The following is a 115,343-nucleotide window of genomic DNA, read 5'->3' as shown; positions in this document are numbered from 1 at the left end:
GCCTTTCGAAATCAAGGAACGCTTATTTTTGAGGATGTTACCCAAAGCTGGGGGCTCCAGAGAGAGGCGGTTTCAGGGGCGGCAGCTTATGTTGATTTAGATAATGATGGAGCTCTTGACTTGGTGGTGAATAATATCAACGAACCCCCGTTTATTTATAAAAACAGGGTGCGGTCGAATGAAAGCAGCAATTATCTAAAAGTACAGCTTCAGGGTTCAGAGGGAAATCCGTTTGGCATTGGAGCAAAGGTTGCCGTCACCCTCGATGACAGCACAGCACTTTTCCAAGAGGCTTTTCAGAGCCGGGGCTTCCAGACGTCGGTGGAGCCGCTGCTTCATTTTGGATTAGGTAGCCACCAACAAGTAAGTATAGAAGTTGTTTGGCCCGATCAGACCACACAGAAGATAACGGACGTTAAAGCAAACCAAAGGATATCAATACGAAAACAGGATGCCCAAAAAATAGGGCAACAGCAGGTCGATGAAAATAACTCAAAAGCATTTGCCTTGCTAAGGAATGATGTGGTGGGGTTAACCAGAAATCATCAGGGGAGCTTTTTTAGAGATAAAGTGATGACGCCGTTGTTGCCACATACATTGGATAACTTGGGTCCTGCTTTGGTGAGGGGAGATGTCAACAAGGATGGCCTTTTGGATCTGTTTGTAGGCGGGGGACAGGAGCAAGCCGCGGCCATTTATCTACAGAAAGCAGATGGTACCTTTGCAAGGGCGGAGGTGCCAGTTTTTGAATCACATAAACAATTTGATGATGTATCCGCCCTGTTCTTTGATGCTAACGGAGATGAAAATCCCGATCTGTATGTGGTAAGCGGGGGAAACTTTGATTTGACGAATGGACCGTTATACCAGGATCGGTTGTACCTGAATGACGGGTTTGGAAACTTCGCCTATAGCAAAGAGGCGCTGCCTTCCATGTCCACCAGCGGCAGTACCGTTGCTGCTACGGACATTGATGGCGATGGCGATACCGATCTTTTTATCGGTGGCCGGGTGCTTACCGGAAGATATCCTATGGCACCCCGAAGCTACCTGTTGCGAAATGATGGAGGCCAATTTCGGGATGTTACCAAGAATGCCGCTCCCGATTTAGTGAATCCGGGAATGGTTACTGATGCGATTTGGGCTGATATCAACCAGGATAGCCAGTCAGAACTAATCGTTGCGGGCGAATGGATGCCGGTTCGTATTTTTGAGCAAGAAGCAGATGGTACTTTTGCTGAGGTTACCGATGACTGGCAGATGAGCAAAACGTCAGGTTGGTGGAATGCACTTGAGGTTGCGGATCTCAACGGTGATGGTTACCCCGATCTCATTGCCGGCAACCGGGGGTTGAATACTTCATTACAACCAACGACTGATGCTTCGGTTACCATTTACGCAGCTGATTTCGATGGCAATGGTTCGGTAGATCCAATTATTACCAACCGGGAAGGGAAGGAAGAGTATCCGGTAGTGTCAAGAGATCTTCTATTGCGACAACTTCCTGGTTTCAAAGAAAAGTTTTCGACCTATGCTTCGTATGCGGAAACGACTATCGACGACCTGTTATCCGACAAACAGCAGCAAAATGCTGTACAGTTGGAGGTAGATACCTTTGCTTCAACGGTATTTTGGAACAATGGCGATGGAACATTTAATGCGATGCCTTTGCCAGCTGAGGCGCAAGCAGCACCCATTTATGATTTGGTAGTAGCTGATTTTTATGAAGATGGCTGGCCTGATATTATAGGTGTTGGCAATAACTATGGAACAAGGCCAGAAACCGGTCCTATAGCCGGGCAGGGAATTCTTCTAAAAGGAACGGATGATCGTAAGTTTAAACCTTTAAATCCAGCAGAAAGTGGGTTTTGGGCCGCTGGCGATATCAGGAAGATTGAACTTGTTGCCACCCAAATGGGACCGCTTGTTATCCTTGGGCGGTATGACGACGCGCCAACTATATTTGGGTATATTAAGCCCACTAATTAGAATCCCCTGTAGATCAATTGGCAAACTTAAACTCATAAAAAGGTTGCCAGCGGGTATAGTCATGTTTCAGCAGATAAATGCTGTTGACTTCAAAAGAATAGTCAAAGGGGCGATTATTGAACTCTTGCCATGACCTCTCGAAGTTAGCGGGTGTCAAGTCGCGGTAGGCTACCGTCATGTGGGGCGTCAGGCTGTTGGGGCGGACGGTCTTACTGCTAAAACCCATCTCATTGAGCAGGTATTCGCTGAGTTTACCATGCAGCGTTTGCATTGGTGACGGATCCTTAACATCAATAAAGATTACATCATCCCGGAAGTGGTTGAAACCGGATAGGTGCAGGGTGAAGGAGGACTGGTCATTAGCAAAAAAGATGAGCTGGGGCACGATGACCTCCTCTACTTTCTCCGGAACTTTGAAAGGAGCGATGAGCGTAAAGTGGGGAGGCTTGTTATAAGCCTCCTTGCTGTCATATTTATTTACAAACTCCTTTTTAACCTCCTGAACTTGGTTTGCAATCTTGTCAGGCGGCAGAATTGCTATAAAATACAGTCCTTGTTTGGGCATGGGCTCTAAAAAGTTATTTCCTCACATAAATACCGGTTGAATAATTATTATAAGAATCTGGTTGTGTCCTTATAAATAGGATCAATCCTCCTGTTCTCCTTCTCCAAGGAGGAACTCCTTGTTGAAAATAAGTGGTACGTATAGCATGCTAACTGAAAACCTATTAAATCCCTCTTGGAGAAGAGGGATTTAGGGAAATTGATTCCCTTTGAAGGGAGATTATGTGCCTTTTAGCTGGTAAACACATTATTGACTCATTTTTTCAGCAGACTGCAACGCTCGGTATACGTTGATCAATCCATCCGAAGCTGAGAGCTCTGGAAACAGTATCTGTTTTGCCTGGTCAGGATTTCCTGAGGTTGGAAGGTCCACCATTTGGTTAGAATATTTGACCGTGCTATCTATAATGATCTGGCGTACCTGCTGTGGCGTAAGTTTTGGATAATACGTCATAATTAGAGCAGCTACCCCTGCTACCACCGGAGAAGCCATGCTGGTGCCGTCTTGTCGTTTATATTTATCATCCGGCATGGTTGAATAGATGGCTACACCCGGAGCAAAAATGTCAACAGTTTGGTTGCCATAATTACTAAAGTTGGCAATAAACTCTTCATTGGGCTTCCAGGAGGTTGCTCCCACGGAAAGCCAGAGTTCGGCTGAAGAGTCGGAACTAAATTGGTCCGTCGGATAGCTGGGAATAGAATCCGTATTGGAGGCTTCGTTGCCGGCACCATGCACCATCAGTACGCCGTGGTCATCGGCATACTTAATGGCTTCGTTTACAATATCCTGGTGTGGAGAATATCCTTTGCCAAAACTCATATTGATGATATTAGCCCCGTTATCCACGGCATAGCGTATGGCATTAGCCACGTCTTTATCACGTTCATCTCCATTCGGAACGGCGCGGATAGCCATAATTCGGGTATTGGTAGAAACCCCATCCATGCCAATACCATTATTGCGTTCCGCCGCAATGATTCCGGCTACGTGGGTGCCATGACTGGCGTCGGGACCCGCCACATCATTATTGCCGTAATACCGTTCCGTTTTATCTTCATAGTTATCACCAACAATATGCCGGGGATTAAAATCAGGGTTGTAACCGTATTTGGCAAATTCGTAAATCTGCTTTTTCTGGTCGGCAATAAGCGTAGAATCGATATCATTTTCCATGACATAACTCATGACATTCTGGGCAAAAGCCAGCTGCCTGTTCGTCGGCTGAAGGCTCTGTACCTGATCGTGAGTATAGGTCGTATCCCCAAAATGTTGTTGGAGTACTTGTTGAGCCTCGTTCATACTCTGCTCAAGCGACTGGATGTTGGAATATTGGCTAACCAGCTTTTCGATTTCTTCAGTATAATCCGATTTAATTTCCTGGTAGTATGCGTATTCTTCAGCTTCAGATCCCGAAATCTGTGTAGTATCAACATTACCGAACTTAGCACTGAGTTCTCTGTAAATACGTGTCAGTTCAAAGGTATCATCATCTACGCTTTTGCCATCCGGTCCACCAATGAAATTCCAACCGTGGAGATCATCCGTATATCCGTTTTGGTCATCATCTTTATTGTTGTCCGGCACTTCATCTTCATTGACCCACATGACTTCTTTCAAGTCTTCGTGATCCGAATCAACGCCGCCATCAATAACGGCTACGATGATCTCTTTTTGAGGTGATTTATCCTTGAGAAGGTTGGCATAGGCCCGCTGGCTGCTGATGCCACGGAACTGGGTCTGCTGTTCATCCAGATGGTGCCAAGCCTGAGGGGGCTTCTGGAGTGCGTTAAAGTCGACAGAATCAACGGGCTGATCTGGGGTAGGAGTGGGCTGCTGGGCCACTTGTTGGGAGGTTGAACAACCGTAAAAAATCGCAATGGATAAACAAAAACAGAGAATGGGGACTTTCATAGACGTAAGTTTACAACTAAAAATTATTGGTCACTGTTTACAGAGGCAGAAAAGCGATCGGATGCTTGTTGGTAAGCCTCCTGGATGCTTGCTGAAATGGTTTGGTCCAGCCACTGTCCGGACGGTGATTGCATAAATGAGAGGTACTCATTTAGGGTTTTGTTATCAATATTGTAGAAGGTAATCAGCAAGTCATTCAGGGTCTGTTCCGAAGCCTGTGACTGCATTTGAGCGCGAAAATTGCTGGTGATAGCATCCAGTTGAGCTTCAGAAAAGGTGCGCTGCTGGCTTTCCTTCATCAGTGCAGTAAGCAGGGGACGTAAAATAATGATCGAGGACTCAATGGATTCTGAGGCTAAGGAAGTGGTATCAACCAACGTTTGAATCAGAGAGGTGCGACCAGCTGATGGCGGGTCCTTTTCCAGCTCATATTTTGTGACGATCCGTTTTCGTTTACCCTGTAAAGTATAAAACTCTTGTTGGGCCTGCGTAACACTCTGGAAGGCCTGGGTTCCCAACTGCTGGGAAACGGCATCCACAAATTCTCCGATTAATTTCTTCTGCAGGGCCGTTTTAAAATCATCCACCAGCAGATTTGTTTTATAGGCTTCAGAAAAATGGGTTAAGATTTCTTCGTTTTTTTCTGGAGACAGGTTCAGTGGATTTTGTTCGAACTGGAGATATAGATCCTGGGGAGCCTCTTGTATTTTATCTGCTATGGCAAATTTTGTGGTGATAGTATCAGTCAGTGCTTGCGTGTTTTCGGTCGGGCTTTGTGCTTGTCCTACAAGGGGGATACAGAAAAGTAACAGGGCAATTGAGCTACAGACAGAACGGAATGGCAGATTCATTAAACAAGTTTTTAATTTTTAAATAATAAGCTAAACTACTAATTTTTTCTGCTCTAAAAAATAGGGAGGATGACAAACTGATTGATGAACGCTGGTAAGAATTTATTATTCTATGATGCAACCAGTTAAACCTGCGCTTCATATCTTTCAAAAGATTCTAACTAAGTACTGGATTCTTAATCTTCTATCCTTAAATTAAACATATGTTTAGGGATTATATCTATACCATCATAATATGTTGGATGCTTATCATTTTACCGTGGAACAGCTATGGACAGTTGGCCCCATCCACCGACAGCCTGGAAGCCCTCCTTTTAAATGCCAGTGGTCAGCATCGTGTGGAAGTATTACTCGATCTTAGCAGCCAGCTCCGACGCTCAAATATTGATTCTGCCTTAGTTTATGCCCGAGAAGCCCTTGGGGATGCCAATCAAATAGCAGATGAATATCTGATAGCAGAAAGTCACCGTAATCTCGGCTGGTTATTAACCAGTCACAATTACCCGCAGGCATTAAAGAATTTATTACAGGCCAAAAGAATGTTTGAACAAGTGGGGGACCTACAAAAAGAAGCACAGACGTTGGTTGATCTTGGATATTTATACCGATCGCAAAGCAATTATAATAAGTCACTCGAATACTATTTCAGTGCGTTGAACCTGCAAGAGCAACTCGATGACAAACAACGTATCGCCTCTATCCTTAATTGGATCGGCATCACCAATCAGCATATGAAGCAGCCTGAAGAGAGCATCAGGTTTTATGAACGGGCGTTGAAGATCAGCGAGCAGTTAAATGATGCAAGCGATATGGCCGAGTATGCTACCAATTTAGGTAATGCCTATGCTTCCACCGGGAAAACAGAACAGGCTATGGAGGTCTTTGAAAAAGCTTTAGACGCTTCTGAACAGTTGCCGGGGGCTCATGCCAAAGCAACGATCCTGATGAATATAAGTTCTGTATATAATGATAAGCAGTCGTATCGGCAAGCGATTGAGATTAACAACCAAGCGTTAACGCTTGCACGAGAGATGTCTGATAAGATGCTGGAAGCGTTGGCCCTTGAAAATATGGCTTCTGTTTATCGAAGCCAGGGAGCCCTTCCCAAAGCCAACGATCATTTATTACAAACACTGCCACTTCTGAACGATATAGGGTGGCAGCAAACATTGATTGGTATCCGAAATCAGCTTGCACACAATTACTTTGATTTAGGGGAATTCAACCGAGCTATACGTTACGCTACAGAGGCTTTAGAGGTAGCTCAGAAATCAACGATGTATGAGGAGGCTCTGGAATCGTTACAGCTTTTGAGCGATGCCTATGGAAGAGCTGATGAATATGAGAAGGCAATATCGGCCCAGAGAAAAATAATAGCTTTAAAGGATAGCCTTTATAGTCGGGAAAAGTCTCGGCAGATAGCCCAGATGCAGGCGCGTTACGAGACCGAACAAAAAGAGCAGGAAATAGCATTGTTGCAGGAAAAACAGGAAAGAGCTCAATTAATACGCAATGCCTTTATTGCCGGCCTTCTTTTAATTGCGATTATAGCCCTGTTGGTTTATAACCGTCAGCGCTTGAAGATCAAAAAGAACAAGACCGAACTGGAAAATACCCGTCTTAAGGAACAGCAACTTAAACGGGATTTAGCATTTAAGAATAAGCAGTTAACTACGCATTCACTCCACTTGGTACAGAAAAATGAGGCCATGAAAGAATTGAAGGAGCATATTTGTGAAATAAATCAACAGGGAGATGGGAGGAATACCCAGGATTTGCAGTCACTCACAAATCTGGTGGACTACAGCTTTAACCTGGACAAGGACTGGGAAGAATTTCGGCTCTATTTTGAGGAGGTGCATACCGGGTTCTTTGCTACACTTAAAGAACAATATCCAGATTTGACCTCTAAGGAACTTCGCCTTTCTGCGCTTGTTAAATTGAATCTTACTACTAAGGAAATTGCAACCCTTTTGGGAATAACGCCTAATAGTGTAAAAACAGCACGCTATCGGTTGCGTAAGAAGCTGGGTATGGAAACGGAAGAAAACCTCACCGACTTTATGATGAGTGTGGAGAAAGAAGTTTCCAATATCGAATAAAGAAGAATCAGCTCTAAATTCGATATTTTTTCTGCGATACCTTATTTCAGCTCCACGCACGGTATTTTCCTCTTTTACCACCTTGCTTACCTCTTGTTTACGTGTTCAACCCCCATTGTGCACTCATTGTTGACCCCCTGATATTTGTCCCTTCTGAAGGTCTGTGGTAGATTTTGAAAGAATTCAAGAGTTATTTCTTGCAGTATCAATACTATTCACCAAAAGATTAATGAAAATAGGGATTAATCACTATGAGGTATAGAAAAATTTCCTTCAGACAATTTGGAAACGCATTGAGCATAGTTGCTTTGGCATGTTTAATACTAATAGGATGTGATAATAGTACAAGTACCGAAGAGCCGGATCCACAAATTACGGATGCACTCATATTGCTGGAGGGATCCGATGATGAGGCTACGATAGAAGCAGGAGAGACGGTAAAGTTTACGGGATACGCGCTGACAGAATCTGGAGACCAAATTCCGCTTAATGACCTCAGCGATGATTGGAGTTGGGAGTGGGAATCAACGAATTCTGATGTGTTTACCGTGGATGCCGAAGGGAATGGCACCGGCGAAGCGGAGGGCGACGCCTTTTGTGTGATTAGCCTATTTAGATTAGAGGAGGGGACCGACAATGCAGTATTTAAACAGGGTGACGTATCAGAAATGGCAAATACAAGTCCCAGGCTTCCTGAGATAAATAGGATATTTGTAGGCCGTGATTCACTATTGGTAGGGATTAGACTAAATTGATAAAAACCATAATAAAATAAATAGACAAAGAGATGAAAACAGTAAAAACAGCATTAATGAATGGGGAGAAACAAGTACTTGATGGAGAAGAGTTCGAGACCTTTAAAAATCAAATTAGAGGGAAAGTTGTAACATCGCAGGATGAGAATTATAACGAAGCACGAACAATCTATAACGGGATGATCGATAAGCAGCCCGCCCTTATTGTTTATTGCAGCAATGTGGCGGATGTGATTACCTGCGTGGATTTTGCACGCGAACATAATTTAATGACAGCTATTCGCGGCGGCGGCCATAACGGTCCTGGTTTAGCGTTAGCCAATGACGGTTTGGTGATTGATCTCTCGGAAATGAATGGTATCCGTGTAAACACAGAGGAGCAAACCGTTCGGGCAGAAGCAGGCTGCACCTGGGGCGATGTGGATCATGCCACCAACCAATTTGGAATGGCAACCGTCAGCGGCATCATTTCAACCACGGGTATCGCTGGCTTAACGCTGGGCGGCGGACATGGTTATCTCACAAGAAAATATGGCCTAACCGTAGATAATCTCATTGAAGCCGACGTCGTCTTGGCCGACGGAAGCTTTGTTACAGCTAATGAAGAACATCACTCTGATTTGTTCTGGGCGCTGCGTGGCGGCGGCGGCAATTTTGGAGTGGTCACTTCCTTTAAATATAAGCTGCATCCTGTCAATAATGTCGTTGCCGGACCGATGTTCTGGCCCATCGATCAGACTGAAAAGATGATGCGCTGGTATAGGGATTGGCTGCCGGAGTTGCCCAAAGACGTATATGCTTTTTTCTTAACGGCTGAAGTACCCGGAGATCCCTTTCCACCTGAAATTCATGGACGTAAAGTATGTGGGTTGATGTGGTGTTTTACTTCATCCGAAGAAGATGCCAAGCCCTATCTTGAAACTGCCAGAAATATTGAAAAACCATTATTCGAGCATATTGGTGCCATGCCCTATCCAGCACTACAATCCATGTTTGACGGACTCTACCCACCCGGACTGCAGTGGTACTGGAAGGGGGATTTTGTTCGTGAACTCACCGACGAAGCGATCAGTGAGCACCTCAGGTTTGCCGAAGTACCGACCTCGCATTCCACCATGCACCTGTATCCAATCAATGGAGCGGTGCATGAGACAGCGACTGACGAAACCGCCTGGAGTTATCGCGATGCAAACTGGTCAATGGTTATTGCAGGGGTAACGGATGACCCTGCTGATAATGAAAAAATTACCGATTGGTCCCGAGACTACTGGGAGGCTATTCATCCACATAGCGCAGGCGCGGCCTACATCAATTTTATGATGGAGGAGGGTGAGGATCGCATTCATGCAACCTATGGTGATAACTATGAACGGTTACAGAAAATAAAATCCGAATATGATCCGGATAACCTATTCCGGGTAAATCAGAATATTAAGCCAAACAACTAAAAGCGAAGCTCTGAGGGAGTTGTACTCCCGGAGGATAGCTCCGGAGTCCAACTCCGTCGCAGCCATGATAATTAATAATTTTAAGTGCAGATCAAGCAGAGAAATATACACTTAACTCAAGACATAAAAACATTATGATATCTATTAAACTTCAATTGATACGCATAACAGGAGCTATAATTATTCTTTTTTTCGTTTGCTCGGTTACTACCGCTCAAGGCCAAAACAGTATGGCAGAGCAAAAAGCAATGGTCTGGAGTATGGATGACGAAGCACTGGAATGGGGGGCTTGTCCTGCATTTATGCCTGAAAGTTGTCGTATTGCTGTGCTACAGGGCAATCCTAAACAACCCAATACGGACATATTTTTTAAGATGAAGGGTAATACAACCGTAGCTCGCCACTGGCATCATTCCCCCGAGCGTATGGTGTTAGTATCAGGAGAAATGCAGGTGAAATATGACGGGCAAGATTCAGAAGTGATCAAAACCGGTAACTATGCTTACGGACCTGCTGAGCGTCCGCATGAAGCTTCCTGTCTGTCAGATGAACCCTGTATTCTTTTCATCGCATTCGAAGACCCTATTGATGCTATGCCTGTATCAGAGGCCGGTAAATAAAAATGAAATAACCCCGAAACCGTATTGAGTTCTAAGCAGTCTGATAATTTTAAAACTATGATAAATCAATAAAATGCTAACATGACTGATCTAAGCACACAACAGATGGAGAGCACCGCTTCTTGGTATCAGAAGTTGCTTGTTCCGGCGCTATTTGAACCGTGGACAAGCCTTGTTCTTCATGAAGTTCAGTTAAATGCCACCGATCGTTTGTTAGATGTAGCCTGTGGAACCGGCGTTTTGGCGAGGGCTGCGGCCAATAAACTGAGTACTGAAGGACAGGTTGCTGGTCTGGATATAAATCTCGGTATGTTGAGGGTAGCAGAGAGCCTGAGTCCAAATATAGAATGGCATAAGGGTATTGCTGAAGATCTTCCCTGGCAGGACCACACTTTTGATGCCGTGGTTTGCCAGTTTGGCCTGATGTTTTTTGAAAACCGAGAACAAGCACTGAAAGAGATGTATCGGGTATTAAAACCGGGAGGGCCGCTGGTTGTTACCGCTTTTGATTCCCTTGATCATATCAGCGGCTATGAGAGAATCATTAAAGTGTATGCCAAAGTTGCGGGAGAGGCAATAGCAAAAGCACTTCAATTTCCTTTCTCTTTTGGTGATGTGGAAGAACTGGAAGCACTGTGTGCAGCCTGTGGAATTACATCATCTGGAATTATAACCCATGAGGCAGAGGCACGGTTTCCGGATCTCATAACGATGGTTCTTGCCGATGTAAAGGGATGGTTCCCACTGGCAGGTATTACGCTGGAGCAAAAGAAGATCAATCAAATAGTTAGCCAGTCAGAAATGGAACTGAAGGATTTTATAGCACCTGATGGATCGGTGAAATTTACAGTGTCAGCTCATTTTATTGCAGCATTAAAAAACTAAGCGAACATATTATGGCAGATCCACAAACTATAAAAGAAGCTTTTGAACGCAATAGAAAGGCCATTGAATTGCGTCCATCGGTAGGTCAAAGTACGGCATTAACCAAAGTACGGGTTCGTGATGGCACGACCTGTGAAATCGAGAGTGGGTCAAAAACCCTGGTCTGTGATGTTGGAAAGATCGAAGGTGGTAATGATGCCGGCCCGGGGCCGGGAATTTTCGAACGATCTGCACTGGGTAGCTGCCTGGCGATTGGTTATGCACAACAAGCCGCAGTGATGGAAGTTCCCATCGATAATATTGAAGTACAGGTGGAATCGGAGTTCGATGCCCGGGGGCAGTTTGGTCTTTCTGACGATCCGCCCGGATTTAAAGCCTTGCGGTACCGAGTGATGATAGAAAGTTCAGCTCCGGAAGAAACCGTTCGGGAGCTGATCAACAAGGCAGATGCCCGCAGCCCGGTACTGGATGATTTTAGACGACCGATTCCGGTTGAACGGAAAGTAGAAATTACATCAACAAGAGTTAAAACATCATGAAACGGAATAATAAACAGTCATCTGAGTCTACGCCCGAAGCCAAACCTGATCCTGAATTCATCGCTCAACAATTACGCCGGCCGTCGGGAGGGTTTGCATCGGAAGTTGGAAAAAAGATGAACCAGGTTAATGAGCCACTGTACGACCTGACGCTCGAAGTTATGCAGCCAGAAGATAACTAAGATATACTACGGCTGATAATATGGAAGACAGCTTCTGTAATATTACCCTGAATCTGATCGAAAGGAGGTACGATGGATAATTCGACTCAAATACTCATCATAGGAGGTATGCTTATTCTAACCTACGGCTTTTTACTTGGAATCCCGATAGCCTCAGCACGGGAGAAAGCCTCAAGAGCACCGCGGTATCTGATGGCTGCACACCTTGCAGCACTCATTCAAGGTGGCATGCTTTTGGCTTTAACAATTGCATTTGACTTTTCAACGCTTGTTCCATGGCTCGAGACGGTTATCGCCTCACTTTTTGTCGGTGGCGTGATCTTATTTGATCTTGGACTCATACTTAACTGGCTTCAAAGTGTAGATGATGCCTTCGGAGAAAGGTCACTTGGATACAAAGTTTCGTCGGCCGGAACCCCGCTTGTCCTTATCAGTGCAGGGATCCTCGTTTATGGTGTATTTTCAGCACTTTAAGATTATAAAACCATGAGAACCACTAATTATACAGTCAAAATTAAACATTATTAATTGTTATGAAGCCTGATCTTCAACGACGTATACAGCGCTATGGATGGGATCGAGCTGCCCCTCATTATGAGACCGGCTGGCAAGATCAACTGTGGCCGGCCCAGGAAAGCCTCTTGGCGGAAGCCGATCCACAGCCAGGAGAAAGTGTGTTGGATATCTCCTGCGGTACAGGTTTGGTAACGATTCCGTTGGCAGAGATTGTTCATCCGGGCGGTTCGGTTACCGGTATCGATCTTTCGGAAGGCATGATCGAAAAGGCACGATCAAGAGCAGAGTATAAAGGTATTGGAAATGTCCATTTTAAGCATATGGATGCTGAAATGCTTGAGCAAGCCGATAACTCATTCGATGTCGTTATCTGTTCACTGGGACTGATGTATTATCCCAATCCAGAAAAGGCGTTGAGTGAGATGTTCAGAGTGCTAAAGCCGGGTGGACGTGCAGCGGCGCTGGTGTGGGGAGCGCGCAAGGAATGCGGATGGGCTGAAATATTTCCCATTACCGATCAGCGCGTGGAGTCTGAGGTTTGCCCACTGTTCTTTCAGTTAGGAACTGGAGAGGTGCTGCACCAAAGCTTTGAAAAAGTAGGTTTTAAGCATATTGAAGATCATCGTTTTTCATACAAGTTACACTTCCGGGATGACAAGCAAGCCTGTACGGCTGCCTTTTTGGGTGGAGCCGTGGCCCTGGCTTATCAAAAATTTGATGAGCAAACGAAAGAGGAGGTTTGCCAGGAGTATTTGGATTCGATTACTCAGTACCGAAATGGGCAGAGCTATGATATCCCAGGAGAGTTTGTCATCACAAAAGGATTTAAGCAAGAGGAGTAGTTACCGCAAACCATTTTGGCATGGATTGGTTTTAAAATACCCAGATTTGTGGGAGGCTGCTCCGGTGAGTCACAAAAAGTATTTTCACTAAAACACGAACCAAAAATAGAATGACTGATAATCACAATTCATCAAAAAGAGGAAAACGTTATGAAAAAGTTAAAACAATATATATCAACTGAGGCGAGTACTTACTCAAATTCTTATGTTTCGGCTATTCCATTGTTTATTAGTGTACTTATGTTCCTTAGCGCAAGTTTACTCATCTTCCCAGAGGATAGTGATGCACAAACCACACCCCTAAAGGTATTTGTTAATGCTGATGGAGATACGGTATTTGTGCTCAACGAGGGTGGAGGGCTCAATGCAGGGAAGTTAGGGAACCTGGATGGTCAAGGAGCTACTTCTGTGGCATTGGGTGCTTTCCCAACAGCTACCGGAGAAAATGCAGTTGCAATTGGGGTCGTCTCTCAAGCTATCGGCCAGAATGCTGTGGCACTGGGTGCAGCAAAAGCACAGGGTGATCTGTCAGCAGCTTTAGGTTCAGGACCGGAAGCCTTGGGTGAAGGATCCATAGCACTGGGAAGACGTACTGATGCCATTGGGAAATATGCTACCTCGATGGGCTTTGAAACGAGAGCCGTGGGTGAAATTGCGACCGCGATGGGAGATAGATCCACGGCTGGAGGTGACCATTCCATTGCCTCCGGTCTTCGGGCATCAGCCATTGGACCTGAGGCGGTGTCATTAGGACACATTACTACGGCCAAAGGTGGCCAGTCTGTGGCGATGGGCTTCAAAACAGAAGCAACCGGAATACGTTCGGTCGCTTTGGGTGGACATACTCATGCAACTGCAGATTATTCAATTGCTACAGGTCGTATGGCAGAGGCGACTGCTCCCGAAGCGATATCGATGGGGCATCTTACAAAGGCAAATGGAGGACAATCGGTAGCCATGGGCTTTAAAACGACGGCTACAGGTACTCGTTCAGTAGCGCTGGGTGATCATACGACGGCCGCTACTAAGCATTCACTTTCAATAGGAACATTCAACCAAGCTAACACATCTGCAGATAACACCTTGTTTGTAGCCGGTAATGGGTCTGGGGGTCCCGATGCACTTGTATTGGACTATAGTGGGGATATGACTATTGCTGGATCGGTTACAGAAAATTCAGACCGACGTTTAAAGAGTAATATTAAGCCGCTGGAAGCCAATGTCCTTGAGAAGTTAGAGCATATTAATCCGGTGCGTTATCGCTTTAAAGATAGGTTAAACCATTCCGAAGATGTTCAAATAGGACTCTTGGCACAGGAGGTACAAGAGCAGTTTCCAGAACTGGTCAATAGGGGCGAAGGGGACTATCTAGGTATATCTTATACTAAATTTACGGCTGTGTTGCTTAAAGGTTTGCAAGAGCAGCAAACTAAAATTGAGAATTTCCAAACAAAGTTAGCACATGTTAATCAGCTCAAAACACGAATTGCAAAGTTGGAAAAAAGAAATCAGCAGCAGCAATGGTTGGCTAATAAATCATCCATATCTGCATCAGGAATACTGGTGTTGCTTCTTCTAGTCGGTGGGATGGTAATGTTGACCCGTTTATTTAAGGAAGTAAACAACTACTGAAATAGATATATGGATAATGTCCCGATTACTCTTGAATGAGTAGTCGGGATTTTCAACTAGTTGAAACCTCAGATCGGTTAGGTGGGAAAAACTACGGTTTTTCTTCAAACAGTAATTTTAGATAGTTATGATAGTGAGCAAGTTGTTGGGCAATAATTTTGTTTTCGTTCAGGGACTGAGACAACACAAAAGAACCTTCAAATATCACCATCAGCATGTCTGCAAGGCTCTCAAGGTCTACGTCGTTGTGGTGAGAATAGCGCTTTTCAATTGTTTTTAGTTTCTCAAGAACTCTGGTGCGCCACAACAGCATGGATTCTCGAATGATATCTAAAATGTTATCATCAAAAAGCTCCGATTGTTGAAGGTATGAGGCAAAGAGACAGCCCGGGAATGGTTCCTCCAATGATTCTATTTCTTGCTCAAAAAGTTTGACGAAAATAAGCAGTTGCTGCAAAGGATCATCACTGAGACCTTCCGCCTTAACAAGCGTTTGTTCGAGGTGCTGGGTATCTTTATCGGCATACCGCTGTACCAGCTGTCGTCCGAGTTCGGCCTTACTGGAGAAGTGATGGAAAAAGGCCCCTTTACTGACATCTGCCTGCTCGATGACAGCATTCACGGTTGTTCCGCCAAACCCTCTGTCGAGAATGGTCGACTCAGCAGCATTCATGATTTTAGTACGCGTACTTTCCGGATCTCTGTTCATAACGACTAACTATAACATACTAATTGGTTTGTATAAATGGGGCCTTTTAAGATAGTGAACACTGGCAATTAAGCAAAATGAGTATAGGGACTTATTAGAGAGTTTATTTGAATTTTTCTTGACAAGGAAACAAGAATTCTATAACATACCGACTGGTTGGTTTGTAAATAGAAAATAACAAATAGGGAATAATACTATGTGTAATACAGCAATCACGATGCCTCAAACGGCAAGTACAGAAACGGGATTTGATGAATGGTTTGTAACTGCAATCAATGGCGGTGCTTTGATGCTGATGGTTTCAATTGGTCATCGCACGGGTTTATTTGATACTATGTCTGAGATGAGTTGGACCAACAGCAAGGAACTGGCAGAGAAAGCAGGACTAAATGAGCGGTACGTGCGCGAGTGGCTGGGAGCCATGGCTACCGGTGGCGTTGTGGAAGTGGATGAATCCGATTGCTACCGTCTACCTGAAGAGTATGGCCAATTTCTTACACGAGATACAGAGCTTGACAATCTGGCTGTCATAGCCCAATACATCGCAGTACTCGGGAGTGTGGAAGATGATATCGTTGAATGTTTTTATAAAGGTGGAGGTGTACCGTACGAGAAATATGATCGTTTCCACGAAGTAATGGCCGAAGACAGCGGGATGACCGTTTTGGATGCGCTTGAAGATCATATCCTTCCCTTGGTTCCCGGGCTTACCGAAAAGCTTCAAAATGGAATATCCGTTCTTGATGTGGGATGCGGCCGAGGACGAGCAATGCTGAAGATGGCCGGGCTGTTCCCAAAGAGTACATTCAAAGGTTTGGATTTGTCGGAAGAGGCTATTGGTTGGGCTAAGAGTAAGGCTCGGGAAAAAGGTCTGGAAAATGTGGAGTTCGAGATTTGTGACGCCAGTGATTTTGATCAAACGGCGGAGCCCAATAAGTATGATTTCGTGACCACTTTCGATGCCATTCACGATCAGGCCAACCCCTTGGCGGTACTAAGAGGAATCAATCGAACCCTGAAGCCGGGCGGCACCTACCTGATGCAGGATATCCATTCTACCGGGCATGTGCATAAAAATATGAACCATCCGCTTGGCCCCGCACTTTACACGGTCTCCTGCATGCACTGTATGTCGGTATCACTGGCCCAGGGAGGGGATGGACTCGGTGCAATGTGGGGCAGAGAAAAGGCGCAAGAATTATTGCAGAAGGCAGGCTTCGAGGATATCCAAATTTACCAGCTCGAGCACGATATCCAGAATGATTACTACGTCATGAAAAAGTAAACAATTCCTAACCAAAATGATTACCGTATAAAGAGGATATCAAGCAATAATTCTGTAATTTGCAAGCGATACATCCCGTAATTCTTCATTTATGAAGGTCCGGGATAGCAAGAAAAGAGATGATAGTCAGTAGGGATTACAGGGCAAAATAGTTCTTAACTATGCATGAATAAAAAATAGAAAAGGGAATGATGAAACATTTAAACACAAAAGCTTATAAATGGGGTAGCTGTCTGCTAAAGACCATAACGACATTCATATTGGCAGGATTATTGACTGCCTGTACGAGTCCAAAGGAGGAGGATTCTCATCTTTTTGAAGGACAGTTGGCTCCATTGCTGGAAGGCATGGGAAATCATCATTTTGAGATTTCTACGGATGATACTCTGGCTCAGGATTTTTTCAACCAGGGCATCATGCTTTCTTACGGATTCAATCATGACGAGGCGAACCGTACCTTCCATCAGGTAGCTGAGCTTGACCCAAAAACCCCGATGGCATGGTGGGGCGTAGCACTGGTGTTGGGACCGAACATTAATTCAGTTATGGTCGAGGATCATATCCCATTGGCCTGGGAAGCTTTACAAAAAGCCCAACAGCTGAAATCCAACGGAACGGCCAAAGAACAAGATTACATTGAGGCTTTGTCGCACCGGTATCTGCAAGAACCGCCCGAAGATCGCAGCCCGCTTGATTCGGCTTATGCTGAGGCCATGGGCAAGCTGGCCGAAAAATATCCCAAGGATTTGGATGCCCAAACGCTGTATGCCGAGGCGATGATGGACCTGCATCCTTGGAATTATTGGAAAAAGAATGGGAATCCGCAACCCTGGACGCCTAAAATATTGCGCACCTTGGAGTCGGTGCTTGAACAAGATCCTGATCATGCAGGTGCTAACCATCTCTATATTCATGCAGTAGAGGCCGAGCAGCCGAGTAAAGCGTTGCCAAGTGCCAACCGGCTTCGAAAGCTGGTGCCCGGCGCGGGGCATTTGGTCCACATGCCGTCTCATATCTTTATTCGTACCGGGGATTACCACGAAGGAACACTGGCCAACGAAAGAGCGGTGGAAGCAGACAATGAATACGTGACGCAATGCCGTCAGCAGGGGATCTACCCGCTGGCCTACGTGCCTCACAACTATCATTTTTTATGGGCTACCGCTACGATGGAAGGACGCGGGGAGCGGAGCATACAGGCGGCGAAGAGTACCTCAGATCTGGTGGACACAGAAATGATGCGTGAGCCTGGCCTGGGTACCTTGCAGCACTACTGGGTTATACCCTTATATGATCATGTGCGATTTGCCCGCTGGGATGCTATCATGAACTATGAAGAACCGGCCAAGGATTTGATATATCCGCGTGGGGTATGGCATTATGCCCGAGGGATGGCACAGGTAGGCAAAGGGAACCTTGAAGAAGCGAATGCGGAGTTGGAGAAATTGAAAACAATCGCCGCTGACGATACCCTCCAAGAGGTTACAATTTGGGATATCAACACTACGAAGGAGCTTATGCAAATTGCCAGTCGGGTGTTGGAGGGAGAGATTATGGCCCAAGAGGGTCGTTTTGAGAGGGCTGTTACCATATTAAGGGAAGCGGTTGAGATTGAAGGAGAGTTAAGTTATAACGAGCCCCCTGACTGGTTTTTCCCAGTCCGCCATAATTTGGGTTCAATACTGTTAAAGGCCGACAGTCCTTCCGAAGCGGAGCTGGTCTACCGGGAAGACCTGGCTAAATTTCCGGATAACGGCTGGTCGTTATATGGACTTTGGAAAAGTCTGGACGCCCAAAATAAAACCGAAGAAGCGGCAAAGATAAGACAAAAATTTGAGGAAGCCTGGAAATATGCAGATGTGGAACTTAATGATTCCCGGATGATGTAGATACAACACCTTAGACTTATAAAGTTTTTTAAAACTTGGCACGTCTTTTTTATACTATAATTCATGGAACAATACAGCAAGACATACGAAGTGCGCTGGTCCGATATGGACCCTAACCGGCACCTGCGGCATTCGGTGTATCTGGATTATGCCGCTCAGACTCGGGTGGCGTTATTCAGTGATTATGGCTTGCCGATAGATGAGATTGCCAAAATCGGTTTGGGCCCGATCCTGTTCAGAGAAGAGATCAAATACCTTCGGGAGGTTAATGCAATGGAGAAGGTCAAAATTTTTTGTGAATTGCGCTGGATGTACGAAAACGGATCGCGCTGGAGTTTTTTCCACCGTATGACTAAAAATGGTGATACGCCGGTCGCTGAGCTAACGGTGGACGGCGCTTGGCTCGATCTGGAGAGGCGTAAACTGGGCACAGTATCCAATAAAATGTTGGAGATCATGAAACAATATCCCCGTACCAAAGATTTTGAGTGGAAAGCTCAGAATTCTGAAAGTAATCCATAGAGGATTCTCTAAAGCCATCACATCCCCGACAGTGGTCGGGGCAGGCTTTGTTCATTCCGAAACCCGACGGCAGGCAGGAGAGGCTTTGTGTCAGGATTTCATATCCTGTTTTGGGCATTTAAACCAAGATCCTGAACTAGATTCAGGATGACAGCCAAGTTTGGCAAAGTTCTCCCATATTTCTTTCCAAATTGGACATAGATAGAAGCATTCTATAACTTGGAATGTCCACCAATTTTACAGGGAGGAATATGGAACAGGATATCCGTTTTTGTACAACCTCTGATGGGGTAAAGCTGGCTTATGCTACCTCGGGAAACGGCCCCCCATTGGTACGCGTGGCTAACTGGCTGACGCATCTGGATTTGGACTGGCAGGGCCCCATTTGGTCGCACTGGTTCCGGGAATTTTCCAGAGATCACACGCTTATCCGTTTTGATCTTCGTGGATCCGGCCTGTCGGATCGCTCAGTAGAGGAACAATCGCTCGAAGTTTGGCGCCAGGATCTGGAAACTATTATTGAAGATATTGATATTGATCGCTTTCCTTTACTGGGATTTTGCCAGGGAGGGGCTATAGCTCTTACTTATACAGTCTGCCATCCTGATAAAGTCAGTCACTTAATTCTATTTGACAGTTATAGTCAGGGAAATCTTGTAAATAGAAATTCTTTGCGAAAAAAGTTAGAGACCAAAGCATTGACAAAAATGATTGAGGTAGGATGGGGGCGAGGTGACACGGCAATATTTCGCCGGGTTTTTGCAGACCTGCTCATGCCTGATGCATCTGAGAAGGAACGCCATTGGTTGGCTGAACTTCAACGTAAAACTACCTCTCCGGCAATGGCCGCTTGCCTCTGGGAAGAATTTCACCGGATCGACGTTGAACAGTTGGCTAAGGAGGTAGAGGTACCTACGCTTATCTTCCATGTTACAGGCGATAAGGTTGTGCCGTTTGAATCAGGCCGAAGATTGGCTTCATTGATTCCTGATGCTCGATTTGTTCCCCTGGAAAGTGAAAATCATATTCTGCTGGAAGATGATCCGGCCTGGGATCGGTTCTTGGCTGAAGTGCGGAGCTTTATCGGCTCAGGTGGAGAGGAAGCAGAAGCGGAGGATGCACAGGAAATTTTCCCTGAACTGACACCCAGGGAATGCGAAGTGCTTGATTTGATTGCCAAGGGACTCAAAAATGAGGAAATTGCCGATCAGCTGTACATCAGTCCTAAGACCGTGCGTAACCATAACACCCGAATCTTTGACAAACTACAGGTCGATTCACGTGCCAAAGCCATTGTGCTGGCCCGGGAGGCGGGCGTGGGCAAAGAATAATAATTATAACTATTTATGGAACAGAACATTCGTTTTTGTACAGCTTCTGATGGCATAGGTATAGCTTATGCTACTTCCGGAGAAGGGCCTCCGCTGGTTAAAGCGGCCAACTACCTGACCCACCTTGAACATGATGGCAGAAGTCCCGTTTGGAAACACTGGCTAAAAGAATTTTCCAGGGATCATACCTTTGTTCGATACGATGCCCGGGGCAGCGGTTTATCAGACAGGGATGTCCATCATTATTCAATTGATGCCTGGGTTCATGATCTTGAGGCCGTGGTTGATGCCTTGAATATTGATAAATTTCCGCTCTTGGGGATCTCTCAAGGGGCCGCAGTTTCTATAGCATATGCCGCCAAGCACCCTGAAAAGGTTAGTCATCTCATTCTTTACGGGGGATACGCCCGTGGCAGGTTCAACCGGGGACTATCGCCGGAGCAGAAAATGGAGGCAGAAACGCTCATCAATGTCATACGCACGGGATGGGGACAGGAAAATCCTGCTTTCAGGCAGCTATTTACCACTCTTCTTATACCGGGGGGTACCAAAGAACAAAAGGACTGGCTGAACGAATTAGCCCGCATTTCTGCTTCGCCTGAAAGTGCGGCAACGATGGAGCGAGCCTTTTACCACATCGATGTTTCGGATTTGGCAAAAGATATTTCAATTCCGACCCTTATTCTGCATGCGAAGCAGGATGCAGGTATTCCATTTGAAGAAAGTCGTATTTTAGCAACGTTGATTCCCGAAGCCCGCCTGATTACCCTGGGCAGCAAGAATCATATTCTGCTTGAGAAAGAACCAGCCTGGGAACGGTTTTTGACAGAAGTGCGCAGTTTTATCGGATCCACAAATGAGCAGCCGGAAAGGAGGAGGCCAAGAGAGATCTTCCCGGAGTTAACACCCCGCGAGCGAGAAGTGCTCAATCTGATCGCCAAGGGGTTCAAAAATGATGAAATAGCTGATCAGCTTTTCATCAGCCCAAAGACGGTACGAAACCACAACACCCGAATATTCAGCAAGCTGCAGGTGAATTCACGTGCCAAAGCTATCGTGCTGGCCCGGGAGGCCGGAGTTGGTATAGAACCATGAATTTAAGTGGTTGTTAAAGGCGGAAGAATAATCCGAATCCGGCCATCAGTCGTTTATACGTAACCTCATTTTTTATGGTCCGACTGCTTCCTTCTTCTCTCTCAAATTGCGAATGGTCAGTGCTGTATCCTATACTCAGGTACCAGCCGGGACCATTTTTAGGGCTGAATTGTACACCCAAACCCGGATTCAGCATCCATCCACCACGGTGGCTGTCAGTTCGTGTATCGGTATCGGTGAGCACACTGATCGTATAGCCTGTATCCAGAAATACAAAAGGAGCAAGATCATTTTGCAGAAGTTTATACCTCAGGTCTATGAAGATTGGGATCAGGCTCAACGGATCATCATAGTAGGTGAAGCCTGTGCCCAATCCAGCGGAAAGTTGCGGGCTAAACTGATAGTTGTTTGTCACTTTGAGTCGCTCTGAAACGGTATCATCATCTGGCAGAATATCAAGACCGATATTAAGTTTGTACTTGGATTGTGCGTTTGAGGAGATACTGATAACAGCAAAAATCAGGCAGAGGAATAATATTTGTGATAAAAAATTACGATCCATAATAGTTTGGGAAATCAGAATTCAGGAGCCAACATTCAGAAGAAAATTGCAAAATTCTGAATGCTGACCACCGTATCCTGTATTCATTACTCTTTAACCACGGGAATAGTACTTAACAGTTCCAGATTATTGATGTCGCTGTAATCATATTGCACAATACCGTCCTTGCCGGTAACCATCAGTACATGGTCAAAAGGGATGACATCCATAGCTTTAATATCAGAAATATGGCGAATCTGTTTGATATTAGCAGGATCGGTAGCATCTAAAATACGCAGCCCTTTATCTCCTTCGCCTACAAAAAGATCACCATTGTCTATCCCCAGTCCGTGCGGATTCAGCATTTGATAAGTGTTCACTTTTTGGGGACTGACCAAATCTTGAATGTCGATCACCTCCAGTCGATTGACACCCTGTGGACAACGTTCACTGTTGCGAAGAGTGACATAGGCAAAATCTCCCTCTGCAACAACCGGATCGCAGGCGGTAAAATGTGGAAATATAGAAAGCTGTTCCGGAAAACCGGGACTCGATATGTCGTAGATATACATGGCGCTTGCAGAGCCGATAAAAAGATTCTGTTCATACGGAAAGATGGTTTCGATCGACCATCCGATATCATTTTTGCTGACTTTAGTGGGATCGGAAGAGCTTATATCGAAAGCGAAGAGGCTTTGGTCATCAACAGCATAGAGGTAATCTCCGGTGATGGCGAATCGGGCCATAGAGCCTCCGATACCACCCGAAGATGGTGATCCGGCTTCACTAAGAGCTCCGGTCTGGCTGTCAAAGAAAATACCTCGGTGCCCATTATAGCAATCGCCTTGGCAGGTTTCTTCTACTTCTACTTTTTTCCAGTCCACAACAATGCCTTTCTCGGGGTCGGCGGGCTGGTAGGGATAGCCCGGATGCTTGCTGGCCGAAAATTCAAATACTCCTTCTTTACGTACTATTAGTTCGGCATTTTGCATATCCGATATATCGAACACTACGAGATCGCTGTGGGAATCGGCATATAGTCGATCTCCCTTTACCGCTATATCTTTGTTAGCGGGGATGTTGACAAAGCCGATTTTTGACGGAGAAGAGGGGTCCCGGTTGTCGATAATATGTACGCCTTTGTTTATCTCATTGACGAAAAGATAGCCATTGTATAGATAAATTTTGCCCGGTTTTTCCAATTGACGAGGTTCCTCCAGCTGAACGGCATTTTGGAACTCCTGTTCGGTCATATATACCGGTTCATATTCGGTTCGGGTTACCGTTTGAATACGCTGATCTTCGCAAGCTGAGAAGAATAGCGGAATGAATAGTAATAACCCGATGAGCCCGTGAAGGTATCCCTTGTGTCCTGTTATCCCTTTCATAACATAAGATGGTTTTAGGTTGGAGGAGATGTTATTTCATCATCCTTTTAAAGCTAATTTAAAAGTGTTGCTACTTATGATACACCTGCGGAAGTGGGTATAACTACTCAAAAGTTCGGAGGATCAAATTTTGCAGGTGGAGAATGACAGTTGGGCCAGAACTATGGATAGGGACAAGAGTCCTACAAAAGGTTACTTATGTAGCCAAATTAAAAATAAATTTGAGACCTGCGCCTCATGACAAGATCTCCTTGTTTCGCTATTGTTCTACATGAAAGACAGGGATTACTGGCAATCGGTAGTCGAATAAATTTAGAACTAAAAGAGGAGATAAAATGGGTAGAATATTAGCATTTATCTATGGAGTTGTAAGCTATGGAATGTTTTTAGGAGCTTTTGGCTATGCCATTGCCTTTGTAGGTGATTTTTGGGTTCCCAAAACCATTAATTCAGGAGAGCCGGGGGCCTTTCTACCAGCGTTGCTCATCAATGCGGGGCTGCTAAGCCTGTTTGCTGTTCAACACAGCGGGATGGCGCGGCCGGGCTTCAAAAAATGGTGGACGAAGATCGTTCCCGAGCCGATTGAGCGAAGCACCTATGTACTGTTGGCAAGCGGGGTGCTTTTCTTGCTGTATTGGCAATGGCAGCCCCTCCCGGCACCAATATGGAGCGTAGAAAACGAGATTGGTCGGTGGATACTTTGGGGATTGTTTGGTCTTGGCTGGGGCCTGGTGGTCTATACTACTTTTTTGATCAGTCATGCCCATCTTTTCGGATTGACCCAGGTCCGCGATTTCATGAAAGATCGCGATCTATGGGAGCCAAAATTCCAGACACCGAATCTGTACAGCCATATGCGTCACCCCATGATGCTGGGCTTCTTTTTTGCCTTTTGGGCCATTCCTGAGATGACAGTAGGCCACTTGGTATTCTCCATAGCTACCACTGGTTACATCCTTGTTGCTCTGCAGTTAGAAGAGCGAGATCTAATTCAGGCGTTTGGTGATAGATACCGAAAATACCGCAAGGAGGTACCGATGTTTATTCCTCGAGCCGGACAGAAGTCCACTGTTGATAGCAAAGAGCAAAACACTGAACTCCTTTCTCAACCTTTTGACGAATGAATAAAATAAATCCCAACCTACAGCTAAAAAACACCAAACATTCATCAAATCTAACCTTTCAAAGCAATAGTACCATGAAACGACGAACACAGCATTCAGAAATAAGATCCTTTTTTGATCGATATCACCACTATATCCTAACGGGCATGTGCCTGCTGTTTATAGCGATATCCATGATCATCACAGGTTGTGATGTAACTGGTAGCGATAGTAAGAATGAAGAACAAAAAAGGGTAGAAGTTATCCAGCCTACCACCGATTATTCAGGATTAAATGCTATCAATAATAACGACGCCAATGATTCTTTTGCCTCCATGGGTAAGGCGGAAAAGCACAGAGGTCTGGCGAAGATCCGGCGGGCGACGGCCAGGTATCATGATGTAGATACAGCCATTGAGGATGGATTTGAACAGATTCTACCCTGTACGGAGAATCCCGAAGGATCAGGAGCGATTGGGGTAGTGTACGTAAATTTTGATCGTCTCGATCTGACCATCGACCTCAGGAAACCGGAGGTACTCTTCTATGAACCACAGCCAAACGGTGGTCTTCAATTAGTTGGTGGAGAGCCGGTAGTTCCAATCGATCAGTGGGATGAGGGCAATGATAATCCACCGTCGCTTTTTGGCCGGGAATTTCACAGAAATGAAGATCATGGACTCTATGGTCTTCATATGTGGATTTGGAAAGATAATCCGGAAGGTATGTTTTCATTCTGGCATCCCAATGTATCGTGTAAACATGCTCAGTAAGTGAGTATGTGTTCATACGCCATGAGCAGAAAAAGAGAACATAGTCCGGCAGCGTTCCATTTGGGGCCAAACCCTGAACGCCGCTGTAATGCTGCCAGGTTTATTAAATGACAACAGAATAACACAATTACTTATCCCCCTTACCATAATTCCAAAAGAGGAAGAACCAATGAAACAGAATATAAATAAAGCTCTCCATGCAGCTATAGACGGGCCGGAAATTCAGCGATTGAAGGTTTATGGCCATCACTGGAATGTTAAGCCGGCCAATATATTGCGTAGAGAGGGATCTAAAGTTACCATCGAGGGACAGATTGATCATAGTGTACTTGTAATGAATGACGACCACCTGTTCTATAAGTTTGTCTTTGAAAACGGCGAACTTAAGAAAAGAGAAATTAATATCGAAGCAGGAGGTTGGAGTCAGATCGCGGAATTTATTACTGATTCGATCGAAGTTTTGGGGTTCCCCGTTCCGCCTGATAAAATTGAAGAAATAGGGGACAAGCTTGACACAATGCAAAATGGTGAATGGAAAGTTGATATACAAAGGCTGGCCCTTCGCATTGCCCTTGCAGCTTATAAGCGGATGCACGGCATCACGGCCTATACAAAATCTAACTTTAAGGGAACCTCGCAAACCTTTACGCCGGGCGTCTATGAAGCCGATGATTTCTGGACGGTTGGCAACGACCGGATTACCTCCATTAAAGTACCACCCCGGATGAAAGTCCTTGTCTGCAGGCACCGCCCGGGTGAGGGTAAACCTGAAGAGTGCAAAGTATATACAAAAGATACAAATAGACTTGACCGAGAGGTGATGGGCGTCTCGTATCTGAGTGTTGAAGACCGGGATAACCCCAGCCGAGCACTCGTTATTGACGGCACAGAGGCCATGCGCACCGAATATGTCGTTGAGATTATCGAAGGATCCGGGTGGATACGGAAAAATGTCCGTCAGGGATCAGTCCAGGCCAGCGATAAAATATTCAATGACTGGACCACCGCACGAGGCGTCGTTGACGGCGGCAAGGATGCCTACACCTTTACAGGCAAATTAAAAAAGGTTACGCTGACAGGCGACAAGAAGAATATTGTAGTAAGTATTGATGGTGGACCGAAGCCAGCTTTAGTTTAGAAGAATCAACCGTATAGATGTTAATAAGAATGAAGACGTAGAATTATAATTATGGAAAGACCGAAAAAAATGGCACTTGATGAAAAATTTCGAGAGGCTGAAAGTCACATCAATCACGATTGGTCAACTCTGAAAATAGATAACAAGACAGAAGCCTCCCTGGATTTAGCCGGGGAAGTACAAACGATTAAGCCGCGTATTGCCCCTTCGCCACTGTCCGGATTTGAGTATGTACGCGGTTACGGCGTTTTCGCTTTGCCCTTTGATACAGGGCACGTATTGGCATTGCGGGTCTTTCCGGAGAACGATTTCGCTCCCTACAGCACAATTTGGCACTGTTCACCGGAGGGGGTATGGTCCATTTTTGCTGATACTCCGCGGCTGGATATCGCCTGCCCCCGCTACTACAGCGCTGCCGCGGCACATAACATTCATGCAAATATATCACTAAACTGGACGGGTCCAATGACACTCTCTATAGAAGTTGATGCCCCGAGGCTTGAATGGTGCGTCTCAATGACAACGACTCCACTCGTAAAATTGGTGAATGCCGTCAGTCAAGGAATTCCGGAGCGCTTCTGGCGCAGGCCCCTAATGTTAAAGGCCTTCGAGCATATAGCTGACCTATTATTCGATCTCGGGGATGTGACATTGTCTGGCAATGCCCCGAATGGTCATTTTGCCAAGGTAATGCCCATTCGAATGTTTCCAGTGGGATCTGCAACTGCTCGGTTGAATAATGAAGATTTGGGACAGCCCACGCGAAGTAAGGAAAATCCGTCTATTGGAGCGCTTCGACTGCCGGCGCGACCAGTTTTTGCCATTGGTCGTGCATATTTCGAGATGCAAGATCCAGATGAGTACCGTCAAACAGTGGCCGAACTAAGTTCCTAGGCAGCCTAGAGTCCGGCTGAGCCGAACGTCCATGGAGCATACTCACTTTTGGTCTGGATACAGAATTGGAAGGGACGTTTGGGAACTCTTCAAGCGGATGGAAAAGGCTTCTGAGGAACCCTGATGAGATTGCCAGGTTAGGGGTCGGAGCACAACACTCTTTGGATATGCCATGTCAATGACAGAACCCTGTGATTGTTTTATCAAGCCCCGAATATATAACAGCAAAATATAAAGGATATTCTGTCTTGGTAATCATTGCATTGTATATTGGAAGGTATTATTAAGGTTATCACAAATTTAAGATTTGCGGGCAGTCGAGAGGAATATCCGGTTAACAACTATTCGTCAACTTCTGATCCGTTTTCATCGGGGCCACCCATCATGGGAACAAAGCGAACAGGTAATTTTTTCTGTATTTCCACTTTCCCATTCTGATCTTTGGTCACTTTGGTAAGCATTTGTACCTTACCGGCTCTGCCGACCGGTGCCACCAGCACGCCGCCGGGCGCAAGCTGCTCAATAAGCGGCTGTGGGATCTCTTCGGGTGCGGCTGTTAGGATGATCGCATCAAAAGGAGCGTGCTTGGACCAGCCCTTGTAGCCGTCGCCGATCTTGGTTTTAATGGTGGAATACCCAAGCGAGTCGAAACGAGATTTGGCTTGTTGGCCCAATGGTTCTACAATTTCAATAGTGAATACGTTGGAGGTTAGCTCAGATAATACCGCAGCTTGATATCCACTTCCGGTTCCAATCTCCAGCACTTTTTCGCCTGCTTCCAGGTTTAGCATTTGCGTCATATACGCTACGATATACGGCTGAGAAATGGTCTGGTTATAGCCTATAGGCAACGGTCGATTCTGATAGGCATAAGATTGGTATTGTTTGGGGACAAACAAGTGCCGGGGTACCTGCCGCATGGCTTCCAATACCGTTGGATCAGTTACTCCTTTATTTTGAATACCCCTTTCTACCAATTGATGCCGTTCGTTTTTACGCTCAGAAAACCGAGGACGCTCCCAACGCACCGTGTCACTGATTGTTTCGGACTGCTGAGCCAAAACAGTATTATCTGTCAATTCAGACAAAGGAATTACAGAAAAGAGCAGGCTTATCATACATCCACCAATGAGAGCTGTTATCATGGTTAGAATATATTTCATCGGGCAGGTTTTATATTCTTTAGAAGTAAAACAAGAGACCCATCTTTTTTAGTTCACTTGCCTTTTCGATTGGCATAAACTAACATAGAAATACATCGGATAATAAATATTACCATCAGTATATGGACTTTCAAGAGCTTCAGGATAAAATTAGTCACGCTCGGAATCTGGAAACTTCATTACCTTCTTTGTCATTCCAAGATGTAAAAGAACTACTAAAAGCCCGATCGGAAGATTCAAAGAATTATATAAGCTATATCGATGGTGAGGGGAAAGAAACTAAAAAAAGCTATGTTGAATTTTATCAACATGTTCTCGGGTGTGCCCGCTTTTTACAACATCATGGGCTGAGCCGCGGCGACCGTATAGCCACGATTGCCCACAACCACTGGCATACCGTTGTTCAGTATTTTGCAGCCTGGATGCTGGGATTGGTGGTTGTTCCGGTAAACCTGGAGGAAGATGATGAACGCATTGCCTATATCCTGGAAAACGGTCAAATCGAACTGGCGTTCGTCCGCACCGAGTATAGAGATCGATTTCGCGGTATCCTGGAACAATATGACCAGCTTAAACACATCGAATGGATTGTTTGCGAGGGTGAGGTTTCGAACTTTACCAAAACCGGAGGTACACTTCAACTTGAGGAAGAATCCCTTTCAGAGTCAGATGCCCTCATTGTTTATACATCCGGCACGACCGGGAAGCCCAAAGGGGTCGTATTAACCCAACGTAACCTCTTGGAGGATGCGCGAGCTATTGCCCGATGGCATAACATCGACAAGCAAACTCGTATGATGTGTGTATTGCCGATTCATCACGTGAACGGAACGGTAGTAACGCTCCTGACACCATTCTGGGCAGGGGGATCTGTAGTGTTGAACCGTCAATTTAAGGTTAGTCAGTTTTTTCCGCTGATCAGAGAACATCAGGTTCATATAGTCAGCATGGTTCCTACCCTGCTTCAGTATTTGAATAACTTTTATAAGGAACAGGATGCCCCCAAGACAGTCCCGTTGCGGCACGTCATCTGTGGGGCGGGGCCACTGACCGTGGAAGTCGCCCAAATCTTCGAAGAACGCTTTGATATACCGATTGTTCACGGTTATGGGCTCTCGGAAACCACCTGTTATTCCTGTTTTGTTCCTGTTGGTATTACGGGAGAAAGACGTGATTTTTGGCACAGCCATTATGGCTATCCGAGTATAGGTATTCCAGTTGCTGCTAATGAGATGGCCATCCATGACTCAGAGGGTAATGCTTTGGGGGAAGAAGAGCGTGGAGAAATTGTTGTTCGGGGCGTGAATGTGATGCGGGGATACTATAACAACAAAGAAGCCAACGAGCATGCCTTCAAGAACGGCTGGTTTCGCAGCGGGGATGAGGGATTTTATGTAAATGATGAAAAGGGACGACCATACTTTTTTATTACGGGACGGCTGAAGGAGCTAATCATTAGAGGAGGGGTAAATTTATCGCCCCTCGAAATTGATGAGGTTATCAACAAAGCCCCGGGTGTCAAGGCGGGCATCGCCGTAGGCTTTGAAAATGATTGGTATGGGGAAGAAGTGGGAGCATACATTCAACTTGAGGAAGGAATGGAAGGTAAAGACGCTATTTTAGACTATTGTCGTGCGCATTTACCGTTTCCGAAATCGCCCAAAGTAGTTGTGATTGGGGATCAAATACCGGTGACTTCAACCGGAAAGTACCAGCGACGTAAGGTGACAGATCGGTTCCTAAAGTGGAAAAGTGTGCAGTTCCGTGAACATGAATAGGTAGCCTTGATTCTGGTATTTTGGAGTGCTGTACCAGAGAGGCACAATAAAACTTGCTCCTGATTTCGTTAATAAGTAAGCTATTGATAGAAAGATGTCGCTACATATCGGTTAATCAAATCATTGGAGGTAACTATGAGCGATTTACCACTCAATCTTGATCTGTTCACCCAGGTTCAATCCGACTTCGAAGTATCCCAGTATAAGGTTCTCGCAGGACTGAAGACTATTTCCGAGGACTTTCAAAAGAACAAGATATACCCTCACCTAAGTCATCTTATTAAGCTTCATGCTACGCTCAGTGATATCCTTGATCGTCTGCAAGATTTGAGAGACAAGTTTCCCAAACGGATCAAAAAGATTGATTTTGTTAACCAGGTTATTGAGCACGAGGTAGTTTTTGTCTCGGGTTCAGACTTGGCAAAAGTAGAAGATCTGATAGCATGGGCCCTGCCGTACCTAAAAGCAAAGATTGAGGAAGGCCAGACTATCTATGAGTTCGTGGATGAAGAGATACAGATTGAAGAGGTCGGTATTATCCCCAATTACACCGATGAGGGATACCTGTTCGTCCCTGATAATGAGACATCAAAACTTTTGCTGTTTCAGTACGAAATATCCGTCTTTGAGAGCTCCAATGATACCTATCGCTCCCTGAAAACGGCATTTTTAAAGGCATTGGAAAAAGGGCGTGCTCATTTGTCGCCAAACGCCATCAAACTGGATTTGATTAATGAAAACAAAAAAATGCCAAATCCGGCTACTTATGCTTTTAGTATTGATCTGCAGTTTCCTTTCAGGGAGACTATTTTTCCTATCACGAAACGAAAGCTTATGCAGCAACTGCATGCGGAATCTTGAGTGATGAGTCCTGAGTTTTGAGTAGTGAGCAGTCCATTATTTCAATTTAAGCTTGTTTGAAAATACATAAATCATTTTTTGGAGCTCATCAATCTCTTCACACAATTCTTTGTTTACAGAACTACTTATGTAGTCAAGGTTTGATGCAATTATTATTTGTGTTTCTAATTCGTAGGAAGAAGCATATGCAATACTCAAAAAACGCTTAAAATCTTTGTTAGTATTCCGTCCTGCTCCTTCCGCAATATTAGATCCAATAGAAACTACGCATCGACGAAGTTGCGAAACCAATCCATATTTCTCAGTTTTAGGAAAGGTTGAAGTCTCTTCATAAATTTTAGTTGCCAATGCTACGGCACGTTTCCAGATTTCTAAATCTTTAAATTTATTCATGATAATCGGTCTTTTTATAATTAATACTATAAGTAAGACCAATTAGTCAGCAAATCCTTACAAAAAAATTATCTCGTTCCTCGCTACTCAAAACTCAACACCCATAGTTCCCTGTTTATAACTCAGGACTCATTGCTCATACCTCAAGACTCATAACTCACTACTCACGACTTGTCCACAATCGCCAGCGTACACCGCGACACACACACCAGCTTATCATTGGTGTTGTAGATCTTTGTTTCCCAAACATGGATTTTACGCCCGCGTTGGATGGGAGTAGCTACGGCTTCAACACGACTCCCTTTTTTAACGGATCGGATGTGGTTGGCATTAATTTCGACGCCTACAGCTGTTTGCGAAGGATCTTTAAGATTTAGCCAGGCGCCTATTGAGACAAGTGTTTCGGCCAGGGCTACCGAAGCCCCGCCGTGTAGAATGCCAAAGGGCTGTATGGTGTTCTCATTTACGGGCATAGTAGCTTTTATTTCATCCTTCTTAAAGGAAGAAAAAGTAATGCCCAGCGCATGCCCCATATGTTTTTGCCCGGAATCTAAAAAGAGTTCTACACGTTCTTTGAGTTCTGGTTGGATATACATAAATATTGTTTTACCATTAAAAGTGTATCGAATGATAGGAAGCCGGTTACAGAAATAAAATTCAACTTTGAATTTATCTGTAAACGGCTAAATTATTATGTAGAATAACATTAGCGATTTAATAGGGAGTGTTATGATAAACAATTCAACAACTATTATTTCTGAAGTAGACAAGGGCCTGAAAAAGCATGACAAGGACGTACTTTTTGGGACCAAGAGGGATGGGAAGTGGATTGAGATGAATAAGCAGGAGTTCTTGATGAAAGTTCGGAACTTGGCCCTGGGACTCTATGAGTTGGGCATTCGGAAAGGTGATAGGGTTAGCCTGCATTCCGAAAATAGTTCGGAATGGTTAATATGTGATCAGGCCATCCTTTCACTGGGTGCGGTTACCGTTCCCATCTACACTACCCAGCCGGGTGAGCAGATCGAATATATTTTACAAAATTCGCAGACTAAGGCCCATATCGTATCCACAGATAAACTTTTCCGTGATACCAAACCGATAATTAAGAGCATTAAAACGGTAGAGGCGGTGATCAGTATCCTGGGATCTGAGCACAAGAAGTTGAAGGTATTTGAAGATATTCTTGCCAAAGGAGCAGCTAAGCACGAAGAAGAACCGGAACTTTTTGAAAAATTGAGGTCTGAGGTAAAGCCGGAAGATTTAGCGACTCTTATTTATACATCAGGCACAACAGGAGCTCCGAAGGGGGTAATGCTGTCTCATCAAAATATAGCCACCAACCTTGTGGCTTCCCGAGAGCGTGTACCTTTTGATGAAGAGGTAGAAGAAGGGCAGCGTATGTTATCTTACCTTCCGCTGTCGCATGTGTTTGAACGATTGATTACCTACCTCTATTTACGCATGGGATACCCTATTTACTATATTGAAGAGGTCGATCAGATACGAGAAGATTTTGAAACCATAAAGCCCTATCATTTCGCTACCGTCCCACGACTGCTCGAGAAAGTGCATACCGGGATCAAGGTGAAGGGACAGGAGATGAGCGGTCTGAAGAAAAGGCTCTATTATTGGGCCATAAATCTTGCCGAAAACTATGATCCTGAACATCCGCCTACCGGATTGGGAGCACTAAAACATAAAGTTGCGGATAAATTGGTGTACTCTAAAATTCGCGAGCTTTTTGGAGGCAAACTTTTTGGAATTGTAAGCGGTGGAGCTGCTCTGTCACCGGTACTGTTCCGTTTCATGAATGCGCTGGGCATCATCTGCCTGCAGGGATATGGGCTGACGGAAACATCGCCGGTACTGTCGGTTCATGACAAGGAGCACCTGAGAGTAGGCAGTGCCGGGATGCCATTATCCAATGTGGAAATTAAAATTGCAGACGATGGTGAGATTTTAGCCAAAGGTCCAAATATTATGAAAGGCTATTACCAAAATCAGGAAAAGACCGATGAAGTTTTTACTGAGGATGGTTGGTTTAAAACTGGTGATGTTGGAAAGTTAGAAGATGGATACCTCTTTATTACCGATCGTAAGAAATCGGTATTCAAGCTCTCCACCGGTAAATATATTGCGCCCCAGATTATAGAGAATCGGTTAATTGAAAGCGGGTATATCGACCAGGCAGTTGTAATTGGATATCAGCGTAAGTTTTGTTCGGCATTGATTGTTCCTAACTACGAGAACATAAGAAAAAGGCTGAATGCCACCATTTCGGAGGATAATCAGAGCAGAGATCCAAAGGTGCTCAAGCTTGTGCAGGAGGAAGTGGATAAAGTGAATAAGAATTTATCTCCCTGGGAGACCGTCAAAAAGTTTGTCTTGTTAGAGGAGCCCTTCACCATTGAATCTGGTGAATTAACGCCCACGCACAAGGTTAAGCGACCCAAGGTGAAGGAACATTACGAGGCAGAAATTAATTCAATGTATGAGGATGTAGAAGAACGGGAGGAGGAATAAGAAAAAGTAATCAGAATTCGGTAGTCAGAGGAACTGATCCTGTATCCTGTCATCTGACTCCTTAATCCCCAAACAAATTTGACTTACATGTTAAACAAAAGATATTCTATTCAGAAAGTAGCCGTGTTAGGTTCTGGTACGATGGGCAGCCAAATAGCAGCCCACTGTGTAAATGCTGGCTTACAGGTATGGCTGCTCGATTTAAAGGGTGAAGAGAGCGACAATCCCAACCAGCGAGCGGTGGATGCCATTAAAAAGCTTGGAGAAATGAACCCTTCGCCGCTTGGCAATAAAAGTGATGCGACCAAAATACAACCGGGCAATTTCACGGACGATCTGGATATCATCCAGGAAGTGGATTGGGTCTGCGAGGCCATCATTGAAAAGATGGATATCAAGAAGCAGATGATGAGCGATATCGAGGAGGTCAGAACAGCTGATACCATTGTAACTTCCAACACTTCGGGCTTGCCTATTGGCGAGATCAGCGAAGAGTGTTCGGATGAGTTTCGGAGCCATTTTTTGGGGACCCACTTTTTTAATCCACCGAGGTACATGAAGCTCCTGGAAGTAATACCTACTACCTCCACTGCTGAAGAGGTGACGGAATTTATGTCTGGTTTCTGTGAAAAGACGCTGGGTAAGGGCGTGGTGCGTTGTAAGGATACGCCAAATTTTGTGGCCAATCGTATCGGTATTTTTTCGATGGCCAGTATTATGCCTCATTTCTTTGATAGGGATTTCCGTGCCGAAGAAATTGATTACCTGCTGGGTACCCTCACAGGGTACTCCAAAGCTGCCACTTTTCGTACGGCCGATATGTCTGGTCTGGATATTATTCACCATGTAGCGACCAACTTACATCCGTCAATACCAGATGACGAGCGGCGCGAGGTGTTTGAGTTGCCAGAGGGGTTCAAGAAAATGATCGAGCAGGAAAAATTTGGTAACAAGTCAGGCGAGGGATTCTATAAAAAAGTTCGTACGGATTCGGGTAAAGAGTACAAAGTTATTGACCCGGATTCGATGGAATACAAGTCGCAGATGAACCCTGAATTTAAAAGTGCTTCAAAAGCTGAGAGGAAATTTGATACCCCGGAAGAGCGGCTCCGTTTTTTAGTACAACAGGATGATGATGCGGGGGAATTTATCTGGGAAATTCATTGTGATCTGCTGCTTTATGCCGCGAACCGTATTCCGGAAATTACGGATTCGGTTGAATCCATCGATTGCGCTATGAAGTGGGGCTTTAACTGGGAACTGGGGCCTTTCGAACGCTGGGATGCCATTGGTGTTCGCGAATCCGTGGAACGGATGCAGGAAGAGGGACGAGAGGTGCCCGATTCCGTGTTGCAGATGTTGAAATCCGGTCGTGAGCAGTTTTACGACCAAGAAGATCGCACCGTTTATAACTTGGCTTCTGGTAAGATCGAGCCGTTGACGCCTCCGGCCAAAGGCGCCATCCAGATTGCTGCCCTTAAGGCTGAAGATAAAGAGGTCTTTGGAAACAAGAGTGCGGGCCTTTATGATCTGGGAGATGGCGTAGCACTATTTGAGTTTCGAACCCGGAAACAAACGCTGGGCTTTGAACTTGTGCAGTCTCTGGACAAAGCCTGTGATATTGTTCGAGATCAATTCGATGCACTGGTTATCAGTCATGATAATGAGAACTTTACCTATGGCGCCAACCTGATGGAGGCGATGGGAACCTGGCAGAAAGGAGAGAAAGAGCGAGTGAAACAGGCCGTACAGAATTTTCAGGATGTGGCGGTTGGCTTGCGTTACCAGCCCTTTCCGGTTATTACTGCTCCCTTTGGACGATCCCTGGGAGGCGGCGTGGAGTTTATGTTGTATGCTGATAAGGTGGTTGCTCACTATGAGCTCTATGCGGGGCTCGTGGAAGTGGGGGTTGGACTGCTTCCTGCCGGCGGAGGCACCACGGAAATGCTGCGCCGTGCGATGGATCAGGTGATTGGGGATGAGCAGGTGGACCCCTTGCCCAATATCAAAGAAGTTTTTAAGACGATTGGCATGGCTAAAGTCTCGGATGGAGCACCCAAGGCTCGGAAATATCACTACCTGAAAGATTCGGATGCAGTAATCATGAATCGAGATCTACTGATTGCCAACGCTAAAGCAGAGGCTAAACGCATGGCAGATGCTGGGTATCATCCACCTCAAAAGCCATCTATGAGGGTACTAGGCAAGACCGCTCTGAGCTCTCTGCGATTAATGCTCTACATCATGCACGAAGCAAAGTTTATAACTGACTACGATAAAGTGGTGGCAGATAAAGTGGCTTATATTATGAGTGGAGGTGATCTGAGCGAGCCGCAAGAGGTTCCCGAGGATTACCTGCTCAAACTGGAGCGCCAAGCCTTTTTAGAACTTCTGGAAGATGAACGAACCCAGGCCCGTATTGAACATATGCTCAAGAAAGGAAAACCATTGAGGAACTGAGGAATCAGTATTCAGTTGTCTGGGTTCAGTAGTTGTTTAATTCGGAATTCTGACTCCTGAATTCAACAAATTATTTATTCGCTTTGAAAAGTCTGTAATAACTTTCTACTTAATACTTTTGACTTATGACTACCAATGATGCCGTAATTGTAGCTGCTGCACGAACACCGACCGGGAAAGCCAATAAAGGATCGCTTCGTTTTACACCTCCTGATAAACTTGGGGGAGAGGTCATTAAAGCACTGCTGGAGCGTGCCCCTAATCTACAACCTGAAATGGTTGATGACGTCATCATGGGCTGCGCTTTTCCGGAAGCGTCCCAGGGATTGAATATGGCTCGTCAATGCGCGGCACTCGGGGGACTCCCGCCGTCGGTACCGGCCGCAACCATGAACCGATTTTGCTCATCCGGATTACAGACCATTGCACAGTCGGCCGAGCGTATTATGGTGGGCGGAGCCGATGTGGTCATTGCCGGCGGGGTAGAGTCGATGTCGATGGTGCCCATGGGCGGCTATGTGGTTCATCCAAATCCGGAGTTGGTGGATAATTACCCGGAAATGTATATCAACATGGGACTGACGGCAGAAAATGTAGCCGAAAAATATGGTGTCAGTCGGGAAGATCAGGACGCCTTTGCCTATCAAAGTCACCAGCGAGCCATCAAAGCATGGGACGAAGGCTATTTCAAAGAGCAGATAACTCCGATTGAAGTTCATGAAAAAAAGGTGACCGCCGGTGGGGAAGTGGAAGAATCTGAATTTATATTTGATACGGATGAGGGCCCTCGGTCCGATACTTCCGAAGAAATACTGGCCAAGCTTAACCCGGTTTTTAAGCAGGGAGGGACTGTTACGGCAGGAAATTCTTCGCAAATGAATGATGCAGCCGCGGCCGTCATCGTGATGAGCCGCGAAAAGGCCGAGGAATTGGAGCTGGAACCCATTGCCCGCTACGTGGGATTCTCAGTAGCTGGAGTTCCACCGGAAATTATGGGTATTGGTCCAGTTGAAGCGGTACCCAAAGTGCTTGGTAAAACGGGCATGGATTTGGGGGACATTGACTTGATTGAGCTTAATGAAGCCTTTGCCGCTCAGTCATTGGCAGTGATCCGCGAATTAGGACTGGATGAGGATATCGTCAATATAAACGGTGGAGCCATTGCCATGGGACATCCGTTGGGATGTACCGGAGCGAAGCTTACGACCCAAATTTTGCATGACTTGAAGAGACTGGATAAACGCTACGGATTGGTCACCATGTGCGTGGGCGGCGGCATGGGCGCAGCCGGAATCTTCGAAAATTTAAGTTAAATAGAAATAGAACACAGATTTTGCGAATTGGGCGGGTTCACACAGATAAACTAATCCGTGGAGATCCGTAATACCTGTACGATCCGTGTTCTATAAAATTTAGTTTGTTTATGTTTACTTCGGATACGTTATCAGAGCAGACCATTTTAATTACCGGAGGAGGTAGCGGCCTTGGATTGGCGATGGCCAAGAAGTTTGCTGCTTTGGGAAGCAATATTGCTATTTGCGGGCGTACGAAAGAGAAGTTGAAAAAGGCGGCCAAAGCTATCTCCGAAGCGGGAACAGGTGCTGTTGAAGTAAGGTATTATGAGGCAGACGTTCGTGATCATGATCGAATTCAAGAAATGATTGTCCAAATTGTGTCCGATTTTGGTCGCATGACCGGCTTGGTGAATAATGCGGCCGGGAACTTCCTTTCTGCTTCCGAGGATCTGTCCCCGGGTGGGTTTAAGGCTGTTGTGGATATCGTTTTACACGGCTCTTTCAACTGTACGCATGCGTTTGGAAACTACCTGATAGATGAAGAGCAGGAGGGAAACATCCTGAATATGGTGACCACCTATTCCGAATCCACTGGCTCAGCTTTTGTTTTACCCTCAGCTTGTGGCAAAGCAGGGGTATTGGCGATGACGCGTTCACTGGCCTACGAATGGGCGACCTATGGCATCCGGTTGAATGCCATCGCTCCCGGACCTTTTCCGACCAAGGGAGCGTGGTCCCGGTTAGTGCCAGACGAGGATGCTGAAGAGCAGTTTCTTTCCAAAATTCCGGCCAAACGGTACGGTGACAAAGAAGAGTTAGCTAATTTAGCCGCTTTCCTGATGTCAGACATGGCTCCGTATATAACGGGTGAATGTGTGGTGATAGATGGTGGAGAACGCCTGGGAGCCGGACAATTTAATTTTATCGATAAACTGGCCCCCAGAGAAAAGCTCAAGCAGTTTTTTAAAGCCATGCATGAGAAGGGCAGTTAGCGGTGAAACAGTAGGTCAGTGATCAGTACAACAGAGTAGTGCGGAATACGCGTTACGAAAAACGGATATTTAAAAAGTGAGAAGCAGTGGGCAGTTGGCGGCAGGCAGTGAGAAGTATCAAATAGAATCTCAAAATTAATCTTTGACACCAAGCTCAGAAATACCCAGCCTGCTAACTATATCCTGCTCAGGCGCTTATTAATTTTGTCCAGTGTTTGCGTCAACTCCATGAGATGGTATCCGTTATAAATCGTAGGCCTTTTGAGCTGAATCGATTTGATGAATTCCATGGCTGCTAACTCTGCCGCTTTGGATGCATCAAAAGATTGCCTGTTAAAGTATAGGTGTTTGCTTTCATTTTCTTCTCCAAGGCGAACCGTCTGTTCTAAAACATCACAGTCTGTAAGATAGTTATGGTCTGCAGCAATACGATGATGCCTGGAAGCAAATGCTGCAGCATTCACGCAAATATTAGCGGTCGCCCCACTGTCAAATCGGATAAGCAGATGTAAGGTATGAGGCTTTTGGCTTTGAAAAGTTACGGTATTCAAGTCGATATGATGAACAGCCCCATTGATCCATCGCAAGCAAAAAGCAAGTTCATTGGTCCACAGATGGTCAAAGCTGGAATCGGACTCCAACTGCTCGCTGTGGGTTATATCTCGGTTAATTTGTATAAAAGAAGGCTTTGTAATCTTTTTAGCCATCCATTTGGAGGCGGGTGTGAGGGTCGGCCAGTGGGAAAATTGCAGGCGAACATTGGCTTCCTGTGAAGCATGATAGACCTGGTTGGCAAGTTTACTGTCAGAAGTAGGGAGAGGAGCTATTAAAAAGGTATGTAGTCCTTGTTTTACGGCCTCAAGCACATGGTTGAGGCGGTTGTCAGAATTATCAAGTAAAAAACAGGCATCAATTGAATTCAGGCTGTTTAATTGGGGCACAATAACCACCTCGGTTACTGACTGATGGATACGTAAATGATTTTCCCATGCTACAGCCTGTTCGGCGGGACCTACAATTCCAATTTTCATAATCTAATCCATTCTGTTTGCTTAATGGACTATAATTATGAAATAGGAGTTTATTTTCAAAACCTATTCTACCAATGAGTTAAAATTAATCCGGCATCACAATAGCAAGAATGAAGTATAACAATATGGGGCTACCCCAGCCTAAGAATGTTAAAATAACAAATATAATGCGAACGATCGTAGGATCCCAGCCCAGATATTCTGCAATGCCTCCGCAAACACCGGAAATCATGCGATCGCTGTGTGATTTTCTTAATCGAGCTCCCATAGAAGTAGGTTTAGTTCATTGTATGCTTGTTTCTGATAGAATCATACGGATGAATCAGACAGATGTTTCAGTTGTTTTAATATTTAAGTAAAAAGAAAGTCCAAAATAATAAAAGGGAAAAAGAAAGGAGGTGTAGATCAAGAGCGGAGATGATTCGTCGAAGAAGTATATTAAAGCAAGAAATTGAAGTACAAACAAAGCACCGAGGAAAAGCGTGACCGGACGGAGAAATGGGGTACGTGTGGGATAGACAAATTTAACGGGCAAAAATGTTGTAAAAGCGAATATCAGCAGGATAGCAGAGGCGAATATCACGGGTAGGTTAAGGACAAAAAGATAAAAAACGACGATATTCCAATAGGAAGGGAAACCAAGGAAAAAATAATCATCAGTCTTGGCCCGTGCATTTGAGAATCCAAAAGCACTGGCAATAGCACATATAAGAAGCACCCAGATAGGAAGCTGCATGGTTACATAGACCCAGAGGAGGGGGGCGGCAGTCCAGGTGAGGAAATCGATAACATTGTCCATTAGTGCACCGTCTATAGCCGCCGCATGTTGCTTGGTTTGGAAAAGCCGGGCTAAGGCTCCGTCCACGGAATCGACAACGGCTGAGGCCACGAGCACCCACAGAGCGTTTTGATAAAAGCCATCATAGATAAGGATGAGCGACCATAATCCCAATGCTGCTCCCGATGCTGTAAATAAATGAACGCCGTACGCCGCAATTTTTTTCACGAAGGATTGAGTAAGCCGTTATAATTCTTATCTGTAACTATTCCTTAATAAAATAAAAAAAGCGGAACCTATGAAGCTCCGCTTTAAAATAATAACAGCTTATTTGGAACTACTCAATAGTGATTGTCCCTTTCGATGGCTGGTAGCCGACATAACTGATCGTCAGATTATGCGTTCCCTTGCTTAATCCCTGGATAGAGAATTTCCCGTTTTGATCGGTCGACGAACCTTGGCTGGTGCCCTCCATGATAACATTTGCACCGGCAAGAGGGGCATTATCTTTTGCAGATATGACTTTCCCTGTGATTGTACCATTCTGGTTGGCCTGCACATTTTGGAGTTTCATTGTAGCTCCATCCACTTTGGGCGTTTCTAAATCAACTTTGGGTTCTTTTTTGCTTATAGTAGAGGAAGACCTGAATACGATGGGCAGTGAATACTGTACCCGAACGGCTTGACCACGCTGCCGCCCCGGTTTAAACTTTGCTTGCTTAACCACACGCAGAGCCTCTTCGTCCAGTGATTCGCTCACACCTTTAATAACTTGAGGTCTTTCGACATCACCTTGTTCGTTGACAATAAATTGTACAATAACACGTCCTTCAGTGCCTGCCTTATGTGCTTCTTCCGGATAATTAATCTTCTCGGCGAGTGATTGGAGTCCGCCAATAAGCTCCGGCATCTGTTCGACAGCTACAAAGTAATCATTTTGCTGTGCCTTAGAGTTAGGATCAACCTTTGGTGCAGATGCTGGTTTCAAGTCTGACAAAACTGTTTCAATATCGATGCCGTCATGGAGCTGAATTTTAACAACTCCATTTTGTCCGGATTCACCATATGCATCAGTAGCATTTTGTCCCTTTAAAATGTCAATAGAGTAAATATACTCTGCTTTGAGTCGTGAAAGAGCATTAGGTTCATCCACTTCAGACTCAGTAATAATTGCACCATTTATTACGTACAATGGTTGATTTTTGTCAACTTGCAGATTCAGTTGCGACTGCGCCTCCTGGAACTCAGTATTAGTGATTCCATCCTCGCTGTTGAGATCGCTGCAGGAGATCGTCAGCACAACGAGTGCTGCCGTTGCGAGAGTCATCAGAAAGCTCGATCGAAAGGTGGTGGTTGATATGTTTTGTGTAGACATAATTTGGATGCGTTTTTTTAATGATGAAGGATTAACAGCCATACTCATGGCCAGATTACTGTTTTGGTATTCGCGCTCAGCAAGTTCAAAAAGAAGGCTTGCATATCGTTTTTTTGAAAACTGGGTATCCGCCAGTACCTGTCCGTCACAGGTAATTTCGCGATATTCCTGGCTGCTGCGATATAAGTAGTGAGACAGGGGATGGAACCAGAATAGTGCTTTGACGACCATCAGTACACCATTTAGTAGGAAATCATTATGCCTGATGTGCATCAGCTCATGACGAATAGCCATGGCTGCTTTTTCCGGTTCATCTCTGAGTTCTTCCGGGATGACGATCTTCGTATTCAGCCATCCATAGGTGAATGGAATGCTAACCTGTGGTGAAAAAGCAATAAGCGGATTAATATTTTGAAGCTTTTTATCATTTACTGGTAGATAATGCTCGCCCATCTGTTTCAATGGTTTGAAAGACAGCTGTTGCCCCAGCTTGTTCAACTGTATCCCATTGATGCCTAACCTGAGCAGGTGGTAGCCAATACCGATTGCCAGAAGGGCACTGGTTAAACCAATCCAGAACATAGGATTTAAGAGGCTTTCCCAGAAAGTAGGAATAGCTTGTTGGGCCGTAACGGTTATGGGGCTTTGGATGACAATAAACTTCGTGCCCCCCGCTTGCAATGAAGCAAGGAGTTGTCCCAACCATTCCATGCCGTATGATCCAACGATCCCCAGGGGCAGCGCCAGTAACAGGGCCACTCGGCTGTGATACTGATACACGGGCTGCAGCGATTCGATTTTACGTAATAGCAATGTAATAGGAATGGCAACACCGGTCCATATTACAATTGGAAACCAGATTGGTTTAAGTATTGTTGCACCAAAAGATTGTAGAAAATCGATTAATTCAAACATTGTTAGTCCTCCATGTTGTCAATCATGTTTTTGATATCATTAAGATCGTCTTCCGTAATATTTTTACTCTTAACCAGCGTTTGAACGAGTTCTTTAGGGGAGCCTTTAAAAACTTTATTGACTAAATCTCCAATAAGGTTTGACCGCACGGATTCAGGTTGTTGAGCGGGACTGTAGACGTAAGTAACACCATCTTTACGATATTTCAGATATCCCTTTTCTGCTAAATTTTTCATAACCGTCATAATGGTGGTGTAGGCAACTTCCCGCCTTTCCAGGATGCGGTTACGAACCTGCTTAACGGTAGCTTCTTCCAGTTCCCATACGTGGTGTAGCACTTCCATTTCTGTTTCTCCAAGGGGGGTAAGTGACTTTTTCATAAAGCGTAAATTTATAATTATCTGTCTAGTTGTATTTCCTTAGTACTAATATAATAGTATTGAGATGTAAGTCAAATGTTATTTTAGATATCCCGGCTGTTTACAATAAGAAGGCATGAGCTTTAATAGAAGAAGAGCTGTTGTTAATTAACGCATTATTCGGTTAGAATTGAATGGTGTAAATATTCCGGGCTATTGGGTATTTGTGGCACCTTATCATTGATCTCACCTTCACCTCTGAAATTTTGGGACAGACGTTGTTATCGCCCAATAGCCAGGGACTTGGATGTATTTTTCACTCGTCAGGGGTCTTAACCCTACTTGTTAGGACCCTTAACACGACGTGTTATATCCCATAACCCTAGGTGTTATAACCTCTGACGAGTCGAAGGGGCATGCTTAACTCGTTTTGTAGTGGACCTTGACGAAATGGAAGTACCTCTTAAAGATGAGTAAAAGGCATTGCCACAGAGATTGCGTTGCCGCAGGATCCTCATCTTAATGATAAGTGACCCCATCTTATTCTTCCCCTACGATGCAGGGGAAGAGACGCACTGTTAAAGTTAGAGTTTTTTAAATAAAAGCTCCTTCTCTATCCGATTGTCCCAGAAGGAGTCTGCTGAACAAGATCAACGCTAATATCATGGTGAGTCCCGTCCATACTAAAAGAATATGTAAGTATAGGGAGATCCTTCGACTGCGTCCGTTGGACTCCGCTCAGGATGATATTGCATTTAATTGGAGATTGCGTCAGTCGGTGGAGAGCGCCCCTCTTTCGCAATGACGGTTTCGTATTAAGGAAAGAGCCTACCAAGGTTATTCTAAACACACATATTTTCTTAAAAGAAAAAGGCTTTCCCACCGGTGGGCAGGAAAGCCTTATAGAATAAAATAGAGAGCTTTTTAAGTCAGCGTAAACTCCGGCAGGTGCTTGATCGCTCCACCTTCCATCGCCGACTCATGGGCCAGCAGTCCTACACAGGTCCAGTTGGCTGCTTGTACTGCATTCGGATACGGATCCCGGTCCTCTTTGATGGCTGCGATAAATTCGTGAGCCAAGTGCGGGTGAGAGCCACCGTGGCCGCCGCCCTGTATGAACGAGAGGTGGGCATGTTCGTCGGCATCATAGACGCCTTCCTGGGTAAATTCCTGGATTTCTTCCGGCAATCGGTGACCGTAATCCGGTACTTCCACACGTTCGGGAATTTCCGGTTCGGGCTTCTTGGCGGTATGGATAACTGGATCTTCGCCCTCGATGAGCGGCCATTCGAAGGACTTCTTGGAACCGTAAGCATCGAAGCTCTCGCGGTACTGTCGGGCCGTATCAAAAAGCGATCGGTAAATATGGGCCGACAGATCCGAATCCTTAAGCTTGATGTGGCAAGTTTCCACAGCAAAGGGAGAGTCTGACTTTTCAATAAGGTCATCGCTAATTTTACCCGATCCAAAGCAAGAAACATATTCTGCCTGTGCATTGGTGAGTCCCAATACAGGGCTGACCACGTGGGTGGCATAGTGCATGGGTTTCATGTACTCCCAGTATTCGGGCCATCCTTCCATATCCTGCGGATGGCTGGCCTGCAGGTACTGGATTTTACCCAACTCGCCCTTTTCATAGAGTTCTTTAACAAACAAATATTCCCGGCTGTAAACCACGGTCTCGGCCATCATATATTTAAGGCCGGTTTCCTCCACCGTATCGATAATTTCTTCGCATTCTTCGATAGTTGTTGCCATTGGCACGGTACAAGAGACGTGCTTGCCAGCCCGCAAAGCCATCAGGCTGTGTTTGGCATGCAACTGGATGGGCGTATTAATATGCACCGCATCCACTTTGGGATCGGCCAGCAGCTCTTCGTAGGAAGTGTATCGCTGATCGATGTCAAAAGCATCACCCACTTCATTAAGCTTCGATTCAGTACGCTGACAAATGGCGTACATGTTTACATCCGGATGTTTCTGGAAGATGGGGATGAATTCGGCCCCAAAGCCCAATCCAATAATTGCAATGTTTACTTGTTTATCTGACATAGTGCTTATTGATTTTTTATTGAAATGTTTGCTCTAAAAATTGAAGTCCTTGTTCCGCCAACTCGTCTTGATCTTCAGCCAGGGGTCGCCAGATACAGACCGCATCGGCCAGCTCTTGGTTGTCGGAAGTAAAGCTTTCGATGGATACCACCCCCGAATAATCTACAGCTTCCAATCCGCGCTTAAAACTCTGCCAGTCGGTTTGACCGGTACCGGGCGTGCCCCGGTAGTTCTCAGAAGTCTGCACGTGGATGAGGTCATCACCGGCGGTGCGGATGGCAGCTTCCAAACTTTTTTCCTCGATACTCATATGGAAGCCATCGACCATAATTTTAGCGGCCGGGTGGTTAATATCGTTAATCAGTTGCTTGGCCTGGGCCGTGGTGTTAATCAGGTCCGATTCAAACCGATTGAGCGGTTCAATGGCCAGCTGCAATCCATTGTCAGCAGCCTTTTGGCTAACTTTTCGTAGATTGGTCACGGCTAATTCCCACTCCCGCTTTTTCTGGTCAGGGGATACGAGCCGGGCTTTGCCAACCGCCGAATACATGGGACCGGCAATAAAATCAGCCTCCCAGGTGTCGGCCAAGTGCATCAGTGCGTCTAAATAATCAAAGCACTGCTGATGGATGGATGGATCTTCGTGGGTCAGGTCGCGACCCGGGCCAAAGGCTCCACAAATGACAGCGTCTAGTCCATGCTCATCCAGTGCCTGCTTAACCTGTGGAGCATCAATAACTTCTGGATCCTCCACAGGAATTTCGACCACATCGTAGCCCATTTTTTTTATTGCGGGGAATAATTTTGTTGATTCAGTGGTAAAAGGAGACGTCCAAACCCACGTGCTTATACCAAATTGTATATTCACTATACTGCAAATTTTATATTCAATCTTCTATTAAAAGGTTTTGCGAAACCTTGTTTGTCATCCTGAACAAAGTTGAAGGATCTCCTCTTAGAAGCAATAGCCTATTATCCAGAGACTCTTCGGCAGGCTCAGAGTGACAAGTTTGATGGTTTCGCAAAGCCATTATTATTCTTCGGTGACCGTCATTACACCCTGCATGGTCCGCCAGTGCCCGGGGAAGGTACATACGTAGGGATACTCTCCGGGCTCTTCCGGTGCGGTGAATGTGAGGGTAACGGTCTGGTCCGGGTTAATGAGCGCTGTAGAAAACAGTACTTCCTCCATATCCGGCACGTAGCTCTGCTCGGCGGCATCCGGTTCACCGGCCATTTCGTCTGCTGCTTCGCCCACCTTTTCCAGGGAGCCGGATGCAAGGATCAAAAGATTATGCTGCATGAAATCCGAATTTTTGAAGACTATTTGTACCGTTTCACCCGCTTTGACTGAAAATTCGGTTTTATCAAACTCCAGTTCGTTAATGACCGTCCCAATTTGGATGGTAACATCAGCATCGTCATTGCCTTGAGACTCACTGGCTTCAGCATCCTGTGAGGTTTGTCCGGCCGCTGCTTTGTATCCGTCTTCATGCTTGCTGGCAGCCAGTTTCAGGGCTTCAGCCAACCACTCATCTTGCATGAGGTTCTCATCTTTGCTGAGGGCAAAAAGTTTTTCGCCGATCGTTGTAGAGGTCTCCATTTCAATGGTGGCTAAGATAGCCGCCAGCTGGACCCGGCCGTCAGGATCGGTAAGGACCCCGGAATCCAACAGGGCCTGATTAGCCGCATCGGTTTGGGGCAGCACCTGGATAGCGGCTTTGCGCACGGCTGGAGACGGGTGCTGCAGCGCTCCGGTAGCCGTATCAATAGCTTCCTGGTTAGATTCATCAAAGGCTCCGAGTCCGTGCAACGTCCACAACGCATGTTGGGCCGCCGGATTTAGATCCATCTCATCAACTTCTTCATTTTGGACGAGTTCATATAACTCAGAAAGCACATCCGTTTCACCGCGCTCCACGAGCAGACGCTGGGCGGTCAGTCTCCAGAACATATTGTCGTGGCTCAGGGCTTCAACCAGCGCGTCTGGGTCATCTTTGCTGAGGCTCATTGGTTCGGATGGCTCAGATCCGGTGTAAGTAAGCCGATAGATGCGCCCGTGATCGCGGTCGCGATTCGGGTTTATATGGGCATTCCCATCCCCACTTTCTGCATCATAGCCGCCCCGCTCTTCGCTGGGGGTGGGGTTATGTTGAATAATAAAGTTGTACCAGTCGGCGATCCAAAGGGCCCCGTCGGGGCCCACTTTGGCCTGTACCGGTGAGATCCATTCATCATGGCCGGCAAAAATGTTCCATCCGTCCTTTTCGTTAAAGCCAGCTCCATCTTGCTCAATGATGGCCCGGTGCGTCAGTCCACCGGTAGGTTCACTGACAAAAGCCGTGCGATTCCAATATTCTTTGGGGAACTGGCGGGCCGTATAGAATTGGAAGCCAGAGGCGGCCGTAAATCCACCAAATACATCCACCTGCCGGTAATTACGGGTGATGGGGTGCATTGCGTAGTGGCCGTCAATCTTCTTACGCCCGGCGCTCCACTGCTGCCGCTCAGTGCCTTCCGGCCATTCGTAGTGCTCATAGTATCGTTTGGGAATTCCCATATAAACTGCGTGCGTATTGTTGGCCGTGGAGCCAAACACATCGAAACTTTCGTTAAAACCAAGTCCCCAGGTATTGTTGCTGGTGGTGGTCAGATACTCGAAATTTAGGTTATCAAAGTCAGTGTTAAATTTGTAGAAGCCCTGGGGAAATTTGAGGGAATCCCCGGCAATGGTACCTTCAAATCCAGAATACCCGACGGATCCCCAGATGTTGTTGTCGTAACCATACTGCAGGTGAGAAGGCCCTGCGTGGGTATCAAAGGTGCCCCAGCCTGAGATCACTTTCTGGCGCACATCAGCTTTGTCATCTCCATCGGTATCCTTCAGAAACAGGAAGTGCGGGGCCTGGGAAACCAGCACGCCTCCATTGACAAAGGTAAAGCTGGTGGGGATGTTCAGGCTGTCGGCAAAGACGGTGACTTTGTCGGCCTTTCCGTCATCATTGGTATCTTCGAGAATTTTAATTCGGTCATCGCCTACCCCATCTTCTTCGCGCACGGTATTGGGATAGTCAACAGTCTCAATGGCCCACAATCGTCCTTGGGCGTCCCAGGAGATATCAATAGGGTTGATGATGTCGGGCTCGGAGGCAAAAAGCTCCAGCTCAAAACCAACCGGCACCTGGATATGTTTCTGCGATTCTTCCGGCGAGAGCGGCAGCTGGAACCGGGGAGCGGGATCACGCTCCTCGTAGTTGGGGATATTATCGCGGTCTTCGTATTGTAATTCTGGCATAGAGGAGGCAAATTGCTCCCAGTTAGACCGTACCTGGTCGCTGACTGACCAGATAATTCCGTTCTTCACCAGTTCCTGGAATCCGGGCTGCTCCCATGTGCGCTCGTCGTGTCCATAGGCCGTATAAAAAACCTTGCCATCGCCCTGCGTGCGTACCCAGGTCCAGGGCTCTTCCTCGCGCTCCATCAACACCGTTCGGTTTTCAGAGTTATGTTTGCTGTGGACGTAGGTTTCATCCCAGGTTTCAAATTCCTGAAGATCTTGGGTAATGGGGTGGTCCTTGTTCGTAATAGAAGCGGTAAAAGTGCCTGTGCCATGTTCTTTAAATTGAGCACCGACCAGATCGACAAATGCTTCGGAGTTGCGAAAGCAGAAGCTGGCCGAGTGGATCGGTAGAAATCCGTGGCCCGATTCCACAAAGTCCAGCAAGGCTTCATCCTGGGAGGTACTGATGGAATCATGGTTGGCGTAGAGCATCAAGGCATCATACTTATTTAGATTCTGGGTATTCAAATCCGCCGGATCCTCAGTGTAACTTATATTGATCCCGTCATCAGCCAGTGCGGAAGCCAGGATCGGAGCATAGGCAGCACTATTATGGTGCTCGCTGTCATGGCCGAGAAAAAGCACTTCAATCTTGCGAGGTTGATCATCAGGAATTTGCTTCCCCTGAGATTGGCAGCCAATCGTAATTATTGCGAGGCTAAGAAGTAATCCCCAAAATTTTGTGAATGTCATAATGTCCTGTAGTTAGTTTAAAATAAGTCCCAAAATTGTCTAAATATACACAAGTGTAGCAAATACACTAAAAGAGAGAATATTTTTGAAAGTTGCAAAAAAAAATTGGGTTATTTCGGAAATAAATTGACAAAGCCTTGGAGAGGACTTTGCTCGATAAAAGTCCAATATCAAGAAGAGGTATTATGGGATATAATTACTGAGAAACGATGAAGTCAATTATAAAGGAGATAGAGATATGAAAATTTAAATAAAGCAGTAGCAATAATTGAGTGCAAAATTACCAAGATGCCATTAAGTGTTATACGAACAATTAAATTCAATTTTTAAAAATAGAGTAGTATCCAAGGAGACTAAATCGTATTTATTTTTGCTTATCAAGAAAAGCGAGGTCAAAAAAACTTGATAATAAGTTCATGTTTTTATTTGGCATAATTGCATGATAGGCAGGAGAATAGAATGATAGGTCTTTTTTTAGCAACCCTTGTTACGATGAGCAAATGAAGTAAATGAGTTATATTAAAAATATTTTCAAAATTATTTGCATAAAACCGGGATTTTTTGAAAAATAAAAAGTGTATATAAAACACTTAGACACATTTTGAATTGGATCGCCAATTCAAATAGGGATAACAAAAATACTTAAATATAAAAGATGGGGTGTTATGAGAACATATCTACAGCTACAATATATGGTATTGATGATATGCATTTTAGGCTTGTCATCAACAGCTGTACTTGCACAACAACAAGTATCAGGTACAGTTACAGATGCGAGTACATCTGAAACATTACCTGGAGTAAATATTCTTGTGAAGGGGACTTCGCAGGGGGCATCAACTAATATTGATGGTTATTACGAATTAGAGGCATCCACTACGGATACGCTGGTTTTTTCTTTTGTTGGCTATCAGACACAGGAGATAGCCATTGAGGGCAGGAGTGAACTTGATGTTGGCCTACAGCCACAAGCTTTGATGGGAGAAGATGTGGTTGTTGTAGGATATGGCGAGCAGGAAAAGGTGAACCTAACGGGCTCGGTGGCGTCCGTCTCGACTGCTGAAATGTCTGAAGTACCCGTTCCTACGGTGACACATGCGCTGCAGGGAATGGCACCGGGCTTGCAGCTGCTGGACGGTGGAGATCATCCAGGTCACAACCAGCTAAATTTACTGGTCAGGGGACAAGGTACTCTGGGCCGGGGTGATGACACTGGCGGCGCAGGCGCCTCGCGACCGCTGGTGCTGATCGATGGAGTCGAAGGGAATCTCTCCAACATTGATATAAATGATGTAGAGAATATTTCCGTTCTGAAAGACGCAGCCTCGGCGGCCATTTACGGCTCGCGCGCAGCAAATGGCGTAATCTTGGTCACCACGAAGCGAGGAACGGCCGGCGACCTGCAGGTTACGTATAACGGATACATAGGAACACAGAGCCGTACAGCCTGGCCGGAACGTGTAGACACTGAGACGCACATGCGGCTTGCAAACGTGGCCCGGGAGAATCTTATGAATTGGTGCCTCGACGGTCGCGATCCCAATAATGCGGTTAGTGAGTGTGAATCTTATGACAGTTACCAGCCACGATACACAGATGAATATATCCAGAATACCATCGCGGGAACGGACCCCGACGCTTATCCGGATAATGAATTGGTGGACGAAATTTTCAATCCGGCACGAATGCAGGATCATAACCTGAGTATAGCTGGCGGAAGCGAGGTAGCCCGCTACTCGCTCTCACTCAATTACCTGGAAGAAGATGGATTGATGGCAAATACGGGGCACGACCGGTATGGCGTACGTCTGAACACCGATTTTAATCTGACTGATAAGATATCAGGCGGGGTGGACTTGTCAGCGAATCGTAGTTGGGATATTCTTCCTGCTGAGGAATGGGCAGCGAATTTTTATATCGTCCACGATACGCCGCCCACAATAAGAACCCGGTATTCCGATGGCACATACGGCACAAACTTGTTTGGCCGTAGTTCATTGGCTTCCGCCGAGGTCAGTGGTAACCAGCAGCGGGTGTTCTGGGAGGGTACTGTCACCGGTCGCTTGAACTATCGAATAGCTTCATGGGCAGAAATACAGACCCTGGCTTCTTTTGACTATGGTGCCATGGATTGGGAACGGTTTGTGACCGACCCAAACCTTATTGAAGAGTATCCCGACGACGCATACTACTGGGGACCCAGTTTCGGTGAAAACCGAACCTATACGGATAAGCAAACGACACTCCGTGCTATGATCGACTATGACTATTCGTTTAATGAAAATAATAATATTTCCGGTGTAGTGGGATATGAACAGACCGACGCCAACTTTGAGGAGTTTCGGGCCTGGCGAGATCAGTTTTATAACAACGAACTACGCCAACTCGACCTGGGTAACGAAACGAACGACGGAACACGGGGGTACGGTAATAGTTGGGCACTGCGCTCAGTGTTTGGGCGGCTCAACTACGAGCTGATGGGTCGTTACCTGTTCGAATTCAACGCTCGCTATGACGGATCAAGCCGATTTGCTGAAGGGCACAGATATGGTTTCTTTCCCTCGTTTTCGCTCGGCTGGCGGGTTTCCGAGGAGCCGTTCTTTAACGTGGACTGGGTAGATGAGTTTAAGCTGCGCGGATCCTGGGGCGAGTTGGGTAACCAGAATGTGCCACTGTACTCTTACTATTCTTCCATCAATCTGAGTACTCCGTATCATCTGGGCAACGCCAGTAGTGCACAGTCGGTAGGTGGTGCTGCTACGGATCTTGTCAACGAAGAGCTTTCGTGGGAAACAACGATAGTTACCAATATCGGGTTCGACGCCGCATTTTGGGATAACCGCCTGAGTGTAACGGGTGATATCTACGAGCGGCGCACAGAAGATATCCTCCTGGCCCTTTCAGTCCCCGATATGGTCGGCCTAAACGCGCCCTACCAGAACGGGGGTATTGTCGAAAACAAAGGTTGGGAGGTGTCGGTCGGCTGGCAGGATAATATCGGTGAAGTCAGCTACGGTATCAACGTCAATCTCTCCGATAACCGGAACGAAGTTATCGACCTGGTCGAAACCGGTCCGTATATTGAAGGTGGAAACCTCGGCGGCAGAGTGATTCAGGAAGGTTCGCCCGTCAATGCATGGTACGGTCTTGAGGTTGCAGGTTTATTCGACTCATACGAACAGATTGATAGCTACGGTGCACATGTTCCGGGAGAAGAAACCCGTTTGGGCGACCTTATGTATGTGGACCAGAATGACGACGGGGTTATCAATGAAGCGGATCGTAAAGTGATCGGTAATCCCAACCCCCATTATATCTATGGCGTGAATGTTAACGCAGGTTGGCGAAACTTTGATTTCAGTGCGCTCCTTCAAGGTGTAGGTAAGCGGGATCAGTACCTGGGCCTCGGCTTTGCGCAGGGCCCGGTTTGGGAAAACTATACGTCGGAGTGGCATAAAGACTACTGGAGGCCCGATAACCAAGACGCACGGCACCCCGCATACTACTCCAACGTGAACCGGAATTACTACACGACAAACTCCTGGTGGATCTTGGACGGGAGTTTTATGAAGCTGCGTAATGTTCAACTCGGCTATACACTACCCCAGGATATTGTCAGCCGTATAGGGATTCAACGCCTGCGACTGTATGCAACCGGCAAAAATCTATGGATGACAAATAATTTGGGTATCGGTCTGGATCCTGAGTATCCATGGACGACCGGTGATTACACTCCACAGACGAGGGTGATCAGTATAGGCGCCAACATTAGCTTCTAAATGACCAAGACTATGATTGATAAAAAAACCAAGATTATGACTTACAAGATAACGAAGACAACGAATGTATTGCTTGCAGGCATACTGCTTCTATGTATCGCTCTTGGAACCACGGGGTGTGATGAGGGCTTCCTGACTACAGAACCGACAGACAGGGTATCATCAGCAACCTTCTGGACCAACGAGCGTGATTTTAACACCGCCCTTAATGGTGCATATAGCCAGATGATGGGGCAGGGTGATGACCCAATGTACTTTGACGGTACCACAGAGATCGGTTACTCCCACGCTGATTGGAGACGTCAGCACGAGTACGTAATGGGGCGTGCCAATGCTCTGTCCGGCTGGTCAGGTGGTATTTGGAGCCAGAATTATACCGGAATAAGTCGCTCCAATGAGATTCTCGCACAGCTCGAAGCGGTAGGTGGAGAGGTGCTTTCACAGGAAACCGCTAATCGGATTCGCGGTGAGGCCCTGTTTTTGCGCGGATATTTTTATCACGAACTGCTGTGGATGTATGGTGGGGTTCCAATCTTCACAAGCGTTCCGACTGTGGAAGAGGCGCGCAGCGTGAGCCGTGCTTCGCGGGAAGAGGTGTATAACCGTATTACCTCAGACCTGTCGGAAGCAGCAGGTTTGCTGCCTTCTGCCTCCGATTTAGCGTCCTCCGATTACGGTCGTGCTACCCAGGGAGCTGCCTTGAGTTACCAGGCTCGGACCGCCTTGTACGAGGCGAGCTGGCAAGAGTACCAGGAAGGCAACCAAGGTCGTGCTAACGAGTTATATAGCGCTGCTGCCGATATGGCTCAAGAAGTGATGAATCTCAATGAGTATAGCCTGCATCCCAACTTTCGGGATCTTTTCACTTACGCAGGTGAGCAAAGCGAGGAAGTTATTTTCGATTACCAAAAGGTTGCTGGCCAGAATGGCTGGCCGGCCTGGGCCGATTTTGCACCTAAAACTATGGGCAGCGAGGTTAATGTTGCACCGACGCGGGAGCTGGTTGATAAATTCCCCATGGAGGATGGTCTGCCCATTGACGAATCGCCGATGTACGATGATTCTCCGCCGGAGATCACCTATAGCAACGGTGAACCGATGGTACAGACGCTCGGTATGTATGCAAATCGAGATCCACGGTTCTATGGAACAGTCCTGTTTCCAGGTGCTGAATTCAATGGAATTGTTTATAACTCATATCCGTCATGCGAAAGTGGAGCGCCAGATGGCTACTGTAGTCCGACCGGCAATAGGATCCTGCTAACGGATTACAATAACACCTACACCGGCTATACCGCCATGAAGTATGTAGATCCACAGGACGCTTCGTCTCCAACTAACAGTGGTCTCAATTTCATAAAGATGCGGTATGCCGATATTCTGCTGATGTATGCAGAGGCGAAGGCTGAGCTGGGTGAGTTGGACGCGTCAGTGCAAACGGTGCTTGAAGAGATTCGTGACCGGGTGGACATTCCCCTGCCTGTCGATGTCACCACAATGTCGCAGGAGGAGGCTATTGAATTCATCCGCAATGAGCGGACGATCGAGCTGGCCTGGGAAGGCCTGCACTTGGCGGATATCCGCCGGTGGGCGACTGCTGAGGAAGTGCTAAACGGTAGCACTCTTGGGATTAATATCGCCAGCGGTAGCGACATGGAGCCTGTACCAGGGCAACACGTGCGGTCGTTTGAGGCCCCGCGAGACTATTTGTGGCCGATCCCATCGGGCGAGCGGGACCTGAACAATAACTTAGAACAGAACCCGGGATACTAAAGACTGGTAGCACCGTGTTTTTAAGCTTATTGTAAACATCAATTTAAGATAGAGGCCACCGGCATGTGTGCTCTATCTCCAATAGAATAGAAGGTGCAGTCCATTTTCGAAATGGGCTGCACCTTTCTTATTGGTGAGTGCTGGAGTAGCAAGACTTCTCAAGAAGAGTGCCTTATATAGAGGAAATCTTGAGAGAGGATTTAGGCGTCAGGTATCCACATTTTTAAGTGTGTTTCGAACAATTAATAAGTGTTTTACCGAAAAAATAAGTTTAACTGAAATAAATCTACGGGTAATATTTTGGTTATTTAGGTTTTTTTAAAAAAAATTATCTCTTTTTATATACAATAGTAGAAATGCGTAAATAATTGATATATAGTTATTTATAGCATTTATGTGTTTGTCTTTTTGAGGTGTATAGGTACTTTTCTTGTAAGCAAGTATATCGGAAGGAATAAATTTCTTGCAATTATTTGCATCAGTTTTACAGAATGTTTTAACATAAGAAGTGTATAAAAAACACTTTGTAATATTTTGAATTGAATAGCCAATTCAGGTAGGAAAAAATAATATCTAAACACACAAAAATGGGGTTCTATGAAATCATATTTACAACTGAAATGCCTGCTGTTGGTAGTAGCCGTCTGGGGTTTATCAACAGGAGCTGTATTTGCACAACAGGAAGTTTCGGGAACAGTGACCGATGGTAGTACATCCGAGTCGCTGCCCGGTGTTAACATTCTTGTGAAAGGTACTTCCCAGGGGACATCAACTGGTGCGGATGGAATGTACCAATTGGAGGTTTCTTCTCTGTCAGATACACTGGTCTTTTCATTTGTAGGATATCAAACGCAAGAAATACCGATAAACGGAAGAACAGAGATCGATATTACACTTCAACCACAGGCTTTGGTTGGCGAAGACCTTGTAGTTGTTGGATATGGAGAACAAAGCGAACAAAGTGTGACCGGATCCATTAGCTCTGTTGAGTTTGGCGATCTGGAAGAAACGCCCTCGGTGACTACAGGAGATGCTTTGGTAGGTAGAGTGCAGGGGGTAACGGCCCGGCAAGCAGATGCCCGCCCTGGTTCGTCTCCACAGATTGAAATCCGGAATATGGGCGACCCTCTCTATGTTATTGACGGGGTACCTTCCTCAGAAGGAGACTTTGCACAGTTGGGGCAGGGAGATATCGAAAGTATCTCAGTCCTGAAAGATGCCTCAGCAGCCGTTTACGGAATTAGGGCCTCAAGCGGTGTTGTACTTGTGGAAACGAAAGATGGAGGGTATGGAGAACAGACGGAAATAAATATTGACGGCTATTACGGTTGGCAAACGTTTACGCGTTATCCACAACCTGCTAATGCTTACCAGTTTGTACGAGGCAAGCTGTATGCACAACAGAATCGGGGTGAAAATCCCAACTATCTGGGGATAAATTCTTCTGAGCAGTTGAGGGAATGGCGCAACGGCGATGATTATAAAAGCTATGACTACTATGATATTGTCATGGAGCCAAGTGTTCCCCAAAACCAGCTAAGTGCCAGTGTTTCCGGTGGGTCGGAATCGATAAGCTATTATTTATCGGCCACTCGTCTGGGGCAACAAGCAATTATAGATGATTATAGCTTCAGCCGGAATAACATTCAGGCGAATATCGAAGGTACCATTTCTGACCGACTGACAATTGGAACTCAGATAAGTGGTCGCATCGAGAATCGCCAACAGGTAGGGGTCCCGGGGCTGGATGACTATTTTAATCCTTTCCTGAGTATTTCCACAATGTGGCCTACCGAATCGCCCTATGCTAATGATAATCCCAACTATGTAAACGGCGATGTTCACAACATTAATGTAAATCCGGCTACGTATACCGAAGATGTAACCGGGTGGATTGATGATATTTGGCGCGAGGCTAAGGTAAACTTATACGCAGAATATGATTTTGACTTTGGACTGAGTCTTAAGGGAACCGGTTCCTACGGATACGGAGCATGGGATTTTGACGGTTTTGAATATACCTACAATGGTTATGTCTATAACGAAGAAACCGATGAATATAATGCGGTGCAGGGTAATGATAATCCCTGGAGAGAACGCCGATGGAGAAACGAGATTAACCGCTTCTTCCAGTTTCAGGCGAACTATGAAGCTGATTTTGGCAAACACAGTATCGCGGCTCTTGCTGCTTATGAGCGATCGGACTACCGGGGGGATGAGCAGCGGGTGCACACTGTGCCAGATAATAACTATGTAAATATCATGAGTTTCGATAACCAGGATATCTTGGTTCATGATATCGGTAAGTCAGCCCATGCTGGTTATGTTGGTCGGGTGAACTATAACTTCGATGAAAAGTATCTTGTTGAGTTTGTTGGTCGTTATGACGGTTCCTTCCTCTTTCCATCAGAAAGTCGCTGGGGCTTTTTTCCGGGCGTTTCGGCCGGATGGAGAATTTCTGAAGAGGATTTCTTCCAGGAGGCGGTTGGAAGTACCATTACCAATTTAAAGCTGCGGGCTTCTTATGGTCGTACGGGTAGTGAAACCGATTCGGGAGGCAATTATCTAATTAGTCCCTATAGCTACCTCGCGGGCTATAACTTTGGAGGGGATTCCGGAAGTTCTGTCCTGGATGGCCAATATTATGCAGGTGTAGGACCGAGAAATCGTCCAATAACAAACTTTAGCTGGATTACAGCCATAAGTAAAAATATCGGTCTAGATGTTTCATTTTTTGAAGATCGGCTTTCGGCAACTATAGATGTGTTTGAACGTGAGCGCGATGGATTGCCCGGAACGCCGGAAGACGAAGCTATTCCCTCAGAGCTGGGGTATAATACACCGATACAAAATCTGAATTCCGATGTGACACGGGGCGTTGAAGGTTCGGTTTCCTACCAGGGACAAGTGGGAACCGATATTAGCTATCGTGTAGGCGCCAATGCTACCATATCTCGCTGGCGGCAACAAACCGACTATAACTTCCGGGCAGGTAACTCCTGGGACGAGTATCGTAATTCAGAGATTGGTCGCTGGTCAGCTATTACTTGGGGGTATCAGGTTATTGGCCGTTTCCAATCGCAGGAGCAGATCGATAATTATCCTGTAGAAATGGATGGGCAAAGCAACACGACGGCTATGCCCGGCGACTTTATCTATAAAGATGTAAATGGTGATGGTATTATCACCGGGCTGGATCAGCGTCCCATCGGTTATGCCCAGGGTTGGAATCCATATACCAGTTTTGGTTTAAATGGAATGTTTTCCTACAAGGGGGCGAGTTTAAGTTTTAACTTTGCCGGTGCCGCCATGCAGAGTTATACCCGTAACTGGGAGCTTCGCTATTTCTTCCAGAACAACGGAAACTCACCAGAGTTTATGTTGACTGATCGCTGGCACCGGGCCGATCCTTTCGATCCCAGTAGTGAGTGGATCGCTGGCGACTATCCCGCTAACAGGGGGGCAAACTATAACCACTATAATTATGAATCTAACACCTATTGGACCCATAATATCTGGTATTTGCGCCTGCAGAACCTGCAAGTAGGGTACGATCTGCCGAAAAGTCTTTTATCAAAAGTAGGAGTGAATTCTCTGAATGTGTATGTCCGGGGAACCAATATATTCTCTTTCGATAATATGAAGGACTATGAAATTGATCCGGAGATTTCAGCAGAAAACGGCTTGGTCTATCCTCGTCAGAGCTTGTACAGTATTGGCTTCAATATCTCACTTTAATACAAATAAACGGATTTAATTTAAGAGCATAAGTATTATGAAAATATTTAAAAGATCTACCTTATTGCTTGTACTGCTGTTTAGTTTAATAGCAGGATGCGATAATAGCGAATGGCTCTCCCAGGATCCGGAGACTATTATAACCGAAGATCAGGTTTGGAACGACCCCGAACTGATTCGCGGTGTATTGTCAAACTATTATGATCGCCTGCCCCGCTTTCATTCCCTGACTGACGGACAGGGCGGCGGTTGGACAGAGTTCGCCCTGATGACCGATGCCATGTGGTCGGGCCAGGAAAACAATGATGACTTACTCAATATCGAAACCTTTGGCACCGACTGGTGGAGTCTCTGGGATTACGATTTGATTTATGACATCAACAAAGCGATCGAAAATATCGACCAGTTTTCTACCGGTTTGACCGAGCAGCAGCGAGGACAATTTAAGGCAGAATTCCGGTTCGTTCGGGCTTGGGTCTATTTTCAGATGGTCAAACGGATGGGGGGCGTGCCATTGGTCACCTCTACGATGGAATATAATCCTGAAAACGCATCTGAATTTCATATACCAAGAAGTACAGAAGCCGAGATATATGATTTTATAGCCAGTGAGCTTGATGCCATCAAAGATAGCTTAGGACATAATGCCGGAAGCCAGACCCGGGCCAATAAATACACGGCACTTGGGCTTAAAAGCCGTGCGATGCTTTATGCTGGGTCTGTTGCTTATCATAATAGCCAAATGTCGAATCCTATTACACTGGAGAATGAGAACGGAGGCCGCATCGTAGGTATTCAGGGAGCAAAAGCTGAGGAGTACTATCAAAAGGCGTTAGATGCCGCCGAGGAGGTTATTCAGAATAGTCCTTACTCTTTGCATAATGCAACACCTGGTGATCCCGGGCAGAATTTCTATCAGGCCGTTACGGTTAAAGATGGAAATAATGAGGTGATGTTTGCTGAAGACTTTCTTGCTTCAGCTGATCGCCGGCACTTTTTTACCTATGAAAACATCGCCCGACCGGTGCGGGAAGATAATTTAAGTTCTTCATCCATTACACCTGGCCTCGGATTGGTGGAAGCCTATCCCTACACTGACGGTCGTTCCGGAGAGTTACAGACCCAGGATGGAAGTGGAGATTACATCTATTACGATAATGCAGGGGATCTCTTTGAAGGAAAAGACGGTCGTTTAGATGGCACCGTAATTGTTCCTGGAGAAAGTTTCCGCGGGCAGGATATCCCGATGCAGGCGGGTGTTAAAATCTGGAACGGCTCTTCATATGAAACGATGGAGGGTAGTTCCCTTGGGTCACAGTTCAGCGGAACCGAAAGTGGTCCTGAAGTTGACTGGGCCCTAACGGCAAGCGGAGGTCCTCACCGGACTATCCAGAATATCAGTAGTTCTGGCTTTTATCTGCGTAAATTTGTTGATAATACGACGGGCGCCAGTACGCGTGGTGACCAGAGTGATACCTGGTGGGTACGCATGCGTCTTTCTGAGATGTATCTGAATGCTGCTGAGGCAACCTATCAGCTTAGTGAGCTTGGGGGCGGGGCAACGGCGGCCGAGGCTGCTGATTATATTAATGTACTTCGTGAGCGTGCCGGTTTTGAAGAGTCGGGACTGCTCAGTGCAGCTACCATTGATTTTGAGACGATCATGAACGAACGCCGTATTGAACTGGCTTTTGAAGGGCACCGCCTGTGGGATCTTATAAGGTGGAGGCAAGCCCATGTCGTTTGGGACGGCGATGACAGCAACCCTACAGCGAATGTTGCAGCCCTTTTCCCCTATCGTGTCTACCGGCCGGGATCACCCATGCACGGAAAGTATGTATTTGACAAAATTGGACCGCAAGCGCCCAGCTTTGTCAATGCACGATGGTTCCAGATGGGAAACTACTACGCACGTATTCCGGATGGCGCTATCAACAACAATCCGGAGCTGATACGGAATCCATTCCACTAATAGAACTTTGCTAATAAAATTACTGAACTATGAAGTATTCAACGTATATAACATCATTAGTTTTTGGGGCATTACTTGCCACCGTTGCCGGTTGTGGTATTACCGAATACGATAACTACGATAAGCCTCAATCGACCTTAGAGGGGGCTGTAGTCCACGAAGGTGATACCATTCGGGTACGTAACGGAGCCGTACAACTGGAGATTTGGGAAGAGGGATATAAGGATTATGAAAAGATACCTCTCAGAGTGAACCAGGACGGTTCGTTTTCTTCCACACTTTTTGGAGGTACCTATAAATTAACCGAGCTGATTGGCGATGGACCGTGGGTTCCCAGTTCGGATACCACCGAATTCGAAATCAGTGGTAACAAGCAAATGAACTTCCAGGTAGAACCTTATTATAAAATAACCAGTGAGAATATCGGGTTACAGGGCAATTCGATTGTAGCTGATTTTGACCTGGAAGAGGTCAATACCTCACAGCCCATTACATTTGTGACCTTATTTATTGGGACCGGGAAGTTCACCAGTATTCAGAATAACTCATTTTTCTGGAATCACCTCCAGGAAGAGATCGAAATAAATACGAATGGTTCCAATACGATGGATATAACCTTATCTCAATTGCCCGAAGAGTTATCAAACCGGGATTATGTGTATGCCCGCATCTGTGTGGAAATTGAGGGTAAGGAAGATGCCTTGTACTCTAAGTCTTATAAGCTGCAACTATAATAGCATAGTGTCTATTAAGGTCGGGGGCTATCGACAAGTTTAGCCTCCGGCTTATTAAATAAATGACTTAACATGAAGTTCTCAGTCTCTATTCTTCTTCTTTTTGGGATGCTTGGCTTTGTTGTGGCTTGCTCTGACAGCACCGGTGTCAATGGTGGGGACGACGCTAACGAAGAGCAAGAACAGGAAGAGGAGAGCCCGTTCGATGGTCCGGAATATGCGGATGATTACACGCCCTTATCATCCTGGTCGAATCGCTCGGAGTGGAATCTGGCCAATGTTCACGATCCCACTGTTATAAAAGATGGCGAGTACTACTATATGTATCAGACGAATGCCTCTTACGGTAACGTTCATGCAGGGCACGGAAATTATCCCTACCGCCGGTCTAAGGATTTAGTGAACTGGGAATACCAGGGCGCCGCTTTTTCGGAGGTACAACCGTGGATCAAAGATACCTTAAATAGCATGAGGGCTGAGATGGATCCACCCTTGCCGCCCATCGAAGATCCCAATTATGGATTTTGGGCGCCGCATGTTACCAAAATAAATGGAAGGTACCGCCTATACTACAGTGTAGTCGTTACAAACCCTATAGTAGGTTCCGACCCTAATACCTCATGGACCGAGCGAGCGTTTATTGGGCTCGCAGAATCTTCGGATTTGTCATCCGATAATTGGGAAGACAAAGGCATGGTCATTAGTTCGGTAGCTGACGGTAAGGAAACCTACGATCGCCAGGGCAGCTCGGACTGGAGTGCATACTTTAAATATAATGCCATTGATCCCTCATATGTGGTTACACCCGAAGGCGAGCATTGGCTCGTCTATGGATCGTGGCACTCAGGCATTGCTGCTGTAGAAGTTGATCCGGAGACCGGAAAACCTTTGAAATTAAACGGCTTGGAGGATTACGGAACCCGGATAGCAGGGCGAGGGAATGTGAACACTAACCGGTGGCAAGGACTCGAAGCACCCGAAATTATCTATAACGAAGAAACGGGCTATTACTACCTGTTTTTGGCTTATGATGAACTATCGGTTGCCTATAATACCCGGGTGGCCCGGTCCAAAAATATAACCGGTCCCTATTACGGTATCGATGGCAAAAATGTAACCGAAGGAGCAGAAGCCTGGCCGATGATTACCCATCCGTATGCCTTTGATGAACATTACGGCTGGGTAGGCTTCGCGCACGGCTCGGTGTTCCAAGATCCGGATAGCGGTGAGTGGTTTTATTCATCCCAAGCACGGTTACCGAAAAATGTAGGGGGTATCACTGCTTCTAATGCAGTAATGATGGGCCATGTGCGTGAGCTTTACTGGACCGAGGACGGCTGGCCTGTGGTAGCTCCCGAACGGTATGCCGCGGTGCCAAATGAGCCCATAACCGAAGAGGAAATAACAGGTAGATGGGAAGAAATTACGTTGAGATATCGATATCAACAAATACAGACTTCTTATGAGGTCCTCTTTAACGAAGATCACACGCTCGGTGGTGCCTTGGAGGGGAGCTGGTCGTTTGATGAATCAACGCAAACGCTGACGGTTAATGACAAAGAGTTAGGTGTAGACTACGCCTGGGATTGGGAAGACATACCCAGGAAAATAACCATAACGTATGCCGGGTTGACGCCTTCAGGACGTTCGATATGGGGCAAGAAAACAAGTGATTAAGTAACGATGAATCTTATAATGATACTTAATTTGGATTACTAACTGAAAGAATACTAAGGATTTGTTATTCTCTGGTTAGCATTACACAAATAACTTAATCTTAGTAACAGGAAAACATCATTATGACACAATTATTAACGATCGACCAAAATATCAGTTATGCCGGGTGGGTGATCACGGCATTGAGTATACTCATCGCCTTGGCAATCGGGGGTTGTGCCAGTAACGATACTGAAAGTGGACAGCAGCAAAAACAGGCACAAGAACAAAGCAATACCATAAGTATAAGCGAAGAATCTTTTGGAACGCTTGAAGATAGTCGGGACGTCAAGCTTTATACCTTGACTAACGGTAACAATATGAAAGTCCAAATCACGAACTTTGGTGGTATCGTAACGTCCATCAAAACACCCGATAATGAAGGGAATATGGATAATATAGCCCTGGGTTTCGACTCTCTGGACAAATATTTAAGCGGACATCCTAATTTCGGGGCTCTCATCGGGCGATATGGAAATCGCATTGCGGATGGTGAATTTGAGCTGAATGGGACCACTTATAAGCTGGCTAAAAATGATGGCAACAATCATTTGCATGGCGGTGAGGTAGGCTTCGATGACGTTCTTTGGGATGCTTCAATTACGCCCGATAGTACCCTGCAACTGACGTACGTAAGTGAGGATATGGAAGAAGGATATCCGGGTCAGCTGGATGTAACGGTCATTTATTCTCTGACCAATGACAACGAGTTGAAAATTGACTATGAGGCTACAACCACCGAAGCTACGCCCGTTAACCTTACGAACCACAGCTATTTTAACCTTTCGGGCAATGCTGATAGTACCATCTTGGACCACCAGGTGAAACTGAATGCTGATCAGTACACCCCCGTGGATGAGGAGTTAATTCCTACCGGTGAAATTGCTTCCGTAGAAGGAACGCCCTTTGACTTTAAAGAATTTCACAGCATTGGCGAGCGTATCGATCAGGTGGATGGCAGAGGATATGACCACAATTTCGTATTAAATCAACCCGACGATGGTTCCATGTTCCTTGCCGCTACCGTTTATTCTCCGGCAAGTGGACGTGAGATGAAAGTATATACTACAGAGCCTGGCGTTCAGTTTTACACCGGAAATTTCCTCGATGGATCGCTCCAAAATTCAGAAGGCATTCCATATGAGCAACACTCAGGATTTTGTCTCGAAACACAACATTTTCCCAACGCTCCAAACGAAGCTGATTTTCCATCAACCATATTAGAGCCCGGGGAAACCTACAGCACCTCAACCATTTATCAATTCTCAACCAGATAACTAAAAATTATGTCACAGTACAGCAGCGATACGTTTACTACGAAGAGGGTTTTATGCCTGGCATTTATCCTGGCTATTAGTAGCTGGATTCCACTACAGGCACAAAACACCATGGTCATCGATGCCGACCAGCCTCAGAATAAAATTAATGAGCATATCTATGGTCAGTTTTCTGAACATTTAGGCACCGGCGTTTACGGGGGACTCTGGGTTGGAGAGGATTCGGACATCCCCAATACCGATGGATTTCGTAACGACGTATTGAAAGCCCTCAGGGAACTGGAGATTCCCAACCTTCGCTGGCCCGGGGGCTGTTTTGCTGATGAATATAACTGGCGAGACGGAATCGGTCCCCGCGAGGATCGACCCGTACGCATAAACACGCATTGGGGGATGGTTGAAGAAAATAATGCCGTTGGAATCCACGGATTTATGCGACTTACGGAGCTGTTGGATACCGAACCTTATATATCTGCTAATGTAGGGAGTGGAACGCCTCGAGAGATGGCCAATTGGATTGAATACATGACCTACGACGGCAATAGTACGCTGGCTAATCTGCGCCGTGAAAACGGTCAGGATGAAGCCTGGGACGTCAAGTTCTGGGGGATTGGTAACGAAAGCTGGGGGTGCGGCGGCAGTATGAAAGCCGATTATTATTCTGACCTTTATCGTCGATACGCCACCTTTGCCAAGGATTACAGCGGGAATGACCTCTATAAAATTGCCAGTGGGTTTTCTGATGATAATTACGACTGGACTGAGACCGTGGTTAAAAATGCCGGCAATCATATGGATGCTATCTCCCTGCACTATTATACTCTTCCTAACGGCGATTGGGGAAATAAAGGACCTTCCCAGGATTTTGGAGAAGAAATGTATTTTTCGGGACTTCGACAGGGGCTTCGGTTAGATGAATTCGTGACCCGGCATTCTACCATTATGGATAAATACGATCCACAGAAACGAATTAACTTGGCGGTAGATGAATGGGGCGTTTGGACCGATCCGCTGCCCGGAAGCAATCCAGGGTTTCTGCAGCAACAGAACTCCATCCGGGATGCGTTGGTCGCTTCAACCTCACTTGATATTTTGAATAAGCACAGCGATCGTGTTCGTCTGGCTAATATTGCTCAGACGGTAAACGTACTGCAGGCCATGGTGCTTACAGAAGGTGAAAAAATGTTGAAAACGCCGACCTTTCATGTGTTTGAATTTTATACCGTCCATCATAATGCCATGTTATTACCCCTGGATTTACAGGTCGAAAATTATGAATTTGGAGATGAGAGTATCCCAGCTATTAGCGCCACCGCATCCAAGAATAGTGAGGGAGCAGTTCATGTAACGGCCACCAATCTTCATGCAACTCAATCGCAGGAAGTGACCGTCGACATCCGAGGACTAGAGGTTGGATCCGTTAGTAATGCCCGGGTTCTTACAGCAAATGAAGTAGATGCCATCAACACCTTTGATAACCCGGAGAGGGTGTCGCCCAAAGAGTTTAATAACTATACATTAGATGGAAATAACTTAACATTGCGCTTGCCGTCAAAATCCGTTATCGTTTTACAGATTAAATAAACGGTATATTTGAGCATGGCAGGTTAGTAAAATCTGCCATAGTTATAAAAAAGTATGTAGCATGCAAAATCATTATTTAAATAACGACCGAATACTTGTAGCACTCGATTGTATCATTTTTGGATTTGATCGACGAGGTTTAAAATTGCTTTTGATTAAGCGGGATTTTGAGCCAGAAAAAGGGAAATGGTCGCTTATGGGAGGTTTTTTAAAACGAGAAGAAAGCCTGGATGAGGCTGCAGATCGCATTCTGCATCAGCTTACAGGTTTGCAAAATGTTTATTTGGAGCAGCTATATGGATTTGGAGAAGTTGACCGGGATCCGGTAGAGCGAACCGTATCTATTGCCTATTACGCACTGATTAATATTCGCGAACACGATCGGGAACTATTGGAACAATATGGTGCCCGTTGGTTCTCGGTAGAAGACCTGCCAGACCTTATTTTCGATCATAATGAAATGGTACAGGCTGCTAAATCTCGTCTCAAATATCGGGCCTCTCATGAACCGGTTGGCTTTGAACTACTGCCCGAAAAGTTTACCATGCCTGAATTGCAGATTCTATATGAAGGGATCTATGAGACAGAGCTGGATAAGCGAAATTTCAGACGGAGAATATTATCGATGGATGTCCTGAAAAAGATGGATGAAAAACAGAAGAAATACTCCAAGAAAGGAGCTTATTTCTATAAATTTAACAAAGATAAATACCAGGCAAAGATAAATAACGGAGACAGCCTGGTTTTTAAGCCCATAAAACTTTAAGATAGGTTTTTGCATGCTTTTTCAAGGCAGGGATTTTTTTGCACAAAAATTTAAAGGGTAAAAAATACACTTTTTATTTCAAATGTTGTTTCATTTTTATTTATTGATAGACAGGAGCATAACAGAATAAATCTATGGCATCTAAGGAAAATTGTATCATAGGAGTTGATTATGGAACCGATTCCGTACGTTCGGTTCTTGTAAATGCAGAGGGAAAAACCCAAGCCGAGGCCGTCTATAATTACGCCCGCTGGGCAGAGGGTAAATTTTGTGATTCCACAAAAAATCAATTTCGTCATCATCCGCTCGATTATCTTGAGGGTCTGGAGCAGACCTTGAAGGAGGTCCTTACAGAGGTCCCCGATAGTATGGCGCAAAACGTACGAGGCATTTCGATAGATACTACCGGATCTACCCCGGTAGCTACGGATAAGGAAGGTACACCATTGGCACTGCACGATGAGTTTGCGGAGAATCCCAATGCTATGTTCATCCTGTGGAAAGATCATACCGCCGTAAAAGAGGCCGAAGAAATCACTAATTTCGCTAAAAGCTGGGACGGACCCGACTACACCAAATACGTGGGAGGCATTTATTCTTCCGAATGGTATTGGGCCAAGATGTTACATACCCTGCGTACCGATGATGAGATTCGTGATGCCGCCTACTCTTGGGTAGAGCTCTGCGACTGGATACCATACGAATTGGCTGGCGGAACTGATGTTTACGAGATGAAACGCAGTCGCTGTGCAGCAGGTCACAAGGCCATGTGGAACGAGGAGTTTGATGGTCTGCCCAGTCAGGAATTTTTGACTGAGCTCGATCCTTTGCTTGCTGGCATTCGTGAGCGTCTATACAACAAAACCTATACGGCTGATGAAGCGGTGGGTACCATTTCTTCCAAATGGGCTGAAAAACTGGCCCTTCCTGAAGACGTGGTCATAGGCGTAGGCGCTTTTGACGCCCATATGGGGGCCGTTGGCGGTGAAATTGAACCCTATTATCTAAGCCGGGTCATGGGAACATCAACTTGTGATATCCTGGTTGCTCCCTATGAAGATGTGCAGGATAATTTAGTTGAAGGCATCTGTGGCCAGGTTGATGGATCGGTTATCCCTGGCTTGGTAGGACTTGAGGCCGGCCAGTCAGGGTTTGGCGATGTCTATGCCTGGTTTAAGGAAGTTATTCGAGAACCTGCTGCAGGCATCATTCGCAAAAGTGAACTGCTGCCGGATGAATCAAAAGAGGCATTAATCCAAGAGCTGAATGATAAGCTATTGGTAACCCTTTCTGAGCAGGCTGCTGCCATTGATGAAGTTGATACCGGCATCGTTGCTCTGGACTGGCTGAATGGGCGTCGTACTCCCGATGCCAACCAGTTGCTGAAAGGAGCCATTGAAGGACTGGATCTGGGCAGCGACGCGCCCCGTATCTTTAAAGCGCTGGTTGAGGCTACCTGTTTTGGTGCTCGTGCTATTGTTGAACGTTTTAGAGACGAAGGTATCCCAATTAAGGGAATTATTGGTCTGGGAGGCGTTGCCAAAAAATCGCCCTTTGTCATGCAGACGTTGGCGAATGTCTTGGATATGGAAATTAAGATAGCCCAGGCGGATCAATCCTGTGCCCGGGGAGCCGCTATGTTTGCTGCTACTGCGGCCGGTATTTTTGAGGATGTCAATGAGGCCATGGAAGCGATGGGCAGCGGCTTTGGTGAGATTTATGCGCCAGAACAAGAAAAAGTATCTGTCTATAATGAATTGTATCAACAATACACTTCTTTGGGTGCTTTTGTAGAGGAACGAGTTTAATAAAAGTAAAGTAGATTTAAAATGAGTGAGTTTAAAGAACTGAAACAGCAGGCGTATGAAGGCAATATGCGTCTACCCGAACTGGATTTGGTGCTGTTTACTTTTGGAAATGCCAGTGCCGTAGATCGGGAACGAGAAGTGTTTGCTATTAAGCCGAGTGGTGTACCTTATGCCGAATTAAAACCCGAAGACATTGTCATCGTTGATTTTGATGCCAATGTTGTGGAAGGCAATATGCGTCCTTCTTCCGACACGGAAACACATGCCGTGCTGTATAAACACTGGGAACATATCGGGGGCATTGTTCACACGCATTCCACTTACGGAACGGCCTGGGCACAGACCCAACAAGATATCCCTATTATGGGAACGACACACGCCGATCACTTGACTCAGGATATCCCCTGCGCCCCCCCTATGAGTGACGAGATGATTAAAGGCGACTATGAAGAACAGACGGGCTATCAAATTATTAATGATTTGGAAGACCGCGGATTTTCTTATGAGGAAGTGGAGATGATACTTGTCGGCAACCATGCCCCATTCACCTGGGGTAAAACCATAAAAAAGGCGGTTTACAATAGCGCCGTCTTAGAAGAAGTTGCTAAAATGGCATATCTGTCGCTCCAAATTCGGCCGGATGCCCCGCGCCTGAAAGATACGCTCATCCAGAAACACTGGGAGCGTAAACATGGTGACGGTGCCTACTATGGACAAGAAAATGATTAACTTTAATTTAGATTAAGATTTACTCAACAATGATTGACGATCGTAAGCCCCGGATAGGGCTCCTAGGAATCATGCAGGAGCTGTATGATGATGACATTCCAAATATTACCGAACACCAAGAAAAATATGCTCGTGAAGTATGTGATCAGCTTTCCGATGTAGCAGACTGGGAATTTCCACGGGCGGCCCGTAATCGCGATGACATCGAGGAGATTTTGGGAGACTTTAACCACCACGGGCTTGATGGCGTGATGATTGTCATGCTCACCTACGGTCCGGCTATGCGGACGGTACGTGCGCTGCAGAACAATAACTTGCCGTTGTTGTTAGCTAACATTCAGCCTGTACCCGAAGTTACCACGGACTGGGATATGGATGATCTGACGTACAATCAGGGCATTCACGGCGCGCAGGATATGGCCAATGCTATCCTACGCACATCGGGTGATAATTTTGAAGTTATTTCCGCCGATTGGAAAAGTGACGAATTCGAAGCTTATGTTGGCGACTGGGCCAGTGCTGCTCAGACAGCGGCTACATTGAAAGAGATGAAGATTGCTTCTATTGGTAAAATGCATGGCATGGGTGATACCTTGTCGGATGAGGCCGCATTCACCCGTATTGTGGGACCCGAAGTGAACCGCGAGTATATTGGGCAGATTTATCGCAATATGGAGGCCGTCTCGGATGAAGAAATAGAGACTCAAGTGGCTACCGAGAAAGAGCGTTTTGAGGTAGATGAGGATATGCCGGCCCAAAACCTGAACTATGCAGCCCGAATGTATCTGGGGTTTAAACAATTTTTAGAGGAAGGAAACTATTCTGGTTTCTCAGCGCATTTCGACACCTTCAAAGGCGATGGAAGGTTTGATCAGATTAACATGCTGGCGGCTTCGAACCTGATGGCCGAAGGCTATGGCTATGCGGCCGAAGGTGATACTAATACCGCAAGTATGGTGGCGGCAGCGCATGTGCTCGACGAAAATGCCCACTTTACTGAAATGTACGCCATGGATTTTAAACGTGGATCCATGCTAATGAGTCACATGGGCGAAGGGAACTGGAAAGTAGCGCGTAGCGATGAGCCGGTCCGCTTAGCCAATCGAGAGTTAGGCATTGGAGATCTGGACAATCCACCAACGACCGTATTCCGAACAGAACCCGGACCGGCAACCATTGCTTCAATTGTTCACCTTGTTGGCGATGAGTTTCGCTTAGTAGTCGCTCAGGGCGAGGTATTAGATTCACAAAAATATCCAACAATTGAAATGCCTTATTTTCACTTCAAGCCAGATTCTGGTCTTCGAGACTGTAACGACAACTGGCTTCGAGCCGGCGGAACGCACCATCAAACGCTGCTGATGGGCGACCAACGCAGAAAATGGCAGATGCTGTGCCGTATCCTCGATATTGAATATGTAGAGGTTTAGGTAAGGCTGACAAAATGAAAAGTTCTTCCTGTTGAATCCACGGTAATTTTGTATTTGTCTTTCGTCTATAATCTATTATCATTTATTGATTTGAGATTGAGAGGCCTCAGCCGGAAGGTTCAAATACTGAAGGTTGATAAATAAGTGGAGCAGCTTGGATAAAGCTATAACGGGATGGGCTGTTTTCATTTTTTGCCTGCAACATTTGTAACACTATCTAACATCTAATTTAAACAAACGCTTTTATGGGAACACTTGCAGTAGTGGACTGGGTGGTCATTGGGGGATACTTCCTGCTTATCGCAGGACTTGCCTGGTGGGTCATCAATCAGAAAACGGATACAACGGCCGATTACTTTTTGGCAGGTCGTCATTTGGGATGGATCATCGTAGGAACTTCAATATTTGCCTCGAATATCGGTTCGGAACACCTTGTGGGTTTAACCGGAACGGGGGCCACTGACGGGGTGGCTATGGCCCATTACGAGCTCCACGCCTGGTGTCTTTTGATACTGGGATGGGTAATGTTGCCATTTTATATACGCTCACAGGTATTTACCATGCCCGAGTTCTTGGAGAAGCGATTTTCACCTCTTGCACGAACGCTGTTATCCGGAATTTCGCTGGTGGCTTATGTACTTACTAAAATTGCGGTAGGTATTTTTGCTGGAGGAATCGTCTTTAGTGTTCTAATGCCCGAGCTTTCCTTCCTGGGAATGAACAGCTTCTGGATAGGTTCCATCTTAGTTATTCTTTTTACCGGGCTTTATACCGCTTTAGGTGGATTGCGCGCGGTCGCTTATACCGAAGCTGTGCAAACCGTAGTCCTTATTTTTGGATCTATTATGGTGCTCATCTACGGGCTCGACGCCGTAGGCGGCTGGGGGCGGCTCTATGAAATCGCCGGACCTGAAATGTTTGACCTGTGGAAACCCATTGTGCCAGAAGGCTACAATGCAACTTGGGCACCCGTTATAGGCGATGGACAGATGGCTTGGTATTTCAACAGCAACTATCCATGGCTGGGGATGTTATTTGCCGCTCCGATTGTGGGATTATGGTACTGGACAACTGACCAATACATCGTCCAGCGTGCATTGGGTGCTCCCAATGAAAAAGAAGGACGCCGTGGTACGATTGCAGCTGCTTTCCTGAAACTATTGCCTGTGTTTATTTTTATCATACCCGGTATTATCGCTTTTGCTATTGCTAAATCCGGTGAAGTAGCGATTCTTCAACAAGAATTAATGAACGCCCAGGGTGAAATCATTAATCAAAATGCGCAGGCCTCCTTCCCATTACTGGTAGCCCATATCTTGCCGGTAGGCGTACGGGGTATTGTTGTTGCCGGGCTTCTGGCTGCTCTGATGAGTTCTCTTGCTGGGGTGTTTAATGCATCTTCAACGCTGTTTACGATGGACTTTTACAGCAAGTTTAAGCCCGAGGCCTCGGAAGAGCATCTGGTATGGATGGGACGTCTGGCCACTGTAGTTATGGTTCTTATCGGCCTGCTGTGGATTCCTGTTATTCAGGGAAGCCGGGGCTTATATGATTACCTTCAGGGCGTTCAGGCCTATTTGGCTCCGCCTATATTTGTAGTCTTTTTCTTGGGAATTTTCTTTAAGCGGTTGAACAAGCAGGGTGCTTTATCAGCATTGTTTGTGGGACTGTTTTTGGGAATATTCCGTTTAGCCATCGACACCCCGGTGATGCTGGGCGATATGACCTATACCGAAGGCTCCTTTTTCTGGATTATAAATAACATTTTCTTCCAGTACTACAGCCTGTTTATCTTTCTGGTCTGTATTGCGGTCATGTTTGGAGTTAGTTATATGACGGCTCCACCCAGCTACGAAAAGATTTCCGGTCTAACCTACGGCACGCTAACCGAGGAAGATAAAGCCGCATCTCGCGCCAGCTGGAACTGGTTGGATGTGACGCTCTCGGTACTGTTGGTGGGCATCATCCTGTTTATTTATATTTATTTCAGCTGATTAGATAATTTTACGTAGCATTCCATTTCATGGCCTGCAGGATAGAATCTGTGGGCCTTTTTTATTATCAGAACTGATGCTATAATTGAGAATAAATTTCAAAAAATGAGAAAAATTTGAAGAACTCCTGAGTTTTTATAGATTAGTAAGGCCAAAAAGAATTGGATATATAATATCAATTTGATGGATCAGTAGGGTAGTAAATTAACTTCAGGGTTTCTTTTAATGGACTCTAATAAGGGAAAAATGGGAAATGGTGATGCCGTATGGGATAGGTTTGTCCAAGGGGATGAGTCCTGCTTTAGACGTCTTTTTAAAATTCATTTTGATTCAATGTATGGGTATGGCATTAAGCTATGTAGCCGTCCGGAGTTAGTCAGAGATTGCATCCAAGAGCTATTTAAAACCCTTTGGGAGAGAAGGGATGAATTAGAACACATTGAGTCTCCTAATGTGTATCTATTTGTTTCATTGAGAAGAAAAATTATCACAAGACAAAAAGCACAACGAAAATTAGATGGAGATCTGGAAGAAGTTGATGAAGGCAAATTTACTCAATTTGCCCGGGAAGAGATTATTATCAAAGACGAAGTAAAATTCCAACAGAAAGAAGAGCTCAAAAAAGCCCTAAATCAACTGTCTGATCGACAAAAGGAAGTAATCTTTCTTCATTTTTATAATGGGATGAGTTACAGAGAAATCGAGCAGATTCTCTCAATTAACCGACAATCGGTTCGTAATCATATCTACAGGGGTATGGAAACCCTCCGTTCGATTCTCGATACAGAGATTATGAAATTAGTGATATCACTATTAGTAACTTTCCTCTTATTTGTATAATCCGCTTATTTGTTTTGACTTAATCCGAAAGATCGTTAATACAACACTACTGTATAAATTAAAGACCATGGAAATGATCCCATCCGAGACCGGAGCGAGTCATGATTCTCAGCCGGCGACATTTTGGGGCTACCAGCTCTGCCAGTCCAGCGCCTGTGGGATGCGTCGTTCCCAAAAATGCAAGAGGTAGTTCTGTATTTAATCAATTTTGTTTTCACCTTTTGGCTTGACCCAAAAGGTTCGTAAAAGGTCAAGAAGAATTTAACTCCGCAGTGCTGTTATCATCTGTTACCGTTGATAGCGGTTTGCTGCCAGCACTTCGTCAAACAGAAATTCTTCCGGTGGGGCTTTGTCGCTTTTAAAAGAAAAGAATATTCCGGCCTAAATGAATTCTGCAGGGAAAGTGACCGAATCCGGAGCGTCGAAAATCATTTCTTGTCTGAGGACCAACGGGACGAGTTAAATGATTTTAGTGCAGGCGAAGCGAACGACAGTAGTAATATATTCAGCCGGTCGTTTTTGCTCCACTTTTGTCGATACAAAAGTGGTTGCCAAGGACCAAAAGGCAAAAAAATAACATTCATTATATCGATATAGTGATCTTTAGATTGGGTTAATAGTACTGTTTTTCGTTTGAAATGTCTTTTTATCTCCCCACAGAAGTTATTGATCAAAAGATATTTCAAAAAATTTGAGTACGCTGGAATTTTTTTGACTCTCCTTTAACGAATTGGAAGAAAATCATTAATTGTGAGCGATAAGTTGGACCCAAATAATTATACCGTTACTGATCTCATTCATGATCCGTCCTTTCGCCGAATGGTAAAAGGTACCGCCTCTACTGAAGAGGTCAACCAGTGGATTCTATGGATGGAAGCTAGTGATCAAAATAGAGAACGGGCCAAAGAAGCGGCTTCAGAAATTGCCGGATTTGGCTTCAATATACCTGGTAAGCCAGATGTAGAAAGGGAGTGGAACCGCCTTTATAAAGAGACCATCGGGAGAAAAGAGCAACGATTAAATACTAGAAATCCGGCTACCAGAGGTGCTTCATTGAAATGGATTTATAGGATTGCCGCGGTACTTGTTTTGGGAGTCTGTGTTGGGTATGCCACCTATATGTACTCTAATACCGATCAAATAACGGAAGTAGAACAGATTACCCAGGAACGAACAGTAAAAGCAGGTTCCGGAGAGCAAAAGACAGTAAAATTTTCGGATGGATCGAAGATCGTATTGAATAGTAATTCCAGCATCACGTATCAAGTCGGATTGCTCCACAATCAGACGGTCAAAGTGGTTTTAGAGGGGGAGGCCTACTTCGATGCAGAAAGTGACTCTTCCCAGAAACAACCGGTCTTTGCAGTACATACGCCCGATGGTATCATTCGGGATATTGGGACCGAATTTTTGGTGAAGGTAGAAGAAAATCGATCAAACGTAGTATTGCAAGAGGGTAAGGTAGAGGTAAATACAAAGAATAAGGGACCCAAGGATCAAAAAATTACTATGCAGAAAGGAGAGATGCTTGTGTTTGACAAGTCATCCTTAATATCCCAGACGAGAGTCAACGCAACCCTTTACACATCATGGGCGACGGGATACATGGAGTTTAGTGGGACTTCAATTCAAGAGTTCGCTGCTTTTATTGAGCAAAGATTTGAGGTAGACGTACGGATTACAAACTCCGAAGTTGCTTCCATAGCGCTTGATGGAGCCGTGTATTTTGAATCACTGTCGGGGCTCGTCCGAACAGTGTCAGATGTAACAAACGTACGGGTTTACCAGTCAAAAGATCTTCAAACGGTTTATATCGGAAATAAATGAACAGATGGTTATTGTTAAATGGGAAAATCAGATATGATTATGAAATTAGTTAAATATCGTTTTGTAAAAATGCTCTTTTTAATAGTCGGGATTTGCTTAATGAGTAGCTTTACTCAGGCTCAAACCTTGGGATCACTGCATTTATCTCCCGACAGAATACAGGCAAAGGAGTTGGTGATCGAAGAAGGGGTGGGCTTGGCAGAAGCAATTGAACGCCTTGAAGGTCAATTTAATGTGGTATTTTTATATAGAACTGATGTAATGGAGGACCAGAGGGTTGCTCATACGCTGGTATTGCCTAACAATGTAGAAAAGGCTTTGACAAGGCTATTGAAGGGCAAGCAGCTCGAGTTCAAATATTTGAATCCCAAAACCTATGGTATTTTTCCTGCTCAAAAAGTTCCGGAAGAAAAACAGCTTCCTGAAGCTGAGACGGTGAGTGGAACTGTTACCGATGCAGAATCAGGAGAAACACTCCCTGCTGTTAATGTATCTGTTAAAGGCACGACGTTTGGGGCCTCTACTGATGCAGAAGGGAGGTATGAGCTTGCAAATGTGCCTTCCCTGCAGGATACACTAATATTTTCGTTCATTGGTTATCAGACTCAAGAGGTCCCAATTAATGGTAGGAGAGAGATCAATATTTCGTTAACTCCGAAAGCCATTGCCGGCGAAGAAGTAGTTGTAGTGGGTTACGGGACGCAAAAAAAGGTGAATTTGACCGGCTCAGTTAGTTCGGTCGATTTTTCAGGTCAGGCAGAATCAAGGCCCATTACGAATGTTTCTTCAGCCTTATCAGGTCTCAGCTCGGGCGTTACAATTCGTCAAAGTGAAGGTAAGCCCGGTGAGGACGGTGCTTCCATAAGAATTCGGGGCTTGGGGACTCTAAACAACAACGATCCGCTTGTTATGATCGATGGAATGGAGGGGAACTTAGATGCAGTCAACCCGGATAATATTGAATCCATTTCTATACTTAAGGATGCTGCATCAGCCGCCATCTATGGATCCAGGGCAGCGAACGGCGTTATTCTTATTACTACCAAAACAGGCAACAAGGAGCAAACAACCGTTTCATATTCAGGAAATATATCTGTGTCATCTCCAACCAATTTGTTGGAATTTGTTTCAGATTACCCCAAGTATATGAAGCTCATCAATGAAAGTGCTCAAAACATTAGTATGCCAGCCCACTTTTCTTCTAATACTATTGAAGCATGGAAACAAGCCAATGCGAATCCAAGCAAGCTGAATGAAAATGGGGTTCCAAACTGGTTAGCGTATCCAAATACCAACTGGGCAACAGAAATGTATGAATCTAATATGGTTCAGAAGCACACAATATCCGTTAATGGTGGGAGTAAAAATTCAAGGTATCTTCTATCGGCCGGATATTTGGATAATCCAGGGTTAGTGGAAAATACAGGAGCCAAACGATACAACATCCGATTTAATCTTGAGTCAAACATTACTGACTGGTTGGTTGCAGGCACACGTACCTATGCTTTGCAGCAAGATAAAGAGCTCGGCAATTATGACAGTATGCTTAATTTCATGCGACAGAGTACTCCCGGTTTAATCGGCAAACATAACGGAAAATATGGTTATCCGGAAGCACCAGAAGAAAGTGCGACGGCCAACAACCTCTACAGTTTTTTGAATGGTAATGAAGGGAGTGATCGGTTGTCACGTATCAATGCAACTATCTATTCAAAGATAAGCTTTCTTGAAGAATTATCTTGGGATTTTAACTTTAACTATTCCAGAAGATTCGATGAGTATAACAGTCATACTAATGGTCAAGCCCAGGAAAAAATTAGATTCAGCACGGGTAAGGTTATGAGTCAGGCAACTCCTCCCGACCTGATGAGTACTTACTATCGAACCTATGCCAACGAAAGCTATACTCTTGAAAATATTTTGAGATACTCCACCCTGATTAATGAAAATCACGATATCGGTGCTTTAATGGGTTATAACGAAAGTTACTACTTCTCGTACGACCATAATGGACAAAAAAGAGGGCTCATTGACCAAAGTATTTCAACCTTGGGGGCAGCAACAGATATGTTGTCAATAGGTGGAAATGCCAGAGATTATGCCATTCGTTCCTGGTTCGGTAGAGCAAACTATGCATATAAACAAAAGTATCTTTTTGAGGCTAACTTCCGTTATGATGGGTCATCTAGGTTTAACTCCGATAATCGTTGGGGCGTGTTTCCTTCCTTTTCTGCTGGCTGGCGGCTTTCAGAAGAAGGCTTTATACAGGATTTATTACCAGGCTTTGACAATATTAAATTGAGAGGGTCCTGGGGACAGCTGGGGAACAACGCTTCAGGAAACTACGATTATCAAGCAGTTTATGGTGGTGTAGGCTATTCTTTTGGTGGAAACCAGGTTGCGGGACTACGTCCGACAAAAATTGCCAACCCTTTCTTAAGGTGGGAAACAACAACGATGACAAACGCTGGACTGGATATAGCCGCAATTGAATCCAAACTTACAGCAGAGTTCGATGTATACAACAAAGTAACTGATGGCATTTTAACCGTGCCACCAATTAATTTGACTACAGGGTTAATTGGCGCCCCTACCAGAAATACTGCTGAGGTCACCAATAAAGGAGTTGAACTGAACCTTGGCTGGAGAGATCAGATTGGTGAAGTATCCTACTCTATTTCAGGAAATATAGCCTTCAATAATAATGAAGTTACTAAGTATAAAGGTAAATTGGTTGAAGGGTGGCTTACAAATGAAGGAGGTGATGAGATCTATGAAACTAATTTGGGCGACGTTTCAAGTGGTGGAATGACTCGTATTCTGGAAGAACATAAAATCAATGAATACTATTTGCTCGATCCTTATCAAGGAAGCGGAAATCACTTCCATGCAGATGGGTCCGTAAATCCAGATGGTGGTCCTACTGATGGTATAGTCCGTACAGAAGAAGATATGGAGTGGCTAAAGGCCATGGTAGCAAATGGGAATACCTTTCTGCCAAATCAAAGTGTGGCGGAAGAAGGAATATGGTATGGCGATTACATATATGCGGACCATAATAATGATGGGGTCTATGGTAACGCATATGACCGCAATTTCATGGGGTCTTCCAGCATGCCAAAATATACCTTTGGTGTCAATATGAGAGCCAGCTGGAAAAACTTTGACATGAGTATGGTTTGGTCAGGCCAGGCCGGATTTGATCTATACTGGAATGAGAGTGGTTACAATCGTCCCAATACGAGGATTGGCTTTCAAGTTGGTAAAATTCTTGCTAATGATCATTACTACTACAACCCCGATGATCCTAATGATCCGAAGAATAATATTAATGCTACTTATCCTCGACTCAAACTAGATGAGGGTGATCCCCAAAACATACAAGCCAGTTCAGCTTGGTTATATGATGCTTCTTTCGTCAAACTTAGAAACCTTACTATTGGATACACACTGCCTGATAATATTGCAAGTAGGATAATGACGCGAAGAGTCAGGGTTTATTTTTCAGCAGAAAACCTATTGACCATAACATCTTTTCCGGGATTGGACCCCGAGATGGGAGCTAATACCAATTATCCTATCATGCGACAAGTTTCTCTTGGTATCAATATTAATTTTTAAAGAACTACTAATATGAAGATGTTAAAATATATATTAATACTTGTTATCATTTTTACCACAATAGGCGGGTGTAAAGAGAATCTTCTGGATACTACACCTTACAGCCAAATAGGCTCGGGTAATATGTGGGATAGTGAAAACCTCGTTGAAAAAGGGGTTAATGGTGTTTACAATACGCTACGCTATACCTATGTCGGGAATGAACTTTGGATGCTGGATCAGGATGCTTTTACAGGGTCTAATAGGGATCGAACATCTTGGATATTGGGTTCCTCAACACTCAAGAGTGGTGTTATAACGGCAGCTGATGGACTATTCCAAGCCTATTGGCAGCAACATTATGAGGGTATTCATCGAGCTAATGATGCTATTGAAAACCTCACGTCAGGAGTTCCTGTCTCAGAAGAGAAAACAGCTCGTCTAATTGCAGAAATGAAATTCCTCAGGGCTTATTTCTACTTCGGTCTGAACAGGGTGTATAAAGGTGTACCGATTTATCTTGAGCCTGTTCCTGCTGAGGAAGTAAATCGGCCAAGGGAGACAGAACAAGCCGTTTGGGATGTAATTATTAAAGATCTCACTGCTTCCATCAATGAAGCCAATCTGCCGGACATGTATGCACGCGGTGATGCCAACAAAGGGCATGCTACAAAAGCAGCGGCATATGCTCTGCGAGGAAAGGCTTATCTGTATATGGAAGAGTATGCAAAAGCAGAAGAAGATTTAAGAAAAGTTGGTGATTTGGGCCCGGCATTATTTCAGGGAGACTATAAAGACCTGTTTAAAGAGGCTAATGAAGATCATCCTGAGATGATATTCTCAGTTCAAAATATTGCTTTGTCAGGATTGGGTACCCGAACACAAAAACATGTCGGTACGCGTGTTGCTTTTGGATCAAACTGGAACAACCATCTACCGAATGTTGACTTTGTAGAAAGCTATGAAAATGCCGATGGATCAGAATTTAAATGGGATGAATATTTACCTGGGTATTCATCAATGTCTCCCACAGAGCGTAAGGTGTTCTTTTTAAGAGATGGGCTAACCCAAGAAGAGCAAGACGAATTCGAGTCACAAGGTGTGGAGATGTCGCTCTATTTACCGAATGGAAATGAAGCCAGAGTTAAAGCTGCTTATGAAAACCGAGACCCTCGGCTTCAAGCCAATATCATTACACCATATTCTGAGTTTCACGGAGCAGCCGGAAGTGATGAATTTACCTATACGTTGCGCTGGCCTTATATAGGTTACGACCGTTCGGAGCCTTTTGACCTTCGAACAGATACGAACAGTAAGTTTTACTATCTATGGAGAAAATGGGTTTACGAAGGTGCCAGTATAGAAAATAGAGCCTATGGCCCAACAGATCAGCCGCTCATTCGATATGCTGATGTTCTTTTAATGCTTGCTGAGGCTATTAATGAACAGGGGTTTGACCAAGAAGCAGTAAGTATTTTAAATCAGGTGCGAGACCGCGCCGGCGCTGCTCTTCTACAAACAGGTGATCCCAGTTTGCCAACATATGTGAGTGGACAAAAAGATCTGCGTGAGCGTATCCGAAATGAACGTCGATGGGAATTCCCTTTGGAAGGAATTAATCTTTTCGATGAAATGCGTTGGGAGACCTGGAAAGAAACGAAGTTTGCTCCGCAAAGCGGACAGAAGGAAATCTGGGGAGCACCAACATACGAATACTCATGGAGAGGTGATCATCTGTATACTTGGCCTATTCCACGGACCGAAATTGAAAGGAACCCCAATATTGAACAAAATTCGGGATGGGAATAAGTTGATCTTTTATAATTTAAACTGTTTCAGGGAAGAAGTTTCTTCCCTGAAACAGTTACTTAAAAATCAGTATTCATGAAGTTATTTTTTTATCCATTATTTTGGGTGATGTTCTTAGCACTTCTGACGGGATGTAAAGAAAATGAACATATTGCCTCAATTGAAGAAGAAAACAAGAAAGACATTGTTAGAGGATCCCAACCATCTTATCCTAATCTTTATATTGATTCGTTGACGGTGGCCAGCATCCAGAAGGAAATGAAAGAATCTGGTAAAGCTGCAACAGCATTTAATAATTTTGTTACTGCAAAGGCGAATGCAGGTTTAAACAAAGAGCCTATAGCAATACCCCATATTACAGGAGACAATGAGACTACGGTAAAAGATTACTGTAAAACAACTTTGTTATTATCAATTCAGTGGGTTTTTGAAGAAGACAGTACTCAAAAAAGGAAATACCTGCAAAAGACAGTAGATTTTTTATTACAGTTCAGCCAAAACTATTCTCTTTCTGATCATACACCCCGTGAGACGGCATTACTGCCCATGTTTGAGGCCTATTCCATTGTGCGGGATGCATTAACTAATAATGAAAGAAAGAGCATTGACAAGTGGCTTCTCGATCAGGCACAATACTACAAAAACGGATTAAAGCTGTCGGGAAAACTGGCTATCAATAACTGGAATACAATCCGTTTAAATATACTTACTTATATTTCATTGATTACGGAAAATGAAATATTATATGAGCATGCTATAAGTGAACTGAAATCGTTCATCCCCAAAAATATTTATGCTGATGGGACTAGTCACGACTTTGAAGACCGCGATGCTTTCGCTTACCATGCCTATAATCTGCTTTTTTATGCAAAAATTTTCAAATCAATAAAACTATCCGGTAATATAAGCCTATATGATGAGCCTGATTTTTCTCGGGTTAAAAAAGCAGTAGATTTCTGGGAGTCCTACCTTCTCGAACCAAACGAAAACCAGCATATCGAGTTTTTGGATACCAAATACCCTCCCGATAAGGAAAGATCGGACTATAATGAGCCCTATAATCCTGCCACTTCAATCTATGTTTTAGAAGAACTGATGGCTAGCGAATCTCGCTGTATAAATTACATCACCACGATCGATCCATCCATTACAAAGTATAATTTATCTTTTGATTATTGGGTCAACCAGAAAATGAGTAAATAAGTTCCTGATTAAAGATGTAACATAAGATTACTTATCCACACAGAGAAACAACCATCTAATCATGAGTAAAATTTGTAGGGTCTTAGGTTATGAAGCAAAAGAATCTTGAGCGGGTCTTATGTGAGCTGTTGTAGCAAGATGGGTATTTTTAACTATATAGACAAAGAGATGAAAAAGATAAACGGGATTACAATAGACATACTGATTATTATTTTATTCATTATAACGTCATGTTCAAATATACCAGAAGGGATAGATGCTGACGGAGGAGATCCTTCAATGTCGACTCATGAATTTGAGTTGGCCTGGCAGGATGATTTTAATAGTACTTCCTTGGATACTTCTAAGTGGTATTATCGTTATCTGGGGCCTAGGCATGATGGCTATAATGATACTACTACGGTAGAGGTAGCCAATGATAATTTATTTATAAAAGTGTATACTGATACGGTAGATAATGCCCCTCGGCATCATACGGGGATGATCGCTACCCATAAAAGATTCACTTATGGAAAGTTTGAAGCACGAGTTGCGTTTACTAACGTATCGGGATCGTGGTCCGCTTTTTGGCTACAGAGTCCGACGATGGGTAACCCTATAGGAGATCCTGAGAATGCTGGTATGGAAATAGATGTGGTGGAAACGCTTTCTAGCGACGGACGCGTACACCACAATTTGCATTGGGATGGTTATAGTAGCGACCATAAAACAGCAGGATATATAACTGGAGATAAGGGAGCGAATAGCGGAAACTACCACATCTATACGTTTGAATGGACACCAGACTATTATAAATTTTATGTAGATGGGGAGCATACTTGGACATATTCAGGCCCCATCTCCCAAACACAAGAATATGTTATCCTAAGCTCCGAGGTAAAGAATTATAACACAGGAACCTGGGCAGGTCCTATTCCTTCCAAAGGATATGGAAGCTTAGCTTCTTCTTCTACCATTATGAAAGTAGACTATGTCAAATGGTATGAACTAAGCGATACATCAGCAATTTCACCATCAAATAGCATTGACCCAGTAGCGGATACCTGGGTTCGGTCTTCATACCCGGATAGAAATTATGGTGCTGCAGGGTATGTAGTAAGTGAAGGTTCTCAAAGCAATCAGCAGATAAGTTACTTTAAGTTTGATATTTCAGATATCAATCAAAGCTTGTCGGGTGCAAAATTAAAACTCTATTCTTTAAATGATCATCCAGGTACAGAGTTTCGTCTATACCGAATTAATGATACAACTTGGATTGAAGGAAATGGCAATTATTTGGGACAAAATAATACTATAACCAGTGCGCTGACCTGGAATAATGCTCCTACAGAAAGTGGAACTCTTTTAACCAGTGTATCTGGAGCAATGAGCAGTGATTACATCGAATTAGAAATTACAGATGAACTCAATAATAGTCTAACGGATAGTTTGATTTCTTTTAAGTTAGTTTCAACAAATTCCCAATACCATGGCTTCCGTTCTGGTGATTACAGTACTTCGTCGCGTAGGCCACAGATTGAATATTCTCATGCTAACTAACTTATAGCTCCATCATTTTATCTGCGAAGGTGATCCAAGTCAGGGAACAGCAGTGTTTGGAAATATTGAATGGGATGGTCCCGGTAGCGTCACCGTTTCTAACGGAGCTTTTTTGTTTGACAAGCCCAATGGGTTAAAACGTTGTGAAGCTCGTAACATCCGCGTGAATGGTTATTTGTACACTTTTCAGTATTGGATTGGCTGAACAATGTAAGCTTCCCCATTTTTCTTTTGGGTGGGGACCTACGAGCCCCACCGGGGATATGAAAAGGGATCTGGTATAAAGGGTGGTAAAGATTCAGATGAAATCCGGGTTCCTCCTTTTTTACCGGATGTTCCTGAAGTACGCAGCGACTTACTGGACTATTATACCGAGATTGAATGGTTTGACCGGCAGCTTGTTCAGATCTTGAACCTCTTAGAAAACCGGGGAGAAGTCGATAATACCGTCGTTGTGGTGGACCTCCGATAACGGCATGCCTTTTCCTCGGGCCAAAGCCAATTTATACGAGTATGGCACGCATGTCCCCTTAGCGGTCCGCTGGCCTGATGCTATTCCGGCTGGCCGTGTGGTGGATGATTTGACAAGCTCCATTGATTTTGCCCCTACCTTTTTACAAATAGCAGGCGTTGATATTCCTTCTCAAATTACGGGAAAAAGCTTGTGGCACGTTTTGCAATCTAAACAAGAAGGTCAGGTGGATGCCAAGCGAGATGCTGTTGTTACCGGTCGGGAACGGCATACGCATGCCCGGCCTGATAATTTGGGCTATCCCTCTCGATCCATTCGGACTATGAACTATCTATATATCTGGAATGTAGCTCCCGAGCGATGGCCGGCCGGCAATCCCCGACCGCAGGATAGAAAAGATTTGACGACCGGAAATTTTAAGTCCTTCGGATTGGGATATGCTGATGTTGACGGTTCTCCCACCAAGAGATATATGTTGGAGCATCGAAATGATGCGGAAGTCCAAGAGCTCTTTCACCGGGCTTTTGGAAAACGGCCTGCGGAAGAGTTATATAATATTAAAGAAGATCCGGCTTGCCTTAATAATTTGGTGGGCGATCCTGAATATCAGCCAATACGAAACAAACTCAGAGCCCGACTTGACAGCATTTTAACAACTCAGTATGATCCCAGGGCCTATGGATATGATATTTTTGAAAGCTATCCGCGATACAGTAATATGCGCAACTTTCACGGATTTAATGAAAAAGGAGCCTATAACTTCAATTACTAAAAATTAAAGTGGGATGTGATATGCCAATAAAAAATGGGCTCCTAAGTTTAATATAATTAAGTCAACTGTAGATTCTACGACGGTATAGCATTGTCATCTATTCCCCAACCTAAGACAAGAATAATTAAATTCTCAGGAATGCGCGATGCATCAGATGGCTGTATTTCAGAGATTTATTTGGAATATGCCCTCATGCTTTTAAATTAACAGCAGCAGAAATATTCATTCAGTTATCTGTTGCAATGAAAGTATATAAAACCACTAAGGGGATTTTGATTCACTACCAGGATGCCTTTTACCTGTTGGAGGGAATAGATTGGGACTCATTTATTAATGACGATAACCTCTATGATAAAGTAGCAAAGCTTGCCTCTTCGAATGCCCCGATAGCAAACGGACCGGACCTTCTCGCTAATGAACTGGAAGCCCCGATTGAAAGCCAGGAGATTTGGGCCAGTGGGGTAACGTATTATAACAGCAAGCTGGGCAGGGAAGAAGAGTCAAAAGAAGCGGGCGGGGCCGATTTCTACGGGCGGGTGTATGATGCCAAGCGTCCGGAACTCTTTTTCAAAGCCACAAAGAGCCGAACGGTCGGGCCCGGCGGAAAGGTAAGAATCCGCAAAGATTCCTCTTGGGATGTTCCCGAACCGGAACTTACATTGGTGATTACCTCCAGCGGCACCATCGTGGGATACACCATCGGCAACGACATGAGCTCCCGGAGCATCGAAGGAGAAAATCCGCTCTACCTTCCACAGGCCAAATGCTACGACGGGTCTGCCGCCATTGGCCCGTGCATATATGTTACCAATGAGCCGCTCCCGCCAGATACTCAAGTGGAGCTCGAGATCAAGCGCAATGGTTCCGTAGTATTCGAAGAGAAGATTGAAATCAGTCAGATAAAACGAAATCTTACAGATCTTGTTTCATATTTATACAGGGAATGTTCCTTCCCGGATGGAAGTCTCCTGATGACGGGAACGGGTATTGTCCCCTCCAATGAATTTACTTTGCAACATGACGATGAAATCAGCATTACAATTGACCCAATTGGGACGTTAATTAATAAAGTCAGATAGAATAATGGAATTGACAGGACAGAATTTTGTAGGAAATAGCAGGTCAGAAGAGGGAAGTACAACTTTTCAAGGGATAAATCCCGCCAGTGATGAAAAGCTGGATCCCGTATATACGGAGGCTACCAAGGCCGAAGTAGACCAGGCCGTGGAACAGGCGGAAGAAGTGTTTACAGTGTATAGACAAAAAAGCGGCGCCGAACGGGCGGACTTCCTGGAAGCGATAGCCGATGAAATCATGGAACTCGGGGACCCGTTGATTGAGCGGGCCAGCAAGGAAACGGGCCTGAGCGAAGGACGCCTGACCGGGGAGCGTGGCCGGACGGTCGGGCAGTTGTGTCTATTCGGGAAAGTGCTTCGGGAGGGATCCTGGGTAGATGCCCGCATTGATAACCCAGAAGATGGACCAGACACTCGAAGCATGAAAATGGCCCTTGGACCGGTAGGTATTTTTGGGGCCAGTAATTTTCCGTTGGCCTTTTCGGTAGCAGGGGGCGATACGGCTTCTGCTCTTGCCGCCGGTTGTAGTATCGTGGTTAAAGCGCATCCGGCTCACCCCGGCACGTGCGAGATGATAGCGACGGCCATCCGCAACGCTGTTGAAAAAACAGGCATGCCGGAGGGCACCTTTTCGATGGTCCAGGGGACCTCGCATGAGGTTGGATTGGCTATCGTAGAGCATCCCCTGATCAGGGCGGTAGGGTTTACCGGTTCCTTTACAGGAGGAAAAGCGCTGTATGATGCAGCCACCAGTCGCCCGGAACCCATCCCGGTTTACGCCGAAATGGGCAGCACCAATCCGGTCTTTTTATTGCCGGGGGCCTTAAAAGAAAAGAATAAAGAAATTGCGGAGGGGCTGACCGATTCGGTGAATCTCGGGGTTGGTCAGTTTTGCACCAATCCAGGTCTCGTAGCATACGAGGATTCTGATGAAGCCCAAGCTTTCCAGGATTCCGTTGCACAACACTTTAAACAGGCCGGCGCGGGCACCATGCTGACTTCAGGCATCCATTCAGCTTACCAAGATGGGATTGAGAAGCTGCTGCAACAGGAGGGCGTTGAGCTGGTTGCTGACGGTCAGTCCAATGGCTCTCCCACCTCAGGGATTCCCCATTTGTTAAAGGTCAGTTCAGAAACTTTTCTTTCCAATAAACTGCTGGAAGAAGAGGTATTTGGTCCTTCAACAGTGACGATAACGGCAGAAGGTAAACAGGATTTGGAAGCCATTGCCGAAAACCTGCAGGGACATTTAACAGCTACGCTTTTTGGTACCGAAGAAGATCTGGGTAATTATTCGGATCTGATCAACATTCTGCAGCGTAAAGTGGGTCGGCTTATTTTTAATGGCTTTCCTACGGGGGTAGCAGTTAATCACTCTATGGTTCATGGCGGACCCTTTCCAGCTACCACTGACAGTCGAACAACCTCGGTGGGGACGTTGGCTATCAACCGGTTTGCACGTCCCTTTTGTTTCCAGGACTTCCCGGATCCCCAGCTGCCTGATGAGTTGAAGAATGATAATCCGCTCAATATTCGGCGGCTCGAAAATGGAGAATGGACGAAATAGTCCATCTATAGTGGTTTAATGATAAACACTGGACTATTCCGGTGCAACCACCTATTGGGTTCCAAAATTGAATAGATGAAATATTTTGTGTAAGTAGGCAAACCGAGTCATACAAGTTCAAATAAAGGGATGCAATACGTGACTTTTACAGTACAATGGGACTGATTTCTTTGATTGAAATCAGCTTTAAAAAATAATGATAAGGTTTTAAAGGTATTTCTTATATGGATAAGGACAAAAAATTACGAAGTCAGGAATGGTTTGGCGATGATGGTAAGATGGGATTTATTCATCGGTCTTGGCTTCGGAATCAAGGGTATCCGGATGATTACTTTGAAGGAAAACCCGTTATCGGGATCTGTAATACATGGTCAGAATTGACGCCCTGTAACGCGCACCTTAGAGGGTTTGCTGATGTGGTAAAACGAGGAGTTGCTGAAGCCGGGGGCTTCCCGCTTGAATTTCCGGTTACTTCTCTTGGGGAAACACTCATGCGTCCTACAACTATGCTGTTCCGTAATTTAGCCAGTATGGATACCGAAGAATCAATTCGGGCTAATCCTCTGGATGGTATTGTGCTGCTCACCGGTTGTGACAAGACAACGCCCTCCACAATTATGGGAGCTTGCAGCGTTGACTTGCCGACCATTGTAGTACCCGGGGGACCGATGTTAAACGGTCGTTTTCGGGGAGAAGAGATTGGATCGGGAACGTTTACCTGGATGATTAAAGAAAAGCAGGAAACCGAAGGGTTTTCTGAAGAAGATTTGCGAGAGGCCGAAGTGTGCATGTCGCGCAGCAACGGGCATTGCAACACCATGGGCACCGCCTCGACGATGGCCACCATGAGCGAAGCACTGGGGCTTACATTACCGGGTGCTTCTGCTATCCCGGCTGTAGATTCTCGTAAAAAGTTGATGGCCCAGCTTTCCGGTCGCCGAATTGTCGAGATGGTCGAAGAAGATTTGAAGTTATCGGATGTCCTCAGTCGCAAAGCATTCGAAAATGCCATCGCAATTAATGCCGCCGTAGGTGGATCTACGAATCTTATCATCCATCTTCTGGCGATTGCCGGGCGTATAGGCGTTCCCCTGGAGCTGGATGATTTTGATAAGATTGGCAGTAATATACCCTTGCTGGTTAACTTGATGCCATCCGGCGAGTATTTAATGGAGGATTACTACTATGCGGGTGGACTGCCGGTTGTCGTAAAAGAACTGAGCAAGCACCTGCACGACGACACCATATCGGTTAATGGAAAGCCAATCACGGAAAATAGCGCTGATGCCGAATGCTACAACCGGGATGTGATTGCCAGTATTGATGATCCGGTTAAAGAGAATGCGGGCATTGCGGTCGTTAAAGGGAATCTCAGTGAAAATGGAGCCGTTATTAAACCTTCGGCTGCCACGCCGGAATTGATGACCCATCGGGGCCGGGCCGTGGTGTTTGAAAGTTATGAGGATTATCATGAACGAATTGATGATCCTGATCTCGATATCGACGAGTCCTGTGTGATTGTGCTCAAAGGCGTGGGGCCTAAAGGATATCCCGGTATGCCAGAAGTAGGTAACGTAGATCTGCCTGCCAAGCTTATTGAAAAAGGTGTTAAAGACATGGTTCGCATCTCGGATGGACGAATGAGCGGCACGGCTTTTGGTACGGTTATCCTGCATGTGTCTCCAGAATCTTCCATCGGCGGCACCTTGGCCTTGGTGGAAAACGGTGATATGATCGAGTTGGATGTCCCCGGCCGGCGACTACATCTCGATGTACCAGAGGATGAGCTCGAACGTCGCCGGGCAGAGTGGTCGCCACCAAAACCAAGAGCAGACCGTGGCTATACCAAGATTTACCTGGAGCATGTGGAACAGTCTGATATAGGGGCAGACCTGGATGTTCTAAAAGGAGGTTCCGGTTCCGGGGTCGGTCGTGACTTGCATTAATGGTCGCTGGGTGAATTACAAATGAAACAGGCCTTCAAGATGAAATGGGACAATAAGCTGATAGTGAGTAGACCGGTAAAGACCAGTGCATGCAATTCTTACAGGTAGAAATTAAACATATTATAACAGCACTACCTGTTTACTCGCAGGCTATATTTTTTATATAAAAAGGATTATGAAACGAAGAACATTTTTACAATACATGGGCGGCAATAGTCTCGCTTTAGCTGCTGCTCCATGGATCAGTTTTAAGGAATGGGAAAAGCTGAAAGAGAAATCCTCTATTCACCAATCTTCAGCTCATAAAGCTGACCTTGTGATCGCCGGTGGGGGTATGGGTGGGTGTGCAGCGGCATTGGGAGCTCTGCGAAATGGACAGTCAGTGATTATGACCGAAGAGACCGATTGGGTTGGCGGCCAGCTAACGCAGCAAGGAGTTCCTCCCGATGAACACCAGTGGATTGAGACTCATGGCGCTACCCGATTATATCGACAGTTGAGGACAGAAATCCGTACCTACTACAAGAGGTACTATCCATTGACCGAGGAAGCACGGAAGCGGGAGTATTTAAATCCGGGTGATGGTGCCGTGTCTCGGTTATGTCATGAGCCGCGTGTAGCGTTAGCAGTGCTGCAAAATATGCTAGCACCCTACCTAAGTTCGGGTAAATTGAAATTGCTGTTGGAGCATCACATTACTTCCGCAGATGTGCAAGGCAATAAAGTTCGGGCATTAACAGCTACCGAGAATGATACCGGTGAAGACACAATTCTGGAAGCTCCTTATTTTATTGATGCTACGGAGCTTGGTGATTTATTGCCACTGACAGGTACTGAATACGTGACAGGGGCCGAATCTCGCGAACAGACCGGCGAGCTCCATGCAGCAGAAGAAGCAGATCCTCAGAATCAGCAGGCTTTTACCTACTGCTTTGCAATGGATTACGTACCCGGCGCCAACAATATCATTGATAAGCCGGAAAGTTATGATTTCTGGCGCACCTACGTGCCCGGGGTTATGCCAGCTTGGCCCCAAGAGTTACTGGATCTAACCTATCCCAATCCTTCTACATTGAAACCCCGTGAGTTGGGTTTTCATCCGGAAGGTATATCAACGGCTGATAAACTGAATCTTTGGAACTACCGACGGCTCATCAACCGGCATAACTTTAGGCCGGGGACCTATGATGGAGATATAACGGTGGTGAATTGGCCCCAAAACGATTATATGCTCGGAAACTTGGTGGATGTTTCGAAAGAGGATTTCGACAAAAATATCCGGCAGTCCAAGCAGCTTAGTCTGTCTCTTTTTTATTGGCTGCAAACAGAGGTGCCGCGTCCTGATGGTGGTCAGGGCTGGCCGGGCCTGCGTCTGCGTCCGGATATTATGGGCACAGAGGATGGTTTAGCCAAGTATCCGTATGTGCGGGAATCACGACGTATTAAAGCAGAATTTACCATCCTCGAAGAGCATGTGGGGCGGCAAAACCGCGCTATGGTTACTGGGAAGGACCCCTCCGAAGTAACGGCCGCCTCCTTTGAAGATAGCGTCGGCATCGGATACTACCACATCGACTTGCACCCAAGCAGCGGGGGAGATAACTATATCGATTTTGGCTCTCTGCCTTTCCAGATACCGCTGGGAGCCCTGTTGCCACAGAGGATAACCAACCTGCTGCCGGCCAATAAGAATATCGGTACCACCCACATCACTAATGGATGCTATCGACTGCATCCCGTAGAGTGGAGTATCGGTGAGACCGCAGGACTTTTGGCTACCTTTGCCTTACATAATAAAATGCTTCCTAAAGAAGTACGGGAAAATAAACAGAAGCTGCAGGATTTCCAGCGTTTTATTCGTTCCCAGGGAATAGAAACTCACTGGCCGGATGATTGAGTGGTTTCATTATAAGAAGGCTTTGCAAAACCGAGCTTGTCATACTGTTCCGAATTCTCGGGATCAGGATCTCCTTTAAAAAAAGGTCATTGAAATTCTGAAACGAGTTCAGAATGATAAGATATGGGAGTTTGACAATGCCTTCTATAAAAATAACCTGGTAAAAAATTTTATGCAATGAAGTGAACAGAAGTATCAGCAAAAGAGGGCTTTGGAATAATGAAAATATTTCAACTTCGTTCTGCTGCGCTCAATATGAAGTAAGTCTGGGCACAATGAGTTCCGATTTTACGTCAGACGAATATAGTCGAAGGATGAGGCCAGTTCAACAGAGTCCTTTAAAAGTAAGATAGGACCATTTCATTTTCAGTAGAAGTTTTTATAGCAAATTTTGACTCTTGAAAAATTACTGAATACATGCTTCTGTCTGGACATAGATGTTATGGATAACAATAAGATTCAAAAAATTGTAATTGTTGAAAAATATTTTGTTAATTGTTTATGATTCCTAAAACTTTAAGATATTAATTGGCGAGATTATATTGGAGCTTTTTTAATGTAGCGGCAGGGTTTTTTGAAAAATAATGAATTCGGAGAAGAGTGAATCTTTATTACTTGAAAAGATACAAAAGGGAGACGAGTATGCCTTTGAGATAGCATTTCTCAAATATTATACTCCCCTGTGCAAATATATCTGGAAGTATGTAAGATCGGAAGATCTTGCTGAAGAAATTGTTCAAGAAGTTTTTGCTACAGTTTGGGAAACAAGGGCTAATTTAGATTCTTCGGGCCATCTACGTGGGCTACTATATGAAATAGCCCGTAATCAAGCCCTGGACTATATCAAACATCAAAAAATTGTCGATAAATACATTGCAGAGGCTAAGCAGATAAAGACAGAAGAGCAATATCTCACTATTAATTATGAAGATAGCAGGGGTCATCAGGAGCTCGTCAATGATGTGGAAGAAGCAATTGCAGGTTTGCCTCCCAAAGCCCAAGAGGTTTATTTATTAAATCGTGAAGATGGACTCACCTATAAAGAAATAGCTAAATACTTGGGTATTTCTATAAAAACAGTAGAATCTCAGATGAGAAGAGTGCTACAGATATTGAGAGATCATTTATCTAAATATTTATCCATTTTTGTGCTCATTGCTTTGGGTTTGTATTTCTGATTTATAGCAGATATCAAGATAACCCGAATCATTCACGAAAATAATATATTTACATTCTAAGGCATTATTTTTGTTTTAGTAACAGCTCAAGTTTCGGTGTCAGGTAGAGGCTGCGAAATTTGCCCGTCTGCTGCGTTGTCGCGCAAATGGGTTGCTCAACGTACTCAGGTACGTTTCCGCTCCCATTTGCGCCACGCCTTGTAGACATCCAAATTTCTTGGTGAATAATCCGGGTTAAGGCCGGGTATAAAAATCCTGAATGGTTGTGCTTTGGGGCCTCCCAAAGCCAGTTTCATGGCCCCATCTTGTTCTTATAAAGATTCAGGGGGGAGACTTGTCATGACCCTCTTTTGATTTCTCCCTTCAAGGAAGGAGAAAACCTCATTGATATAGCTGATAAGCTGCGAAAAAAAGTTTCCCTCACTGATCATCAGGGAGGGAACAAGGGTGGGCAACAAAAGACTAAGTTTAAAGAGAGTTTTTTTAATCATTAGAAAAGGATAAAAGAAAATTAACTTAAAGCCCTGCACCTTTATTTTTCCTTCCAGTAAAATATTTCTCTCCCGAAGAAAATAAATTTCAAAAAAAATTGCAGGGTAACCGATTTCCCAGTCGTAATCCTAATAAATAAGGCAGCAAAATTATATGAACTGGGAAATTTTACGCAAATACAAAGATGGTAGCTGTTCCGAGCAGGAGCTCAGGCAACTTGGGGAATGGCTGGAAGAAAATCCTGCTAATGAGGATTTTTTTCAGACTTTTATTGAGTCTGACAGTCAATCAGGAAACACTGATTTTTACCCTAATGCCCAAGCTGCCTGGAAGCAGTTTAAAAAAACATATGGCATGCCTGCGCCTTTAGAAATGGCCAAAAGTAGAGCATTAGACAGTAACCGGGAGGCCTATGCCACCGCCGATTTTAAGCGAGGTCGGGGATATTGGTATTCATTTTCTGCTGCGGCCGTCATCCTTATTGCAGCGCTGTCGTTAGTAGGACAACAATTTATGATTTCCAATGAACAGACCCGTAAAGAAGAGGTGGCCGTTCAGGAGATTACCACTCTAAAGGGGCAGCGTACTAATCTAAGGCTAAGCGACGGGACGCATGTAACATTAAATGCTGAAAGTAAGCTGGAAATACCTGAAAATTATGGGGAGCCATCCCGCACGATCTACCTGGACGGAGAAGCTTTTTTTGATGTCCCCCATGATGAAGAGCATCCATTTTTGGTTATTACCCCGCGAGGATATGTTAAAGATCTGGGGACTCAGTTCAACGTAATGACCTATGATTCCAGCAAAATTGAGGTTGCAGTTAAAGAGGGTCTGGTTTCTATGGGTAAAATGGAAAAGGGAACTCCTCAGAAAGAACTGGTAGAACTAACTCCTAATAAACTAGGGATCTTGGAGAATGTTGGGGGACTTACCGTATCCGATATCAAAGATATTAACGTATTTACGGGTTGGGTAAACGGGAAGTTGATATTTAAGAGAACGCCCTTTTCGGAGGTCGTCAAGCGATTAGAACGCTGGTTCGATATTGAATGCTCTATAGAAGGTTCTCAGTTAGCCAAGCGTACGCTAACAGCCAGTTATGAAAAGATGTCTCTGGAGGAGGTGTTAGAGGTGCTTTCTATTTCGTTACGCGTCTCATATGACCGACAAGGAAAAAAGATAATATTTCAGGATAACAGTTAAACAGAATTGATGGTTGTTTAATCATCGATAATAAACGAGAAAACTTATTATGGAAGATAAGAGGATACAAAATAACCGATTATGGGCAGGTGCGTTGATATTTGTTCTCCTGTTTACAAGTTCAATCGCATTGCATGCACAAGATACTGAACATGCACTGGCTGATTTTTATGAAAAAGAGATATCAGATCAAAACAGTGCAAACTCGGCTTCACCGAAATTACAAACCACTGTTCGTCTTAAGAAAGGTCAACATGGTTTTGTAAATATATTGCAATCGATAGGGCAGCAGGCGGGATTAAAGCTTTCTTATAGCGAGCAGTTTGTTCCCAATGCTAAAAAAATTCATATAAAGGAGACAACGAAGCTTAGTGCTGAGAAAGCGCTCTGGAAAGTGTTGGATGGAACCCCCTTTCGCTTTGGTATTTCTGGGAGTGGCCAACTGGTCTTATTGGAGATACAGAAATCTACTCACAGCGATCAAATTGAAACGGTAACGGGGACCGTCACTGATGCACAGTCCGGTGAAACCCTGCCTGGCGTTAATATTTTGGTGAAAGGCACATCCACAGGGGCATCTACAGATCAAGATGGACAGTTTGAACTTACAGTGCCTTCTCTTCAAGATACGCTGGTCTTAACCTATATTGGTTATCAGCGGCAAGAAGTTCCTATTGATGGCCGGAGGCAGATTGGTGTGCAATTAACACCACAGGCCATTGTGGGGGAAGAGATGGTGGTTGTTGGTTATGGAACACAGCAGGTTAAAGATGTTACCGGATCTATCTCTACCGTAAGCTCCGAAGACTTGAACCCGGTTGCCACGAGTTCAGTGAACCAGATGCTGAGAGGAAAGGCGGCCGGTTTAAATATGCGACAGGTTTCAGCTCAGCCGGGTGGTGATGTAAGCGTTAACATTCGTGGAGATATATCCCCAAGTGGTAGTGGTGCTCCATTGTATGTTATCGACGGTGTTCCTATAACAAGTTATTCGAATACAACGCGTGAACTCAACAATGACCAGCTTGGATATGGGGGGGGGATTGACCGTGATCCTTTAAGTTATCTAAACCCGTCGGACATCGAATCCATTACGGTATTGAAGGATGCCAGTGCTACTGCAATCTATGGTTCATCTGCGGCCAATGGTGTGGTTTTGATCACCACAAAAAGCGGAATAAGTGGAGACATACAGGTGGACTATCGCGGAAGTTATACCATGCAGACACCGCATGAATATTTTCCACTGCTAAATGCTCAAGAATTTATGAGGCAGAACAACCGAATGGCCCGTGACCAATATTTATTTCAGAATCGGCTTGCACCATACGGCGATACAGATCCTTCGACTGTGTCTCCATTTAATCCAAGATTTAGTGAGTCCGAGATACAACAAGCCGGTACAGGCACTGACTGGCTGGGAAGAGTAACGGAAAATGGGACCATCAATGAGCACAACATCTCCCTGAGCGGTGGAAGTGAGAATACCGTGATCTATGGCTCTTTCAACTATCAGGGCAACGATGGAGTACTAAAAAATTCAACCCTTAACCGGTATGCCGGTAGGTTAAACGTGGATCAATACATCACTGATAATATTCACCTGAACGTTAAGACTACCGCCAGTAGGTTGACAGGAAGCAACGCTTCCACTGGTGAGAATGACGGGGAAGGTGAGAAGTATAACATGCTTCAGGCTGCTTATGCGTATTCACCGACGGTGGGTGTGCACAATGAAGATGGCAGTTATGCAAGCACGTTTAATCCGCTGATTATGAACCCGGGAGCTTTTTTAACAATAGATGATGAGAGCCAAACTAACCACTTCTTCACAGCTCCCAAGCTGACAGTTGATGTCTCAGACAACCTGAGTGCTACTGTAATAGGACAGGTTGACATTGAGTCAACGAACCGAAGTTTCTATCTTCCTCGCCAGACTAACAACGCCCAGTTGCCGGACGGAATGGCTCAAAAGTATGAAAATAGTCTCGAAAACTATACGCTCGAAGGCTATGCAGAATACCAGAATGACTTTGAAAACAGTAGTCTCACCGTTACAGCCGGTGCGGGTTATTATCAGACGGAGAACGAGGGCTTTAGTCTACAGGCAGTCGGCTTCTTTACCGATGCATTCAGTTTTAATAATGTCGGAGTAGCCAATGATATCGAGCAGAACAACCAAAGGTCATGGAAAAGCAGCCGGACCAAGCTCTCCCAGTTTGCCAGGGTAAATTACTCAATACTGGATCGTTATATCGTGTCAGGGTCGGTGCGGCGCGACGGTTCCAGTATTTTTGCGGAAAATAACAAATATGGCTACTTCCCCGGTGGTTCTGTAGCATGGAGAATTTCGGAAGAGAGTTTTGCCAGTGATCTTAATTTCTTGTCAAACCTGAAAGCACGGGTGAGTTACGGTATGGCAGGTAACGAGACGGTATTGCAAGGAAATGCCCTGCAGCTCTATAGTACCGGCCGTAATGCCCTTATCGGGGATACCCAGTACACCGGTGTGTCACTTGGTCAGATCGCAAACCCCGACCTTACATGGGAAAAAAATTATACCTTCAACGTCGGACTCGACTTTGGGTTGTTCAGTAACAGAATTAGTGGAACGTTCGATTATTTTGTAAAAACGGCAAAAGACCTGCTCGACTATAATCCACTCCCTTCAAATAATCCGGTTGGTAGTATAGCTGACAATGTTGGTTCCACACAGAGCAGGGGTGTCGAAGTTTCACTGAGCACACAGAATGTGGAGAGTTCAAACTTCCAGTGGAGTACAAATGTGAACGTCTCTTACTTTAAAGCGACGTGGGTTGAACGAAATCCCAGGACTCCATTGTCCGACTGGATTGATCCCAACGGTGCAATGGACACGATTTACGGCTGGGAAACCGATGGAATCATCAGGTCTGAGGAGGACATCCCTGATCACATGCCCGATGCCTTCCTGGGGAATGTGAAGTATGTTGACCAGAATGGAGATGGCGTGATGGATTCAGAGGATATTGTTAAGCTTGGCAACGGGACTCCACGCTGGAATGTAGGACTGGATAATACATTCTCCTACAAGAATTTGAGCCTTAATGTTTACCTCTATGGTAATTTTGATTTCATGAGGTGGAACAACTATGTACCCAGCACCTTCAATATCTCCCAGAGAACAAATCCGGTGAATACAACGGTTTATGCCCAGGATATCTTCTCCGTGGATAACCGCGACGGAGAATATGCCGGAGTGGCCAGCAATCCCTATGATTCCAGTAATCCGGAAGGAAGCGATTATCAACAATACGACGCAAGTTTCGTACGTATCCAAAACGTATCGCTGAGTTATAATTTGCCGTCCTCGTTGTTCGGTTCCGGTTCTCCGCTACAAAGAGCGCGTGTTTTTGTAAACCTTCAGGATCTGGGAGTGATTTCAAAGTATCCAGGTTTTGATCCTGAGCTCACTGAAACGAACCCCTATCCGCGATCTTATTCAACAACGGTAGGAATTGAGCTGAACCTCTAACGGATCAACCATGAGAGATTCAAAATCAAAATTAATTTAGGAATTATAACAGAGGTAATATTATGAAACGTCTAAAAAATAACTTACTGCTCGGATTCCTTGCGAGCCTTGGTATGGTATTGATAGTCGGCTGTAGCGATATGCTTGAGCCGAAGGTGTATACAGAACTTACACCTGATACGTTCTTTCAAAGTCCGGCTGATTTCGAGAATGCACTCGTAGGTATTTACGATCCCTTTTCTTCCGACTGGGCCGGCCTTTACAATGCAGATCCTAAAAACTATCTCTTGAGGGGAGAGGTATCCACTGATCTCTTTTACACTCCGTGGTATATTAATTATTCGGAATTCACATGGGGACCAGCTGGATTTAATGGGGACCAAATCTATGACAAAATACGAACGGTTGCTCTGGCTACCGACCTGATTGACAAGATGGGGAACTCTGACGTCGATATTTCTCAGGATCTTCAGGCCCGCTATGTGGCAGAGGCAAAAACGTTACGGGCATTTATTATGTACATTCTCCTGGATTATTGGGGACCCGTTAATCCCAAACTGGATCCGGAGACACTCAGTGATGACGAGATTATCCCGAGAATGTCTGAGGAAGCTTATGTCCAACAAATGCTTACCGATCTGGATGAAGCAATTCCAAATCTCGATGACAAGTACAACGGCGACGCTGAGAACTGGGGGAGAATGAGCAAAGGCGTAGCCCGTATGGTTAAGCTGCGTATTCATATGCACCAAAAAAATTGGGCTGAAGCCGAATCAGTAGGTAAAGAGCTGATGAATATGGGATACAGCCTCATGGACGATTATGAGGCCGTGTTCAACGTCGAGCAGAATCAAGAGATTATTTATGCGGTCCCCGCCAATGGTCAATCCCCCAACTACTACCTGACAGAGATTCTGCCGCCTGGCTTTCGCAGCAGCGTTGACGGTTCAATCACGGACGGTGACGGCGGTTGGTACGGATACTGGATTCCATGGGAGTTTTACGACAAGTTTTCTGACAACGATGCTCGTAAAGAGACCATCCTTGACGAATATAAAGATAGCGGCGGAAATACTATAGATGCGCGTGCTGAACATCAGGGAGCGATTCCGGTCAAATTTACCGAATTTGAGGGCAACGGTCCTGATTTCAGCATGGATCAGCCGGTATTCCGGTATGCCGAAGTTCTGTTGTCGGTCGCCGAGGCTATTAACGAACAGGATGGGCCTACAGCCGAAGCGTTGAGTTTGGCCAACCAGGTTCGCGAACGTTCTTTTGATCCGGCTGATATGCCCAGTTGGAGCGGTCTTGGACAGGAGGCATTTCGTGACTCATTGTTGCTGGAACGGGGTCGCGAGTTTTACGCGGAAGGGTTGCGCCGCACCGACTTGATCCGCCATGGCGAGTATATAAACCGTGCACAGGATCGTGGATTAAATGCGGAAGACCATCATGTACTCTATCCAATACCTCAGGAAGTTATTACTGAGGGAGATGGGACTATTGAACAAAATCCGGGTTATACCCAGTAAGTTGTTTTGACATAAACTTAAGAATAAACAAGAGCGGGATGATTTCATTTTACGTCCCGCTCTTTGTTATATAACAGCGTTTTTCTGGGCTGTTTTAGGTATAAGTAGAGTATATATGGATCGAAAAATTTACCTAATGGCTCTGAAACACAAATGGTACCTGAATCAGTAAAAATTATGTTATGAAATCACTTCTCCGGATACAATTTAATCGAAGGAAGAGTTTGGTTCTGTTTCTATTGCTTTTTCTTTTTGGTTCTGCAGGTGTAGCTTTTCCACAAAGCAGCAGTTCAACGCAGGAAAAGCAAAGAGTCACCATAGAGGATGGGGTGATGCGCTGGGAGCCATCGGGCGAAGAAGTTTCTCTGTTTGGGATAAACTATTACACGCCGTATTCCCAGACCTACCGTGGCATAAATACGGTCAGAAAGGATCACAAGAAGGCGATCAATGAAGATACCTACCATTTTGCGCGGATGGGGATGGATGCCTTTCGAACCCATCTTTACGAGATTGAGATCACCGACAGTCTGGGTAACCTGCTTAATAATCACCATCTGGATCTGCATGATTACACGATCCACAAGATGAGCGAGCGGGGGATCAAGACGATTGTCACCCCGACAACCTATTACAATTCCGGCTATCCTCGCGGCAATGTTGTGGAACCGCCCGGATTTGCGAATTACATTTCAAAGGGAGGAGCACCGCGTAACAAGGAATACTGGCCTGTCATCCAGAATTACCTGGCGCAGCTGGTCAATCATGAGAATCCCTATACGGGCATGACCATGATTGAGGATCCCAACGTCATCGCCCTTGAAATTGATAACGAGCCAAGCCACAGCGGCTATGACCGGACCCTCGAGTTTGTGAATAGTATGGCCAACCATCTTCGCGAAAGCGGATGGGACAAACCGATATTCTACAACATTACACACGGTGAACCGGAAGCGTATCTCGATGCCAACATCGACGGCATAACCTTCCAGTGGTATCCCGGCGGGCTATATGAAGGAAGGGAAAAACGCTCGAACTATTTTCCGTTTGTGAGCAGCTATGATACTCCCTGGGAAGGCGATGAGCGGTACGAGAATATGGCAAAGATGGTGTATGAATTTGATCCGGCCGATAACCTTAATAACTATGCTTTGCCAATGATGGCCAGAAGTTTTAAAGAACACGGCATGCAGTTTGCCGCCCAGTTTGCTTACACCGCAATGGGTATTGCCCACGCCAATAACGACTGGCAGTCGCACTATCTCAACATGGCCTATACGCCCGGAAGGGCAGTCAGCATGATGATTGCCGGAGAGGTATTTGATGCCGTTGATTATAAAGAGCAGTTCGAGAACTTCCCCGCCGATACGACATTCGGCGACTTTGTGATGAGTCACCACAAAGATCTCAGCCTGATGAACACCGAAGAGGCGTTTATGTATTCCAACGATACCGAATCAAGCCCGGAAGATGAAGCTTCCCTTCGGCGTATTGCCGGGGTTGGCTCTTCCCCGGTAGTTACCTACCTGGGTACGGGCGCCTACTTACTGGACAAGCTGGCGGACGGCGTTTGGCGCCTGGAGGTCATGCCGGATGCGATTGAGATCCGGGATCCCTTTAGCGGGACCGGTTTCGACGAGCCGGCTTCGGTTATCGAGTGGAACGAATATCAGATGGAGATCGCCCTGTCGGATCTCGGTGATTTATTTACAATCGAGGGACTTAATATTGGAAACGAAAGAGTCACAACCGCAAGCGGGGGATCCTTTACGATTTCACCAGGTGCTTACCTGTTGACCCGCCGGGGTGAGAACAGCAGCGAATGGACGGCTAGCAGCAGTTTTGAAAACATCCGGCTTGGTGAATATCCTGCCGTTACCGAGAATGCCGATGAACCGGCGGTATGGCACCGGCCCACCGACCAGGCCGAAGCCGGCGAAGCGTTGAAGGTGGCTGCTAATATAGCGGGACTCAAAGCCAGTGATACAGTTTTACTACAGGTAAAAAATGCCGCCGGTATGAATCAAAGTATTGAGATGGAGGAAGTTTCTCCCCACAGGTATAAGAGCTCAATTCCAGAACGATTGATGAACGCTGGCGAAGTGCGTTACTGGATCGTAGTCGATCGCAAAAACGACCGGTTTCTCACCTTCCCGGGCGATGTTCCGAGTGTTAACTGGCGATGGGAAGACGAGTACAGTGAGAAATGGACGACCCAAGTGGTAGAACCAGGCAGCCCGATCACGCTCTGGGATGCCGAAGCCGATGAGGATGATATTTTCCAGGGCTTCAGCTCATGGGGCAGTGATGCGAATGAATATGAGGTGATTACCGAAGGAGAATCAGACCAGGGTGAAGCCATTTCTATTTCTTCCACGCAACCAACAGAGGGACGTCATGTGCTGGGAATCAGTACCTATATCCGGGATCACATCGAGGGTGTAACCTCTTCTATGCTTGGTTTTTATGACCAAATTGTGGTTCGGGCTAAGTCGGGCTATGACAACCCGGCTCCGATGCGGGTGCTGCTTCTTGACAACGATGGAAACTCCTACAGTGCACCGATTCCCGTTGATGGCACCATGCGTGAGCACCGCATTCCGCTTAGTTCGTTTGAATCGGACCGGTTTATGCTGCTGCCGAAAGCGTATCCGAGTGTAATGAAAATATGGTACGAGACGGGTGTCGAGGGTCCTGTCATTCCGCAGAAAATCGAGGAGATCCAGTTCCTGATTGATACTTCTGAAAATCCTGATTACGAGGGAGGCCAGCGGTACGGCTTCCAGGTAGAAGCAGCCTGGCTGGAATGAGCCGATGAAAGCAAATTTAATTGTTAACAACCGTCATCAAAATAGATAAGTATTTTATTATGAAATATAAATATTCCAAATATTGGTCCTTTTTAGTTGCTGTGATTCTCATAAAAACACTTGCCTTTGAGGATGTAACAGCCCAAGAACCGGACTCGGTCTCAAGTGCTGATATCAACTATGCGATAGGGGCTGACCTGTCGTTTTTGAAATCAGCCGAAGACCGGGGCGTTGAATTCAAGGATAATGGGCAAGTGAAGCCAGGATTGGAAATCTTCAGCGATCACGGGTACAACTGGATCCGCCTCCGGCTGTGGCATACGCCCACCCGTTCGATGAACGATCTGGAGTACACTATTGAACTAGCCCAGGAGGCAAAAAAGTACGGCTTCAAATTTCTCCTCGACTACCACTACGCCGACAGTTGGGCCGACCCCGGCAAACAGCCAATTCCCGCCGCCTGGGATACAACCAACGTCGAAGTGCTGATCGATTCCGTGTACCAGTATACCAAGAATACAATTGAGGCATTTCGCGAGGCAGGTGTGATGCCGGAGATGGTACAGATCGGTAATGAAGTAAGAAATGGTATGTTATGGCCACTCGGAAAACTGCCTCAGAACTGGGACAATTTCGCAGCTCTCTTTAAAGCGGGTGTGGACGGAGTGGATGCCGGTCGGGGACAGGCACCACGACCATTGATTATGCTTCATTACGACAACGGTGCGGATACGGACGGGGCCAAGCAGTATTATGAGAAGTTCAACTCCTACAACATTCCTTATGACATCATAGGGCTTTCGTACTATCCCTGGTGGCACGGTAACCTGTTACAATTTCGCGAAAATTTACTTTCGCTGGTCGATAATTTTGACAAGGATATCGTGCTTGTAGAAACAGGATATCGCCCTCACGAATATGAAGACCATCCTGCACCGTATCCCGAAGAGATACCCGGTGGGCCGCGCAAGGCATTTTTAGAGGATGTCAATGAAACGTTGTTGAATGTTTCCAGTCGCAAGATTAAAGGCGTCTTTTGGTGGGAGCCTGCCAGCGGGTGTGGAAGAGATTATTTTGACGAAGAATGCAATGCACGGCCTGTCATTAACGTGTTTGACAAGTACAAGCGAGGGAAGACGGGAGAAGATGACGCCCCGGAGTAGTACAGTCTTAAATGAAATAAATTAAGAGGTGTTATGGGCAACACAAAACTAAGAGGTATTGCCAAAAGATGAATAAAACGTACAATTATATATACAGTGACTATGAAAAAAATATTCTTAACTATCTGCCTGTTTTTTGTAACAACCATGATTAGTGTTGCCCAGGTTGAGGATTCCAAAATAGTTGATAATGGAGGAAGTGGCGATTATAAAGCTATTGCCGCCAAAGAGGCCACTTTGCCCAATTACGTGGTGTATCGTCCCGAGAATCTGGAAGTCGCTGCGGAAGAAGGACTGCTCCCGGTAATGGTTTTTGCCAATGGCGGATGTTCCAACACATCGATATCACATGAGAGGGTGCTTTCAGAAATCGCCTCGCATGGATATATCGTTATTGCGATCGGGGCGTTGCAGAAAACACCTGGTGGTGGAGAAAACTCAAGCACGGAAGCCACTATGCTCACCGATGCGATAGATTGGGTTGCCGATCAAAATAAAGATAAAGAGAGCGCTTATTACAACAACGTCGATCTCGATGATATCGCATCCGGCGGACAATCCTGTGGAGGCGCGCAGGTGCTGGCCGTAGCTTCCGATCCCCGAATTGAAACCTACATGATGTTCAATTCCGGCATCGGTGATATGTCGATGGCGGGAGCAGATCGCGAGTCGTTGCCCGACGTTCACGCCCCCATTGTATATATCGTCGGCGGTCCCTCTGATGTAGCGACCTCCAATGCTGAACTGGATTATGAACGGATTGATCACGTGCCGGTAGCGTTTGCCAATCTTATGGAGGGCGGACATATGGGAACCTTTGGAGAGGAGTATGGAGGCTCGTTTTCCAGGATGAGTCTCAAATGGCTGGACTGGCAACTCAAAGGTCAGGATGGGAGTAGTGACGTTTTCCTGGAAGGTGATTTGAGCGATTTCTCAGGATGGACGATGAAGGCCAAGAGTTTTCAGTAAAAGGATGATATCTGGGATAGTAAAGTGGTGGGAAAAACTAAAAACGTTTGTCATATTAGCTTTAATACCTAAGCAAACCTTCAATAAACCATTAAAAGTAATGAAAGCAATTAGAATGGAATATGTGAAAAGAGGCGCTTTATCTCTGTTACTGGCAATGTTTATCGTCGTTGCTGTTACTGGCAGTAGCATAGGACAGTCCTTAGAAGGGCCGGTTAATAGTATGATCGATACAGACCAAAAAACAATTACGGTGACTGAGGATATCCGCTATAAAGAGGGAGACAGCGAGGCATGGAAGCTTGACTTGGCGATGCCGGCTAATTTCGGGAGCGAGCTTCGTCCGGCACTCGTGATCGTCCACGGCGGCGGCTGGAAAGGCGGTTCAAAATCAGTGGACGTCTACCAGAAGATGATGGTCGATTATGCCCAGCAAGGATATGTCACTATTAATATCAACTATCGTCTGTTAGATGAAGCAGAGTTCCCAGCCTGTATTGAAGATGTGAAGACTGCCGTTCGTTGGCTGCGCGCCCATGCCGACCAGTACCAGATCGATCCCGGCCGAATCGGGGCGTATGGTCACTCGGCAGGTGCACACCTGGCCTTGATGCTGGCGATGGCTCCGGAATCAGCCGGACTGGAAGGGGAAGGGTGGAACGAGTATTCCAGTATGGTCAACGTAGCGGCCGCCGGTTCGCCTCCCACTGAATTAGGACGTGATACGCCGATGGCTAAAGAGGAGTGGTGGCCGATAGGATATATCTCGGGTGATCATCCACCGCTATTCCTTATCCAGGGTACCGAAGATCCTGTCGTTCGTCCTGAGCTGACCAACGATTTTGTGGAAAAGATGAAAGATGTGGGAGCAGATATCAAATATATGGAACTTGAAGGGGCACATGGGGTGGCCTATAACGAACAGCTCGACGTTACCGAACCCGCACTGGAGGAGTTTTTTGCCAAACACCTGAACCCGGGGGAACAGTAAATATAATTATAAAGATGAGGCGGTAGAGATGCCGCCTCTTTTTATGACAGATAAATTTTATTAAATAATCAATACAGAGATAAAAATGAAGAGAATACTCCTATATACAATATGTATTACTGCCGTATTGTTGGTGTTAGGGTGCAGCAGTAATACGGAGACCGCTGAAGTACCCGAGCAATTTAATCACGATGTAAACCTGCAGAACGCTGGTACCAGCGCTGAAAAAGTGAAGAGTCTGGATTCCCTGCTTCAGTCCTACGTGGACCAGAAGAGGGTCAGTAGTGTGGCTACGTTTGTAGCCAAAGGTGGCGATGTGGTCTATCACAAGGCGTTTGGGTGGAAGGATATCGAGAATTGGGAGCCTGCCACCGTTGACGACTACTATATCCTGTTTTCACAAACCAAAGCGGTGGTAACCGTTGCATTTATGACGCTGGTGGAACAGGGGCTGGTGGCCGTGGATGACCCTGTTTCGGACTACTTCCCCGAAATTCCTGACCAGATGGTGACGTCGGTCAGTGAGGACGGAACCTACGAAACACGTCCCGTTAAGTCGCCGATGACCTTTGCCCACCTGATGTCGCACTCATCGGGACTAAATGCCGGCCCCGTCGGCGAGATTCGCCGTGTAGAGATGCAGAGGGCCCGGGAGTCTGAAAATGCGAGCTCGGATGATACTCCTGCCGGTCAGCGCAGCGGTGGCGCAGATCCTGAGTCGCGATACCTCGAAGATGAGATGCTTGCCCTGGCGGAATATCCCCTCGGCTTCGATCCGGGAACGGAGTGGAGCTATCACATCAGCACGAATATGCTGGGCTATATGATTGAGCGTATCTCCGGCCAATCGCTGCGTGAATACGTAAAAGAGACGGTGCTGAATCCGCTCGGCATGGATGAGACGGACTGGTACTATGACGACCCGGCGGCACTCGATCGCTTTGTGAAGGCTTACAGTGCCGTTGATGGGGAGCTGGAACCCGCATCGAATCGGTTCAGTGAGGCGACCGTCAGCGATAAGCAGACCTACGTGGAGGGTGCAATTGGTCTGAACGGCCCGATCGAGGATTATGCCAAATTCTGCCAGATGTTGCTTAACAAAGGTGAATTTAACGGACAGCGCATATTGCAGCCAGAGACCATCGAGCAGATGACAACAATCAACCAGCTGCCTGAGGTGAATTCCGGCGGAGAGGGCTTTCAGTTTGGGCTCGGGTTTGAGCTTTACAACGAACAGAAGAAGCCGGCCCCCGAAGTTTCAAACACCGCATACGCCTGGGGTGGGCTATATGGCACGCAGTATATTATCGATCCTGCGAACAATATGGTTGCCCTGTTCTACCTGAACATGCCCCGCCGCGATTCCCCGTATTCAGAGTTCTTGAGCAAAGCATATCAACTTTTTGAAGAATAGATTTTAGGATGACATTCAGAAAAATCCTTGTTCTATCTACGACATTCTTCATCATTTGGGGCTGTATTGTACTGAATGGGATGGCCCTTCAACAAGCCAACTCGGATGATGACCCTGCATGGGGCAATTCCACTGGACCTTATGAAGTCATCATGGAAGTTGATAGCACCCTTCCTGAGCATACGGTCTATCGACCAGAGGACCTTTCGGGATTCCCATCCAAAGATCAACTGCCTGTGGTGATCATGTCAGGTCCGGGCTGCGATAACGATGGGGATTCATTTCGGCCATTTTTTACGGAATTGGCCTCATATGGCTATCTCGTGGTGGCCGCTGGGCTCCCGGTGCCGGAAGGTGCCAGGGCCGAGTTGTACCATAATAAATCGGAGGATCTGCTCGCCGCCATTGACTGGGCCTTTGCCGAGAACAGCCGTAACACGAGCAAGTATTTCGGCAAAATCGATATCGGGAATGTGGCCCTGATGGGACATTCATGCGGGGGAAGCCTGGTGATGGAGCTAACCCATGATCCACGGGTGACCACCATCCTGTTCTGGAACAGCGGGGCGTTGGTTAAAACGGAAAAGGGGAAAACGGCCAGTGATGGTCGCTGGGCTACTCCCGATGATGACATGTGGCGATCACAGGCCTACGCCGTTACCCTGGACATTCCCGTTGCCTATGTGGTGGCCGAAAAGGATATCCTGCTACCCAACTCACTGAGCGATTACCAGCAGGTGAAAGATGCCCCGGCTTTCTTTGCAGTATGTGCAATCCCGGAGAACCCGCACGGCGGTACCTTCCACGAAAAGAACGGTGGAGTATATGGTGAATTCGGCGTTGGGTGGATGCAATGGCAAATGAAAGGAGATACCGAGGCCGCCCAACTCTTTAAAGGGCACCCAACCGGTTTTGAAAAAGCCGACAGCAAATGGACAGAGATACGCAAAAAGAATATTGATTAACTGTTTTTAACCACTAAACGTGTTAAAACACTGTACGTTTATACAATCATTAAATCAGAAATAAAATGGGAATAAATATTATGAGTAAAAGAGGATCGATATTGATCTATCTGCAAGTATTTTGTGTTCTGCTTCTGCTGCCGTCGTTGGCAACGGCCCAGCCAGCCGATAAGCCGACGGGCTGGTCGGATGGCTACGTGTACGCGAACGGAATTCGTATGCACTATTACCAGGCCGTTCCGGCACCGGAAAAACCTACAATTGTGATGTTTCACGGCGTTACGGATAACGGTCTCTGCTGGAGCACACTGACATGGGAGTTGCAGGATGATTATAACATTTTTATGGTAGACACCCGCGGACACGGTCTGTCGGATCCATTCACGACTGCCGACGACGGTGACACCCTGGTGAAAGACGTAGTGGCCTTCGTGGATGAGATGGGATTTGAAAAACCGATCCTGATGGGCCATTCTATGGGAGCGGCCACGGTTATGAGAGTAGGAGCTGAGTATCCCGAGCTGGCAGAGGCAATCGTTATGCTTGATCCCGGCCTGGGAAGAGGTCCCGGCGGGCAGGATGACGATGAAGATCAGGAGCAGGTCAATGATGAAGAAACCGAAGAGCGTGAGGAGCGCGATGGTCCACCCAGTCCTCCACAGAATCCGGATCAACTTTCTGTAAGCATGTTTGGTTCGCCGGAATCGCTGGTTGCACAGAACAACTACAGCTTTGAGGACCTCGTAGCGTTATGCCAGCGGCAGAACAGCAAATGGGCGATGATGGATTGCCACTATTGGGCGCTCTCGAAAAAGCAGTATCACGGCGCCTACAGCAGCCAGAAGTGGCAGGCGATGTCGGGCACCATGCGGACGGGAAATTCACTGGCAGAAATTCAAGTACCTTCTCTCATTCTGAAAGCAGACGCCTCCCAGCAGGATCGTGAAACCCACAAAGAAGCGGTCAGCGTGATGCAGGACGGTGAACTCGTGCATATTGATGGAGCCGGCCACAATTTGCACCACGATGAGCTAAGGCGCACCGTAGAGGAGGTTACAGCGTTTCTGTCTGATCTCTAAATAGCAACACATTTTTAACATTAGGTACCGTAGCTCTTTCGCGGTACTTTTTGTTATTGCTCCAGGCCTCTTCAAAGAATACTAAATTCTTCGTCCTTAGAACGACCAACTTAAACTCATTGTTCTATTTCAATGTTCTATTTTTCAACCGTCCATAGCGGAGCATCGGTGAGGCCGCAGTACTTTTGGCTACCTTTTCTTACATAATAAGGTGTTTCCCAAAGAAGTACTGGCAAATAAAAAAAGCTTCAGGGTTTTCAGCGATTCATCCGTTCCCAGGAAATAGAAACCCAATGGCCGAATAAGTAAATAGTTCTCTAATAAATAATGTGCATTTGAATATTGATAATCTTTGATACTGATATTCTATTCTGTGTTATGCAATTTTTAGAAAGATATGTTTAATTATTTAGCCTAAAGTTACTTCCCTCCAAAATAAGGGTGAGAATAAAAAAGTTGAGGGATTGGTTTCACATTTCACAAAAAAAATGCGTTAGTTTTAAAAATAATTGTATATATGACATTTAATGGACAGTATTCCTAACTTTTTGACTTAATTCAGCATGCCAGCTAACAAATATTCGTTCCTATGTAGTGCCTCCTGCCGTATCTCCTTCCCTATAATAATACTCGTTGCTTTCTTTATTTCAATTAATGGCTGCCAATCACAAGCAGACGATTCCTATGACAAGCTTAGCGATCAGGAAAAGCGCAGTGCCGAGCATGCATTGGATGGACTGGAAACTCATAATGGACTGGAAACCACGCTCTTCGCAGCCGATGATATGCTGGTGAATCCCACCAATATGGACATCGATGCGCAGGGTCGGGTTTGGGTGACCGAAGGATACAATTATCGTCCTTCTCTAAACCCGGATAATCCTACCAAAGCGGACGGAGATCGTATTCTTGTCTTGGAGGATACCGATGGAGACAGCAAGGCCGACACAAGTACCGTGTTCTACCAGGGTAATGATATTAATGCGGCTTTGGGGATTATGGTGCTGGATAACCGGGTCATTGTATCTCGAAGTCCGGACGTCTTTGTCTTTACAGATACGGATGGCGATGATAAAGCCGACAAGAAAGAAGTGTTATTTAGTGGCATAGAGGGCGAGCAGCACGACCATGCCGTCCATGCGTTTGTATTTGGCCCGGATGGCAAGCTGTACTTCAACATGGGTAACGAAGGAAAAGTGCTAAAAGATGCCAATGGGAACGTTATAACAGATGTATTCGGAAATGAGGTAAAGACCGGTGGCAATCCCTACCGGCAGGGGATGGTCTTCCGTAGTAATCTGGATGGGAGTAAGGTAGAGGTATTGGCCCATAACTTCCGGAATAACTACGAAGTGGCGGTAGATTCGTATGGCACCCTGTGGCAGTCTGATAACGATGACGATGGCAACAAAGGCGTGCGCATCAACTATGTGATGGAATATGGCAATTACGGTTATACTGACGAGGTAACGGGTGCTGGCTGGCGTTCACGACGAACGGGCATGGCAGATGATATTCCCACCCGGCATTGGTATCAAAATGATCCGGGCTCTATTCCCAATTTATTACAGACCGGCGCAGGATCGCCCACTGGAATTGCGGTTTATGAAGGCACGCTTTTACCGGAAGTTTTCCAGAATGAGATGATTCATGCCGACGCCGGTCCCAATATTATTCGATCTTACCCGGTGGAAAAGGATGGAGCAGGTTATTCTGCACAGATTGAAAATATCCTAAAAGGGGCCAAAGATCAGTGGTTTCGTCCATCGGATGTGACCGTTGCCCCGGATGGATCTATTTTTGTAGCTGATTGGTATGATCCCGGCGTAGGCGGACACCAAATGGGAGACCAACAAAGGGGACGTATTTTCCGTATTGCCCCGGAAGGAGTGGAGTATGAGGTGCCGTCATTCGATTTGAGCTCACCCGCAGATGCGGTCGAAGCATTGCAAAGTCCGAATATGAACCGGCGGGCACGGGCCTGGCTAAAGTTGCATGGATGGGGAAGCGATGCTGAAGAGGCGCTGGCTGAGCTCTGGAATTCGGATAATCCACGGTACAGGGCACGCGCGCTTTGGTTGTTGAGCAAGATTGAAGACAAAGGAAATGATTACATCGAAGAAGCACTTTCTGACACCAATCCTGCTATTCGGATTACCGCGCTCCGGGCTGCCCGACAATTGGATATGAATATTATTCCCTTAATTGAGCAGTTGGTGGATGATCCATCAGCCCAGGTGTGGCGTGAAGCAGCTATTACCCTGCATCGCAATGAGTCTTCACAGGCAGCGGAGTTGTGGGCGCGGCTGGCAGCTCAGCATGATGGTAAGGATCGGTGGTACGTGGAAGCACTCGGCGTTGGGGCAGCCAGTCAATGGGAACGCTTTTTTGGGGCATGGAAAGAGCAGGTCGGAGATGAGTGGAATACCGCTGCTGGGCGGGATATCGTTTGGCGGGCACGGACTGAGGCAGCTTTACCTCTTTTAGCTGAGATTGTAAAAGATTCTTCTACTGAGGAAAAAGAGCGATATTTTCGGGCCTTTCACTTTCATGAGGAGTCTCCCCAAAAAGAACAGGAGCTTATTGGTATCCTGGATGCAGGGCTGCCCAACCAGCAAGCGTTGAATACAATGGCACTTAAACAGCTGGGACCTTCTTCGCTGGAGCATAATAAAGTGCAGGTCGCACTGGAAGAAGCGCTCCAAAAGGTGCAAGGTACGCAACAGTATCTGGATTTGGTGGAAAAATTCGAACTTAATACCCAGCAGGAAGAGCTTTTTGAGCTGATGACAACCTACCCGGATAGTGGATTAGGGACCCGGGCATCCTATTTGTTACTTCGGCTGGATGGGAAATTACTGGTCGAAAAGCACTTGAATGATAGTAGTAATGAAGATAGAAAGACTATTCTTAAAGCGTTGGGCAATACATCGGGATCGGAGTCCATAGCTATCCTGCAAGGTTTTATTCTTGATGAGCAGAAGGAGTTGAATATGCGACGTCATGCGGTCAAGGCTTTAGGATCCGGGTGGGGCGGCGAGCAAAAGCTGGTGGAACTCGTCAAAAGCGGAGTAATATCTGAGCCTCTGCATGAAGCTACGTCCGAAGCCCTTTCGGATTCCTGGTCGGGAGATGTACGACAGGTGGCAAAAAGTTTATCGGGGGGAGGTCAAAATAAGCAAGCAGATTTGCCGCCCATTGCTGAACTCGCCTCACAAAAAGGAGTAGCAGAGGAGGGGCAAACCGCTTTCGAACAGGCTTGCCAGATTTGTCACCAGGTGAATGGCAAGGGCACGGCTTTCGGGCCGGCTCTTTCAGAAATAGGATCGAAGCTGCCCAAAGAGGGATTGTATGATGCGATTTTAAATCCCAACAGCGGCATCAGTTTTGGATATGAAGGATACATCCTGGAGTTTAACGATGGAGCCAAAGCGGCGGGGATCATCCAAAGTGAGACGGCATCCGAAGTCGTATTGATAACCCCGGGAGGTAATACAACAACCTATAAAAAATCAGAAATAGCTTCGCGCACCCAGATGAATCAGTCACTCATGCCCGATGGACTGGAAGCGGGGATGAGTGAACAAGAGCTGATTGATTTGGTTGAATATCTTTCATCTTTAAACTAATAGAATGTTTTGAAGGTTTTGCAAAACCAATCCATCTTGTCATTCTAAACTCGTTTCAGAATCTTATAAACATTTGTCAGCATTTAAGCAGAGATTCTGATCCCGATCATTTGGGAAGGATGACAGCTTAAGTTTTGCAAAGCTCCCTTTTAACTATAAAAAGAGATAAGAATATGAATATTTCGCGTAAAAATGCACTTAAGAAAATGGGGGCTATCCTGGGTTCAGGGTCGGTTGCCGGATGGCTTGGCAGTATCAAGAAGACGGAAGAAATTATTAATCAAGAACTAAAGGGAAACGTTAACCATTCGGTTTGTAAATGGTGTTATGAAGATATCCCGCTGGATGAATTTTGTCAGGCAGCCAAAGAAATTGGGCTTAAGTCGGTCGAACTGGTAGGACCAGAAGGGTGGCCAACGCTCAAAAAACATGGATTGACCTGCGCCATGCCCTGGGGAGCAGGTAATGGGATAACGGAGGGCTTCAACGACCCCAGCCTCCATGATGAATTGATTGCCAGCTATGAAGAAGTAATTCCGCAAGCCGCCGAAGCCGGACTGGATAAAATAATATGTTTTTCCGGAAATCGTAACGGTATGGACGATGCCGTGGGACTTAAAAACTGTGCCAAGGGACTGAATCGCCTGATGAGTACGGCAGAGGAGCATGGAGTAACGATGTGTATGGAATTACTGAATAGCAAAATTGATCACCCGGATTACATGTGCGATCATACCAACTGGGGCGTTGAGCTATGCAAGCGGGTTGAATCCGATCGATTTAAACTGTTATATGATATTTACCACATGCAGATCATGGAGGGCGATGTCATCCGGACGATTCGGGATAACCATCAATATATTGCGCATTACCACACCGGTGGCGTCCCCGGACGGAATGAAATTGATGAAACTCAAGAATTATATTATCCTGCTATCGTGAAAGCTATTTTAGAAACGGGGTACACCGGCTTTATCGGTCAGGAGTTTATACCTACCTGGGATGATGAGTTAGCGGCCCTGGAGCAAGGCGTAGAAATATGTGATGTTTGAATACTAAGCAGTCACCAATTTTACCATTGAAATTAAGCCCATGATTTTGTTACCTAAAGCCTTATAAATAATGATTGGGATAATTTCTGTATGAATAGTATTTGGCTGGCATTCGTATCACTTGTAATCTTTTTCCTGGGCTATCGTTTCTACTCAAAGTTCATCGCACAAAAGATCTACCAGCTGGATCCGGATTTTGAGACCCCGGCCCATGAACTGGAGGATGGCCGGGATTTTGTCCCCACCAACAAATGGATTGTCCTGGGCCACCACTTTACCTCAGTAGCAGGGGCGGCGCCCATTGTCGGTCCGGCGATTGCCATTTACTGGGGATGGCTGCCGGCGCTGCTCTGGGTGGCGATTGGGACGGTTTTTGCCGCCGGGGTGCATGATTTCGGGACCATGGTGCTTTCGATCCGGAATCAAGGGCGTTCTATCGGCACTATGGCCGACCAGCTGATTGGCCGCCGGGGACGTATCCTGTTCCTGTTTATTATCCTGATTTTGGTGCTCATGGTTAACGCGGTCTTTGCCTGGGTTATTTCGAACCTGTTTATCTCCTTTCCGGCCAGCGTGCTGTCGGTTTTTATCCAGATACCGCTGGCCGTGTGGATCGGCTACTACACCTATAAACGGCAGGGGAATATGCTGATTCCTTCTATTATCGTATTAGTGGTCATGTATGCCACGGCGGTGATGGCCAGCTATATGCCGGTCCTGCAGATCGACCTCGTTCGTTATTTCGGGGGCGGCGAAGCAGCTCTCTGGCTTGGTTTAAACGGCACCTCCATGGCCTTTTTGATCTGGATCGTGGTGCTGATGACCTATGTCTATATTGCTTCGGTCTTGCCGGTCTGGAAGCTGCTGCAGCCGAGGGACTTTATTAACGCTCAACAGCTTATCCTGGGCTTGGGTATTTTATACCTGGGACTTATGGTGATGGCCCCCGGGGTCACGGCCCCGATGCATAATGCCGGAGCCAATGATGTCTCCTGGTTCCCCCTGCTGTTTATCACCATTGCCTGCGGGGCCGTCTCTGGATTTCACGGACTGGTCGCATCGGGGACGACCTCCAAACAGATTGACAAGGAAACGGACGCGCGTTTCGTAGGCTATCTCGGGGCCGTAGGTGAAGGTGCCCTGGCCATCATCACCATCCTGGCAATTGCCACCTTCTTTTCCGGCAGCGAGGCCTTTGCCTCCACCTACTCTTCCTTCTCGGCGGCGGGAGCCAATGGCTTGAATGCTTTTATCCAGGGAGCGGGACAACTGGCCACCGGCGTGGGCATTCCGGCTGAGGCGGCGCGGACCATCATTGCGGTCATTGTCGTCAGTTTTGCGGCAACCACCCTCGATAGCTCAGTGCGTCTCATGCGCTATATTATTGCGGAGCTCGGTGAAGTCTATAAGATCAAATCGTTAACCCGGGTGCATGTGGCAACCTCGGTAGCTGTTCTGTCCAGTGCGGCCCTGGTGCTGCTTCCGGAAGGCCCCAAGGGATTCGGCTCCGGCGGCTACCTGCTCTGGCCGCTGTTTGGGACGTCTAACCAGCTGCTGGCGGGCATCAGCTTCCTGTTAATCACGATTTGGCTCAAACGACGAGGGCGCCCGATCATCTACACAGTCGTGCCGATGATCTTTTTATTAGCGATGACCTTATGGGCAATGACCGAGCAGGTTGTTTTTGAATGGTCGGGACTCGGTACCGGCGATTCTCACCTGCTGCTGTTCAGCTTTGGCGCTGTTATTCTTGGGTTTGCCCTGTGGATTCTTATCGAGTCGGCCAGCATTTTATTTGGTGAGGAAGAGGATGTTTCTGAACCGGAACATGTGACTATTGAGTGATCTTTTCATCAGTTCATAAATTTAGGAGTTATATGAAAACAAGTCGACTATCAGCATTATCTTTCTTTGTTGTTCTCTTGGTGTTCCTGAGCTGTAGTAAATTCCGTACGTATACAAGCTGGGAAGTGCGGGGAGCA

82 protein-coding genes and 1 pseudogene (2 of these 83 only partly in view) are annotated in these 115,343 nt (G+C 45.8%); 66 read left to right on the top strand and 17 right to left on the bottom strand.

Annotated features, from left to right (window positions below):
- Positions 1-1,989 carry the 3' portion of a VCBS repeat-containing protein gene (locus J6I44_RS04685; RefSeq protein WP_265764831.1) on the top strand. Its footprint begins 1,368 nt before the window's first position, so 1,989 of the gene's 3,357 nt are visible here — the last part of the coding sequence; the start codon falls outside the window, past its left edge; it ends in the stop codon at positions 1,987-1,989.
- Positions 1,990-2,002: 13 nt separating this feature from the next.
- Here J6I44_RS04685 and J6I44_RS04680 read toward each other — a convergent pair whose 3' ends face one another.
- The 3 genes from J6I44_RS04680 to J6I44_RS04670 form a co-directional block, all read right to left on the bottom strand.
- Positions 2,003-2,554 carry a 2'-5' RNA ligase family protein gene (locus J6I44_RS04680; RefSeq protein WP_265764830.1) on the bottom strand — a complete coding sequence of 184 codons (552 nt, stop codon included), beginning with the start codon at positions 2,552-2,554 and terminating at the stop codon, positions 2,003-2,005.
- A 246-nt stretch (positions 2,555-2,800) separates the two neighbouring features.
- Positions 2,801-4,468, bottom strand: coding sequence for a S8 family peptidase (locus J6I44_RS04675; protein ID WP_265764829.1), 1,668 nt, complete (start codon positions 4,466-4,468; stop codon positions 2,801-2,803).
- A gap of 23 nt (positions 4,469-4,491) precedes the next feature.
- Complete coding sequence (locus tag J6I44_RS04670) at positions 4,492-5,319, bottom strand: hypothetical protein (protein ID WP_265764828.1); 828 nt, start codon at positions 5,317-5,319, stop codon at positions 4,492-4,494.
- A gap of 242 nt (positions 5,320-5,561) precedes the next feature.
- Here J6I44_RS04670 and J6I44_RS04665 point away from each other — a divergent pair, with 242 nt between their 5' ends.
- The 10 genes from J6I44_RS04665 (at position 5,562) to J6I44_RS04620 (ending at position 14,840) form a co-directional block, all read left to right on the top strand.
- Complete coding sequence (locus tag J6I44_RS04665; protein WP_265764827.1) at positions 5,562-7,421, top strand: tetratricopeptide repeat protein; 1,860 nt, start codon at positions 5,562-5,564, stop codon at positions 7,419-7,421.
- Between the two features lie 308 nt (positions 7,422-7,729).
- Entirely contained in the window at positions 7,730-8,176 is a 447-nt protein-coding gene (locus tag J6I44_RS04660) for an Ig-like domain-containing protein (protein WP_265764826.1), read from the top strand.
- A 32-nt stretch (positions 8,177-8,208) separates the two neighbouring features.
- Entirely contained in the window at positions 8,209-9,624 is a 1,416-nt protein-coding gene (locus J6I44_RS04655) for an FAD-binding oxidoreductase (RefSeq protein ID WP_265764825.1), read from the top strand.
- A gap of 155 nt (positions 9,625-9,779) precedes the next feature.
- On the top strand, positions 9,780-10,244 hold the full coding sequence (locus J6I44_RS04650) for a cupin domain-containing protein (RefSeq protein ID WP_434084223.1): 465 nt from the start codon (positions 9,780-9,782) through the stop codon (positions 10,242-10,244).
- A gap of 81 nt (positions 10,245-10,325) precedes the next feature.
- Positions 10,326-11,129, top strand: a complete 804-nt coding sequence (locus tag J6I44_RS04645; RefSeq protein WP_265764823.1) for a methyltransferase domain-containing protein — start codon at positions 10,326-10,328, stop codon at positions 11,127-11,129.
- An 11-nt stretch (positions 11,130-11,140) separates the two neighbouring features.
- Complete coding sequence (locus tag J6I44_RS04640) at positions 11,141-11,668, top strand: OsmC family protein (protein ID WP_265764822.1); 528 nt, start codon at positions 11,141-11,143, stop codon at positions 11,666-11,668.
- The gene (locus J6I44_RS04635; RefSeq protein WP_265764821.1) at positions 11,665-11,850 is read left to right on the top strand and encodes a hypothetical protein; all 186 of its coding nucleotides are present in this window, start codon (positions 11,665-11,667) and stop codon (positions 11,848-11,850) included. Before J6I44_RS04640 ends, J6I44_RS04635 begins: the two co-directional genes overlap by 4 nt.
- 72 nt (positions 11,851-11,922) lie before the next feature.
- Positions 11,923-12,324 carry a hypothetical protein gene (locus J6I44_RS04630; RefSeq protein WP_265764820.1) on the top strand — a complete coding sequence of 134 codons (402 nt, stop codon included), beginning with the start codon at positions 11,923-11,925 and terminating at the stop codon, positions 12,322-12,324.
- A gap of 59 nt (positions 12,325-12,383) precedes the next feature.
- On the top strand, positions 12,384-13,208 hold the full coding sequence (locus J6I44_RS04625; RefSeq protein WP_265764819.1) for a class I SAM-dependent methyltransferase: 825 nt from the start codon (positions 12,384-12,386) through the stop codon (positions 13,206-13,208).
- A gap of 150 nt (positions 13,209-13,358) precedes the next feature.
- Positions 13,359-14,840, top strand: a complete 1,482-nt coding sequence (locus J6I44_RS04620) for a tail fiber domain-containing protein (protein WP_265764818.1) — start codon at positions 13,359-13,361, stop codon at positions 14,838-14,840.
- Positions 14,841-14,931: 91 nt separating this feature from the next.
- On the opposite strand, the gene J6I44_RS04615 is transcribed toward J6I44_RS04620, so the two are convergent.
- Complete coding sequence (locus tag J6I44_RS04615; RefSeq protein WP_265764817.1) at positions 14,932-15,549, bottom strand: TetR/AcrR family transcriptional regulator; 618 nt, start codon at positions 15,547-15,549, stop codon at positions 14,932-14,934.
- A gap of 196 nt (positions 15,550-15,745) precedes the next feature.
- On the opposite strand from J6I44_RS04615, the gene J6I44_RS04610 reads away from it, so the two are divergent.
- The 5 genes from J6I44_RS04610 (at position 15,746) to J6I44_RS04585 (ending at position 21,671) form a co-directional block, all read left to right on the top strand.
- On the top strand, positions 15,746-16,834 hold the full coding sequence (locus tag J6I44_RS04610) for a class I SAM-dependent methyltransferase (RefSeq protein WP_265764816.1): 1,089 nt from the start codon (positions 15,746-15,748) through the stop codon (positions 16,832-16,834).
- Positions 16,835-17,022: 188 nt separating this feature from the next.
- Positions 17,023-18,723 (top strand): tetratricopeptide repeat protein, encoded by a 1,701-nt coding sequence (locus J6I44_RS04605; RefSeq protein WP_265764815.1) that lies wholly within the window; start codon positions 17,023-17,025, stop codon positions 18,721-18,723.
- A gap of 63 nt (positions 18,724-18,786) precedes the next feature.
- Positions 18,787-19,245, top strand: a complete 459-nt coding sequence (locus tag J6I44_RS04600) for an acyl-CoA thioesterase (RefSeq protein WP_265764814.1) — start codon at positions 18,787-18,789, stop codon at positions 19,243-19,245.
- A gap of 251 nt (positions 19,246-19,496) precedes the next feature.
- Positions 19,497-20,576 (top strand): alpha/beta fold hydrolase, encoded by a 1,080-nt coding sequence (locus tag J6I44_RS04595; protein ID WP_286670464.1) that lies wholly within the window; start codon positions 19,497-19,499, stop codon positions 20,574-20,576.
- 15 nt (positions 20,577-20,591) lie between these two features.
- The gene (locus J6I44_RS04585) at positions 20,592-21,671 is read left to right on the top strand and encodes an alpha/beta fold hydrolase (RefSeq protein WP_286670463.1); all 1,080 of its coding nucleotides are present in this window, start codon (positions 20,592-20,594) and stop codon (positions 21,669-21,671) included.
- Positions 21,672-21,684: 13 nt separating this feature from the next.
- On the opposite strand, the gene J6I44_RS04575 is transcribed toward J6I44_RS04585, so the two are convergent.
- Positions 21,685-22,233 (bottom strand): hypothetical protein, encoded by a 549-nt coding sequence (locus J6I44_RS04575; protein ID WP_265764813.1) that lies wholly within the window; start codon positions 22,231-22,233, stop codon positions 21,685-21,687.
- Between the two features lie 86 nt (positions 22,234-22,319).
- Complete coding sequence (locus tag J6I44_RS04570) at positions 22,320-23,600, bottom strand: LVIVD repeat-containing protein (protein ID WP_265764812.1); 1,281 nt, start codon at positions 23,598-23,600, stop codon at positions 22,320-22,322.
- Between the two features lie 335 nt (positions 23,601-23,935).
- On the opposite strand from J6I44_RS04570, the gene mddA reads away from it, so the two are divergent.
- From mddA to J6I44_RS04550, 4 genes are all read left to right on the top strand, one after another.
- Positions 23,936-24,724, top strand: coding sequence for a methanethiol S-methyltransferase (mddA, locus tag J6I44_RS04565; protein ID WP_265764811.1), 789 nt, complete (start codon positions 23,936-23,938; stop codon positions 24,722-24,724).
- A gap of 74 nt (positions 24,725-24,798) precedes the next feature.
- A complete protein-coding gene (locus J6I44_RS04560) occupies positions 24,799-25,476 on the top strand; it encodes a hypothetical protein (protein WP_265764810.1) in 678 nt (225 codons plus the stop codon).
- Between the two features lie 169 nt (positions 25,477-25,645).
- Positions 25,646-26,614, top strand: a complete 969-nt coding sequence (locus J6I44_RS04555) for a hypothetical protein (protein WP_265764809.1) — start codon at positions 25,646-25,648, stop codon at positions 26,612-26,614.
- A 51-nt stretch (positions 26,615-26,665) separates the two neighbouring features.
- Positions 26,666-27,508: a hypothetical protein gene (locus J6I44_RS04550; RefSeq protein ID WP_265764808.1), complete on the top strand. Its 843-nt coding sequence runs from the start codon at positions 26,666-26,668 to the stop codon at positions 27,506-27,508.
- A gap of 341 nt (positions 27,509-27,849) precedes the next feature.
- Here J6I44_RS04550 and J6I44_RS04545 read toward each other — a convergent pair whose 3' ends face one another.
- Positions 27,850-28,671 carry a protein-L-isoaspartate(D-aspartate) O-methyltransferase gene (locus J6I44_RS04545; protein WP_265764807.1) on the bottom strand — a complete coding sequence of 274 codons (822 nt, stop codon included), beginning with the start codon at positions 28,669-28,671 and terminating at the stop codon, positions 27,850-27,852.
- Positions 28,672-28,793: 122 nt separating this feature from the next.
- Here J6I44_RS04545 and J6I44_RS04540 point away from each other — a divergent pair, with 122 nt between their 5' ends.
- Both J6I44_RS04540 and J6I44_RS04535 read left to right on the top strand, forming a co-directional pair.
- A complete protein-coding gene (locus J6I44_RS04540) occupies positions 28,794-30,449 on the top strand; it encodes a class I adenylate-forming enzyme family protein (RefSeq protein ID WP_265764806.1) in 1,656 nt (551 codons plus the stop codon).
- Between the two features lie 135 nt (positions 30,450-30,584).
- On the top strand, positions 30,585-31,310 hold the full coding sequence (locus J6I44_RS04535) for a hypothetical protein (protein ID WP_265764805.1): 726 nt from the start codon (positions 30,585-30,587) through the stop codon (positions 31,308-31,310).
- Between the two features lie 36 nt (positions 31,311-31,346).
- Here J6I44_RS04535 and J6I44_RS04530 read toward each other — a convergent pair whose 3' ends face one another.
- Both J6I44_RS04530 and J6I44_RS04525 read right to left on the bottom strand, forming a co-directional pair.
- Positions 31,347-31,703, bottom strand: coding sequence for a four helix bundle protein (locus tag J6I44_RS04530; protein ID WP_265764804.1), 357 nt, complete (start codon positions 31,701-31,703; stop codon positions 31,347-31,349).
- A gap of 164 nt (positions 31,704-31,867) precedes the next feature.
- On the bottom strand, positions 31,868-32,299 hold the full coding sequence (locus J6I44_RS04525) for a PaaI family thioesterase (RefSeq protein WP_265764803.1): 432 nt from the start codon (positions 32,297-32,299) through the stop codon (positions 31,868-31,870).
- Between the two features lie 133 nt (positions 32,300-32,432).
- Here J6I44_RS04525 and J6I44_RS04520 point away from each other — a divergent pair, with 133 nt between their 5' ends.
- The 4 genes from J6I44_RS04520 (at position 32,433) to J6I44_RS04505 (ending at position 38,976) form a co-directional block, all read left to right on the top strand.
- The gene (locus tag J6I44_RS04520) at positions 32,433-34,229 is read left to right on the top strand and encodes an AMP-dependent synthetase/ligase (protein WP_265764802.1); all 1,797 of its coding nucleotides are present in this window, start codon (positions 32,433-32,435) and stop codon (positions 34,227-34,229) included.
- An 87-nt stretch (positions 34,230-34,316) separates the two neighbouring features.
- Positions 34,317-36,689, top strand: coding sequence for a 3-hydroxyacyl-CoA dehydrogenase/enoyl-CoA hydratase family protein (locus J6I44_RS04515; protein WP_265764801.1), 2,373 nt, complete (start codon positions 34,317-34,319; stop codon positions 36,687-36,689).
- 125 nt (positions 36,690-36,814) lie between these two features.
- The gene (locus tag J6I44_RS04510) at positions 36,815-38,002 is read left to right on the top strand and encodes a thiolase family protein (protein ID WP_265764800.1); all 1,188 of its coding nucleotides are present in this window, start codon (positions 36,815-36,817) and stop codon (positions 38,000-38,002) included.
- A gap of 110 nt (positions 38,003-38,112) precedes the next feature.
- Positions 38,113-38,976 carry an SDR family oxidoreductase gene (locus J6I44_RS04505; RefSeq protein ID WP_265764799.1) on the top strand — a complete coding sequence of 288 codons (864 nt, stop codon included), beginning with the start codon at positions 38,113-38,115 and terminating at the stop codon, positions 38,974-38,976.
- Positions 38,977-39,152: 176 nt separating this feature from the next.
- Here J6I44_RS04505 and J6I44_RS04500 read toward each other — a convergent pair whose 3' ends face one another.
- The 8 genes from J6I44_RS04500 to J6I44_RS04465 form a co-directional block, all read right to left on the bottom strand.
- Positions 39,153-40,007 (bottom strand): hypothetical protein, encoded by an 855-nt coding sequence (locus J6I44_RS04500; protein WP_265764798.1) that lies wholly within the window; start codon positions 40,005-40,007, stop codon positions 39,153-39,155.
- Between the two features lie 85 nt (positions 40,008-40,092).
- Positions 40,093-40,275: a PspC domain-containing protein gene (locus tag J6I44_RS04495; protein WP_265764797.1), complete on the bottom strand. Its 183-nt coding sequence runs from the start codon at positions 40,273-40,275 to the stop codon at positions 40,093-40,095.
- Positions 40,276-40,329: 54 nt separating this feature from the next.
- Entirely contained in the window at positions 40,330-41,013 is a 684-nt protein-coding gene (locus J6I44_RS04490; protein ID WP_265764796.1) for a CDP-alcohol phosphatidyltransferase family protein, read from the bottom strand.
- 109 nt (positions 41,014-41,122) lie between these two features.
- A complete protein-coding gene (locus tag J6I44_RS04485; RefSeq protein ID WP_265764795.1) occupies positions 41,123-43,075 on the bottom strand; it encodes a TonB family protein in 1,953 nt (650 codons plus the stop codon).
- A gap of 2 nt (positions 43,076-43,077) precedes the next feature.
- Positions 43,078-43,455, bottom strand: a complete 378-nt coding sequence (locus tag J6I44_RS04480; protein ID WP_265764794.1) for a BlaI/MecI/CopY family transcriptional regulator — start codon at positions 43,453-43,455, stop codon at positions 43,078-43,080.
- Positions 43,456-44,358: 903 nt separating this feature from the next.
- Entirely contained in the window at positions 44,359-45,486 is a 1,128-nt protein-coding gene (locus J6I44_RS04475) for a Gfo/Idh/MocA family protein (RefSeq protein ID WP_265764793.1), read from the bottom strand.
- A 16-nt stretch (positions 45,487-45,502) separates the two neighbouring features.
- Positions 45,503-46,354 carry a sugar phosphate isomerase/epimerase family protein gene (locus J6I44_RS04470; protein ID WP_265764792.1) on the bottom strand — a complete coding sequence of 284 codons (852 nt, stop codon included), beginning with the start codon at positions 46,352-46,354 and terminating at the stop codon, positions 45,503-45,505.
- Between the two features lie 165 nt (positions 46,355-46,519).
- Complete coding sequence (locus J6I44_RS04465) at positions 46,520-49,519, bottom strand: PVC-type heme-binding CxxCH protein (RefSeq protein WP_265764791.1); 3,000 nt, start codon at positions 49,517-49,519, stop codon at positions 46,520-46,522.
- 665 nt (positions 49,520-50,184) lie between these two features.
- Between J6I44_RS04465 and J6I44_RS04460 the strand changes: the two genes are divergently transcribed.
- The 40 genes and pseudogenes from J6I44_RS04460 to J6I44_RS04265 form a co-directional block, all read left to right on the top strand.
- Positions 50,185-53,298, top strand: a complete 3,114-nt coding sequence (locus J6I44_RS04460; protein WP_265764790.1) for a SusC/RagA family TonB-linked outer membrane protein — start codon at positions 50,185-50,187, stop codon at positions 53,296-53,298.
- A 36-nt stretch (positions 53,299-53,334) separates the two neighbouring features.
- A complete protein-coding gene (locus J6I44_RS04455; RefSeq protein WP_265764789.1) occupies positions 53,335-55,071 on the top strand; it encodes a RagB/SusD family nutrient uptake outer membrane protein in 1,737 nt (578 codons plus the stop codon).
- Between the two features lie 597 nt (positions 55,072-55,668).
- Positions 55,669-58,809 (top strand): SusC/RagA family TonB-linked outer membrane protein, encoded by a 3,141-nt coding sequence (locus J6I44_RS04450; protein WP_265764788.1) that lies wholly within the window; start codon positions 55,669-55,671, stop codon positions 58,807-58,809.
- 37 nt (positions 58,810-58,846) lie between these two features.
- Positions 58,847-60,781: a RagB/SusD family nutrient uptake outer membrane protein gene (locus J6I44_RS04445; RefSeq protein WP_265764787.1), complete on the top strand. Its 1,935-nt coding sequence runs from the start codon at positions 58,847-58,849 to the stop codon at positions 60,779-60,781.
- Between the two features lie 29 nt (positions 60,782-60,810).
- Entirely contained in the window at positions 60,811-61,515 is a 705-nt protein-coding gene (locus J6I44_RS04440) for a DUF3823 domain-containing protein (protein ID WP_265764786.1), read from the top strand.
- Between the two features lie 72 nt (positions 61,516-61,587).
- Positions 61,588-63,192, top strand: coding sequence for an arabinan endo-1,5-alpha-L-arabinosidase (locus tag J6I44_RS04435; RefSeq protein ID WP_265764785.1), 1,605 nt, complete (start codon positions 61,588-61,590; stop codon positions 63,190-63,192).
- A gap of 122 nt (positions 63,193-63,314) precedes the next feature.
- Positions 63,315-64,508: an aldose epimerase family protein gene (locus J6I44_RS04430; protein WP_265764784.1), complete on the top strand. Its 1,194-nt coding sequence runs from the start codon at positions 63,315-63,317 to the stop codon at positions 64,506-64,508.
- Positions 64,509-64,517: 9 nt separating this feature from the next.
- The gene (locus J6I44_RS04425) at positions 64,518-66,092 is read left to right on the top strand and encodes an alpha-N-arabinofuranosidase (RefSeq protein ID WP_265764783.1); all 1,575 of its coding nucleotides are present in this window, start codon (positions 64,518-64,520) and stop codon (positions 66,090-66,092) included.
- A gap of 61 nt (positions 66,093-66,153) precedes the next feature.
- A complete protein-coding gene (locus J6I44_RS04420; RefSeq protein ID WP_265764782.1) occupies positions 66,154-66,858 on the top strand; it encodes an NUDIX hydrolase in 705 nt (234 codons plus the stop codon).
- Positions 66,859-66,992: 134 nt separating this feature from the next.
- Positions 66,993-68,666, top strand: coding sequence for a ribulokinase (locus J6I44_RS04415; protein ID WP_265764781.1), 1,674 nt, complete (start codon positions 66,993-66,995; stop codon positions 68,664-68,666).
- Between the two features lie 21 nt (positions 68,667-68,687).
- Entirely contained in the window at positions 68,688-69,395 is a 708-nt protein-coding gene (locus J6I44_RS04410; RefSeq protein WP_265764780.1) for an L-ribulose-5-phosphate 4-epimerase, read from the top strand.
- 29 nt (positions 69,396-69,424) lie between these two features.
- Positions 69,425-70,825, top strand: coding sequence for an L-fucose/L-arabinose isomerase family protein (locus J6I44_RS04405; protein ID WP_265764778.1), 1,401 nt, complete (start codon positions 69,425-69,427; stop codon positions 70,823-70,825).
- 245 nt (positions 70,826-71,070) lie between these two features.
- Positions 71,071-72,819: a sodium:solute symporter gene (locus J6I44_RS04400; RefSeq protein ID WP_265764777.1), complete on the top strand. Its 1,749-nt coding sequence runs from the start codon at positions 71,071-71,073 to the stop codon at positions 72,817-72,819.
- A gap of 225 nt (positions 72,820-73,044) precedes the next feature.
- Positions 73,045-73,659, top strand: a complete 615-nt coding sequence (locus J6I44_RS04395) for an RNA polymerase sigma factor (RefSeq protein WP_265764776.1) — start codon at positions 73,045-73,047, stop codon at positions 73,657-73,659.
- Positions 73,660-74,409: 750 nt separating this feature from the next.
- On the top strand, positions 74,410-75,486 hold the full coding sequence (locus J6I44_RS04390) for a FecR family protein (RefSeq protein WP_265764775.1): 1,077 nt from the start codon (positions 74,410-74,412) through the stop codon (positions 75,484-75,486).
- Positions 75,487-75,585: 99 nt separating this feature from the next.
- The gene (locus J6I44_RS04385; RefSeq protein WP_265764774.1) at positions 75,586-79,107 is read left to right on the top strand and encodes a SusC/RagA family TonB-linked outer membrane protein; all 3,522 of its coding nucleotides are present in this window, start codon (positions 75,586-75,588) and stop codon (positions 79,105-79,107) included.
- 12 nt (positions 79,108-79,119) lie between these two features.
- Entirely contained in the window at positions 79,120-80,895 is a 1,776-nt protein-coding gene (locus J6I44_RS04380) for a RagB/SusD family nutrient uptake outer membrane protein (RefSeq protein WP_265764773.1), read from the top strand.
- A gap of 75 nt (positions 80,896-80,970) precedes the next feature.
- On the top strand, positions 80,971-82,098 hold the full coding sequence (locus J6I44_RS04375; protein ID WP_265764772.1) for an alginate lyase family protein: 1,128 nt from the start codon (positions 80,971-80,973) through the stop codon (positions 82,096-82,098).
- Positions 82,099-82,377: 279 nt separating this feature from the next.
- Complete coding sequence (locus J6I44_RS04370; RefSeq protein WP_265764771.1) at positions 82,378-83,637, top strand: CBM96 family carbohydrate-binding protein; 1,260 nt, start codon at positions 82,378-82,380, stop codon at positions 83,635-83,637.
- A gap of 229 nt (positions 83,638-83,866) precedes the next feature.
- A pseudogene (locus tag J6I44_RS04365) lies at positions 83,867-84,109 on the top strand (sulfatase family protein); the annotation flags it as partial.
- Positions 84,110-84,113: 4 nt separating this feature from the next.
- Positions 84,114-84,881, top strand: coding sequence for a sulfatase/phosphatase domain-containing protein (locus J6I44_RS04360; protein ID WP_265764770.1), 768 nt, complete (start codon positions 84,114-84,116; stop codon positions 84,879-84,881).
- 242 nt (positions 84,882-85,123) lie between these two features.
- Entirely contained in the window at positions 85,124-85,960 is an 837-nt protein-coding gene (locus J6I44_RS04355) for a fumarylacetoacetate hydrolase family protein (RefSeq protein WP_265764769.1), read from the top strand.
- Between the two features lie 4 nt (positions 85,961-85,964).
- Positions 85,965-87,524 (top strand): aldehyde dehydrogenase (NADP(+)), encoded by a 1,560-nt coding sequence (locus J6I44_RS04350; protein WP_265764768.1) that lies wholly within the window; start codon positions 85,965-85,967, stop codon positions 87,522-87,524.
- 224 nt (positions 87,525-87,748) lie between these two features.
- Positions 87,749-89,470 carry an IlvD/Edd family dehydratase gene (locus J6I44_RS04345; RefSeq protein WP_265764767.1) on the top strand — a complete coding sequence of 574 codons (1,722 nt, stop codon included), beginning with the start codon at positions 87,749-87,751 and terminating at the stop codon, positions 89,468-89,470.
- Between the two features lie 175 nt (positions 89,471-89,645).
- Positions 89,646-91,367, top strand: coding sequence for an FAD-dependent oxidoreductase (locus tag J6I44_RS04340; RefSeq protein WP_265764766.1), 1,722 nt, complete (start codon positions 89,646-89,648; stop codon positions 91,365-91,367).
- Positions 91,368-91,951: 584 nt separating this feature from the next.
- The gene (locus tag J6I44_RS04335; RefSeq protein WP_265764765.1) at positions 91,952-92,545 is read left to right on the top strand and encodes an RNA polymerase sigma factor; all 594 of its coding nucleotides are present in this window, start codon (positions 91,952-91,954) and stop codon (positions 92,543-92,545) included.
- A 645-nt stretch (positions 92,546-93,190) separates the two neighbouring features.
- Positions 93,191-94,243, top strand: coding sequence for a FecR family protein (locus tag J6I44_RS04330; protein ID WP_265764764.1), 1,053 nt, complete (start codon positions 93,191-93,193; stop codon positions 94,241-94,243).
- Between the two features lie 49 nt (positions 94,244-94,292).
- The gene (locus tag J6I44_RS04325; protein WP_265764763.1) at positions 94,293-97,757 is read left to right on the top strand and encodes a SusC/RagA family TonB-linked outer membrane protein; all 3,465 of its coding nucleotides are present in this window, start codon (positions 94,293-94,295) and stop codon (positions 97,755-97,757) included.
- A gap of 62 nt (positions 97,758-97,819) precedes the next feature.
- Complete coding sequence (locus J6I44_RS04320) at positions 97,820-99,289, top strand: RagB/SusD family nutrient uptake outer membrane protein (RefSeq protein ID WP_265764762.1); 1,470 nt, start codon at positions 97,820-97,822, stop codon at positions 99,287-99,289.
- 182 nt (positions 99,290-99,471) lie between these two features.
- Positions 99,472-102,099 (top strand): glycoside hydrolase 5 family protein, encoded by a 2,628-nt coding sequence (locus tag J6I44_RS04315; protein ID WP_265764761.1) that lies wholly within the window; start codon positions 99,472-99,474, stop codon positions 102,097-102,099.
- A 59-nt stretch (positions 102,100-102,158) separates the two neighbouring features.
- Positions 102,159-103,262, top strand: a complete 1,104-nt coding sequence (locus J6I44_RS04310) for a glycoside hydrolase family 53 protein (protein WP_265764760.1) — start codon at positions 102,159-102,161, stop codon at positions 103,260-103,262.
- A gap of 102 nt (positions 103,263-103,364) precedes the next feature.
- Positions 103,365-104,231, top strand: coding sequence for a poly(ethylene terephthalate) hydrolase family protein (locus J6I44_RS04305; protein WP_265764759.1), 867 nt, complete (start codon positions 103,365-103,367; stop codon positions 104,229-104,231).
- A 100-nt stretch (positions 104,232-104,331) separates the two neighbouring features.
- Complete coding sequence (locus J6I44_RS04300) at positions 104,332-105,222, top strand: alpha/beta hydrolase (RefSeq protein ID WP_265764758.1); 891 nt, start codon at positions 104,332-104,334, stop codon at positions 105,220-105,222.
- Positions 105,223-105,307: 85 nt separating this feature from the next.
- Positions 105,308-106,636, top strand: a complete 1,329-nt coding sequence (locus J6I44_RS04295) for a serine hydrolase domain-containing protein (protein ID WP_265764757.1) — start codon at positions 105,308-105,310, stop codon at positions 106,634-106,636.
- Positions 106,637-106,644: 8 nt separating this feature from the next.
- Positions 106,645-107,601 (top strand): alpha/beta hydrolase, encoded by a 957-nt coding sequence (locus J6I44_RS04290; RefSeq protein WP_265764756.1) that lies wholly within the window; start codon positions 106,645-106,647, stop codon positions 107,599-107,601.
- Positions 107,602-107,681: 80 nt separating this feature from the next.
- Positions 107,682-108,680, top strand: a complete 999-nt coding sequence (locus J6I44_RS04285) for an alpha/beta fold hydrolase (RefSeq protein ID WP_265764755.1) — start codon at positions 107,682-107,684, stop codon at positions 108,678-108,680.
- Positions 108,681-109,243: 563 nt separating this feature from the next.
- On the top strand, positions 109,244-112,309 hold the full coding sequence (locus J6I44_RS04280) for a PVC-type heme-binding CxxCH protein (protein WP_265764754.1): 3,066 nt from the start codon (positions 109,244-109,246) through the stop codon (positions 112,307-112,309).
- A gap of 173 nt (positions 112,310-112,482) precedes the next feature.
- Positions 112,483-113,361 (top strand): hydroxypyruvate isomerase family protein, encoded by an 879-nt coding sequence (locus tag J6I44_RS04275; protein ID WP_265764753.1) that lies wholly within the window; start codon positions 112,483-112,485, stop codon positions 113,359-113,361.
- Positions 113,362-113,451: 90 nt separating this feature from the next.
- Positions 113,452-115,206 carry a carbon starvation CstA family protein gene (locus J6I44_RS04270; RefSeq protein ID WP_265764752.1) on the top strand — a complete coding sequence of 585 codons (1,755 nt, stop codon included), beginning with the start codon at positions 113,452-113,454 and terminating at the stop codon, positions 115,204-115,206.
- Between the two features lie 32 nt (positions 115,207-115,238).
- Positions 115,239-115,343: the beginning of an outer membrane protein assembly factor BamB family protein gene (locus J6I44_RS04265; protein WP_265764751.1), read on the top strand. The gene runs 2,064 nt beyond the window's last position; the window shows 105 of its 2,169 coding nt (coding positions 1-105); the start codon lies at positions 115,239-115,241; the stop codon falls past the right edge of the window.

Source organism: Fodinibius salsisoli (assembly GCF_026229185.1).
In the GTDB taxonomy this organism is placed as follows: domain Bacteria; phylum Bacteroidota; class Rhodothermia; order Balneolales; family Balneolaceae; genus Fodinibius; species Fodinibius salsisoli.
The sequence above is the reverse complement of the archived record's forward strand: the minus strand, read 5'-3'. Positions and strand labels throughout refer to the sequence as shown.

Bases quoted from the DNA above. Each gene is read 5' to 3' on its own strand.
- J6I44_RS04335 (WP_265764765.1), top strand. From the start codon at position 91,952: ATGAATTCGGAGAAGAGTGAATCTTTATTACTTGAAAAGATACAAAAG.
- J6I44_RS04350 (WP_265764768.1), top strand. From the start codon at position 85,965: ATGGAATTGACAGGACAGAATTTTGTAGGAAATAGCAGGTCAGAAGAG.
- J6I44_RS04355 (WP_265764769.1), top strand. From the start codon at position 85,124: ATGAAAGTATATAAAACCACTAAGGGGATTTTGATTCACTACCAGGAT.
- J6I44_RS04595 (WP_286670464.1), top strand. From the start codon at position 19,497: ATGGAACAGGATATCCGTTTTTGTACAACCTCTGATGGGGTAAAGCTG.
- J6I44_RS04520 (WP_265764802.1), top strand. From the start codon at position 32,433: ATGATAAACAATTCAACAACTATTATTTCTGAAGTAGACAAGGGCCTG.
- J6I44_RS04680 (WP_265764830.1), bottom strand. From the start codon at position 2,554: ATGCCCAAACAAGGACTGTATTTTATAGCAATTCTGCCGCCTGACAAG.
- J6I44_RS04530 (WP_265764804.1), bottom strand. From the start codon at position 31,703: ATGAATAAATTTAAAGATTTAGAAATCTGGAAACGTGCCGTAGCATTG.
- J6I44_RS04285 (WP_265764755.1), top strand. From the start codon at position 107,682: ATGAGTAAAAGAGGATCGATATTGATCTATCTGCAAGTATTTTGTGTT.
- J6I44_RS04310 (WP_265764760.1), top strand. From the start codon at position 102,159: ATGAAATATAAATATTCCAAATATTGGTCCTTTTTAGTTGCTGTGATT.
- J6I44_RS04345 (WP_265764767.1), top strand. From the start codon at position 87,749: ATGGATAAGGACAAAAAATTACGAAGTCAGGAATGGTTTGGCGATGAT.
- J6I44_RS04440 (WP_265764786.1), top strand. From the start codon at position 60,811: ATGAAGTATTCAACGTATATAACATCATTAGTTTTTGGGGCATTACTT.
- J6I44_RS04535 (WP_265764805.1), top strand. From the start codon at position 30,585: ATGAGCGATTTACCACTCAATCTTGATCTGTTCACCCAGGTTCAATCC.
- J6I44_RS04645 (WP_265764823.1), top strand. From the start codon at position 10,326: ATGACTGATCTAAGCACACAACAGATGGAGAGCACCGCTTCTTGGTAT.
- J6I44_RS04485 (WP_265764795.1), bottom strand. From the start codon at position 43,075: ATGTTTGAATTAATCGATTTTCTACAATCTTTTGGTGCAACAATACTT.
- J6I44_RS04295 (WP_265764757.1), top strand. From the start codon at position 105,308: ATGAAGAGAATACTCCTATATACAATATGTATTACTGCCGTATTGTTG.
- J6I44_RS04525 (WP_265764803.1), bottom strand. From the start codon at position 32,299: ATGTATATCCAACCAGAACTCAAAGAACGTGTAGAACTCTTTTTAGAT.
- J6I44_RS04545 (WP_265764807.1), bottom strand. From the start codon at position 28,671: ATGAAATATATTCTAACCATGATAACAGCTCTCATTGGTGGATGTATG.
- mddA (WP_265764811.1), top strand. From the start codon at position 23,936: ATGGGTAGAATATTAGCATTTATCTATGGAGTTGTAAGCTATGGAATG.
- J6I44_RS04555 (WP_265764809.1), top strand. From the start codon at position 25,646: ATGAAACAGAATATAAATAAAGCTCTCCATGCAGCTATAGACGGGCCG.
- J6I44_RS04450 (WP_265764788.1), top strand. From the start codon at position 55,669: ATGAAATCATATTTACAACTGAAATGCCTGCTGTTGGTAGTAGCCGTC.
- J6I44_RS04610 (WP_265764816.1), top strand. From the start codon at position 15,746: ATGTGTAATACAGCAATCACGATGCCTCAAACGGCAAGTACAGAAACG.
- J6I44_RS04340 (WP_265764766.1), top strand. From the start codon at position 89,646: ATGAAACGAAGAACATTTTTACAATACATGGGCGGCAATAGTCTCGCT.
- J6I44_RS04315 (WP_265764761.1), top strand. From the start codon at position 99,472: ATGAAATCACTTCTCCGGATACAATTTAATCGAAGGAAGAGTTTGGTT.
- J6I44_RS04465 (WP_265764791.1), bottom strand. From the start codon at position 49,519: ATGACATTCACAAAATTTTGGGGATTACTTCTTAGCCTCGCAATAATT.
- J6I44_RS04575 (WP_265764813.1), bottom strand. From the start codon at position 22,233: ATGGATCGTAATTTTTTATCACAAATATTATTCCTCTGCCTGATTTTT.
- J6I44_RS04625 (WP_265764819.1), top strand. From the start codon at position 12,384: ATGAAGCCTGATCTTCAACGACGTATACAGCGCTATGGATGGGATCGA.
- J6I44_RS04410 (WP_265764780.1), top strand. From the start codon at position 68,688: ATGAGTGAGTTTAAAGAACTGAAACAGCAGGCGTATGAAGGCAATATG.
- J6I44_RS04570 (WP_265764812.1), bottom strand. From the start codon at position 23,600: ATGAAAGGGATAACAGGACACAAGGGATACCTTCACGGGCTCATCGGG.
- J6I44_RS04505 (WP_265764799.1), top strand. From the start codon at position 38,113: ATGTTTACTTCGGATACGTTATCAGAGCAGACCATTTTAATTACCGGA.
- J6I44_RS04325 (WP_265764763.1), top strand. From the start codon at position 94,293: ATGGAAGATAAGAGGATACAAAATAACCGATTATGGGCAGGTGCGTTG.
- J6I44_RS04320 (WP_265764762.1), top strand. From the start codon at position 97,820: ATGAAACGTCTAAAAAATAACTTACTGCTCGGATTCCTTGCGAGCCTT.
- J6I44_RS04305 (WP_265764759.1), top strand. From the start codon at position 103,365: ATGAAAAAAATATTCTTAACTATCTGCCTGTTTTTTGTAACAACCATG.
- J6I44_RS04385 (WP_265764774.1), top strand. From the start codon at position 75,586: ATGAGTAGCTTTACTCAGGCTCAAACCTTGGGATCACTGCATTTATCT.
- J6I44_RS04665 (WP_265764827.1), top strand. From the start codon at position 5,562: ATGCTTATCATTTTACCGTGGAACAGCTATGGACAGTTGGCCCCATCC.
- J6I44_RS04600 (WP_265764814.1), top strand. From the start codon at position 18,787: ATGGAACAATACAGCAAGACATACGAAGTGCGCTGGTCCGATATGGAC.
- J6I44_RS04400 (WP_265764777.1), top strand. From the start codon at position 71,071: ATGGGAACACTTGCAGTAGTGGACTGGGTGGTCATTGGGGGATACTTC.
- J6I44_RS04615 (WP_265764817.1), bottom strand. From the start codon at position 15,549: ATGAACAGAGATCCGGAAAGTACGCGTACTAAAATCATGAATGCTGCT.
- J6I44_RS04405 (WP_265764778.1), top strand. From the start codon at position 69,425: ATGATTGACGATCGTAAGCCCCGGATAGGGCTCCTAGGAATCATGCAG.
- J6I44_RS04420 (WP_265764782.1), top strand. From the start codon at position 66,154: ATGCAAAATCATTATTTAAATAACGACCGAATACTTGTAGCACTCGAT.
- J6I44_RS04360 (WP_265764770.1), top strand. From the start codon at position 84,114: ATGCCTTTTCCTCGGGCCAAAGCCAATTTATACGAGTATGGCACGCAT.
- J6I44_RS04495 (WP_265764797.1), bottom strand. From the start codon at position 40,275: ATGGGAGCTCGATTAAGAAAATCACACAGCGATCGCATGATTTCCGGT.
- J6I44_RS04480 (WP_265764794.1), bottom strand. From the start codon at position 43,455: ATGAAAAAGTCACTTACCCCCCTTGGAGAAACAGAAATGGAAGTGCTA.
- J6I44_RS04275 (WP_265764753.1), top strand. From the start codon at position 112,483: ATGAATATTTCGCGTAAAAATGCACTTAAGAAAATGGGGGCTATCCTG.
- J6I44_RS04605 (WP_265764815.1), top strand. From the start codon at position 17,023: ATGATGAAACATTTAAACACAAAAGCTTATAAATGGGGTAGCTGTCTG.
- J6I44_RS04510 (WP_265764800.1), top strand. From the start codon at position 36,815: ATGACTACCAATGATGCCGTAATTGTAGCTGCTGCACGAACACCGACC.
- J6I44_RS04670 (WP_265764828.1), bottom strand. From the start codon at position 5,319: ATGAATCTGCCATTCCGTTCTGTCTGTAGCTCAATTGCCCTGTTACTT.
- J6I44_RS04395 (WP_265764776.1), top strand. From the start codon at position 73,045: ATGGACTCTAATAAGGGAAAAATGGGAAATGGTGATGCCGTATGGGAT.
- J6I44_RS04270 (WP_265764752.1), top strand. From the start codon at position 113,452: ATGAATAGTATTTGGCTGGCATTCGTATCACTTGTAATCTTTTTCCTG.
- J6I44_RS04415 (WP_265764781.1), top strand. From the start codon at position 66,993: ATGGCATCTAAGGAAAATTGTATCATAGGAGTTGATTATGGAACCGAT.
- J6I44_RS04630 (WP_265764820.1), top strand. From the start codon at position 11,923: ATGGATAATTCGACTCAAATACTCATCATAGGAGGTATGCTTATTCTA.
- J6I44_RS04640 (WP_265764822.1), top strand. From the start codon at position 11,141: ATGGCAGATCCACAAACTATAAAAGAAGCTTTTGAACGCAATAGAAAG.
- J6I44_RS04675 (WP_265764829.1), bottom strand. From the start codon at position 4,468: ATGAAAGTCCCCATTCTCTGTTTTTGTTTATCCATTGCGATTTTTTAC.
- J6I44_RS04330 (WP_265764764.1), top strand. From the start codon at position 93,191: ATGAACTGGGAAATTTTACGCAAATACAAAGATGGTAGCTGTTCCGAG.
- J6I44_RS04620 (WP_265764818.1), top strand. From the start codon at position 13,359: ATGAAAAAGTTAAAACAATATATATCAACTGAGGCGAGTACTTACTCA.
- J6I44_RS04635 (WP_265764821.1), top strand. From the start codon at position 11,665: ATGAAACGGAATAATAAACAGTCATCTGAGTCTACGCCCGAAGCCAAA.
- J6I44_RS04280 (WP_265764754.1), top strand. From the start codon at position 109,244: ATGCCAGCTAACAAATATTCGTTCCTATGTAGTGCCTCCTGCCGTATC.
- J6I44_RS04380 (WP_265764773.1), top strand. From the start codon at position 79,120: ATGAAGATGTTAAAATATATATTAATACTTGTTATCATTTTTACCACA.
- J6I44_RS04425 (WP_265764783.1), top strand. From the start codon at position 64,518: ATGTCACAGTACAGCAGCGATACGTTTACTACGAAGAGGGTTTTATGC.
- J6I44_RS04445 (WP_265764787.1), top strand. From the start codon at position 58,847: ATGAAAATATTTAAAAGATCTACCTTATTGCTTGTACTGCTGTTTAGT.
- J6I44_RS04540 (WP_265764806.1), top strand. From the start codon at position 28,794: ATGGACTTTCAAGAGCTTCAGGATAAAATTAGTCACGCTCGGAATCTG.
- J6I44_RS04290 (WP_265764756.1), top strand. From the start codon at position 106,645: ATGACATTCAGAAAAATCCTTGTTCTATCTACGACATTCTTCATCATT.
- J6I44_RS04370 (WP_265764771.1), top strand. From the start codon at position 82,378: ATGTCGACTCATGAATTTGAGTTGGCCTGGCAGGATGATTTTAATAGT.
- J6I44_RS04585 (WP_286670463.1), top strand. From the start codon at position 20,592: ATGGAACAGAACATTCGTTTTTGTACAGCTTCTGATGGCATAGGTATA.
- J6I44_RS04475 (WP_265764793.1), bottom strand. From the start codon at position 45,486: ATGTCAGATAAACAAGTAAACATTGCAATTATTGGATTGGGCTTTGGG.
- J6I44_RS04515 (WP_265764801.1), top strand. From the start codon at position 34,317: ATGTTAAACAAAAGATATTCTATTCAGAAAGTAGCCGTGTTAGGTTCT.
- J6I44_RS04300 (WP_265764758.1), top strand. From the start codon at position 104,332: ATGAAAGCAATTAGAATGGAATATGTGAAAAGAGGCGCTTTATCTCTG.
- J6I44_RS04455 (WP_265764789.1), top strand. From the start codon at position 53,335: ATGACTTACAAGATAACGAAGACAACGAATGTATTGCTTGCAGGCATA.
- J6I44_RS04560 (WP_265764810.1), top strand. From the start codon at position 24,799: ATGAAACGACGAACACAGCATTCAGAAATAAGATCCTTTTTTGATCGA.
- J6I44_RS04550 (WP_265764808.1), top strand. From the start codon at position 26,666: ATGGAAAGACCGAAAAAAATGGCACTTGATGAAAAATTTCGAGAGGCT.
- J6I44_RS04435 (WP_265764785.1), top strand. From the start codon at position 61,588: ATGAAGTTCTCAGTCTCTATTCTTCTTCTTTTTGGGATGCTTGGCTTT.
- J6I44_RS04375 (WP_265764772.1), top strand. From the start codon at position 80,971: ATGAAGTTATTTTTTTATCCATTATTTTGGGTGATGTTCTTAGCACTT.
- J6I44_RS04500 (WP_265764798.1), bottom strand. From the start codon at position 40,007: ATGAAAATTGGAATTGTAGGTCCCGCCGAACAGGCTGTAGCATGGGAA.
- J6I44_RS04655 (WP_265764825.1), top strand. From the start codon at position 8,209: ATGAAAACAGTAAAAACAGCATTAATGAATGGGGAGAAACAAGTACTT.
- J6I44_RS04460 (WP_265764790.1), top strand. From the start codon at position 50,185: ATGAGAACATATCTACAGCTACAATATATGGTATTGATGATATGCATT.
- J6I44_RS04430 (WP_265764784.1), top strand. From the start codon at position 63,315: ATGACACAATTATTAACGATCGACCAAAATATCAGTTATGCCGGGTGG.